Origin of the sequence: Rhodococcus sp. 05-2256-B1, assembly GCF_002258465.1 — a bacterium.
GTDB lineage: Bacteria > Actinomycetota > Actinomycetes > Mycobacteriales > Mycobacteriaceae > Rhodococcoides > Rhodococcoides fascians.
In genome coordinates this window covers 455,755-568,022 of record NZ_NOZA01000030.1, presented here as the reverse complement: position 1 = coordinate 568,022, position 112,268 = coordinate 455,755, and the positions used below count along the sequence as shown (strand labels likewise).

121 protein-coding genes and 1 pseudogene (2 of these 122 only partly in view) are annotated in these 112,268 nt (G+C 64.5%); 45 read left to right on the top strand and 77 right to left on the bottom strand.

Going from position 1 to position 112,268, the window contains the following annotated elements; genetic code table 11:
* The 3 genes from CH285_RS19925 to CH285_RS19915 form a co-directional block, all read left to right on the top strand.
* On the top strand, window positions 1–44 hold the end of the coding sequence (locus tag CH285_RS19925; protein ID WP_032375491.1) for an Mrp/NBP35 family ATP-binding protein. 1,093 nt of this gene lie to the left of the window's left edge; only the last 44 of its 1,137 coding nucleotides appear in the window; its start codon lies beyond the left edge, outside the window; the stop codon is at window positions 42–44.
* 92 nt (window positions 45–136) lie between these two features.
* Window positions 137–1,594 (top strand): amino acid ABC transporter substrate-binding protein/permease, encoded by a 1,458-nt coding sequence (locus CH285_RS19920; protein ID WP_027498046.1) that lies wholly within the window; start codon window positions 137–139, stop codon window positions 1,592–1,594.
* The gene (locus CH285_RS19915) at window positions 1,591–2,364 is read left to right on the top strand and encodes an amino acid ABC transporter ATP-binding protein (protein WP_051365249.1); all 774 of its coding nucleotides are present in this window, start codon (window positions 1,591–1,593) and stop codon (window positions 2,362–2,364) included. Before CH285_RS19920 ends, CH285_RS19915 begins: the two co-directional genes overlap by 4 nt.
* Before the next feature lie 160 nt (window positions 2,365–2,524).
* Here the strand turns inward: CH285_RS19915 and tatB are convergent, their stop codons facing one another.
* The 4 genes from tatB to sigE form a co-directional block, all read right to left on the bottom strand.
* Complete coding sequence (gene tatB, locus CH285_RS19910) at window positions 2,525–2,989, bottom strand: Sec-independent protein translocase protein TatB (RefSeq protein WP_094644033.1); 465 nt, start codon at window positions 2,987–2,989, stop codon at window positions 2,525–2,527.
* Between the two features lie 18 nt (window positions 2,990–3,007).
* Window positions 3,008–4,513: a S1C family serine protease gene (locus CH285_RS19905; protein ID WP_094644032.1), complete on the bottom strand. Its 1,506-nt coding sequence runs from the start codon at window positions 4,511–4,513 to the stop codon at window positions 3,008–3,010.
* Window positions 4,514–4,597: 84 nt separating this feature from the next.
* Complete coding sequence (locus CH285_RS19900; protein WP_032365497.1) at window positions 4,598–4,924, bottom strand: hypothetical protein; 327 nt, start codon at window positions 4,922–4,924, stop codon at window positions 4,598–4,600.
* Between the two features lie 16 nt (window positions 4,925–4,940).
* A complete protein-coding gene (sigE, locus tag CH285_RS19895; protein ID WP_045840779.1) occupies window positions 4,941–5,567 on the bottom strand; it encodes an RNA polymerase sigma factor SigE in 627 nt (208 codons plus the stop codon).
* Between the two features lie 239 nt (window positions 5,568–5,806).
* Here sigE and CH285_RS19890 point away from each other — a divergent pair, with 239 nt between their 5' ends.
* Complete coding sequence (locus CH285_RS19890) at window positions 5,807–6,418, top strand: O-methyltransferase (RefSeq protein WP_032365496.1); 612 nt, start codon at window positions 5,807–5,809, stop codon at window positions 6,416–6,418.
* A 61-nt stretch (window positions 6,419–6,479) separates the two neighbouring features.
* On the opposite strand, the gene glgC is transcribed toward CH285_RS19890, so the two are convergent.
* Window positions 6,480–7,694, bottom strand: a complete 1,215-nt coding sequence (gene glgC, locus CH285_RS19885) for a glucose-1-phosphate adenylyltransferase (RefSeq protein ID WP_027498053.1) — start codon at window positions 7,692–7,694, stop codon at window positions 6,480–6,482.
* Between the two features lie 76 nt (window positions 7,695–7,770).
* Between glgC and glgA the strand changes: the two genes are divergently transcribed.
* Window positions 7,771–8,934: a glycogen synthase gene (gene glgA / locus CH285_RS19880; protein WP_027498054.1), complete on the top strand. Its 1,164-nt coding sequence runs from the start codon at window positions 7,771–7,773 to the stop codon at window positions 8,932–8,934.
* Here glgA and CH285_RS19875 read toward each other — a convergent pair.
* The 7 genes from CH285_RS19875 to CH285_RS19845 form a co-directional block, all read right to left on the bottom strand.
* Window positions 8,904–9,782, bottom strand: coding sequence for a methyltransferase domain-containing protein (locus tag CH285_RS19875; protein ID WP_094644031.1), 879 nt, complete (start codon window positions 9,780–9,782; stop codon window positions 8,904–8,906). The genes glgA and CH285_RS19875 overlap by 31 nt on opposite strands.
* A gap of 142 nt (window positions 9,783–9,924) precedes the next feature.
* Window positions 9,925–10,092, bottom strand: coding sequence for a DUF3117 domain-containing protein (locus CH285_RS19870; protein ID WP_008714277.1), 168 nt, complete (start codon window positions 10,090–10,092; stop codon window positions 9,925–9,927).
* 96 nt (window positions 10,093–10,188) lie between these two features.
* A complete protein-coding gene (locus tag CH285_RS19865) occupies window positions 10,189–10,797 on the bottom strand; it encodes a DNA-3-methyladenine glycosylase I (protein WP_032383847.1) in 609 nt (202 codons plus the stop codon).
* The gene (locus CH285_RS19860) at window positions 10,794–11,207 is read right to left on the bottom strand and encodes a DivIVA domain-containing protein (protein ID WP_052055088.1); all 414 of its coding nucleotides are present in this window, start codon (window positions 11,205–11,207) and stop codon (window positions 10,794–10,796) included. The genes CH285_RS19865 and CH285_RS19860 overlap by 4 nt, the downstream gene beginning before the upstream one ends.
* 55 nt (window positions 11,208–11,262) lie before the next feature.
* Window positions 11,263–12,192, bottom strand: coding sequence for a glucosyl-3-phosphoglycerate synthase (locus CH285_RS19855; protein ID WP_027498057.1), 930 nt, complete (start codon window positions 12,190–12,192; stop codon window positions 11,263–11,265).
* A complete protein-coding gene (gene folP, locus CH285_RS19850; RefSeq protein ID WP_027498058.1) occupies window positions 12,189–13,049 on the bottom strand; it encodes a dihydropteroate synthase in 861 nt (286 codons plus the stop codon). The genes CH285_RS19855 and folP overlap by 4 nt, the downstream gene beginning before the upstream one ends.
* Window positions 13,046–13,483, bottom strand: coding sequence for an ester cyclase (locus CH285_RS19845; protein WP_051365250.1), 438 nt, complete (start codon window positions 13,481–13,483; stop codon window positions 13,046–13,048). The genes folP and CH285_RS19845 overlap by 4 nt, the downstream gene beginning before the upstream one ends.
* Before the next feature lie 54 nt (window positions 13,484–13,537).
* On the opposite strand from CH285_RS19845, the gene CH285_RS19840 reads away from it, so the two are divergent.
* Window positions 13,538–14,182, top strand: coding sequence for a TetR/AcrR family transcriptional regulator (locus CH285_RS19840; RefSeq protein WP_051365251.1), 645 nt, complete (start codon window positions 13,538–13,540; stop codon window positions 14,180–14,182).
* Here CH285_RS19840 and CH285_RS19835 read toward each other — a convergent pair.
* The 6 genes from CH285_RS19835 to CH285_RS28030 all read right to left on the bottom strand — a co-directional run bounded on the left by CH285_RS19835 (window position 14,172) and on the right by CH285_RS28030 (window position 19,609).
* A complete protein-coding gene (locus CH285_RS19835; protein WP_032369636.1) occupies window positions 14,172–15,947 on the bottom strand; it encodes a long-chain-acyl-CoA synthetase in 1,776 nt (591 codons plus the stop codon). The genes CH285_RS19840 and CH285_RS19835 overlap by 11 nt on opposite strands.
* Before the next feature lie 91 nt (window positions 15,948–16,038).
* Window positions 16,039–16,602, bottom strand: coding sequence for a TIGR00730 family Rossman fold protein (locus CH285_RS19830; RefSeq protein ID WP_230074810.1), 564 nt, complete (start codon window positions 16,600–16,602; stop codon window positions 16,039–16,041).
* Window positions 16,599–17,369 (bottom strand): TIGR00730 family Rossman fold protein, encoded by a 771-nt coding sequence (locus CH285_RS19825; RefSeq protein WP_045840749.1) that lies wholly within the window; start codon window positions 17,367–17,369, stop codon window positions 16,599–16,601. The genes CH285_RS19830 and CH285_RS19825 overlap by 4 nt, the downstream gene beginning before the upstream one ends.
* A gap of 10 nt (window positions 17,370–17,379) precedes the next feature.
* Window positions 17,380–18,465, bottom strand: coding sequence for a succinyl-diaminopimelate desuccinylase (dapE, locus tag CH285_RS19820; protein ID WP_032369637.1), 1,086 nt, complete (start codon window positions 18,463–18,465; stop codon window positions 17,380–17,382).
* Window positions 18,466–18,475: 10 nt separating this feature from the next.
* Window positions 18,476–19,396: an SMP-30/gluconolactonase/LRE family protein gene (locus CH285_RS19815; RefSeq protein ID WP_230592918.1), complete on the bottom strand. Its 921-nt coding sequence runs from the start codon at window positions 19,394–19,396 to the stop codon at window positions 18,476–18,478.
* A 69-nt stretch (window positions 19,397–19,465) separates the two neighbouring features.
* On the bottom strand, window positions 19,466–19,609 hold the full coding sequence (locus CH285_RS28030) for a hypothetical protein (protein ID WP_155288421.1): 144 nt from the start codon (window positions 19,607–19,609) through the stop codon (window positions 19,466–19,468).
* Window positions 19,610–19,813: 204 nt separating this feature from the next.
* Here CH285_RS28030 and dapD point away from each other — a divergent pair, with 204 nt between their 5' ends.
* Window positions 19,814–20,767 (top strand): 2,3,4,5-tetrahydropyridine-2,6-dicarboxylate N-succinyltransferase, encoded by a 954-nt coding sequence (gene dapD, locus CH285_RS19805; protein ID WP_032369638.1) that lies wholly within the window; start codon window positions 19,814–19,816, stop codon window positions 20,765–20,767.
* Window positions 20,768–20,877: 110 nt separating this feature from the next.
* Here dapD and CH285_RS19800 read toward each other — a convergent pair whose 3' ends face one another.
* From CH285_RS19800 to CH285_RS19775, 6 genes are all read right to left on the bottom strand, one after another.
* Window positions 20,878–21,777, bottom strand: coding sequence for an HNH endonuclease signature motif containing protein (locus tag CH285_RS19800; protein WP_052068751.1), 900 nt, complete (start codon window positions 21,775–21,777; stop codon window positions 20,878–20,880).
* Window positions 21,723–22,304, bottom strand: a complete 582-nt coding sequence (locus CH285_RS19795; protein WP_176458858.1) for a DUF222 domain-containing protein — start codon at window positions 22,302–22,304, stop codon at window positions 21,723–21,725. Before CH285_RS19795 ends, CH285_RS19800 begins: the two co-directional genes overlap by 55 nt.
* A 116-nt stretch (window positions 22,305–22,420) precedes the next feature.
* On the bottom strand, window positions 22,421–22,693 hold the full coding sequence (locus CH285_RS19790) for a nuclear transport factor 2 family protein (protein WP_230592939.1): 273 nt from the start codon (window positions 22,691–22,693) through the stop codon (window positions 22,421–22,423).
* A gap of 123 nt (window positions 22,694–22,816) precedes the next feature.
* Window positions 22,817–23,272, bottom strand: a complete 456-nt coding sequence (locus CH285_RS19785) for a 6,7-dimethyl-8-ribityllumazine synthase (RefSeq protein ID WP_032369639.1) — start codon at window positions 23,270–23,272, stop codon at window positions 22,817–22,819.
* 10 nt (window positions 23,273–23,282) lie between these two features.
* Window positions 23,283–23,714 (bottom strand): DUF1810 domain-containing protein, encoded by a 432-nt coding sequence (locus CH285_RS19780; protein WP_032369640.1) that lies wholly within the window; start codon window positions 23,712–23,714, stop codon window positions 23,283–23,285.
* Between the two features lie 46 nt (window positions 23,715–23,760).
* Entirely contained in the window at window positions 23,761–24,345 is a 585-nt protein-coding gene (locus tag CH285_RS19775) for a TetR/AcrR family transcriptional regulator (RefSeq protein WP_032369641.1), read from the bottom strand.
* Between the two features lie 61 nt (window positions 24,346–24,406).
* Here CH285_RS19775 and CH285_RS19770 point away from each other — a divergent pair, with 61 nt between their 5' ends.
* The gene (locus tag CH285_RS19770) at window positions 24,407–25,168 is read left to right on the top strand and encodes an SDR family NAD(P)-dependent oxidoreductase (RefSeq protein ID WP_032369642.1); all 762 of its coding nucleotides are present in this window, start codon (window positions 24,407–24,409) and stop codon (window positions 25,166–25,168) included.
* A gap of 3 nt (window positions 25,169–25,171) precedes the next feature.
* On the opposite strand, the gene CH285_RS19765 is transcribed toward CH285_RS19770, so the two are convergent.
* From CH285_RS19765 to CH285_RS19740, 5 genes are all read right to left on the bottom strand, one after another.
* The gene (locus CH285_RS19765; protein ID WP_032369643.1) at window positions 25,172–25,657 is read right to left on the bottom strand and encodes a CoA-binding protein; all 486 of its coding nucleotides are present in this window, start codon (window positions 25,655–25,657) and stop codon (window positions 25,172–25,174) included.
* Entirely contained in the window at window positions 25,654–26,952 is a 1,299-nt protein-coding gene (locus CH285_RS19760) for an O-acetylhomoserine aminocarboxypropyltransferase/cysteine synthase family protein (protein WP_032369644.1), read from the bottom strand. The genes CH285_RS19765 and CH285_RS19760 overlap by 4 nt, the downstream gene beginning before the upstream one ends.
* A gap of 4 nt (window positions 26,953–26,956) precedes the next feature.
* A complete protein-coding gene (locus tag CH285_RS19755; RefSeq protein ID WP_032369645.1) occupies window positions 26,957–27,469 on the bottom strand; it encodes an OsmC family protein in 513 nt (170 codons plus the stop codon).
* Between the two features lie 190 nt (window positions 27,470–27,659).
* The gene (locus CH285_RS19745) at window positions 27,660–28,319 is read right to left on the bottom strand and encodes an SDR family NAD(P)-dependent oxidoreductase (protein WP_032369647.1); all 660 of its coding nucleotides are present in this window, start codon (window positions 28,317–28,319) and stop codon (window positions 27,660–27,662) included.
* Window positions 28,320–28,366: 47 nt separating this feature from the next.
* Entirely contained in the window at window positions 28,367–29,767 is a 1,401-nt protein-coding gene (locus CH285_RS19740; protein ID WP_027498076.1) for an acyl-CoA synthetase, read from the bottom strand.
* 17 nt (window positions 29,768–29,784) lie between these two features.
* On the opposite strand from CH285_RS19740, the gene CH285_RS19735 reads away from it, so the two are divergent.
* Window positions 29,785–30,207 (top strand): hypothetical protein, encoded by a 423-nt coding sequence (locus CH285_RS19735; RefSeq protein ID WP_032369649.1) that lies wholly within the window; start codon window positions 29,785–29,787, stop codon window positions 30,205–30,207.
* 13 nt (window positions 30,208–30,220) lie between these two features.
* On the opposite strand, the gene CH285_RS19730 is transcribed toward CH285_RS19735, so the two are convergent.
* From CH285_RS19730 to CH285_RS19710, 5 genes are all read right to left on the bottom strand, one after another.
* Entirely contained in the window at window positions 30,221–30,838 is a 618-nt protein-coding gene (locus CH285_RS19730; protein WP_032369650.1) for a LysE family translocator, read from the bottom strand.
* A 261-nt stretch (window positions 30,839–31,099) separates the two neighbouring features.
* Entirely contained in the window at window positions 31,100–32,203 is a 1,104-nt protein-coding gene (gene dapC / locus CH285_RS19725) for a succinyldiaminopimelate transaminase (RefSeq protein ID WP_032369651.1), read from the bottom strand.
* A gap of 4 nt (window positions 32,204–32,207) precedes the next feature.
* Window positions 32,208–32,531 carry a ferredoxin gene (gene fdxA / locus CH285_RS19720; RefSeq protein WP_027498080.1) on the bottom strand — a complete coding sequence of 108 codons (324 nt, stop codon included), beginning with the start codon at window positions 32,529–32,531 and terminating at the stop codon, window positions 32,208–32,210.
* A gap of 114 nt (window positions 32,532–32,645) precedes the next feature.
* Entirely contained in the window at window positions 32,646–33,401 is a 756-nt protein-coding gene (locus tag CH285_RS19715; protein WP_032369652.1) for a hypothetical protein, read from the bottom strand.
* A 36-nt stretch (window positions 33,402–33,437) separates the two neighbouring features.
* A complete protein-coding gene (locus tag CH285_RS19710) occupies window positions 33,438–35,978 on the bottom strand; it encodes a bifunctional FO biosynthesis protein CofGH (RefSeq protein ID WP_255032487.1) in 2,541 nt (846 codons plus the stop codon).
* A gap of 134 nt (window positions 35,979–36,112) precedes the next feature.
* On the opposite strand from CH285_RS19710, the gene CH285_RS19705 reads away from it, so the two are divergent.
* From CH285_RS19705 to CH285_RS19695, 3 genes are read left to right on the top strand one after another with little or no spacing between them, the layout of a single operon-like run.
* Window positions 36,113–36,592, top strand: a complete 480-nt coding sequence (locus CH285_RS19705) for a PH domain-containing protein (RefSeq protein ID WP_032390336.1) — start codon at window positions 36,113–36,115, stop codon at window positions 36,590–36,592.
* Window positions 36,589–38,106 carry a PH domain-containing protein gene (locus CH285_RS19700; protein ID WP_027498084.1) on the top strand — a complete coding sequence of 506 codons (1,518 nt, stop codon included), beginning with the start codon at window positions 36,589–36,591 and terminating at the stop codon, window positions 38,104–38,106. Before CH285_RS19705 ends, CH285_RS19700 begins: the two co-directional genes overlap by 4 nt.
* Before the next feature lie 41 nt (window positions 38,107–38,147).
* Entirely contained in the window at window positions 38,148–38,849 is a 702-nt protein-coding gene (locus CH285_RS19695; RefSeq protein WP_027498085.1) for a uracil-DNA glycosylase, read from the top strand.
* On the opposite strand, the gene CH285_RS19690 is transcribed toward CH285_RS19695, so the two are convergent.
* From CH285_RS19690 to CH285_RS19660, 7 genes are all read right to left on the bottom strand, one after another.
* Window positions 38,776–39,228: a hypothetical protein gene (locus CH285_RS19690; RefSeq protein WP_027498086.1), complete on the bottom strand. Its 453-nt coding sequence runs from the start codon at window positions 39,226–39,228 to the stop codon at window positions 38,776–38,778. The genes CH285_RS19695 and CH285_RS19690 overlap by 74 nt on opposite strands.
* Window positions 39,229–39,314: 86 nt before the next feature.
* Window positions 39,315–39,473: a hypothetical protein gene (locus CH285_RS28025; protein WP_008714214.1), complete on the bottom strand. Its 159-nt coding sequence runs from the start codon at window positions 39,471–39,473 to the stop codon at window positions 39,315–39,317.
* A gap of 27 nt (window positions 39,474–39,500) precedes the next feature.
* Window positions 39,501–40,394, bottom strand: a complete 894-nt coding sequence (gene mshB / locus CH285_RS19685; RefSeq protein WP_032369864.1) for an N-acetyl-1-D-myo-inositol-2-amino-2-deoxy-alpha-D-glucopyranoside deacetylase — start codon at window positions 40,392–40,394, stop codon at window positions 39,501–39,503.
* A gap of 106 nt (window positions 40,395–40,500) precedes the next feature.
* Entirely contained in the window at window positions 40,501–41,184 is a 684-nt protein-coding gene (locus CH285_RS19680) for a haloacid dehalogenase type II (RefSeq protein WP_032369865.1), read from the bottom strand.
* The gene (locus CH285_RS19675; RefSeq protein WP_027498089.1) at window positions 41,181–42,962 is read right to left on the bottom strand and encodes an ABC transporter family substrate-binding protein; all 1,782 of its coding nucleotides are present in this window, start codon (window positions 42,960–42,962) and stop codon (window positions 41,181–41,183) included. The genes CH285_RS19680 and CH285_RS19675 overlap by 4 nt, the downstream gene beginning before the upstream one ends.
* Window positions 42,963–43,065: 103 nt before the next feature.
* The gene (typA, locus tag CH285_RS19670) at window positions 43,066–45,003 is read right to left on the bottom strand and encodes a translational GTPase TypA (protein WP_032365354.1); all 1,938 of its coding nucleotides are present in this window, start codon (window positions 45,001–45,003) and stop codon (window positions 43,066–43,068) included.
* Between the two features lie 317 nt (window positions 45,004–45,320).
* Window positions 45,321–45,746: a (deoxy)nucleoside triphosphate pyrophosphohydrolase gene (locus CH285_RS19660; RefSeq protein ID WP_032381364.1), complete on the bottom strand. Its 426-nt coding sequence runs from the start codon at window positions 45,744–45,746 to the stop codon at window positions 45,321–45,323.
* Between the two features lie 14 nt (window positions 45,747–45,760).
* Between CH285_RS19660 and CH285_RS19655 the strand changes: the two genes are divergently transcribed.
* Window positions 45,761–46,042, top strand: coding sequence for a 4a-hydroxytetrahydrobiopterin dehydratase (locus CH285_RS19655; RefSeq protein WP_094644029.1), 282 nt, complete (start codon window positions 45,761–45,763; stop codon window positions 46,040–46,042).
* Here CH285_RS19655 and CH285_RS19650 read toward each other — a convergent pair.
* A complete protein-coding gene (locus tag CH285_RS19650) occupies window positions 45,987–47,204 on the bottom strand; it encodes a mannosyltransferase (protein WP_094644028.1) in 1,218 nt (405 codons plus the stop codon). The genes CH285_RS19655 and CH285_RS19650 overlap by 56 nt on opposite strands.
* A 301-nt stretch (window positions 47,205–47,505) precedes the next feature.
* On the opposite strand from CH285_RS19650, the gene CH285_RS19645 reads away from it, so the two are divergent.
* Window positions 47,506–48,366, top strand: coding sequence for an Rv1157c family protein (locus tag CH285_RS19645; protein WP_048317156.1), 861 nt, complete (start codon window positions 47,506–47,508; stop codon window positions 48,364–48,366).
* Between the two features lie 105 nt (window positions 48,367–48,471).
* Here the strand turns inward: CH285_RS19645 and CH285_RS19640 are convergent, their stop codons facing one another.
* Window positions 48,472–49,221: a DUF1906 domain-containing protein gene (locus tag CH285_RS19640; RefSeq protein WP_032369659.1), complete on the bottom strand. Its 750-nt coding sequence runs from the start codon at window positions 49,219–49,221 to the stop codon at window positions 48,472–48,474.
* 226 nt (window positions 49,222–49,447) lie between these two features.
* On the opposite strand from CH285_RS19640, the gene CH285_RS19635 reads away from it, so the two are divergent.
* Window positions 49,448–50,026, top strand: a complete 579-nt coding sequence (locus CH285_RS19635) for a TerD family protein (RefSeq protein ID WP_032390340.1) — start codon at window positions 49,448–49,450, stop codon at window positions 50,024–50,026.
* A 123-nt stretch (window positions 50,027–50,149) separates the two neighbouring features.
* Window positions 50,150–50,971, top strand: a complete 822-nt coding sequence (locus tag CH285_RS19630; protein ID WP_094644027.1) for a hypothetical protein — start codon at window positions 50,150–50,152, stop codon at window positions 50,969–50,971.
* 62 nt (window positions 50,972–51,033) lie between these two features.
* Here the strand turns inward: CH285_RS19630 and CH285_RS19625 are convergent, their stop codons facing one another.
* Window positions 51,034–52,407 (bottom strand): sialidase family protein, encoded by a 1,374-nt coding sequence (locus CH285_RS19625; protein WP_094644026.1) that lies wholly within the window; start codon window positions 52,405–52,407, stop codon window positions 51,034–51,036.
* Between the two features lie 193 nt (window positions 52,408–52,600).
* Here CH285_RS19625 and CH285_RS19620 point away from each other — a divergent pair, with 193 nt between their 5' ends.
* Window positions 52,601–53,968, top strand: a complete 1,368-nt coding sequence (locus CH285_RS19620) for a wax ester/triacylglycerol synthase domain-containing protein (protein WP_094644025.1) — start codon at window positions 52,601–52,603, stop codon at window positions 53,966–53,968.
* A 73-nt stretch (window positions 53,969–54,041) separates the two neighbouring features.
* Complete coding sequence (locus tag CH285_RS19615) at window positions 54,042–54,914, top strand: PE-PPE domain-containing protein (protein ID WP_094644024.1); 873 nt, start codon at window positions 54,042–54,044, stop codon at window positions 54,912–54,914.
* A 6-nt stretch (window positions 54,915–54,920) separates the two neighbouring features.
* On the opposite strand, the gene CH285_RS19610 is transcribed toward CH285_RS19615, so the two are convergent.
* From CH285_RS19610 to CH285_RS19600, 3 genes are all read right to left on the bottom strand, one after another.
* Window positions 54,921–55,280, bottom strand: coding sequence for a VOC family protein (locus CH285_RS19610; RefSeq protein ID WP_027498102.1), 360 nt, complete (start codon window positions 55,278–55,280; stop codon window positions 54,921–54,923).
* Between the two features lie 54 nt (window positions 55,281–55,334).
* Complete coding sequence (locus tag CH285_RS19605; protein WP_176458503.1) at window positions 55,335–56,288, bottom strand: alpha/beta hydrolase; 954 nt, start codon at window positions 56,286–56,288, stop codon at window positions 55,335–55,337.
* Between the two features lie 75 nt (window positions 56,289–56,363).
* Entirely contained in the window at window positions 56,364–58,277 is a 1,914-nt protein-coding gene (locus CH285_RS19600) for an alpha-amylase family protein (RefSeq protein WP_094644023.1), read from the bottom strand.
* A 71-nt stretch (window positions 58,278–58,348) separates the two neighbouring features.
* On the opposite strand from CH285_RS19600, the gene CH285_RS19595 reads away from it, so the two are divergent.
* The gene (locus CH285_RS19595; protein ID WP_032390345.1) at window positions 58,349–59,308 is read left to right on the top strand and encodes an SDR family NAD(P)-dependent oxidoreductase; all 960 of its coding nucleotides are present in this window, start codon (window positions 58,349–58,351) and stop codon (window positions 59,306–59,308) included.
* Between the two features lie 68 nt (window positions 59,309–59,376).
* On the opposite strand, the gene CH285_RS19590 is transcribed toward CH285_RS19595, so the two are convergent.
* Window positions 59,377–61,116, bottom strand: coding sequence for a helix-turn-helix domain-containing protein (locus tag CH285_RS19590; protein WP_094644073.1), 1,740 nt, complete (start codon window positions 61,114–61,116; stop codon window positions 59,377–59,379).
* A gap of 71 nt (window positions 61,117–61,187) precedes the next feature.
* Here CH285_RS19590 and CH285_RS19585 point away from each other — a divergent pair, with 71 nt between their 5' ends.
* A complete protein-coding gene (locus tag CH285_RS19585; protein WP_063216026.1) occupies window positions 61,188–62,561 on the top strand; it encodes an FAD-binding oxidoreductase in 1,374 nt (457 codons plus the stop codon).
* Window positions 62,562–62,596: 35 nt separating this feature from the next.
* Window positions 62,597–63,157, top strand: coding sequence for a DUF2716 domain-containing protein (locus tag CH285_RS19580; RefSeq protein WP_094622668.1), 561 nt, complete (start codon window positions 62,597–62,599; stop codon window positions 63,155–63,157).
* Between the two features lie 50 nt (window positions 63,158–63,207).
* Here CH285_RS19580 and CH285_RS19575 read toward each other — a convergent pair whose 3' ends face one another.
* Window positions 63,208–64,554, bottom strand: a complete 1,347-nt coding sequence (locus CH285_RS19575) for an MFS transporter (RefSeq protein ID WP_094644022.1) — start codon at window positions 64,552–64,554, stop codon at window positions 63,208–63,210.
* A 170-nt stretch (window positions 64,555–64,724) separates the two neighbouring features.
* Between CH285_RS19575 and CH285_RS19570 the strand changes: the two genes are divergently transcribed.
* The 4 genes from CH285_RS19570 (at window position 64,725) to CH285_RS19555 (ending at window position 68,710) form a co-directional block, all read left to right on the top strand.
* Window positions 64,725–65,492, top strand: coding sequence for a metallophosphoesterase family protein (locus tag CH285_RS19570; protein WP_094644021.1), 768 nt, complete (start codon window positions 64,725–64,727; stop codon window positions 65,490–65,492).
* A gap of 4 nt (window positions 65,493–65,496) precedes the next feature.
* Window positions 65,497–66,666 carry a winged helix DNA-binding domain-containing protein gene (locus tag CH285_RS19565; protein WP_094644020.1) on the top strand — a complete coding sequence of 390 codons (1,170 nt, stop codon included), beginning with the start codon at window positions 65,497–65,499 and terminating at the stop codon, window positions 66,664–66,666.
* A 137-nt stretch (window positions 66,667–66,803) separates the two neighbouring features.
* Window positions 66,804–67,706 carry a glycosyltransferase family 2 protein gene (locus CH285_RS19560; protein WP_094644019.1) on the top strand — a complete coding sequence of 301 codons (903 nt, stop codon included), beginning with the start codon at window positions 66,804–66,806 and terminating at the stop codon, window positions 67,704–67,706.
* Window positions 67,703–68,710, top strand: coding sequence for a polysaccharide pyruvyl transferase family protein (locus CH285_RS19555; RefSeq protein ID WP_094644018.1), 1,008 nt, complete (start codon window positions 67,703–67,705; stop codon window positions 68,708–68,710). Before CH285_RS19560 ends, CH285_RS19555 begins: the two co-directional genes overlap by 4 nt.
* A 25-nt stretch (window positions 68,711–68,735) precedes the next feature.
* Here CH285_RS19555 and CH285_RS19550 read toward each other — a convergent pair whose 3' ends face one another.
* Window positions 68,736–69,353: an O-methyltransferase gene (locus CH285_RS19550; protein ID WP_027498114.1), complete on the bottom strand. Its 618-nt coding sequence runs from the start codon at window positions 69,351–69,353 to the stop codon at window positions 68,736–68,738.
* A 313-nt stretch (window positions 69,354–69,666) separates the two neighbouring features.
* Between CH285_RS19550 and CH285_RS19545 the strand changes: the two genes are divergently transcribed.
* Window positions 69,667–69,957 carry a hypothetical protein gene (locus CH285_RS19545; protein WP_052054591.1) on the top strand — a complete coding sequence of 97 codons (291 nt, stop codon included), beginning with the start codon at window positions 69,667–69,669 and terminating at the stop codon, window positions 69,955–69,957.
* A 177-nt stretch (window positions 69,958–70,134) separates the two neighbouring features.
* Here the strand turns inward: CH285_RS19545 and CH285_RS19540 are convergent, their stop codons facing one another.
* Window positions 70,135–70,314 carry a helix-turn-helix domain-containing protein gene (locus CH285_RS19540; protein ID WP_094644017.1) on the bottom strand — a complete coding sequence of 60 codons (180 nt, stop codon included), beginning with the start codon at window positions 70,312–70,314 and terminating at the stop codon, window positions 70,135–70,137.
* Window positions 70,311–70,550, bottom strand: a complete 240-nt coding sequence (locus tag CH285_RS19535; RefSeq protein ID WP_094644016.1) for a helix-turn-helix domain-containing protein — start codon at window positions 70,548–70,550, stop codon at window positions 70,311–70,313. The genes CH285_RS19540 and CH285_RS19535 overlap by 4 nt, the downstream gene beginning before the upstream one ends.
* Window positions 70,551–70,861: 311 nt before the next feature.
* Between CH285_RS19535 and CH285_RS19530 the strand changes: the two genes are divergently transcribed.
* Window positions 70,862–71,317: a hypothetical protein gene (locus tag CH285_RS19530; protein WP_094644015.1), complete on the top strand. Its 456-nt coding sequence runs from the start codon at window positions 70,862–70,864 to the stop codon at window positions 71,315–71,317.
* A gap of 2 nt (window positions 71,318–71,319) precedes the next feature.
* Entirely contained in the window at window positions 71,320–72,117 is a 798-nt protein-coding gene (locus tag CH285_RS19525) for a DUF6414 family protein (RefSeq protein WP_094644014.1), read from the top strand.
* A gap of 149 nt (window positions 72,118–72,266) precedes the next feature.
* Here CH285_RS19525 and CH285_RS28140 read toward each other — a convergent pair whose 3' ends face one another.
* The 16 genes from CH285_RS28140 to CH285_RS19455 all read right to left on the bottom strand — a co-directional run bounded on the left by CH285_RS28140 (window position 72,267) and on the right by CH285_RS19455 (window position 84,441).
* Window positions 72,267–72,413 carry a hypothetical protein gene (locus CH285_RS28140; protein WP_217901782.1) on the bottom strand — a complete coding sequence of 49 codons (147 nt, stop codon included), beginning with the start codon at window positions 72,411–72,413 and terminating at the stop codon, window positions 72,267–72,269.
* Window positions 72,414–72,704: 291 nt separating this feature from the next.
* A complete protein-coding gene (locus CH285_RS19515; RefSeq protein ID WP_094644013.1) occupies window positions 72,705–72,959 on the bottom strand; it encodes a hypothetical protein in 255 nt (84 codons plus the stop codon).
* Between the two features lie 13 nt (window positions 72,960–72,972).
* Complete coding sequence (locus CH285_RS19510) at window positions 72,973–73,713, bottom strand: hypothetical protein (protein WP_094644012.1); 741 nt, start codon at window positions 73,711–73,713, stop codon at window positions 72,973–72,975.
* Window positions 73,714–73,726: 13 nt separating this feature from the next.
* Window positions 73,727–74,128 (bottom strand): helix-turn-helix domain-containing protein, encoded by a 402-nt coding sequence (locus CH285_RS19505; RefSeq protein WP_094644011.1) that lies wholly within the window; start codon window positions 74,126–74,128, stop codon window positions 73,727–73,729.
* The gene (locus tag CH285_RS19500; RefSeq protein ID WP_094644010.1) at window positions 74,128–79,263 is read right to left on the bottom strand and encodes a phage tail tape measure protein; all 5,136 of its coding nucleotides are present in this window, start codon (window positions 79,261–79,263) and stop codon (window positions 74,128–74,130) included. The genes CH285_RS19505 and CH285_RS19500 overlap by 1 nt, the downstream gene beginning before the upstream one ends.
* 184 nt (window positions 79,264–79,447) lie before the next feature.
* Window positions 79,448–79,792: a hypothetical protein gene (locus CH285_RS19495; protein ID WP_094644009.1), complete on the bottom strand. Its 345-nt coding sequence runs from the start codon at window positions 79,790–79,792 to the stop codon at window positions 79,448–79,450.
* A complete protein-coding gene (locus tag CH285_RS19490) occupies window positions 79,789–79,992 on the bottom strand; it encodes a hypothetical protein (RefSeq protein WP_094644008.1) in 204 nt (67 codons plus the stop codon). Before CH285_RS19490 ends, CH285_RS19495 begins: the two co-directional genes overlap by 4 nt.
* Window positions 79,989–80,291, bottom strand: a complete 303-nt coding sequence (locus CH285_RS19485; RefSeq protein WP_094644007.1) for a WhiB family transcriptional regulator — start codon at window positions 80,289–80,291, stop codon at window positions 79,989–79,991. The genes CH285_RS19490 and CH285_RS19485 overlap by 4 nt, the downstream gene beginning before the upstream one ends.
* A gap of 1 nt (window position 80,292) precedes the next feature.
* Entirely contained in the window at window positions 80,293–82,005 is a 1,713-nt protein-coding gene (locus tag CH285_RS19480; RefSeq protein ID WP_176458504.1) for an AAA family ATPase, read from the bottom strand.
* Entirely contained in the window at window positions 82,002–82,400 is a 399-nt protein-coding gene (locus tag CH285_RS28020) for a hypothetical protein (protein ID WP_176458505.1), read from the bottom strand. Before CH285_RS28020 ends, CH285_RS19480 begins: the two co-directional genes overlap by 4 nt.
* Window positions 82,397–82,738, bottom strand: coding sequence for a hypothetical protein (locus CH285_RS19475; RefSeq protein ID WP_094644005.1), 342 nt, complete (start codon window positions 82,736–82,738; stop codon window positions 82,397–82,399). The genes CH285_RS28020 and CH285_RS19475 overlap by 4 nt, the downstream gene beginning before the upstream one ends.
* A 226-nt stretch (window positions 82,739–82,964) precedes the next feature.
* A complete protein-coding gene (locus tag CH285_RS19470; protein WP_094644004.1) occupies window positions 82,965–83,207 on the bottom strand; it encodes a hypothetical protein in 243 nt (80 codons plus the stop codon).
* The gene (locus CH285_RS19465; RefSeq protein WP_094644003.1) at window positions 83,207–83,545 is read right to left on the bottom strand and encodes a DUF6907 domain-containing protein; all 339 of its coding nucleotides are present in this window, start codon (window positions 83,543–83,545) and stop codon (window positions 83,207–83,209) included. The genes CH285_RS19470 and CH285_RS19465 overlap by 1 nt, the downstream gene beginning before the upstream one ends.
* A complete protein-coding gene (locus tag CH285_RS19460; protein WP_094644002.1) occupies window positions 83,542–84,081 on the bottom strand; it encodes a hypothetical protein in 540 nt (179 codons plus the stop codon). The genes CH285_RS19465 and CH285_RS19460 overlap by 4 nt, the downstream gene beginning before the upstream one ends.
* A gap of 1 nt (window position 84,082) precedes the next feature.
* A complete protein-coding gene (locus tag CH285_RS28015) occupies window positions 84,083–84,220 on the bottom strand; it encodes a hypothetical protein (protein ID WP_176458506.1) in 138 nt (45 codons plus the stop codon).
* Complete coding sequence (locus tag CH285_RS19455; protein ID WP_255032486.1) at window positions 84,220–84,441, bottom strand: DNA-binding protein; 222 nt, start codon at window positions 84,439–84,441, stop codon at window positions 84,220–84,222. Before CH285_RS19455 ends, CH285_RS28015 begins: the two co-directional genes overlap by 1 nt.
* A 100-nt stretch (window positions 84,442–84,541) precedes the next feature.
* Here CH285_RS19455 and CH285_RS19450 point away from each other — a divergent pair, with 100 nt between their 5' ends.
* Together CH285_RS19450 and CH285_RS19445 are read left to right on the top strand one after the other, a co-directional pair.
* Entirely contained in the window at window positions 84,542–85,072 is a 531-nt protein-coding gene (locus CH285_RS19450; RefSeq protein WP_176458507.1) for a helix-turn-helix transcriptional regulator, read from the top strand.
* Window positions 85,069–86,259, top strand: a complete 1,191-nt coding sequence (locus CH285_RS19445) for a tyrosine-type recombinase/integrase (protein WP_094644000.1) — start codon at window positions 85,069–85,071, stop codon at window positions 86,257–86,259. The genes CH285_RS19450 and CH285_RS19445 overlap by 4 nt, the downstream gene beginning before the upstream one ends.
* Here CH285_RS19445 and ychF read toward each other — a convergent pair.
* Both ychF and CH285_RS19435 read right to left on the bottom strand, forming a co-directional pair.
* Window positions 86,256–87,335: a redox-regulated ATPase YchF gene (ychF, locus tag CH285_RS19440; RefSeq protein ID WP_032369673.1), complete on the bottom strand. Its 1,080-nt coding sequence runs from the start codon at window positions 87,333–87,335 to the stop codon at window positions 86,256–86,258. The two genes, CH285_RS19445 and ychF, sit on opposite strands and share 4 nt — an antisense overlap.
* Window positions 87,336–87,420: 85 nt before the next feature.
* Window positions 87,421–88,257 (bottom strand): helix-turn-helix transcriptional regulator, encoded by an 837-nt coding sequence (locus CH285_RS19435; RefSeq protein WP_032369871.1) that lies wholly within the window; start codon window positions 88,255–88,257, stop codon window positions 87,421–87,423.
* 102 nt (window positions 88,258–88,359) lie between these two features.
* Between CH285_RS19435 and CH285_RS19430 the strand changes: the two genes are divergently transcribed.
* A complete protein-coding gene (locus CH285_RS19430; RefSeq protein WP_032365335.1) occupies window positions 88,360–89,130 on the top strand; it encodes an SDR family NAD(P)-dependent oxidoreductase in 771 nt (256 codons plus the stop codon).
* 22 nt (window positions 89,131–89,152) lie between these two features.
* Here CH285_RS19430 and CH285_RS19425 read toward each other — a convergent pair whose 3' ends face one another.
* Window positions 89,153–89,455 (bottom strand): CD225/dispanin family protein, encoded by a 303-nt coding sequence (locus CH285_RS19425; RefSeq protein ID WP_176458508.1) that lies wholly within the window; start codon window positions 89,453–89,455, stop codon window positions 89,153–89,155.
* Between the two features lie 194 nt (window positions 89,456–89,649).
* Between CH285_RS19425 and CH285_RS19420 the strand changes: the two genes are divergently transcribed.
* The 5 genes from CH285_RS19420 (at window position 89,650) to CH285_RS19400 (ending at window position 95,415) form a co-directional block, all read left to right on the top strand.
* Entirely contained in the window at window positions 89,650–91,923 is a 2,274-nt protein-coding gene (locus tag CH285_RS19420) for a carbon starvation CstA family protein (RefSeq protein ID WP_094644070.1), read from the top strand.
* On the top strand, window positions 91,924–92,094 hold the full coding sequence (locus CH285_RS19415) for a YbdD/YjiX family protein (protein ID WP_072692145.1): 171 nt from the start codon (window positions 91,924–91,926) through the stop codon (window positions 92,092–92,094).
* Window positions 92,095–92,151: 57 nt separating this feature from the next.
* Window positions 92,152–93,618 (top strand): AlkA N-terminal domain-containing protein, encoded by a 1,467-nt coding sequence (locus tag CH285_RS19410; protein WP_094643998.1) that lies wholly within the window; start codon window positions 92,152–92,154, stop codon window positions 93,616–93,618.
* A complete protein-coding gene (locus CH285_RS19405) occupies window positions 93,618–94,112 on the top strand; it encodes a methylated-DNA--[protein]-cysteine S-methyltransferase (protein ID WP_176458523.1) in 495 nt (164 codons plus the stop codon). The genes CH285_RS19410 and CH285_RS19405 overlap by 1 nt, the downstream gene beginning before the upstream one ends.
* 70 nt (window positions 94,113–94,182) lie before the next feature.
* Window positions 94,183–95,415: an AI-2E family transporter gene (locus tag CH285_RS19400; RefSeq protein WP_032369674.1), complete on the top strand. Its 1,233-nt coding sequence runs from the start codon at window positions 94,183–94,185 to the stop codon at window positions 95,413–95,415.
* A gap of 6 nt (window positions 95,416–95,421) precedes the next feature.
* On the opposite strand, the gene CH285_RS19395 is transcribed toward CH285_RS19400, so the two are convergent.
* Together CH285_RS19395 and CH285_RS19390 are read right to left on the bottom strand one after the other, a co-directional pair.
* Window positions 95,422–98,442, bottom strand: a complete 3,021-nt coding sequence (locus tag CH285_RS19395) for an AAA family ATPase (protein ID WP_094643997.1) — start codon at window positions 98,440–98,442, stop codon at window positions 95,422–95,424.
* Window positions 98,439–99,629 carry an exonuclease SbcCD subunit D gene (locus CH285_RS19390; RefSeq protein WP_032375527.1) on the bottom strand — a complete coding sequence of 397 codons (1,191 nt, stop codon included), beginning with the start codon at window positions 99,627–99,629 and terminating at the stop codon, window positions 98,439–98,441. Before CH285_RS19390 ends, CH285_RS19395 begins: the two co-directional genes overlap by 4 nt.
* Window positions 99,630–99,752: 123 nt before the next feature.
* On the opposite strand from CH285_RS19390, the gene CH285_RS19385 reads away from it, so the two are divergent.
* Both CH285_RS19385 and CH285_RS19380 read left to right on the top strand, forming a co-directional pair.
* Window positions 99,753–100,919: a DNA recombination protein RmuC gene (locus CH285_RS19385; RefSeq protein ID WP_032375526.1), complete on the top strand. Its 1,167-nt coding sequence runs from the start codon at window positions 99,753–99,755 to the stop codon at window positions 100,917–100,919.
* A gap of 20 nt (window positions 100,920–100,939) precedes the next feature.
* Window positions 100,940–102,046 carry a DUF6542 domain-containing protein gene (locus CH285_RS19380; RefSeq protein ID WP_176458509.1) on the top strand — a complete coding sequence of 369 codons (1,107 nt, stop codon included), beginning with the start codon at window positions 100,940–100,942 and terminating at the stop codon, window positions 102,044–102,046.
* A gap of 30 nt (window positions 102,047–102,076) precedes the next feature.
* Here CH285_RS19380 and CH285_RS19375 read toward each other — a convergent pair whose 3' ends face one another.
* The gene (locus CH285_RS19375; protein WP_027498130.1) at window positions 102,077–103,084 is read right to left on the bottom strand and encodes a 4-hydroxy-3-methylbut-2-enyl diphosphate reductase; all 1,008 of its coding nucleotides are present in this window, start codon (window positions 103,082–103,084) and stop codon (window positions 102,077–102,079) included.
* Window positions 103,085–103,180: 96 nt separating this feature from the next.
* Here CH285_RS19375 and CH285_RS19370 point away from each other — a divergent pair, with 96 nt between their 5' ends.
* Genes CH285_RS19370 through CH285_RS19360 form a run of 3 tightly spaced genes read left to right on the top strand, consistent with a single transcriptional unit; the run spans window position 103,181 to window position 105,293 of the window.
* Entirely contained in the window at window positions 103,181–103,795 is a 615-nt protein-coding gene (locus CH285_RS19370; RefSeq protein ID WP_094643996.1) for a lipid droplet-associated protein, read from the top strand.
* Window positions 103,792–105,054, top strand: a complete 1,263-nt coding sequence (gene xseA, locus CH285_RS19365; RefSeq protein ID WP_094643995.1) for an exodeoxyribonuclease VII large subunit — start codon at window positions 103,792–103,794, stop codon at window positions 105,052–105,054. The genes CH285_RS19370 and xseA overlap by 4 nt, the downstream gene beginning before the upstream one ends.
* 14 nt (window positions 105,055–105,068) lie before the next feature.
* Complete coding sequence (locus CH285_RS19360) at window positions 105,069–105,293, top strand: exodeoxyribonuclease VII small subunit (RefSeq protein WP_027498133.1); 225 nt, start codon at window positions 105,069–105,071, stop codon at window positions 105,291–105,293.
* Here CH285_RS19360 and CH285_RS19355 read toward each other — a convergent pair.
* A complete protein-coding gene (locus tag CH285_RS19355; protein WP_094643994.1) occupies window positions 105,290–105,859 on the bottom strand; it encodes a DUF4245 domain-containing protein in 570 nt (189 codons plus the stop codon). The two genes, CH285_RS19360 and CH285_RS19355, sit on opposite strands and share 4 nt — an antisense overlap.
* Before the next feature lie 135 nt (window positions 105,860–105,994).
* Between CH285_RS19355 and glpX the strand changes: the two genes are divergently transcribed.
* Window positions 105,995–107,035, top strand: coding sequence for a class II fructose-bisphosphatase (gene glpX / locus CH285_RS19350; RefSeq protein WP_027498135.1), 1,041 nt, complete (start codon window positions 105,995–105,997; stop codon window positions 107,033–107,035).
* Window positions 107,036–107,067: 32 nt separating this feature from the next.
* Window positions 107,068–108,471, top strand: coding sequence for a class II fumarate hydratase (locus CH285_RS19345; protein WP_027498136.1), 1,404 nt, complete (start codon window positions 107,068–107,070; stop codon window positions 108,469–108,471).
* 151 nt (window positions 108,472–108,622) lie between these two features.
* On the opposite strand, the gene CH285_RS19340 is transcribed toward CH285_RS19345, so the two are convergent.
* Window positions 108,623–109,480, bottom strand: coding sequence for an acyl-ACP desaturase (locus tag CH285_RS19340; protein ID WP_032365327.1), 858 nt, complete (start codon window positions 109,478–109,480; stop codon window positions 108,623–108,625).
* A 129-nt stretch (window positions 109,481–109,609) separates the two neighbouring features.
* Here CH285_RS19340 and CH285_RS19335 point away from each other — a divergent pair.
* A pseudogene (locus tag CH285_RS19335) lies at window positions 109,610–111,201 on the top strand (serine hydrolase).
* Window positions 111,198–111,605: a limonene-1,2-epoxide hydrolase family protein gene (locus CH285_RS19330; RefSeq protein ID WP_255032485.1), complete on the top strand. Its 408-nt coding sequence runs from the start codon at window positions 111,198–111,200 to the stop codon at window positions 111,603–111,605. Before CH285_RS19335 ends, CH285_RS19330 begins: the two are co-directional and overlap by 4 nt.
* 53 nt (window positions 111,606–111,658) lie before the next feature.
* Here CH285_RS19330 and CH285_RS19325 read toward each other — a convergent pair whose 3' ends face one another.
* Window positions 111,659–112,268, bottom strand: the final stretch of a protein-coding gene (locus CH285_RS19325) for a PhoH family protein (RefSeq protein WP_176458510.1). The gene runs 716 nt beyond the window's last position; 610 of the gene's 1,326 nt are visible here — the last part of the coding sequence; the start codon falls outside the window, past its right edge — the gene reads right to left on this strand; it ends in the stop codon at window positions 111,659–111,661.

Genomic DNA, 112,268 nt, shown 5'->3' with positions numbered 1-112,268 from the left:
TGGTGGGAATGTCGCTGGGAATCGACACCACTCGGAAACTGTAAGGCAGGTGCTTATACCCGACAAACGACGCGGGGAACAGGGTTGGAGCCTTATGATTTGCCTTCAATCCTACTGTCGATAGAGAGTGGCCTTCATGAAGAAGCCGCATCGGGTCAGGCCGGTCGTCGTTCCGGTACTGATCGCACTGCTGATGACCCTGCTGGGATCCGTACTCGGTCCCGCGCTGGCGTCGGCCCAACCTGCCCCGCCTGCCCAGAATTATTCGATCGCGACAGACACCACGTTCGCGCCCTTCGAATTCCAGGACGAGACAGGCAAACTCGTCGGAATCGACATGGACCTGCTCGCGGCCATCGCCGTCGACCAAGGCTTCGACTACACCGTCGAGCAGGTCGGATTCGACACCGCACTCCAGGGCGTCACCAGCGGCCAGTTCAACGGAATGATCGCCGGCATGTCGATCACCGACGAGCGCAAGGCCACCTTCGACTTCTCCGATCCGTACTTCGATTCCGGTGTCCAGATGGCGATTCTGGATTCGAACGACGAGATCAAGGGCTACGAAGACCTGCGCGGTAAGTCGGTCGCGGTCAAGAACGGCACCGAGGGTGCGACGTTCGCGACGTCGATCGCCGATCAGTACGGCTTCACCATCCGCAGCTTCGACGACTCCGCGACCATGTTCGAGGAAGTGCGTACCGGAAACTCCGCAGCGGCCTTCGAGGACTACCCGGTGCTCGCCTACGGCATCACCCAGGGCAACGGCTTCAAAACGGTCACCGAGAAAGAAGCCGGTGCCAGTTACGGATTCGCCGTCGCCAAGGGCACCAACGCCCAGTTGCTCGACCAGTTCAACACCGGCCTCGAAAACCTGCGCGCCAACGGCCAGTACGACGAAATTCTCGACACCTACCTCAACGCCGACGCGTCCACCGCCGACACCTCGATCCCCGGCCTGATCGCCAGCAGCTGGCAGTTGCTGCTCAAGGGTCTGTGGCTCACGATCGTGCTGACCGTCATCTCCATCGCCATCGCGTTGGTACTCGGCGGAATCTTCGGCCTGTTCCGCGTCTCGACCAACATCGTGCTCCGCGGCATCGGAACCACCTACGTCGACATCTTCCGTGGCACACCGCTTCTGGTGCAGGCATTCTTCATCTACTTCGGCGTACCCGCGGCACTGAACTTCCAGATGTCCGCGTTCACCGCAGGCATCATCACGCTCTCGCTCAACGCCGGTGCGTACATGGCCGAGATCGTCCGCGGCGGCATCCTCGCCGTCGACAAGGGCCAGATGGAGGCGTCGCGCAGCCTCGGCATCAGCTACCTCAAGTCGATGCGAAAAGTGGTGATGCCCCAGGCAATTCGCACGATGATCCCGTCGTACATCAATCAGTTCGTCATCACGCTCAAGGACACCTCGCTGCTCTCGGTCATCGGCCTCGCCGAGCTGACGCAGACCGGTCGTCTGATCATCGCTCGCAACTTCGAGTCGTTCAACATGTGGCTGATCGTCGGCGTCCTGTACTTCATCATCATCATGGCTCTCACCAAGCTGTCGAACCGGCTCGAGAAGAGGATCAACAAATGAGCACCGAACTGACCAAGGACCTGCCGGTCGACAAAGGTCCGGGAACGAAGATCTCCATCAAGGCCCTGCAGAAGGCGTTCGGCGACAACACGGTTCTCAAGGGCATCGACGCCGAGATCGCCAACGGTGAAGTGGTCTGCGTGATCGGACCGTCCGGCTCCGGCAAGAGCACGTTCCTGCGCTGCCTGAACAAGCTGGAAGACATCACCGCCGGGTCGGTCGTCGTCGACGGCACCGACCTGACGGCGAAGAACGTGGACCTGGACAAGGTGCGCCAGAACATCGGCATGGTGTTCCAGCACTTCAACCTCTTCCCGCACATGACAGCCCTCGAGAACGTCATGCTCGCACCCGTCGAAACCAAGAAGATGACGAAGTCGCAGGCCAAGGACGCGGCCCTGCAGCTGCTCGAACAGGTAGGCCTGTCGGAGCGGGCCGACTACAAGCCCGCCAACCTATCCGGTGGGCAGAAGCAGCGTGTCGCCATCGCGCGGGCACTGGCCATGAACCCGTCGATCATGCTGTTCGACGAAGCCACCAGCGCCCTGGACCCCGAAATGGTCGGCGAAGTTCTGCAGGTACTGCGCGACCTCGCCAAGGGCGGCATGACGATGGTGGTCGTCACCCACGAAATGGGCTTCGCACGTGAAGTCGCGGATCGAGTGATCTTCATGGCCGAGGGCGTCATCGTCGAAGAGGGAACACCCGACGAGCTGTTCGGGAATCCACAGAACCCACGCACCCAGGACTTCCTGAACAAGGTGCTCTAGCCCCTGGCGCGCCCACTCCTGCCGCCCGCCCCGCCGCGGATCAATGCGCCTTTGTTGCACTCAGAGCGACTGAGTCCCACATTCATCCGACGGGGGGCGCAGCGGTCGGGCGGGCGCAGCCTGCAGACTGGGTGGTTCGTCGGGCCGGTTGGGGCTATGCCTACGTGGCGTCCGCGTCGATGGGCGGGGTATCGCCCGCCGCGAGTTTCGGTTCGTTCTTGCTCATCGACACGGCTCCCCCGGATGTACTTCCCGAGGACACGCCGTTCTGCGGGGTGGGCCCGCCGACGTTCTTCGGCTTCGTCTCGAAGGGCTTGCCCTTGAAGGTGTCGTCCAGCGGATTTTTGAAGATCGAGTCGTCGCCGTCGAGCAGGTGCTTGGTGATCACGGCTCGGGGTGTCATGCCGCGGAGTTGGTTGAGGTCGGCGAGGGGCTTGCGCAGGTCCTCGAAGTCGGTGCCCAGCTCGTCCTTGAGTTGTTGGCTCGCGCCGTTGGCGTAGTCCTTGACCTGGCGGAGGGATTTGGACACCCAGCTGATGGCACCGGGGAGACGATCCGGGCCGAGGATGACCAGAGCTGCTACGAGGAGAATGACGAGCTCTCCCCAACCGATGTTGCCGAACACGGGTGCCAGCCTACGTCGTCAGTCGGAAACCGGCGTGACGGACAGGTCCACCAGCCGTCCGGAGCGGACGAGTTGCACCGGCACCGCCTGACCGATCGTGGTTTCCTGCATCGCGACGACGAGCTCGTCCGCGTCCCCCACCGAGCGGTCGCCGACCTTGGTGATGACGTCCCCTTCGACGATTCCGGCTTGCTGAGCCGGCCCACCGGCCCGGACGTTGGCGACTTCTGCGCCGGCCGAGGTTTCGTTGATCACCGAACGCGCGTTGATCCCGAAATCCGGGTGCCGCATGACGCCGTCCCGAATCAGGGCCTGCGCCACCTCGGTGACCTCGTCGACGGGTATCGCGAAGCCCAGGCCCACCGATCCGCCGCTCTCGCTTCGGATGGCGGAGTTGATGCCGATGACGCGACCTTCGAAGTCGATCAGGGGGCCACCGGAGTTGCCCGGGTTGATGGCTGCGTCGGTCTGTACCGCGTCGATGACGGCGTTGGTGTCGGTGCCCTCCCCCGACAGCGCGACGGGGCGGTCGAGCGCACTGACGATGCCCGAGGTGACCGTCTTGTTCAGGCCGAGCGGTGACCCGACGGCGATGACGTCCTGGCCGACGCGGACGTCGTCGGACCGTCCGAGCTGAGCCTCGGTGAGGTTGCCGACGTCGGTCTTGAGTACGGCGAGGTCGGTCTTGGTGTCGCGGCCGACGATGCGTCCGGGCACTTTGGTGCCGTCGGAGAAGGTGACTTCGAGGGTCGACTTGTCCTCGTCGGATGCGGCGAGCGAGATCACGTGGTTGTTCGTGACGATGTAGCCCTCGTCGGCGTCGATCACGACGCCCGAGCCGGTGCCTCCGGTCTCGCCGAGGGTCACCTGAATGGAGACGACCGACGGCAGGACCGCGTCGGCCACCTTGCTGATCTGGCCGCGTGGGACGTCGTCGCCACTGGACTGGGTCAGTGTCACTTTCTGGCTGGTCAGTGCGCCGGTCACTTCGGCGGTCAGGCGGCCGAACAGTCCACCGACCAAGCCGATGACGAGGGCAAGGACACCGAGTACGACGAGCGCCCGCACGGATACCGATCGCCCGAACAAGACGTCGCGCACGCCGAGCTTGGTTCCAGGAGGGAGTACAGGAGGTGGTGGGGTATCGAGGGCCGCGCCGCCCAGCGACACTCGGGACGCGGGATCACGCCACGGATCGGCCGGGACCTGGGGGCCGGCGTCGGACTCGTCGACGGCGTCGGGGTCGCGCTGCAGTGACTCGGTGGCGTCGTCGGGACGTCCGAAGGCCTCGGCCAGGACGGGGTCCGGCGGCCGGACCGACAGCCGGGAAGGCAGTTGTTCGTCGGGGCGACGTGGGGAGAACGAACCGCCGACGTCATCGGGACGTCCGAACACCGAGGCCGACACCGGATCGACGGTGGGTCGATGGACCGGACGCGGCGGCAACCGTGGACCCTCGTCTGCTGTGCCTGTGGTCTCGGTGCTGGTCGAATTCGATGTCACGCGTCCGGTTACCCCTCGCATACGTCGGTGTGAGAGTTCAGTATCACTCGAGCGGTCGGGGCAGCTCGATGCAGGTGAGGACTCGTCGGGCAGAAAACGCGGCGGTCAGCGTCGACGACGGCGCACGGCCTCGACGGACGCCATGAACGACCGCTTGGATCGAGCGGGCCCGTCTTCGCCTGCACAGGACGGAATCTGGCTCAGCAAACCGAGGAGCGAATGTGGCATCGACATCTCGCCTGCTCCGCGGAGCGCACGACGAGCCTGCTGCTGCGCCTCGACCTCGGCCGAGCATTCCGGGCATTCGGAGAGGTGGTGAGCGGCGCGGAGGTGAGCGGGCATTCGTAGTTCACCATCGACGTAGGCTGCGACGGCTTCACTGGCCAGATGTTCGGTGGAGCTGAATTGCCGAGGCTTGCGTGCCTGCGTCATCCAACCCTCCTCGTAGCTAGTGGACACTTGCGTGACCCGAGTCGACCTTCCCGTGCACTCGAAGGTACTCCCGTAGCGCGTGACGGCCACGGTGAATGCGACTACGAACCGTTCCGAGCTTGACGCCCAGTGTCGCACCGATCTCTTCGTACGACAGTCCTTCGATGTCGCACAACACGATTGCGGCGCGAAACTCGGGTGCCAGCGAATCGAGCGCAGACTGCAGATCCGGGTCGAGGCGAGCGTCGTGGTAGATCTGCTCGGGGTTGGGCCGGTCCGACGGAACGCGGTCGTAGTCCTCGGGCAGTGCTTCCATGCGGATACGGCTGCGGCGACGAACCATGTCGAGGAACAGGTTGGTCGTGATGCGGTGCAGCCAGCCCTCGAACGTTCCCGGCTGGTAGTTCGACAGGGAGCGGAACACGCGGATGAAGGTGTCCTGAGTCAGGTCCTCGGCGTCCTGGGCATTGCCGGAGAGGCGGTACGCGAGTCGGTAGACGCGGTCGCCGTGTTCGCGAACGAGCTCGTCCCAGGACGGCATGGTGGAGTTCTCGCCGGTCGCATCGAACACTGCGGTGCCGCTGAGGTCGTCGGGGGTGGGCACGGACTCGGGTAGACGAGCGATGTCGCGATCGCCGTTGATCTTGTAAATAGTTGGATCCTCCTGCTCAGGACTGCGTACGTCCTTCTGATGCAACCGACGACTACCCTCGGATGTTCCAGCTCACACTTCGCAATCGAGACGGACCTGCGATTCCTCCATAGCCTGACCGACCCGCGTGTGGGTCCGGTATGAATCACCTGAGGCCCACCTGAGAATGTGTGCGTGAGATCGAGCCCCGGGCACGATAACCTCGGGACGTGCCGACCAACGCCGAGAAGATGCTCGCTTATGCCGAAGACTCCGCTCAGGAGGACGAGGTTCTGATCGCAGCCAGAGAGCGAGCCGTCGACCTCGGTGCGGCTCCGGTGCCGCCGTCCGTCGGTGCCATCCTGAGCATCTTCACTCAGATGCTCGGCGCGAAGACGGTCGTCGAAATCGGAACGGGCGCGGGAATCAGCGGGCTGTGGTTGCTCGACGGGATGCGAGCGGACGGTGTGCTGACCACCATCGACACCGAGCCCGAACACCAGCGGGCAGCGCGAGAAGCATTCCGGGCAGGGGGAATCGCGCCGTCCCGCACTCGGCTGATCAACGGCTGGGCGTTGGACGTGCTCCCCCGATTGGCCGATGACACCTACGATCTGGTGTTCATCGACGCCAGCCCCGCGGACCATCCGCACTTCGTCGCCGAGAGTGTGCGGTTGCTACGCCCCGGCGGAGTTCTGGTGCTGCACAACGCATTGCTGGGCGGCCGGGTTGCCGACCCGACTCAGCGCGACGCGACTGCGGTGGCCGTTCGATCGGCCGCGCGTGCCATCGCCGAGGACGAGCGCCTGACGACGGTGCTGCTCCCTCTGGGCGACGGGTTGATCTGCGCGTCGCGGGCGTGACCATGTGAGTGGAAATCCGTAGCACGCTACGAACTTCCACTCACATGCCGCAGGCTCTGCTCTAGATCCAGACGCCCTTACCGACGGAGACGACTCCCCCGGCACTGACGTTGAAGCGTTCCCGATCGCGTTCGAGATCGACTCCGACGATTTCGCCGTCACCGACGACGACGTTCTTGTCCAGGATCGCGTGCCGAACGACGGCACCCTTGCCGATCCGGACTCCGGGCATCAGGACGCTGCCTTCGACGGTCGCGCCGCTGTCGATCATGACGTTCGAGCTCAGTACCGAGTTGCGGACGGTGGCGGCGCTGAGAATGCAGCCGGCACCGACGACGGATTCCTGAGCGAGGCCGCCTTGCACGAACTTGGCGGGCGGCAGATTCTCGGCCGATCCGCGGATGGGCCAGCGGCGGTTGTAGAGATTGAAGATGGGATGCACCGACACGAGGTCCATGTGGGCGTCGTAGAAGGCGTCGATGGTGCCGACGTCTCGCCAGTAGCCGCGATCGCGTTCGGTGGCACCGGGAACGACGTTGTCGTTGAAGTCGTAGACCGAGGCCACGCCTGCTTCGACGAGCGCCGGGATGATGTCGCCGCCCATGTCGTGGTCGGAGTCGGAGTTCTCGGAGTCCGCCTTGATGGCATCGACGAGCACCTTGGTGGTGAACACGTAGTTGCCCATCGACGCATACGTGACGTCCGGGTCGTCGGGGGTCCCGGGCGGCTGCGCCGGCTTCTCCAGGAACTGGGTGATCTTGCCGTTCTCGTCCGAGTCGATGCAGCCGAACGCGAATGCCTCGCTACGCGGAACCCGGATACCTGCGACGGTGACGCCCGCGCCGGAGTCGATGTGCTGCTGCACCATCTGCTCCGGATCCATTCGGTACACGTGGTCGGCACCGAAGACCACGATGTACTCGGGGTCCTCGTCGTACACCAGGTTCAGCGACTGGAAGATGGCGTCGGCGCTGCCGGTGTACCACCGGGGGCCGAGACGCTGCTGTGCCGGGACCGGAGTGATGTACTCCCCGGCGAAACCCGACAGTCGCCACGTCTGCGAGATGTGGCGGTCCAGGGAATGGGACTTGTACTGAGTCAGCACGCAGAGCCGGAGGTAACCGGCATTCACGAGATTGCTCAGCACGAAGTCGATGAGTCGGTAGGCGCCCCCGAAGGGAACGGCTGGCTTGGCTCGGTCCGCGGTCATCGGGTAAAGGCGCTTACCCTCTCCGCCTGCAAGCACAATCCCTAGTACGTGCGGTTGTGTCCTCACCCACCCAACCTATCCGCACCGAGAGAACCTTGCTACCAGTACACGCACAACTGCCGGGGAATGTAGGTTCGTTCACGTGCGAGTAGCGATGATGACCAAGGAATACCCGCCGGAGATCTACGGTGGCGCAGGAGTTCATGTCACGGAGTTGACCGCGCAGCTGAAGTCGCTGTGCGAGGTGGACATCCACTGCATGGGAGCTCCGCGCGACACCGCACAGGTGCACGATCCCGATCCGGCACTCGCCGGAGCCAACGCAGCACTGACGACGTTGTCGGCGGAACTGCGGATGGCCAACGCGGCAGCGGGAGCGGACGTGGTGCATTCGCACACCTGGTACACCGGGCTCGCCGGCCACCTCGCGGCCGAGCTGTACGGAGTTCCGCATATTCTCACCGCGCACTCGCTCGAGCCGCGTCGGCCGTGGAAGGCCGAGCAGCTGGGCGGCGGTTACCGCATCTCGTCGTGGTCGGAAAAGAACGCGGTGGAATACGCCGACGCCGTCATCGCCGTCAGCGAGGGCATGGCCAAGGACGTGCTCGACGCTTATCCGCGCCTCGACCCGAGTCGAGTCCACGTGGTGCGCAACGGGATCGACACCGAGCGGTGGTACGCAGATCATGGCACGTCGACTCTCGACGAGATCGGGGTGGATCCCAGCAAGCCGATCGTCGCGTTCGTCGGCCGCATCACCCGGCAGAAGGGCGTGGGTCACCTCATCGCTGCGGCGCACCACTTCGATCCGTCGATTCAGCTCGTCCTGTGCGCAGGCGCGCCCGACACTCCGGAGATCGCCGCAGAAACCGAACGCGCAGTGGCGTTATTGGCCGAGCAACGCAGCGGGGTTTTCTGGGTCAAGGACATGCTCCCCACCGACAAGATTCGCCAGATCCTCTCTGCCGCAGCGGTATTCGTCTGCCCATCGGTGTACGAGCCACTCGGCATCGTCAACCTGGAGGCAATGGCCTGCGAAACCGCGGTCGTGGCGTCGGACGTCGGCGGCATCCCCGAGGTCGTCGACGACGGCCGCACCGGACGGCTGGTGCACTACAACTCGTACGAGCCCGACGTCTTCGAGCGAACCCTCGCCGACACCGTCAACGAGGTCGCTCTCGACCCCGCACTGGCGACGGCGATGGGGAAGGCCGGCCGCGAGCGGGCCGTTGCCGAATTCTCGTGGGCGTCGATCGCGAAACAGACCCTCGCCGTCTACAACGACGCGCTGGCGCGTCGGGGCTGAGAGATCTTTCGGTAGGTCGACACCGTCACCGACGCGGTGACCGGGACGGTGTCGGGCAAATCCTTCAACGCCGCGGACCGCGCGTGGGGGTCACCGTGCCGAATCGACGGCCCCATACCGATGAGTTCCTCGATGTCGTTGTGCGAGAGCATCATCGAGTACTCGAGCGGGGTCTCGGCCACCGACTCGAAGAGACCCGACAACGACTCACCGAGCCGACGGGTCTTGTCCTCTTCGACGCCGATCAGCCCCAGCGGCCCGCGCAGTTCTCGCTGATGTTGCGACGTCGGCGTGACGACCACCAACGTGCCGTCGTCGCCGAGAACTCGATGCAGTTCACCGGCGTTGCGCGGCGAGAACACACACGTCACCGCAGACACGGCACCCGCCCGAATCGGTAGCCCGCTCCAGATGTCCGCGACGACGCACCCGAGCCGCGGATGCGACCGCGCGGCTCGGCGCGCCGCGAACTTGGACACGTCCACCCCGACCCCCAGCGCGGCCGGACGCGCGTCCAGGACACCTGCGAGGTAATACCCGGTGCCGACCCCGACATCGAGGACCACGTCCGACTCGGGCGGAACAGCCGCCGACACCGCCGCCGCGATGGGCTCGAAATGACCGCCACCGAGGAACTTCTCACGGGCTGTGACCATCTCGGCCGAATCACCGGCGAACTTGCCGCCGTCGCCTGTCAACAGGCTGACGTACCCCTGCCGAGCCACGTCGAACAAATGACCACGATCGCACCACAGACTTCGATCGGTCTCACCGAGACCCAGGCCCGACTCGACCTCACGGACGCGGCACTGTGGGCAGACCAGCAGATCGACGACGTCGGTCAGCATCGAGCACCTCTTTCACATCGAGACAGATTCTCCGGCACTCCCCCGGAAACGACCTGCCGATCACAACACCGCTGATGACAACACAAAGCCCCGCTGGCCGGTGCGGCGAGCGGGGCTGAGCGATGATCGATCGACGTGGCGATCAGCCGGTGACGCCCTTCAGTTCGTCACCGAGTGCCGCGGCCTCGTCGGGGGTCAATTCGACGACCAAACGGCCGCCCCCCTCGAGCGGGACACGCATGACGATTCCTCGTCCCTCTTTGGTTGCTTCGAGGGGACCGTCCCCGGTCCGGGGCTTCATCGCCGCCATCCTCTGCTCCCTCCAGATCTGCGCCCACCTGCTCGGCGCCTCGGCCTAAAAGATAAATTCGTCGCGGGGCGACGGAGTGTCCTGTGCCATTCTTCCCTATCGCCGTCGATGGGGGGAACCTGAGTCGGTATTCGTGACCTGCACCCAACACCTCGACAGGTGATCGTCGACCATTCCGGTGGCCTGCATCAATGCGTAGGCGGTAGTCGGACCGACGAACCGTAGCCCGCGGCGTTTGAGCTCTTTGGCCAACGCCGTCGATTCGGGTGTCGACGCGGGCACGTCGGTGAACTCCGTGAGCCGCTGTGACCTGGGCTCCGGCGCGAAAGACCACAGCAGAGTGTCGAGATCGGTGTCGTCGAGGTCGACGATCGCGCGAGCGTTGCTCACCGCCGCCTCGATCTTGAGCCGATTCCGCACGATCGACGCGTCGCTCATCAATCGCTCCACATCGGCGTCGTCGAAGCGGGCCACTGCGTCGGGATCGAATCCGGCGAAAGCAGTGCGGAAGCTTTCCCGCTTGCGCAGGATCGTGATCCACGCCAGGCCCGACTGAAACGCTTCCAGACACAGGCGCTCGTAGAGCTCATTGCGGCCGTGCAGCGGCTGCCCCCACTCCGTGTCGTGATAGGTGCGATACAGCTCGTCGTCGGTGGCACCCCACGGGCAGCGCAGCTTGCCGTCCGGCCCCGCGACTGCGCTCACCGTTCGTCCGACTCGACCGTGCCTGTGACGCCCGAACTATCCGTGAGGCCGGCACTGTCGGTGAGGCCAGAACTATCCGTGAAGCCCGCACTGCCGGGCTGCCCCGACAGCGGGGATCGAGAACCTGACTCCTGCGCCGCGGACAGCCGTGACCGCAGCATGTCTATCTCGCCGCCCAGGCGCTCGAGAGCCCAGTCGACTTCGCTGGGCTTGTAACCCCGCAACGTCTGCTGGAACTTCAACGCGCGCACATCGGCACCAGTGACTCCTTCGGCCGGCAGCACTGTTGCGGTGGTTCCCTCGGGCAACGGCCCCAGCTCTTCACCGCGACCGAACACCGCTGCGGCGATGAAGAACAACGCCGCAGCGACGACTGCAATGACGATGATGTAGATCAACAGCGTCAACATGCCACGATCTTGTCACGGCTGTCCGACACGTCGGCCGGACGCACCTGGTGGTCGGTCAGATCAGCGAGTTCATCGCCGGTCGATCGGCCAACGACACTTCGGTCGAGAACGGCTCGAACGAATCCCCTGCCACGCGGAACTGCATCAGTCCGGCACCGGAATCGACCATGCCGCACCGGTTCAGCATCGTTCCGACGATCTGCCGACTCATTGCCCCGAGTTCGACCAGCGGCCGATTGCGATGCTTTCGCACTCCCAGGTTCACCTGTCCGATGGCCTGCAGACCGAGCCGGTCGTACGTGTCGAGAAGCAGGCCGATCTCGACGCCGTAACCGGGCGCGAACGGCACCGCCGACAACAACTCGCGAGTGCCCGCGTACTCCCCGCCCAGCGGCTGGATCACGCCGGTCAACTCCGGGCGCAGCGCCGCGAGCAAGGGTCGAGCCACCAACTCGGTGACGCGTCCACCGCCGTTGGCGTCCTCGGTGCCACTGACGCGAAGTGGACGTCGGTAGTAGCCCTTGACGAGATGAATGCCGTCGCCCATCAGCAGTGGTCCGAGCAGTTTCGGCACGAACGCGGGGTCGGGATTGATCAGATCGGAATCGACGAAGGCGATGAGGTCACCCGTCGACGCCGCGACCGATCGCCACAGCACCTCGCCCTTGCCCGGTACCGGATCGAGCCCCGGTACTGCCTCCTCGCGACTGATGACACGGGCACCGGCCGCTCTCGCGCGTACTGCCGTCTCGTCGGTCGAGCCCGAGTCGAGCACGATCAGTTCGTCGACGAGGCCACCGAGCAACGGGTGGATGGTGTCGATGACGGCGGCCACCGTCTGTTCCTCGTTCAGCGCCGGAAGCACCACCGACACCGTGCGGCCCGCCTTGGCGGCCTCGAGCTCGGCGATGGTCCATTCGGGGGTGTCCCAGCTGTTGGTCTCGGACCACATTCGGGTCACGTCCGTTCGATCGGCCAGTGTCATGCCAGCCCCCTGACCGTCCGCGCCGGGGTTCGTCGTCCCTGGATCGCTGCCACCATGTCGACGACTCTTCTGGTCGACGCAACTTCGTGCACCCGGAACATCCGGGCTCCGCCTGCTGCGGCCAATGCTGTCGCTGCCAATGTTCCCTCCAACCGGTCGGCGAGCTCTACCCCTAGAGTCTCGCCTACGAAGTCCTTGTTGCTCAGCGCCATGAGCACAGGCCACCCGGTGTTTACAAGAACGTCCACGCGACGCAACAACTCGAGCCCGTGATAGGTGTTTTTCCCGAAATCGTGGGTCGGATCGATCAGAATCGAATCTTTCTTCACCCCCTCCGCGACGGCATTGTCGGCAGCTGCGGTGACTTCCGCGACCACATCGGCCACGACGTCGGTGTACCGAACCCGGTGCGGACGGGTCCGCGGAACGGCACCGCCGGTGTGCGAGCAGACGATCCCGACTCCCTCGGCAGCGGCGACGCGCACCAACTCGGGATCGGCTCCGGCCCAGGTGTCGTTGATCAGATCGGCTCCCACACCGCAGGCCAGGCGAGCAACCTCGCTACGCCAGGTGTCGACACTGATCAGCAGATCCGGATACGCATCCCGGATGGCCTCGACGAACGGCACGACGCGGCGGATCTCCTCCGCCGCGTCTACGAGATCACCGGGGCCTGCTTTGACGCCGCCGATATCGACCATGTCGGCACCCTCGGCGACAGCCCTGTGCACGGACGCCATCGCTGCATCGTCGGAGAAATTCGCGCCCCCGTCGTAGAACGAGTCCGGGGTGCGATTGACGATCGCCATGACCAGAGCTCGATCGTCGGCGACCGGCTTACCGCACAGAGTGCTCATTCATCCATAGTGGCATTTCGGCGGAGGTGCCCGAGCGCGATGGTGTCGGCACCCACATTCGCCCAGTGCCGGGCACCACGTCCGTCGGCGTCGAGCTCGATGACGTGGAACTGTTCGAGCGCAACGGACAGTCCCGAGGATGGCACGCCGAACAGAGGCGAGCCCGTATGGGTTCCCTCCATCTCGACCCGCGCGGCGATGCGGTCTCCTTCCCCGAAGAGATCACCGATCGTCACGCGCAGGTCGGGCATCGCAGAACGGAACATCGCGATCGCGCCTTTGAGGTGTGCCGCCATATCCGGCTCGTCCTGTCCGAAAGCGTGCCGGTCGACAGCGCTCGGCGCGAGTGCTGCATCCACCGTCGAGAGATCACCCCGCCCGAATCCGTCCTCGAAGACCCGTCCCACTCGATCTTTCGCCTGTTGGATATCCATGACGCCCCGATTCGTTCAAGTGGCACTCGGATCAATATGCATATACTCGACCCGATGACCGAAAACGTCAAGAGGACCTACAACTCCGCCGTGCGGCAACAGCAGGCCGAAGGCACCCGACTCCGTATCATCGAGGCCGCGCGCGGACTCTTCCTCGCCCACGGATACGGCACAACCTCGGTCCCGTCGATCGCCGCCGCGGCAGGTGTCTCGGCGGACACCGTCTTCCACGTCTTCAAGAACAAGCGCACGCTGCTCAGAGAAATGGTGGATCTGGACATCGGCGGAGACACCGACCCGACGCCGATCATGCAGCGCTCATCAGCATCGGCCGTGCGCGACGAACTCGATCAACGCACGCAGCTCCGCATGTTCGCGTCAGGAATCGCCGAACAGGTCGCGCGAATCAGAGCGGTCGACGACATCTTGCTCAGCGCGGCTGCCGTCGACGAGGACATCGCAGCACTACGACGCGATATCCAGGACCGACAACGCAGATCGGCGATGATGCAGATCGCCGAGTGGATCGGGGCACGTGGAGATCTGGCCGTTGACCTCGAAACGGCAGGAACCACCATCTGGGCCCTGACCAGCCCCGAAATGCACCGAATGTTGTGCGAGCGGTCGGGCTGGACGACCGACCGCTACGCACGATGGCTCGAGGCCACCCTCGCCTCGAGCTTGCTGGTTACCCCTTAGGGGCCTTGCCGGCGGCAACCTCGTCGACGTAGCCGTCGTAGAACTTCTCGTAGCCACCGGACTTGCCGCGCAGCACGTGGAGTTCGCTGTCACCGTCTTCCTGGAACCCCAGCTTGCGTAGAGCGACCTTCTGGCTCTTGAACGTCGAGGTCTGCTCGAGGCTGTCGACGACGCGAACGAACAGCGGCACCGCATACGTCGGCAGCTTGTCGTAGAGGTGCTCGGCGAACGACTTGCCGTCAAAGGACTCACCGTCGCGCAAGGTCACCGCAGCCATACCGGCCTTGCCGTCGGCACCCTCGATATCGACGCCGTAGACGACGGCACCGTCCACTGCCGGGTGGCTACCGAGTGCACCCTCGACCTGGGTCGTGGCGACGTTCTCGCCCTTCCAGCGGAAAGTGTCTCCCAGCCGGTCGACGAATGCGACGTGCATCCAGCCCTGCTTGCGAACGAGGTCGCCGGTGTCGAACCACGCGTCACCGTCCTTGAATCCGTCGCGCACCATCTTCTTCTCGGTGGCCTTGTCGTCGGAATACCCGTCGAACGGAGCCCGGTCGGTGATCTTGGACAGCAGCAGGCCCACTTCACCGTTGCCGACCTTGCGGAGCTTGCCGTCGTGGCCGCGCTTGGCCTTGCCCGACTCTTCGTCGTACTGCACCACGGCATACGGCAACGGGCAGATTCCGGCAGTCTTCTTCATGTTTAGCGCGTTGATGAAGGCGATGTTGCATTCGCTGGCACCATAGAACTCCGCGACGCGGGAGATACCGAATCGCTCGGTGAACTCCTCCCAGATCTCCGGTCGCAGTCCGTTGCCGACGATCAGCTTGACCGAGTTGTCCCGGTCGGAATCCTTCTTCGGCTGCGTGAGCAGGTACCGGCAGAGCTCGCCGATGTAGGTGAACGCCGTGGCCTTGTTGACGCGAATGTCTTCCCAGAAGTTGCTCACCGAGAACTGCTTACCGATGGCCATCGTCGCGCCGCCGGCGAGCACCGAGGACAGCGTCACCGTCAGCGCGTTGTTGTGATAGAGCGGAAGGCAGCAGTAGATGACGTCGTCGCCGCGCAGTCGCACGCCCATGTTGCCCAGGCCCGACATCGACTTGAGCCAACGGAAGTGGCTCATCAGGCTGGCCTTGGGCATACCCGTCGTTCCCGAGGTGAAGATGTAGAACGCCTTCTCCTTGGCCTGGATCTCCGCGGTGACCGACGGGTTGGCCGTCGACGCCTTCGCGGCCAGCTCGCCGAGCTCCTTCAGCGGCAACACCGACCCGACCTTGGGCTCGTTGTCCAGAGAATCCAGCGCTTCCTGCGCGTTCTCGTCGAGGACCAGCACCTTCGCTTCGAGGATTCCGAGGCTGTGCTCGAGCACGTCGCCGCGCTGGTTGTAGTTGAGCATGCCTGCGGTGGCACCGAGCTTCACGGCAGCCAGCGCCGCGAACAGCGCCTCGGGGCGGTTCTTGCTCAGCACACCGACGACGTCGCCGCGTACGACCCCCCGGTCGGTGAACACTGCGGCGTACTGATTGACCAGCGCGTTCGCGTCCTTGTAGGAGATCGACTCACCCTCGAAACGGACGAACGGTCGACTGCTGTTCTTGGCTGCCGCGTCCTGGAAAATCAGTCCGATGGAGACCTTGTGGTCCGGCTTGCGGGTAAAGCCCGCCAGCCCCTTGAGCAGGCTCGGCACCTCCGTCACCATTTTCGGCAACGCGACCGCGAGGTCGGTCACTCCGATTTTCTGACGGGCATCGACAGCCATGAGCTCCCCTTTGAGACGATGTGAGATAACTAACCCTACTAGAGAGTAACAACTTCCAGCACTTCGTCAGGCGGGCTCGGTTGGTGAACTTTCACAACGCGCCGCACACGTCCAGGGCCTCGTCGACAGAAGTGGTGCGCACGAGCGCGTCGAGCGCTCGTTGCTGCACGAACCCGGTGGAGCTCAGACCGTCGATCCACTGCATCAGGCCGTCGAAGTGCCCGAACGGATCGAGCATCACCATCGGCTTGCTGTGCATGCCCAGATAGCCGGCCGTCCACGTCTCGAAGAGTTCTTCGAGCGTTCCGATGCCGCCGGGCAACGTGATGAACGCGTCGGCTCGGTCCTCCATGATCTTCTTCCGCTCACGCATCGTGTCGGTGACGATCAACTCGTCGGCATCGACGTCGGCGACCTCGCGGTGCACGAGCGCTTTCGGGATGACACCGACGGTGTTGCCTCCGGCTGCGCGTGTCGCCGCGGCCACCGCGCCCATCATCGAGACGTTGCCGCCGCCCGACACCAGCTGCCAACCACGTCGACCGATCTCGGTACCGACCTCACGCGCCAGATCGATGAACGACGCGTCGACCGGTCCCGATGCGCAGTAGACACACACGCTGATCCCCGAAACGCCGACCGGCTGCACGCTCACTGCTGGGCCTCCCGGACGATGCGGACGGCCTCGTCGACGCTGTCGGTGCAATGGATGAGGTCGAGGTCCTTCTCGGACACCTTGCCTTCTTTCACGAGAGTGGTCTTGATCCAGTCGAGCAATCCCGACCAGAAGTCCTTGCCCAGCAACACGATCGGGAATCGTGTGACCTTCGCGGTCTGCACGAGTGTGAGCGCCTCGAAGAGTTCGTCGAGAGTACCGAAGCCTCCGGGCAGGCACACGAACGCTTGGGAGTACTTGACGAACATGGTCTTGCGTACGAAGAAGTATCGAAAGTTGACACCGAGATCGACCCAGTCGTTGAGGCCCTGCTCGAACGGCAGCTCGATGCCCAGTCCGATGGAGTACCCGTCGGCCTCGCTCGCGCCGCGGTTCGCGCCCTCCATCACACCGGGACCGCCGCCGGTGATCACGGCGAAGCCTTCACGCGCCAGGGCAGCTCCGAGTTCACGCGCCCGCTCGTATTCGGGATGGTCGACGGGTGTGCGCGCCGAACCGAACACCGTCACCGCTCGCGGCACCTCGGCCAGAGCACCGAAACCTTCGACGAATTCGCTCTGAATGCGCAGCACGCGCCAGGTGTCCGAGTGGATCCAATTGCCGGATCCGCGTTCGTCGAGCAATCGTTGGTCCGACGTGGACGTCTCGGTGTTTCGACCGCGGCGAAGTACGACGGATCCCTTGTGTTTGGCGGGCTTTTCGCTGCCGATCTGTTCGTAACTACCTGGGTCGTCGACGCTGTTCATGGCGTTCAGGCTATCCGGCGGAGAGGTAGCTCCGTAGAACCTGTGTGACGTGGGTGATCTGTTCGACCGGGACGCGCTCGTCGCGCTTGTGGGCGAGGTTGGGATCGCCCGGTCCGTAGTTGACTGCGGGTATGCCGAGGGCGGAGAACCGGGAGACGTCGGTCCAGCCGTACTTGGCCCGGAACTGTCCACCCGCTGCCTCGATGAGGGCAGCGGCAGCAGGCTGGTTCAGCCCGGGCAGCGCACCCGGTGACGAGTCGGTCACCTCGAATCCGAGATCGAGTCCGTCGACCACCTCACGGACATGCTCGACGGCCTCGTCGACACTGCGGTCCGGTGCGAAGCGGAAATTGACGTCGAGCTCGGCGGCATCGGGGACGACGTTGCCCGCCACCCCTCCGGCGATCCGAACTGCTTGCAGCCCTTCGCGATATACGCATCCGTCGATATCGACGCTACGAGCGTGGTAGGCCGCCAGCCGATTGAGCACCGCACCGAACTTGTGAATGGCGTTGTCGCCCAACCAGGATCGGGCACTGTGCGCTCGGGTTCCCGACGCCGTCAGCCGAACACGCAGTGTGCCTTGACAACCGGCTTCGATGAACCCTCCGGACGGTTCGCCCAGAATCGCCACATCGGCGTTCAGCCATTCGGGTAGCTCACGTTCGATGCGACCGAGACCGTTGCGTGAGGCAGCAATCTCTTCGCAGTCGTAGAACACCAGAGTCAGGTCGTGTGCCGGGTTGTCGATCGTCGCGGCGAGGTGAAGAAACACCGCATCGCCCGACTTCATGTCGACGGTCCCGCAGCCGTGCAGGATGTCCCCCTCGGCGCTCTCGTGCTCGCGCCGCGACGGGACGTTGTCGGCAATCGGCACGGTGTCGAGATGACCGGCGAGCATCACCCGTGAACCCAGCCCGCGGTTGGTTCTGGCCAGGACGGCGTTGCCGCTCCGAATTATCTCGAAGCCCGTGGTCTGCTCACGGAGTGCCTGCTCCACCTCGTCGGCGATACGCGACTCGTCCTCACTGACGCTGGGGATGTCCACCAGCGCTGCGGTGAGGTCTATCGGGTCGGCATGCAAATCGAGCGTCACGGCGACAACCCTAGGCTTTGGGCCCCGGAATCTCGCGGACCACGCCGTCGAAGCCTGCGCCGAACAATCTTCCGCTCGAAAACCCCTGCTCGGAGCGACCGTAGGAGACGACACTGGTCAACCGAGTGCCGGTACCGATCAAGCAGGTGACCCCCGGAGCATCGATGCGGACGACGGAACCGCCTGCATTGAGCGGTACCACCGGACGGCCGGCGGCGTCGAGAGTGAGACCGTCCGGGGCAGCCAACGAGTCGAGCCCCTTCAGATCGAGCAGGTCTTCCGGTGCCGACGGATTTGCAATCGGAATTCGACTGACGCCCGCGTTCACGAAAGTCCGAGAGACGTAGAGATATTTCCCAGCGGAATCGAGCACCGCGCCGTTGGCGCTCGGCAAGCGCGCCCAGCTCGGGTCGACAGAACCGTCGGGGCTGATGCGGCCGATGAGCGAACCGAAGTCGTTGGTAGCGTAGACGGTTCCGTCCGCAGCAACGGCGAGTCCGTTGGCTGCACTGAGTCCCTTCGCAAAGGGAGTGACGGCAAGGGTGTCGATGTCGAGTCGAACGATGCCGGCGGCCTTGACGACGTCTCCGACGAATACACGGGGATCGGCACCGTAGCCGACCAGGAGCGTCCCGTCGGGCATCCACGCCAGAGCTCCGCCGCCGCCGCTGGGAACCTTCGCAATGGGATACGCGGGCTGTCCAGGTGCGTCGATGCGGTACACCCGGCCCGAGACGATATCGGTGACATACGCGCGGCCCGACCCATCGACGGCAAGGCCCTCCAGCGCAGCCCCCGGAATTTTCGCGACCTCTGCCGACTTCCCACCGACTCCGGCGCAGTTGGGTGCGGCGGCTGCGGTACCGGAACCGGCTACCACACCGGTCACCGCCAGGAGTGTTGCAGCGACCACCGAGAATATCGAACGCATAGCTATTGACCTGCTCGAACTCATGGAATCCCCCGCCTACGGCGACCCCCTGTCAGCCGATGGGCATTTCTACCACGCCTCGGCGACAACCAAGCCGAAAGCGACTCCGAGAATGATGGTCGAAGCGAAGGTTGCCACCAACCCGGTGAACGACATCCCGTCGGCCATCATCGACACTGCTCCTCTTCCGAGCGAAATCCTGCGGGTGGTCATTGTCGTCACTCTGTCAGCCCACCGGCCCCGGGCAGGTCTCCGCGAATCCCGATGTGGTCACGCTCGTCAGTCGAACGGATAACGAACCGCCGTCGTGACCGAACCGGCGACTACCGCCGGTCGGTGTGCCCGGAAATCACCTGGGAACCTGCGGCGCCCAGTCACCGAACCACGCACGACGCACCACCGCGTATTCTTCGAGCCGTGAGTGCACAGGGAGCAACAGCAGTAGGTATTGCCAACATCACGACATCGGGCGTAGTTCTCGACACCTGGTTTCCGAGCCCGGAGCTCGGGTCCGATCTCGAGGCCGGCACGACTCGGCTCGAAGGATCCGACATCCCCGCGGAGCTGGCCGCGCTGGTCGGTGCGGACGAGGCGCGCGGCCTCGAGGTCGTCGCAGTGCGCACCAACATCGCATCTCTGGACGATGCTCCGATCGACGCCCACGACGCGTACCTACGACTGCATCTGCTGTCGCATCGCCTGGTCGAGCCGCACGGTCAGAATCTCGACGGACTGTTCGGACTGCTCGCCAACGTCGTCTGGACCAACTTCGGACCCGCAGCGGTCGAGGGCTTCGAGACTGTGCGTGCGAAGCTACGTGCCCGCGGCCAGGTAACCGTCTACGGCGTGGACAAGTTCCCGCGTCTGGTCGATTACGTCGTTCCCACCGGCGTCCGCATCGCCGACGCCGACCGTGTGCGCCTCGGTGCTCATCTGGCCAGTGGAACGACGGTCATGCACGAGGGCTTCGTCAACTTCAATGCAGGCACGCTCGGTAACTCGATGGTCGAGGGACGCATCTCCGCGGGCGTCGTGGTGGGTGACGGTTCCGACGTGGGCGGCGGTGCGTCGATCATGGGCACGCTGTCCGGTGGCGGCAAGAACGTCATCTCCGTCGGCAAGAGCTGCCTGCTCGGTGCCAACTCCGGACTCGGCATTTCACTCGGTGACGACTGCGTCGTCGAGGCGGGGCTGTACATCACCGCCGGAACGAAGGTCAGTGGACCGGATGGAACTGTGGTGAAGGCGGCGACGCTGAGCGGCAAGTCCAACCTCCTGTTCCGTCGTAACTCGCTCTCGGGTGCGGTCGAGGTTGTGCCGTGGAAGGGCACCGGCGTCGAGCTGAACGCAGCGTTGCACGCCAACGACTGAGAGCCTGATCGACTCCAATCGATTAGTCGGACAATCTCTTCCAGCCCCGCACCGTGTTTTCGGTGCGGGGCTGGTGTATTTGTGTGGGGCTGGTGCGTGTTTGCGCGGACCTATGCGATGTGGGGGCCGGCTCGGACGTGGGATTGTCTCGGTTGTCGGTAGGGGTCGACGGTGGCGGGTGGGACGAACCACGGGTGGTTGTCGGTGCCGATGAACACTTCCCAGTCACTGTGGTGGATGAGTCGGTGGTGGAATCCACACAGGAGGACGAGGTTGTCCATGTCGGTGGGGCCGCCGTCGGTCCAGTGCCAGATGTGGTGACCTTCGGTCCAGGCGGCGGGTTTTCCGCAGCCCGGGAACGCGCAGCCGTGATCGCGGGCCGTCAACGCACGTTTCTGTTTCGCGGTGACGGTACGGGCGGTGCGGGCGAGGTTCAACGGGTTGCCGTTCTCGTCCATGACGATGGCGGTGAGAACACAGTCGCAGGCGAGTTGGCGAGAGGTGTTGCGGGAGAGGGGTCCCATCCAGGGCAGCCACCCGACCGACGTGCCGTCACCGAACAAGTCCCGATACGCGCCGCGATCCGGGCTCGGTCCGGCAGCGCTGCCGGTCTCGAGTTCATCCGCCGCGTCCGACTCGGTCGGGTCGGAGTGTATTGGGTCGGAGTGGATCGGGTTGCCGGCGTCGATGTCCACCGGGTCGGCTGGATCGGCGTTGTCGGATTCTGCTGCAGCGCGGGTGGTTTCGTCGTCGGTGATGTCGTCGCTGTTCTGACCGCTCAGGCTGTGGAGGTCCTGCAACCGGATGTGCAGGTTGATGTGGGGTCTCTCTCCGCCTTCGGTGGGGCGATCCTTCGAGGCGAGGTAGTGGTCGAGGATCTGCCCGAATGCGTCGGCGCGTCGCCTCGCAGGACTGCGTTCGTCGGGGGTGCCGTCGGCTGCGGGCCGAGGTTCGGTCAACGGGGAAAGTGCGGTGAGCAGCTTTTCTCCGGTGATCGCATCGAAATCCATCTTCGCCACGAGACGTCCGTTGAGGGTTTCGAGGCGAAGAGTTCGTTGCGGTCGGTGTCCTCGGCGGGTGGCTTCTTGCCGCCGAAGGTGTCCTGCAACTTGGTGATGGCTGCGCGGATGCGGTCGGTGCGGGCTTCGGGCCCGGTTGCGGCGGCGATCAGAGCTTTACGTGCGGCATCGCGACCCTCTTGAGGGAGGTTCTTCGGGGGTGTTTCGGCGAAGGTGAGGATCAGGGCGGCGTGGTCGACGGACATGACGCCGGTGTTCACGGCGTCGGCGATGTCGGGGAAGTTCTTCAACCCGCGGGCGAGGGCAACGATCTTGTTCGCCTTGCTCGGGGTGAGGAGGGTGGTGGAGGTCAGCCACCCTGCGGGTCCGGGGAACCCGAGCTTCTCCCGGCTCACGCGAATGTCGATGTCAGCGACGAGGGCGATCCGCCGGGCTTCGAGCAGTTGGATTCGGTGGGAGACATCAGCAGCGTCGGCGAGAAGTTCGCTTTCGCTCAGTTGCCAGATCTCCGTCATCATGGACCAAGTGTATCGAACGCGTGTTCGATACACAATGATGGTGCAATCGAAAACTATTGCTGTGCATAAGGATTCGTGAATCGCAACCTGTCGGTGGCCCATGGTAAGAGAAATGCCTAGAGCACAACGGTCCCCTGGTGATACAGGATTGTCCACTCCCCCGCGCGTCGCTGCCAGAGCGTCGCTCGCCGCGTAAGTCTGTCGACCTGCAGCAAGGTGTACGTCAGCAAGTACGTGTCCGGGGCAACCTCACGGACCTCGAAATCGCTGGTTTCCCAGTCGACGTCGTGGTCTCCTGACGGGTCCTGTCGATAGCGCTTCTCGAGAACGGCCCACACCTCGTCACGGTCGTATCGGGTACCGGACGCACCGACCTCCCAGAAATCGATATCGGTCAGACGATCGAAATCTTCACGCGTGATGCCGTACTCACGGCGGTGGAAATGGGTTCACGCCGTTCGAGCTCCGCGAGCACGGATCGCACGTCGACCACCGGTCTGCCTGCGGCAGCGTCAGCCGATGGTTCCGAGCGAAGCCAGTGTCTTGACCACGGCGCGCGCGGCCTCGGCACCCTTGGTTTCGAGGTGCGCGGTGAAGAAGGCGTTGTGATCGGCGTGTTCGTGGAAGTGATGTGGAGTCAGGACCACCGAGAACACGGGGACGTCGGTGTCGAGCTGCACCCGCATCAGCCCGTCGATCACCGCCGTTTCGACGAAGTCGTGTCGGTAGATTCCGCCGTCCACGACGAGCGCTGCGGCGACGATCGCCGCATACTTTCCGGTTCTGGCGAGCCGCTGCGCGTGCAGCGGGATCTCGAATGCTCCGGGCACCTCGAAGACGTCGACTGCGGTGTCGACATGGCCCAACTGCTCGAGTTCGGCGGAGAAACCCACCCGCGCACGATCGACGATGTCCAAATGCCAGGTGGCATGGACGAAGGCAATGGATCCGGCGAGTGGAGTGGTCATGGATGCGATGCTAGCGGTATCGCTCGTCGAGCAAGTCGAGTGTTGCGCCATCGAATTCGCCGGAGAAATACTTCTGCAACACTTCGACGAAAACGGACTGTCCCTTGGTAGCTTCGGCGAAAAGCGTCATGGACGAGTGCAGCTTCAGATTGTCCGGGTAACCGAAGATCTCGTCGACCGTGCTGCCCTCGACCGCAAGAGTGAGCTGCGCGGCTTTCTTCAGGCGTGGCCCGAGAACTTCGTGGGACAGGTACAGCTCGGCCTCGGTCAGGTCTGCGATGCCGAAGTGCTGAGCGGTGGCACTGCGGCCCAGGCCGGCCAACTGCGGAAACACGAACCACATCCAGTGAGTCTGTTTCCGGCCTGCCTTCAACTCCTTGACCACGACGTTCCAGACGGGATCCTGGGCGTCGACGAAGCGTTGCAGGTCGTATTCGGTCATACCGACAACTTAGCGACACAGGAGTGGAGCCTGCGGAACGACCCGGTCAGGTGAATCCGCGGAGCAGGGTGTCGACCGTGGCGTCGAGTAGGTCATCGGCAGGCATGCCGTCGAGGAGGTCGCCGGCGGCGAGCACGGCGAGTCCGTGGACGCTCGCGAACGCGACGCGGGCGAGGACGGCAGGCGATGCTTCGGTGATGACTCCCGCGTCCATCGCAGCGTGCAGCAAGGATTCCGTCGCCGCCATGCTTTCGTGCGCAACGTCTTTGAGTTGTTCGCTGGCCTCGGGGTGATGCTTGGTGCTGTACATGACGTCCAAGAGCTGCGGGTGTTCGACGGCAAAACCCAGGTAGGCGCGGGCGACACCACGAAACTTGGCCAGCAGCTCTCCCGGACCGGTGGCCGCGTCGACCATTCGCCGATTCATTTCCTGAAAGCCGTGCAGCGCCAACGCATCCAGCAATGCTTGCTTGTCGCGGAAGTGGCGCGCGGGGGCTGCGTGACTGACACCCACGTCTCGGGCCAACTGCCGCAGCGACAGCGCATCCACGCCGTCGCGGGCGATGCTCTGCTCGGCCTCCTCCAGGAGCACCGCGCGCAGATCACCGTGGTGGTAGCGCTCCGTTGCCATGGACTCACCCTAGGCGATGTTGGCGTTGACAACAATGCTGACAGTGCCTACATTTGCTCGCATGACATCCACAGCACTCATCACCGGGGCGAGCTCCGGCCTCGGCGAGGAATTCGCACATCGCTTTGCCGCACGCGGCGAGAACGTCGTCCTCGTGGCACGCCGGGCGGACCGACTCGAGACGCTTGCCCGCCGCATCGAAGCAGACCACGGCGTCACTGCGACCGCCGTCGCCATGGACCTGGGCGTACCGGGCATCGGCGAGTCACTACGAAAGACGTTGGCCAACAAAGGGATAACACCCACGACGCTGGTCAACAATGCAGGATTCGGGACCCACGGGCGCTTTCGCGACGAGGATCCGGCGCGGGTGGCGTCGGAAATCGCATTGAACGTCAGTGCGCTGGTGGATCTGACACATGCGTTTCTGCCGAATCTGACCGGTGCGTTGATCAACATCGCGAGTACCGCTGCGTACCAGCCCACTCCGAACATGGCGGTCTACGGGGCGACGAAGGCCTTCGTACTGAACTTCACCGAGGCGCTCGCCTACGAGTACCGCACGTCACCGCTGAAGATCCTCGCTCTCTCCCCCGGCCCGACGCGCACCGAGTTCTTCGACGTCGTCGGATCCGAGGATGCCGCAGTGGGCAACTTCCAGACCTCCAAGCAGGTGGTCTCGACGGCTATGCGCGCCTTGGATTCTCGCCGTACCCCTGCCAGCGTCGTGTCCGGCCTTTCCAACAAGATCAGCGCCGGCAGTGTGCGTCTCGCGCCACGATCGTTGGCCGCGATAATCAGCGGTCGCCTACTGAAGGCCTGACCCCTAACCCCGCATTCGACGCGAATCGATCACTCCCGTGTCGAATCCGGCCAAGTGCAGCCCGCCGTGGAAGCGGGCGTGTTCGATCTTGAGGCACCGGTCCATGACGACGTTCAATCCGGCTGCCTCGGCGTCGTGGGCCACCTGCTCGTGCCACAACCCGAGCTGCAACCAGATCGTCTTCGCCTGCGCAGCAATGGTTTCGCCCAACACCTCCGGGAGATCGTCGTACTTGCGAAAGACGTCGACCAGGTCCGGACTCTTCGGTAGATCCGCGAGAGTCGGATAGACGGTCGTTCCTTCGATGTCCGAGACCGTCGGATTGACGAGAAATATTTCGTAGTTGCTTGTCGAGGACAGATACCGATTGACGAAATAGCTTGCTCGCGACGGGTTCTTGGACGCACCGACGATCGCGACGGTTTTCGTCTCACGCAAGATCCGCTGACGGTCCTGAGCGGAGGGTCCCTGCCAGGTTCGTTCGCTCATGACCGCGCCTTCCCGGTTGCCAGCGTCAAGGCCTGATCGAGATCCCACAGCAGGTCCTCGCCGTCTTCGAGGCCGACACTGATCCGAATGAGTTCGGGCCCCACCCCCGCGCCGGCCAGTTGATCATCGCTGAGCTGTCGGTGGGTGGTGCTGGCCGGATGGATGACCAGGGTACGTACGTCGCCGATGTTCGCGACGTGACTGGCCACCTGGACGCTCTCGACGAACGTTCGGCCGGCATCCCGACCACCTTCGATGCCGAATGCGAACACCGCACCCGGACCCGAGGGCAGATATTTCGCGGCGCGATCGTGGTGCGAATGACTCTGCAATCCAGCCCATCTCACGTACTCGATGCGTGGGTCAGCCTCGAGCCACTCGGCGACGACGCGCGCATTGGCCACGTGCGCGTCCATGCGCTGCGGCAACGTCTCGACGCCCTGGATCAGCGTGAAGGCAGAGTGCGGAGCCAGTGCTGCACCGATGTCGCGCAGTTGCTCACTGCGCAGTTTGGTGAGAAATCCGTACTCCCCGAAGTTGCCCCACCACGACAGGCCCCCGTACGAGGCCACCGGCTCGGTCATCTGCGGGAACTTGCCTCGGCCCCAATCGAATCGACCGGACTCCACCACGACGCCGCCGAGCGTGGAGCCGTGACCGCCGAGAAACTTCGTTGCCGAGTGGACGACGATGTCGGCTCCGAACTCGATCGGCCGGCTCAACCACGGTGTCGCCATAGTCGCGTCGACCACCAGCGGGATCCCATGATCGTGCGCGACCGCGGCGAGACCCTCGAGATCGGCGATTTCACCGGAGGGGTTTCCGATGACCTCCGCGTAGATCAACTTGGTCGAATCTGTTACCGCCGCCGCATAATGGGCCGGGTCCGTGCCGGGAACGAAGGTGGTCTCGACGCCGAAGCGCCGCAGTGTCACGTCGAGTTGCGTCACGGTTCCGCCGTAGAGTCCGGCTGCCGCGACGATGTGATCACCGGTGCCGGCCAGCGCGGCGAACACCGCGAACTCGGCCGCGAGCCCGCTGGCGAACGCGACCGCCCCGATGCCGCCTTCGAGGCTCGCGATGCGCTCCTCGAAGGCGGCGACCGTCGGGTTACCGATGCGGCTGTAGACGTTGCCGTACTTCTGCAGAGCGAACAGATCCCCTGCGTCAGCAGAATCCTCGAACACGTAGCTCGCCGTTTGATAGATCGGCACCGCACGCGAACCGGTTGCCGAGTCGGGCCGCGCGCCGGCGTGAATTGCTCTGGTACGCAGGCCGAATGTTCGCTCACTCATGACGTCAGGCCGTTTCGAGGACGGTGTGGATCGGCGTGGGGTTAAGCGTGAGATCCAGTACCGGGCAGTGATCGTCCACGGCCTGCTGCAATTCCTCGTACCGCTCACGGGTCTCGGGCCCGGTGACCGTCACGACGACGCGCACCTCACCGAATCCCGGCCGCACGTCGTCGTCGAACCCGAAGAAGCCACGTACGTCGAGGTCGCCCTCGGCCTTCGCCTTGATGTCGTCGACGACGATACCGAGCTTCTCGGCCCAGACGCGGTAGGTGACCACCTGGCAGGACAGCAGCGACGCGAGGTAGTACTCCACGGGATTGGCGGCCGTGTTCTCACCGCCGAGGGCCGGCGGCTCGTCGACCTCGACGCTGAACTTGCCGAGTGTGACGGTGCTGGCGACGGCATCGTGCGCGGTGACGGAGGCACGGAATACAGCGTGAGCGTTCTTCGCGTCCGCGCGTACTGCGTCGTCGGTGGCAGCGATGACGCCACCGAGATGGGAGACAGATGTGGTCATGAGTGATCCTGTTCGTCGAAAAAGGTTGCCGGAACGACCCGAGGAGCGTGTGGAGCTCGTCGGGGCTGGGTTCGATCGACAGTTACGAACAGGAAGAAGTGCAGACCAGGCACAGATCGATGGTGCGACGACGCACGAGCCTTCTGCCCGCGTCGGTCACATGTGTCTCGGTCACGGTGCCGACAATAGCCTAAGAGAACTGGTCTGCGCCGACGTCGGTTTCGTCGTCGGTGATCGCGGCGACGATCCGTGCTGCTACCGCCTCCGGCGTCAGGCCCTGCGGTAGTTTCGGTGCCTGCCCGGCGATCGGCCGCGTCGCCAGCCCCGTCTCGGTGTGCGGAGGCCGTACGTCGACGATACGGATCTTCGACTTCCGTGCCTCTGTGCGAACACTTTTCAGCAGCGCACTCGCCGCGGCCTTGCTCGCCGAGTAGGCACCCATGTTGGGCATCGGCTTGTCTGCGACCACCGCACTGATGTTGAGCACGAATCCACCCTGATCCAGAGTGGTCAGCGCTTCACGCATGATGCGCAGCGGTGCCAGGTAGTTGAGCAGCAGCAGCTCGTCGACGGTGTCGTCGTCGACCTCGGTGACCGGACCGAACGCCACGACACCGGCGGCGATCACGATCCCGTCGAGACCGCCGTGGTGTTCGACGGCCTCCGCGACTACCGAGCGAGCCGAATCCGGCAGCGTCAGATCGGCATTGACCGCGTGCTGCTCCGAGGACTCGAGGCTGCGTCCGCTGATGGTCAGCCGCGCGCCGGCCTGGGCGAGTTGCTCGACGATCGGACCGCCGAGCCCGCCACTGGCACCGAATACGAGAATGCGTGCGCCGTCCAGGTTCATGACTCGAAGCTAGCGCGTTTCACCCGACTCGCGCTCACAACGCGGAGTCAGCCGAGGAGCTTCTTCTGCACCTTGCCCATGGCATTGCGCGGCAGCGAGTCGACGACGCGAATCTCCCGGGGCCGCTTGTGGATCGACAGTTCGGTGGCCACCAGGTCGATGAGCACTCGGTCCTCGACCTCGGTACCGACGACGAACGCCACGATGCGTTGACCCAGATCGTCGTCCGGCAGGCCGACGACGGCCACCTCGTCCACGCTCGGGTGCCCCAGCAGCACGGTCTCGATCTCCCCCGCGCCGACGCGATAGCCGCCGGACTTGATCAGGTCGGTCGAGGCTCGCCCGACGATGCGGTGGAACCCGTCGGGCTCGATGAGCGCGACGTCCCCGGTGTCGAACCACCCGTCCTCGGTGTAGGTCTTCGCCGTCGCCTCGGGGTTGTTCAGGTAGCCGTCGAACAGCATGGGGCAGCGGATCTGCAATGCGCCGATGGATTCGCCGTCGTGCGGCAGGATGTCGCCCTTCTCGCCCAGCAGTCGGGTTTCGACGCCTGCGACGGGCAGCCCCACCGATCCTGGCCGACGTTCACCGTCGGCGCGGGTGCTGATGGTGATGAGGGTTTCGCTCATGCCGTACCGCTCGATCGGAGCCTGACCGGTGAACTCACGCAGCTTCTCGAACACCGGAACCGGGAGCGGCGCACTGCCGGACACCAATAGTCGGGCGTGGGCCAGGGCGCGGGCCGACGTCTCGTCCGCGGCGACGCGCGACCATACGGTCGGCACCCCGAAATACAGAGAACCCCGCGCTGCCGCATAGAGCTCGGGAGTCGGTTTGCCGGTGTGGATCAGCGGGCTGCCGACTCGCAGTGGGCCGAGCAACCCGAGAATCAGTCCGTGCACGTGAAACAGCGGAAGACCGTGCACCAGAGTGTCTTTCCACGTCCAGCTCCAGGCCTGCGCCAACGCGTCGAGCCCGGCCGCGATGGCGCTGCGAGAAATCAACACACCTTTCGGTGGGCCGGTGGTGCCGGAGGTGTAGAGCACGAACGCGATCGACGACGGCTGCGGCTCGGGGTAGCTGTGCCACGACCGTGCGTGCTGACGCACCGGCAGAACCGTCAGACCCGCGGTGTCCGGCGGCGCTTCGCCGAGCCACGCCTGCGCACCCGAATCGCGGAGGATGTGCTCACGTTCGGCCGAGCCTGCATCCGGTGGGACGGGAACAACGGTGACGCCGGCAATCAACGCACCGACGACGGCGAGCACCGTTTTCACCGATGGCGTCGCGTGGATGGCGAGCCGATCTGCCCGGCCGATGCGCTCGGCAACAGAGGTAGCCGCGCCCAGGATGTCGGCACGAGAGAGCGAGATGCCGTCGATGGTGACGGCGTCGGGAATATCGTCTCCCCGCGCAACGGCGAGTGGGTTCAGTGAACGAAGCAGCACATGGCTACCGTACAGACATGGACGTGGACGGAATCGACACCGGCGACTACGCCGAGTACATGACGGTCGCCGCCGGTGACCTGCAGGCGGGTGTCTATCTGATCGGAACCGACGCCGAACAGGACGTCGATTCCGAAGACGTCCTCGACCTGGACCTCGAGGACGAGGACTCCGACGACGAGGACATCGACCTCGCGCACGTCAGTGACGGGGCACCGCGACTGGTCTACTCGGTGCAGTCCGACGATTTCTGGACGCGAGTGGAGTTGGCCGACCTCCGAGCGACTCAGCTCTACGAGGAGGCGCACGCGCGCAACCCCGAGGTCAACGCCGAACCGAAGCGGTTCACCACCGTCGAAGCCTTCGGCAGCAACGAATTGGTCTACATCCTGCGCATCAGGCGCGGCGGATGGGACGTCGGGGAGCCGGGTCTCGACTGACGGTCCACCGCAACTAGGCCGAGGACGCCACCGTTCCGATTCCGAGGGCGACGAGGAATCCAGCGCTGATGCGGTCCAGCCAGTCGGTCACGGCCGGTTTACGCAGCAGCGTCACAGCGCGTGAGGCGAGAACGGAGAACACTCCCATCACCACGGCAGCGACAATCACCTCGACCAGACCGAGCGTCATGGCACCGGTGAACGTGACCACATTGAGGAACTGCGGTACCACCGCGAGATAGAACAGTCCTACTTTGGGATTTAGAGCGCACGAAAGAACGCCTGCTCCGAACGCCGACCATGCGGATGCCGCCACCGGGACCAACGGCCCGCCTGCCACCTTGTTCTTCCGGCGGGCTCGAAAAGCCCTCACTCCTAGGTACAGCAGGTACAACCCACCGAGAACTTTGACGACGCGGTACGCCGTCGCGGATTGCTCGACGATCGCCGCCAACCCGACAGCGACCAGCACGGCCCAGAACAGTCCGCCGATCGCGACACCCATCGCCGCAGCGACGCCTGGCTTGAGGCCGCCGATGCTGTAGCGGAGCACCAGAAACGAATCCGGCCCGGGCAGAATCGCCAGCAGAAAGCACACACCGGCGAAGCTGAGCAGCAGGCTGAGGGTCATGGGTACATGAGAACACCCGATCCGAGCAGGGGCCAACTGAGCTCAGTGTCCACAATTCACATCGAGAAGCGGGATCCCGTCGATCGGGCCGAATAGTGGACACTCAGCGCACCTCAAGACCGCACCCTTCAGCGGCGTCAGCGGGGCCGAAGCCAACTGAGGTGAGTGTCCACAATTCACATCGAGAAGCGGGATCCCGTCGATCGGGCCGAATAGTGGACAGTCAGCGCACTACAACACTCAGCGCACCAGGAAGCTCGGCTAACCGCGCAGGCGGGCCGCCGCAGCCTCGATGCGCTCGTCCGTCGCGGTCAGTGCGATGCGGACGTGTTTGCCACCGTTCGGTCCGTAGAACTCTCCCGGTGCGGCGAGGATGCCGCGTTCGGCGAGCCAGTCGACGGTGTCGCGGCACGGCTCGTCGCGGGTGGCCCACAGGTACAACCCGGCCTCCGAGTGGTCGACGCGGAATCCGGCTGCCTCGACGGCAGACTTCAAAGTCGTTCGCCGGGCGCGGTATCGCTCTCGCTGGATGTTCTCGTGCTCGTCGTCGGCCAGAGCTGCGGTCATGGCGGCCTGAATGGGGAGCGGCACCATCATGCCTGCGTGCTTGCGGACCTCGAGCAACTCGGCGATCAGGGCCGCGTCGCCGGTGACGAAACCGGCGCGGTAGCTGGCCAGATTCGAGGTCTTCGAGAGTGAGTGCACTGCAAGGAGATTGGTGTGATCGCCGTCGCAGACGCGAGGATCGAGCACCGAGACTGCGTCGGCTTCCCAGGTCAGACCCAGGTAGCACTCGTCGGAGACGACGATGGCGTCGCGCTCACGGGCCCACTCGACGACCTTGCGCAGGTGCTCGACTCCGAGCACCTTCCCCGTCGGGTTCGACGGCGAGTTGACGAAGATCAGCGAGGCGCGTTCGGGGCCGAGACGATTCAGTCCGTCTGCACGAAGAATTCGTGCACCGGCGAGCAGCGCACCCACTTCGTATGTGGGATACGCCAATTCGGGGATGACGACAAGATCATCGGCACCCAGACCCAGCAGACTCGGCAACCAGGCGATCATTTCCTTGGTGCCGATGGCCGGAAGCACCGCGTCGGTCGAGATACCGGTGATCGAGTAGCGACGTTCGAGCGACGCCACCGCGGCCTCCCGCAGCGCGGCGGTACCGACGGTCGTCGGGTACCCGGGCTCGTCGGCCACCGAGTTCAACGCAACCCGAATCACCTCGGCGACCGGGTCGACGGGCGTGCCGACCGACAGATTCACGATGCCGTCCGGGTGCGCCGACGCCTTCTCCTTGGCAGCGGTCAGCGAGTCCCACGGAAAGTCGGGCAGCGTCGCTGCCACCGCTCTGCGTGCCAAGGCGTCAGTTCTCGCCCATGGGAGGCAGAGCCTTGATGAACGGTGGGTCGTAGTCGGTCTTGCCGAGTTTCGCTGCGCCACCCGGAGATCCGAGATCGTCGAAGAAATCGACGTTGGCGCTGACGTATGCACTCCACTGCTCGGGCACGTCGTCTTCGTAGAAGATGGCCTCGACGGGGCACACGGGTTCGCAGGCTCCGCAGTCGACGCATTCGTCGGGGTGGATGTACAGCATTCGGTTACCCTCGTAGATGCAATCCACCGGGCACTCTTCGATGCACGCTTTGTCCAGTACATCTACGCACGGTTCTGCAATCGAGTAGGTCACTGCTGCTCTCCCCTCCTTGTATAGATCGTGGGCACTCTCGCGCCCTCAGCATCCTAGTATCGCGGTCCGAACCTGGGACAATCCGACCAGGGTGACCTCACCTGCTCCGGCCTGCTATCGCCGAAGCTGCTTCGCGGGCGGGGTCACCGATGCCGACGCCGTCTTGTGGGCGGCGAGCCACTTGCGTCCCTGCTTGGCAGCGCGCGACAGCGCGCCCCGCTCACCGAGATATCCGGCGACGCCACCGACGAGCGGGATGGCTCCGAGTACCCGGTAGAACCCGCGTGGATGCGGGCGCTTCTCCAACTCGCCTGCCACGTCGCGCAGCACGTTGGCGATCTGCCACATTCCGCGCAGCAGTGCGAACGGTCCGGATTTCGGCGATTCTTCCTTCTTCGCAGGAGCACTGTCGGCCAAGGACGTCAGATCACGCTTGCACAGCACCGACCCGAGCAGCGCCACATGCGTCTCGCGGTCGGTCACTCCGGATTCGCGAGCCACGGCGACGAGCACCATCGCCTGGTTGGCGAACCCGAGCAGATCCTGGATCGGCAGACGGTTGACCAGGATGCCGAAGACGCCGGGGAAGGCCACCGCGACAGTGTTGAGAGCTCCGATGCGATTGACCCACCACTGCGAACGAGCATCGCTGTCGAGCTTCTCCCAGCCGGCGGTGCCCGGGAAGTCGGTGGTGTCGAACGCCTTGGCCAGGAAGTCGATGACGTTGTCGAGGGTCGAATCGTCCGCGGAGGACTCGCGGAACGTCCGTCCCTTCAGTCCGATCGGGTCACGCGTAGCCAGGATGTCGAGCACGGGATGAATGATGGCGACGGCACTGCTCAGTACCGCGGCGACTCGACGGTCGTCCATGTCGGGCAAACTCCGTTTCGGGTAAAGACCTGCAGGTCAGATCAGGCCGGCGACCGACACCGCCGGTGCCGGGCCGTACGTGGTGGTGCGCTGACGAACCGGTCGTCCGATGCCGTCGGCGATCTCGCGCAGTTCCGCGACGGTCTTCTCCGAACCGTTCTGCGAACCCGCCATGCGCGAGATCGTCTCTTCCATCAGGGTCCCGCCCAGATCGTTCGCGCCTCCGTTCAGCATCGCCTGTGTACCCGTGATTCCCAATTTCACCCATGACGTCTGAATGTTGTCGATACGGCCGTGCAGCATGATCCTGGCCAGAGCATGCACCGCACGGTTGTCCCGATTGGTCGGGCCGGGACGCGAGGCACCCGCCAGATACAGCGGCGACGACTGGTGCACGAACGGCAGCGGCACGAACTCGGTGAATCCACCGGTCTTGTCCTGGATCTTCTTGAGTACGTTCAGATGCCCGACCCAGTGCGACGGATTGTCGACGTGGCCGTACATCATCGTCGAGCTCGATCGCAGGCCCACCTCGTGCGCGGTGGTGATCACCTCGATCCACTCTGCTGCCGGCAGCTTGCCCTTGGTCAGCACCCAGCGGACCTCGTCGTCGAGGATCTCCGCAGCGGTACCCGGAATCGAATCCAGGCCGGCAGCGCGCAGCTCCGTGAGCCACTCGCGGATCGACTGACCACCGCGCGAGGCCCCGTTGACGATCTCCATCGGCGAGAACGCATGAACGTGCATCGACGGCACCTTCGCCTTGACCGCACGGACCAGATCGGCGTAGCCCGTCACCGGCAGCTCCGGGTCGATGCCGCCCTGCATGCACACCTCGGTGGCACCGACCACGTGCGCTTCCCACGCACGGTCGGCCACTTCGGCAGTGGACAGCGTGAACGCGTCCGCGTCACCCTTGCGCTGGGCGAACGCGCAGAAACGGCATCCGGTGTAGCAGATGTTGGTGAAGTTGATGTTCCGGTTCACCACGTAGGTGACGGTGTCCCCGTTGACCTGCTTGCGCAGATCGTCGGCCAGCGCAGCGACGGCGTCCATGCCGGGGCCCTCGGCCGTCGCCAGTGCGAGGTACTGCTCGTCCGACAGACCGGCCGGGTCCTTCTCCGCTGCTGTCAATGCCGACACCAGGTCGCGGTCGACTCGTTCGAGACCGGCCAGATCGCGCACCTGCTCACGAATGGAATCCCAGTCGCCGAACGCGTTCGCCAGATCCGAGCGCGTCTCGGTGTTGCGGCCCTCGGTGTCGATCTCGGTGTTCAGATCCACCCGTCCCGAGGACTCCCATTCCTCGTCGGGCTCCTGCCACGGCAGACCGGTCGGGTTGACGCCCTCGCGTGCCATCCCGGTCTCCGGGTCGGCCACTGCCCGCACGTGTGCCGAGATTCGCGGGTCGATCCACGGTGCACCGGCCAACACGTACTGCGGCTGCGCGGCAGTACGTTCCACGAGCGTGTAACCGGCGGCCGCCGACAACTCGGCGAGAGTGTCGAGGTTCGGCCAGGGCCGCTCGGGATTGACGTGGTCGGGAGTCAGCGGCGAGACACCGCCCCAATCGTCGACGCCTGCGCCGAGCAACGCGGCGGTCTCCTCCGCTGCGACGAGGTTCGGCGGGGCCTGAATTCGCATCGACGGACCGACCACCATGCGCGTCACCGCGATGGTCGCCAGGAATTCTTCGAGACCGGCGTCGGGCACCGACCGCATCGCGGTATCGGACTTGGCCAGGAAGTTCTGCACGATGATCTCTTGCACATGACCGAAAGACTTGTGCACCTTACGAATTGCCATGATGGACTCGGCCCTGTCCCGCAACGTCTCACCGATACCGACGAGGATGCCCGTCGTGAAGGGAATGTTGAGCCGGCCCGCGTCGGTCAGCGTGCGCAGCCGAACCTCGGGATCCTTGTCGGGACTGCCGTAATGCGCCTGCCCCTTCTCCTCGAACAGCCGACGCGAGGTGGTCTCGAGCATCATGCCCATCGAGGGGGCCACCGGCTTGAGGCGCGAGAGTTCCTGCCATGACATCACTCCGGGATTGAGATGCGGCAGCAGGCCGGTCTCCTCGAGCACCCGGATCGACATCGCGCGCACGTAGTCCAGAGTCGAGTCGTAGCCGCGTGAGTCCAGCCACGCCTTGGCCTCGGGCCACCGCTCCTCCGGCCTGTCGCCGAGCGTGAACAGCGCCTCCTTGCAGCCCAACTCGGCCCCCTTGCGGGCGACGTCGATGATCTCGTCGGGATCCATGAACATCCCGTGCCCGGCCGCATTGAGCTTGCCCGGCACCGTGACAAACGTGCAGTAGTGGCACTTATCGCGGCACAACCGCGTGATGGGCACGAACACCTTGCGTGAATACGACACGGTCTTGGGACGGCCTGCCGACTCCAACCCGGCATCGCGAACCCGGGATGCCGACGCCATCAGATCCACGAGGTCGTCACCGCGAGCGTGCAGCAAGACGGTTGCCTCGTCGACGTTCAGCGACACCCCGTCGCGGGCGCGACGCAGGACGCGGCGCATGGCGGAGGCGGCTGGAGCGGTATCAGGCTGCGAAGTCACCAGTCGATCATGCGCCTTCTTGGTACGCACGTGCCACCCGCGGGTGGGCCTGCGGCCCTTGTGCGCGTTTTGCGTACCCGGAAGGGCGCACAACGCGCACGACGGGGCAGCGCTAGGTTTGTACCGTGACAACGATGACAGACCCACAGTGGCAGCCTTCTCCCCGTGCGCGTCTGCTCTGGACACTGAGCGCCGGACTGCTGTGGCTACCGGTGTTCATCGCTCAGATCGTCTGGTTTTTCGTCGACTCGAACCGGACGTCCTGGCTTCATGTCACCGTCCTCGTCGTATCGGTCGTGCTGACCGCACTGCACCTCGCGATCGTGCCGCAGTGGCGCTACCGCGTGCACCGCTGGGAGATCAGCGACACCGCCGTGTACACCCGCACCGGTTGGCTCAGCCAAGAACGACGCATCGCCCCCATCTCGCGGGTGCAGACCGTGGACACCGAGCGCGGACCACTCGATCGTCTGCTCGGGTTGGCGACGGTCACCGTGACGACGGCATCGTCGGCGGGCGCGGTGAAGATCACCGCACTCGATCAGGCCGTTGCGGACGAGACCGTCGCGCGACTGACCGATATCGCCGGCCGCACCGTCGGAGATGCCACATGACCGATCAGGCGGAGTTGCTGGCAGTCGAAGAGGAGCAGCCGTGGTTGCGCCTGGACAAGCGAATGTTGTTGGTGCATCCGGTGAACGAGGGCATCAAGATCCTGCCGGTATTGCTGATCTCGTTCTTCGTCGGCAGTCAGAGCGGTAATCACTACTGGAGTCTGGGCATCCTCGCGGTCGTCGTCGTGTTCGCGATTGCGCGCTGGTTCACCACCAGCTACCGGATCGGGCCGGTGCACGTACAACTGCGCACCGGCGTACTGCAGAAGAAAGTACTGTCCATTCCGCGCAACAGGATTCGGTCGGTCGACGTGGAAGCGAATGTACTGCACCGGGTGCTCGGCCTGTCCATTCTCCGCATCGGGACCGGACAGCAGGCGGGCAAAGGCGAGGCTTTCGAGCTCAACGCCCTCGACACGTCACTGGTGCCGGAGCTTCGCGGCGAACTGCTGCAGCGAGTGTCGGGCCGAACAACGCCGAGCGACGGAATGCCCGTTGCCGCAGCCGATCCCGGGGTCGAGATTGCACACTGGCAATTCTCGTGGGTGCGGTTCGCGCCGTTCTCCATCACCGGCATCGTCACCATCGCCGCGGCAGTGGGCGTGCTGTTCCAGTACGGCATCGGACAAACGTTGGCGGAGACGTCGGTGGTCTCGAACAGCGTCGAATCGGCGCAACGGTTCGGCATCGCCCTGTTCGTCGTCCTCGCACTGATTGTGCTCCTCGTGGTGTCCAGCATCTTCGCCTGCGTTCGATACCTGATCACCTACGGCAACCTGACCGTCACCGACCAGGGCCGCACGTTGCACGTCAGCCACGGGCTGCTCCGCACCCGTCAGTCGACCCTCGACCGCAAGAGACTGCGCGGCACTTCTCTGTCGCTGCCTCTACTACTGAGGTCGGTCGGCGGGGCCCGACTCGACGCCATCATGACCGGAGTGAGCGCCGAGAAGAAGGAATCGTCGCTACTGCTTCCCCAGGCTCCGCGGGCCGAGGCGCTGCGCATGATGACCACGGTGCTCGGCGATGCAGGCATGCACGGCAATGCCGACCGCCCGCTTCTGCAGCACGGACCTGCCGCGCGGCGACGCCGCTACACCCGGGCGGTTCTACCGCTGCTCGTCGTCGCGGCCGGACTGGGAATTGCGCAGTCTCTCGGCGCACCGATCCCGATCCTCGCCTGGATCGCCGTGGCCGTGCTGTTCGTGGCCGCCGTCGGACTCGCTCACGACCGCTACCGCGGCCTCGGGCACGCCGTCCTGCCCGGCTGGCTGATCACCCAGCACGGATCGCTCGACCGCACCCGGCACAGCCTCGAAGCCGGCGGCATCATCGGTTGGACGGTGCGGCAGACGTTCTTCCAACGTCGCGCCGGCGTGGGCACCGTCGTGGCAGCGACACCGGCGGGCGTCGGACGCTACGAGGTGGTCGACATACCCATCGAGAACGCGTGGGCCATGATCGACGCCGTCACACCGGGTGCCGGGGACGTCTGGCTTCGACGCAGCACGTAAAGACGCAGCACGTGAAGACGCAGCCGGTAAAGAAGGAGCCGATGAAGAAGGAGCGCCCGCAGACCATTGCGCAGCTCGACCTGGCGGTGTCCCAGTGTCGCGCCTGTCCACGGCTGGTGCAGTGGCGCGAACAGGTCGCTGCCGAGAAGCGCGCCGCGTTTGCCAACGAAACGTATTGGGGGCGAGCCGTTCCCAGTTTCGGCCCGGCCGATGCGTCGATGTTGATCGTCGGACTCGCCCCGGCCGCCCACGGCGGCAATCGCACCGGTCGGATGTTCACCGGGGACCGCAGCGGAGACGTGCTCTACCGAGCCATGCATGCCGTCGGGCTCGCCAGCCAACCGACCGCGACGCACATCGGCGACGGGCTGACGCTCAACGGAGTTCGTATTGCAGCCCCCGTGCACTGCGCTCCGCCGCAGAACAAGCCGACTCCCGCCGAGCGCGATCGGTGTCGCCCCTGGCTCGACGACGAATTGCGCTTGCTGCGTCCGCGACTGAAGTCGATTCTCGTGCTCGGGGCGTTCGGTTGGCAGTCGCTGCTACCGATTCTCGCCGCGAACGGGTGGGAAATACCCAGGCCTGCACCGAAATTCGGTCACGGCGTGCAGCTCGATCTGGGCTCGATCACCGTGTTCGCCAGCTACCACGTCAGTCAGCGAAACACATTCACCGGACTGCTGACTCCGACGATGATCGAGGACGTGCTCCGGAATGCGGGTCGGCACGCACGCTTGCTGTGATGGCTTTCATTCTGAACATGAACAGCAGCACACCCGCCGGCCCGGCACCGGCCACGATGAGCAGCATCGTGCGCCAGTCGGCCAGCAGCAGAACATCGTTGCCGGGGCCGCCGAACATGCACAGCACTACTGCGACGAACCATCCGAGCAGCGGCGACGCCACCCAGATCGGCCGTTCGGCGACCTTACGCGCGGCCAGAACCAGAGCGACGTTCGCGATGCCCCCGAGCAACGCGCTGATGGGAAACTGCACCGACCCCACGTAGGTCGGGAGAAAGAAGACCGACAGGATTCCGGACAGGAAGCCGTCGAACACCAGTACTGCGACCGTCGCCCACGACACCAGGGCGACAGTATTGGATGCGGCCTTCGAGATCATGCGCCCAATACTGCCTTGGCCCGGGTCGTTTCAGTGCACCGCATTCGAAAACCGGGCATCGCATTCGAAAAACCGGGCACCGGCACTCAGGAAACCGGCGGATAGCCCAGCGAGGTGAGCAAGTTGCTCGCACCCATGGCGATCTGGCCCAGAACGTACTGGTACAGATCTGCCTGTGCGCCGAACTGCGGCTTGAGAGAATCGACGAACGCGACGATTGCGTCCTGCACTACCCAGTTGTACATGTGTGTTCCGCCCCTGTTGTCATGAGATCAGTGATTCGGAACACAGCCTAGTACGCCCGCGAACAAGTCGTTCTCCCTGCCCGCCCCGTCGGCGCCGAGCACGCCCCGCACGAGTACGTACTGCTCGTCGAGCAGGATCGGCTGAACGATGTCGTTGGAGAGTGCGTACTCGGCACCCGAGGGCGCAACCGTCACCTGAGTTGCGTGCGCACGCAACGCGTCGGTCTTCGCGTCGAGCACACCGCGGACATCGATGCTGGTGGTGATCATGTCCTCGGCCACACTCGGCAACTCACCGTCGAGGGGCATGCGCCACCCCTCGGGGATATCGGCGATCGCCCGTAGTCCCGCGTCCAGCTGATCGCGGCCGGTGACGGTCCAGTAGAACTTCGCTACCTCCCACGGACCTCCGGCCGCGGGATGGGCGTCCGTTCCACAGACCTCGACCGCCTCGGTCACCAGGGAGTGGACCTGCTGATGATCGGGGTGTCCGTAGCCACCCTCGGGGTCGTAACCGACGACGACCTGAGGCCTGAGTTCGCGGATCACCGACACGAGCGCCCCGAGCGCCTCCTGCCGGTCTGCGTTGACGAAGGCGCGCGGTTTGAGAGCAGCCGGGGTTCCGGCCATTCCAGAATCTCGCCAGCGGCCGGCACCACCGAGAAAGCGGGGCGGGTTACAGCCCAACGCCGCGAGCGCGCGATGCAGTTCCAGAATCCGGTAACCACCGAGTTGGTCGGCTCGGTCGACCACGAGATCGGCCCACGTATCGCCGATCACTTCACCCTCTTCACCGAGCGAGCACGTGAGCACGGTGACGTCCACGCCCGCGCGCACGTAATGGGCGATGGTCCCGCCGGTGGTGATGCTCTCGTCGTCCGGGTGCGCATGGACCAGCAGCAACCTCTGCGGCTGCGTCATCGCTTGTTCTGTCACAACCTGCTCTGTCACAACCTGTTCCGTCATGCCTCGTCGCTCGCTACTCGCTGTGTCATCGTTTGTCTCGGTCTCTGGGTCGGGCAGTCGTTCATCGCTCGCCGAGCATTCGCGCCACATCCGGTAACGACTGCGCTGTCACATCGGCAGGCACGAAATGGTCGGGATAAGGACGGTTCTCGCGATCGAGCCACGCCGTCGACAGGCCTGCCCGGTGCGCACCGTCGATATCCCAGGGGTGCACGGCCACCAGCATCGCGTCGCCGGGTTCGACACCGCACTGCTCCAACGCGTAGCGGTAGGCATCGGCGTGCGGCTTCCACCGTCCGGCGTCCTCGACCGACAGCAGCAACTCGAAAGCACTCCGCACGCCGGCTCGTTCGAGCAGAGACTGCGCGAGCGACGCGGACCCGTTACTGAGGGTGATCATCCGAATGCCAAGCGCTGCAAGCGCATTCACTCCGGCTACCACATCGGGATGCACCTCGAGCTCGGCGAAACCGGCCATGATGTGGTCCACAGCATCGTCCAACCGGCGATCGATCGCAGCATCGGACAGCAACGCCTCGAGCACACCGGAACCGACCTCGGCGAACGGCCGAGCGGTACCTACGACCGCGAGCGCGAACCCGTCCCGCAGCACTCCCGCGAACCACGTCGGGAACAGGTGCTCGGGCGCTCCGACGTCGGCGAATCGCGCCGCCATGGGAGCCATGTCGGACAGGGTCTCGTTCACGTCGAAGATGATCACCCGAGGCAAGCGCACGGTGCTCACCGGACCGTCCGGATCCACTTCGCGGCATCGGCGAAGATGCCGACCTCGACCGGCCCGGTCAACGAGACGCCGGTGATACCCGGCACCGCAGCCACCACGGACTGGTCCTGCATGATCGGCAGCGTCGACGCCAGAGACCACAGCTTGGGCTCGATCTCCTCGGCAACGATCGTCGCATCGACGCCGGTTACCAGGGCGCGGTCGATCGTCGGCTGTAATTCCGGAACACACAGGCCGGACAGATTGCGCGGGGCGTCCACGCTGCCGCTGCTCCCCGGAGCCGGCTCGACAACACAGCCGAAGCGCGAGGCCAGGGCCGTTGCCGGGTCCACGCCCGCACTGGTCCACCCGACCACGGCGTCGACGCCGCCGTCGGTCAGCGCCGTCGAGTACAACTCGTCCGCGGGCAGCGGAGTGACGGTCGCGTCGATACCCGCACTGACGAGCTCGTCCGCGGCGGTGCCGGCCACGGCCAGTGCGATGTCGTCGTTCTCGACGGCACCGATGACGAATCGCAGCGCTGTACCGCCGGCGTCTGCAAGTCGGGGTACTCCGGGAGCCGGCGCACTCGTGGTCGGCGCGCTGGTGGTCGGCGGCGCAGCAGAGGTCGTGGATGCGCCCGCGCTCGGCGTCGAGGTCATGATCGCGTCGGGTGTCGGAACGAAGCCGGCGCGGCGAAGCAGGTCGAGGGCCGCGGTTCTGCCGATCGGGGCGGGTGCGGTCGCGGTGTAGCCGGGGTCCGACGGCGACGACAACTGGGCCGCGGCTCGGCGATCCGTCGCCCCTCCGCCGGCCCCGACCGTGGCCAGCAGGTTCGGGTCCAGCAGACCCATGATCCCCTGCCGCACAAGCAGATCCGACATATTCGGTGCCCGGCCGTTCACGGTCATCGACAACACTCGCGATTGGTGGATCGTGTCGGTGCGGACCCCGGGGATTGCCGAGAGTTGCGCGCGCGTCGCAGACCCACCCCGAACCTGTGCGATCTGAGCGTCACTCGACCGCAACGAATCGGCCAACTGTGCGGGGGTGCCTCCGCGCCGAATCAGGATCTGGTCGGGCGAGGCGGGTTGGTCCCAGAAGCGATCGTTTCGTTCCAGCAGAATCTCGTCCCGGCCCTGGTCGACGGTCTTGATGTTGAACCGCGAACCGGAGACCGGCACGTTGTCGGTGAGACCACCCTCGAAGCCGCCGGGCGAATCCTTGAGCAGGTGCGAGGGCACGAGGTCGGCGAACAATCGCTGCCACGCCGGATACGGCGACTCGAGGGTGACGTCGACGGTCTTGCCGCCGCCCGAAGAGGCAACATCGCTGATCAGTGCGTAGCCGGCCGGATCGACGACGCCCGGCTGCGTGATCATCTGCTGCCAGAGGTACCGGAAGTCCTCGGCCGCAATCGGTGCGCTGTCGGACCACTGGGCCTCGTTGCGTAGCTGGTACCGGATGGTGAACGGAGACTGAGACGTCACTTCGGCGGAGATCAACAGCGACAGGTCCGGCTCCCACGTGGTCACGCCGGTGTCGGGGTTCAGGGTGGGACGAAACGGGCTGGGCAGCACGAGCGAACTGACCGCGGCGGTAGCGGGCGACTGGTCGGCCAGCAGGTGTGGGTTGAACCCGATGCCCACGTCGTCGATCGCCACGACAACGGGGTCGCCGGTCTTCGACGGCACGGTCGTCGTGGTGACCGGAGTTTCGACGCTCTCGATCGGAGGCGGTGGATCCGCGGTGCATGCGGTGAGTACCAGGGCAGTGGCGGAGGCCAGAACCACCGGCATCAGTACGTTACGCAACGAGGATCTCCTTCGTGATCGGCTACAGGTACGGCAGAAGCGACGTCCCACGATGGTGACACGTCGCTTCTGCCGTACAGGATCTGTCTTACAGAGCAGCCTTGTCGCGCGTCTTGCTGCGCGAACGCTCACGGGCGCGCTCGTTGGAATCGAGGTGCACCTTGCGGACGCGGACGACCTCGGGGGTCACCTCGACGCACTCGTCGCCTGCACAGAACTCCATGGCCATTTCCAGGTCCAGCTTCTTCGGCTTGGCCAGGGTCTCCATGACGTCGGCGGAGGACTGACGCATGTTGGTCAGCTTCTTCTCGCGGGTGACGTTGATGTCGAGGTCTTCCTGACGGGGGTTGATGCCCACGACCATGCCCTCGTACGTGTCTGCGCCCGGCTCGACGAAGAACGTGCCGCGGTCGGCCAGCTGGATCATCGCGAACGGGGTCACGGTGCCGTGACGGTCCGAGACGAGCGAGCCGGTGTGGCGGGCGCGGATCTCGCCGGCCCACGGCGCGTAACCATGGAAGACGGCGTTGGCGATGCCGGTGCCGCGAGTGTCCGTGAGGAACTCGGTGCGGAAACCGATCAGGCCACGCGAGGGAACGATGAATTCCATGCGAACCCAGCCTGCGCCGTGGTTCGTCATCTGGACCATCTTGCCCTTGCGTGCGGCGAGCAACTGCGTCACTGCACCGAGGTATTCCTCCGGTGTGTCGACCATCAGCTCTTCGAAGGGCTCGTGCAGCTTGCCGTCGACCTGCTGGGTGACCACCTGGGGCTTGCCGACGGTGAGCTCGAAGCCTTCACGACGCATCTGCTCGACGAGAATGGCGAGCGCGAGCTCTCCACGACCCTGGACCTCCCAGGCATCGGGGCGACCGATGTCGAGGACCTTGAGCGAGACGTTACCGATGAGCTCCTGGTCGAGGCGGCTCTTGACCATGCGCGAGGTGAGCTTGTGGCCGCTGACGCGTCCGACGAGCGGGCTCGTGTTGGTGCCGATGGTGACCGAGATGGCCGGCTGGTCGACGGTGATGCGAGGCAGAGCGACCGGGTTCTCCAGATCGGCGAGGGTGTCGCCGATCATGATGTCCGGGAAGCCCGCGACGGCGACGATGTCTCCTGCGACACCCTTCTCGCCGGGAACGCGCTCGACGCCGATGGTGTTGAGCAGCTCGGTGATCTTGGCCTTCTGGACGACGGGCTCGCCGTCTACCTCACGCATCCAGCTGACGGTCTGGCCCTTGGAGAGCTGGCCGTTGTGGATACGAACCAGGGCGAGGCGGCCGAGGAAGGCCGACGCGTCGAGGTTGGTGACGTGTGCCTGCAGCGGCGCGTCGACGTTGCCCTTGGGCGCGGGGACGTAGCTGAGCAGAACCTCGAACAGCTCGTCGAGGTTCTCGGCGTCGGGAGCGTGTCCGTTCTGGGGCTGGACCTTCGAGGCCTTGCCCTCACGGCCGGAGGCGTAGAGAACGGGGAGGTCGAGGGCGAGCTCGGCTGCCTCGGACGCTTCGTCGTCGAGATCGGACGCGAGGTCGAGCAGCAGATCGTGGCTCTCCGAGACGACCTCTTCGATACGCGCGTCTGGACGGTCGGTCTTGTTGACGACCAGGATCACCGGCAACGACGCGGCGAGCGCCTTGCGCAGCACGAAACGGGTCTGCGGCAACGGGCCCTCGGAAGCGTCGACGAGGAGCACGACGCCGTCGACCATGGACAGGCCGCGCTCGACCTCTCCGCCGAAGTCGGCGTGGCCGGGGGTGTCGATCACGTTGATGACGGTGATGGTGCCGTCGGCATTGCGCTTGTGAACGGCCGTGTTCTTGGCCAGGATCGTGATGCCTTTTTCTTTTTCGAGGTCACCCGAGTCCATGACGCGGTCGATCGCTTCGGCACGTTCCTCGAACGCGCCGGACTGCCGAAGCATGGCGTCGACCAGGGTGGTCTTGCCATGGTCGACGTGTGCAACGATGGCGACGTTGCGAAAAGTAGTGGTGCTGTCGATGTTGTCTGCACTGCTTGGGGCGCTCACGCGAAAAATTCTCCTGGAGTCGAATGCGGGCTCTTGTTCGCTAGCGGGCTTATGTCGCTAGAGAAGCGCGCTGCACCGCGAGGTTCTCGCGACTGATCGAGTTTACCCGTAGTCCGGCAGTGCCCCGCGCCACCCTCAGGTCTGTGACCTGCGCCACCCATTAGTCTTGGTGCCCATGGGCAAGATAAAGGCCGCAGATGTCTCGGGGATGAAGCCCAAGAAAAAATGCTGCCGCAAGAAAGTTCGTTGCATCAAATGCCCCGTCGTGATCATGCGAATGAAGAAGTTGGAATCCGCGGGCGCGACCAAGAAAGACCTCAAGAAAGGTCTGAAGACCGCTCGGGCGAAGTGAGCAGAATTTCCTGTAGGTCCGGCAGCCAGAGTCGGTCCGCATCAACCAGATCCACCGTCGGCAGCGTCGCGGCATCGACCCACCGTAGAGCCGAATGCTCCAGCGGCGCAGGGGTTCCCGAGACGATCGAGGCTCGGTAGGCCCGCAACACCATGCCACCGGAAAGCTCGACGTCTCCACTGAGCGCGGCACCGATCGAACACTCGACCCCCAGTTCCTCGCGCAGTTCGCGCGCCAGTGCGGCGTCCTCGGACTCCCCCGGCTCGACCTTGCCGCCGGGCAGCTCCCACCGACCGGCTAACTCCGGCGGACGAGTTCGTTGCGCGAGCAGCAGACGACCGTCGTCGATCAACGCAGCCGCGACAACTACAGCGGTAGGGGTACCGGACATGCCACCATCTTTCTATGACCGAATTGCTGACCGACCGCGATATCGAGGGCGCACAGCTCACCCACTGGACTGTGACGGAGAAATCTCTGACCCGCACCGTCGAGCTGACGTCGTTTCCCGCCGCGATCGAGGTGGTGAACCGCGTGGCCGACGCCGCGGAGGAGGCGGACCATCACCCCGACATCGACATCAGGTGGCGGACGCTCACGTTCACCCTGTCCACGCACAGCGCCGGCGGTCTCACGCAGAAGGACGTGGATCTGGCGCGTCGGATCGATGCACTGATCGCGAATTGACGCGTCCCGCATAGGCGACCCAGCCGAGGAACAGAGCCGATCCGATCACGTCGACGGCACCGGCCCAGGCCTCGAGGCCGGGACGGGGAATGGTCCAGATCGATTCCTGGAAGAAGCTCAGCAACCAGGGCACCCCCACCGTGACCGTCACCAGCCAGTAGCCGGCAACGATCTTGGCTCCGGCGATACCGCGCAACGGCCCGTGCAGCAGCCAGATCACCATCGGAATCACCCAGATCCAGTGATGCGACCACGAGATAGGCGACACCAACAGGCCCAGGAGTTGGACGATGACCAGGGTTCCCAGGTAGTCGCGGCGATCGAGCGCTCGCCATGCCAGCACTGCGAGGACCACGGCGATCACTGCGGCGGCGATCCACAGCGGTCCCTGGCCGACGTCCTCGCCCACGATCCGGCTCAGAGCTCCGCGCAGAGACTGATTCCAGACCGAGCCGACGGGTCCGATGCGGTCGGCATCGCCGAGCAACGTGGTGAAGTACGTGGCCGCCTGACGCCCCAGCACCGCGTAGCTGACCGCGACACTGAGCGCGAATGCCACCGCCGAGAATGCTGCAGCTTTCCACCGCCGAGTGGCGAGGAAGTACAGGCCCGTGATGGCCGGGGTCAGCTTGATGCCCGCGGCGAACCCCACGAGTCCGCCCGCCACCCACCAGCGCGAGCTGCGTACCGCGAGTAGCGCCAGCAGTACCAGGAACACATTGACCTGGCCGTAGTCGAGGGTGGTGCGCACGGGCTCGGACCACAGCCCCAGCGCGGTCCACAACATGGCGATTCTCACCCAGCGGTTCTCGGCGGCCCGGTCGTCGCCGAGAACCATCGACAGGGCCAGCCGGACCACTGCGAACAGCGCGATCATCGTCGCGGCCTGCCAGACGATGCCGACCACCGTGAACGGCAGATAGTGCAGCGGGAAGAACACGAGGGCGGCGAACGGTGGGTACGTGAACGGCAGTGGGAAGTCCGGGGTCTGCACCGAGTACGTGTAGTCGTACAGGTTGTCGCCGAGCAGTGCAGCGGAGCCTTCGACGTAGACGTGCAGGTCGACGAGGTTCATACCGTTGGGGGTGACGAACGCCCAGACGAATCGGCTGATCACCGAAACTGCCAGCAGAACGGGGGCCAGCCGAACAAGTCGGTTCACGGTGCGTGTGGTTCCGTTCGGTATCGATGCCGTTTATCGACAGCCGAGCTTATAGGGCGATCGATACCCACCCTAACCGTGCCGATCCCCTCGTAACATTTACATCACCTTTCACACTGGTCACTCGTGCAACAGGCTATTGTTCGATTCTGCGGAGAATTCGCAGCGCGTGGCCCATAGAATCCTCGATAGAGTTCAGCCGGGGAGGACTGGACCTACTACGGCTGTACATCCGGGATCGCTCTACATAGAGTGACCCCTCGGGCACCGGCTGTCGCCGTGGACCTGCGTCATGATCAGAATGGGGAATATCACCGTGCTTCGTACTCGCGGAACGCGTCGCGTCGTCACAGCTCTGGCTGTGGCCGCAGCCGCCGCACTCGTTGTGCCGACCAGCGCATCCGCTCAGCCTCTGGTGCCCATGGCTCCGGCAGATCTGCCGGCTGCTCCGGCCGATCCCGCAGCGCTGATCGCCCAGTTCCTGCCCGCTCCCGGTGAACCCCTGCCCAACCTCTCCGACATCGAGGCACTCGCGTCCTTCGCGCCTGCCATCGTCGGTGCAGCTGCAGGGCCGGCCGATGTGGGTGCCGCTCCCGCAGCAGATCTCCTCGGCCAGGCTCGCGCCCTTCTCGAAACCGCGCAGCTTCCGGACCAGGTCAAGTCGCTGCTGGAATCGGTCATCACCTTCCTGGACGGATCCGGCGGCGGTGGGCCCGAGCTGCCCGCCGACGGCCCCGTCATCGCACAGTTCCTGTACCCGACCCTGGGCAAGGGCTGCATCTCCGACACCGCAGATTCCGTCGGAACCGCCTTGGCCGTTCCCGGACCGGCCACGTTGCCGCCCCCCGGACCGGCTGCAGGCCAGGCCGGTTTCGTCTTCACCGCCCTCGGCACCGCGCCTCTCGCCGCGCAGCAGTCCGCTCCGCTCACCGTGACGTGGCTCAACATCGACAACCGCCGATCGGGAACCCAGGACCTGACCGGCGCAGCCAAGATCAACGCCGACGGCCCCGCGACGTTGTCGGCCATCGCCGACACCGGCCCCGGTCGCGTGCTGTCCGTGGTGTCCGGATCGATCACCACTCAGTCCAAGGAAGACGCCGCCGCGCCGCCGCGCAGCTGCAACTTCCTGCCGACGATCGGCACGGTCTACGTTCCGTAGCTCACGAGACCACAGCAATTCGCCCCCGGCTTCCTCGAAGCCGGGGGCGAATTGTTTTCGTGCTTATCGGCCGGAGAAAAGACCACCGAATTACACGGATGGTATTCAGACGATGTCGGCACCGGATTTCGACCACTGGCCGTAATCGGACTTCAAGACATTGTTGATATCCACTTTCACTCCACCCACCGTGTCCTTGTCGATACGAATCTGGTGAATGTGCGCTTCGGGATGTACGAACCCCTTCGGGGTCCCCCAATTGTGCTGCCAATACCACTGGCCCAGTCCCGCGACGGACGCCAATTCGATGGTCGGAGAATTTGCGTAGATACCGGTGTTCTCCGCTCCGATCACCGACTGCCAGCCCAGGATGTACGGCGCGATGAGGGTGGCGAACTCGACGGCTGTCGGGTTGTCGTCGATCGATGCGTAGATCGGCCGATCGGACGGGCCACCGGCCGCCAGATGGAGCTCGAGTCCACGTTTCGCATGCTTGACGCCCGCAACGTACCCGCCTCGCCAATCCGCGGTGGCACCCTTACCGAACTGGTAGTTGGAGACCACCTCCAAGCCGGCCTCGGTGAGGGACTGCGCCTCCGACGCGGTCATCGGCTTGCCGACCATCCAGGTCGCGTCGGGACGCCGATCCGAGACGTAGCGGACAGCTCCGAGATGGCCTGCGCTCTTGATGGCCGACGCCGACGGCACCCCTCCCGCGTAGTCGACGAGCGTTCCCAGCCCCGCGTCTGCATGAGCGGTGGCCGAACCCCACGCGGCCAGACCGACGGCGGCTGCGGAGCCGGCCGCGGCGTACTTGAACAGTTCACGTCGCGAAACCTGCACAAAATCTCCCATGCCGTTCGATTGCCACGGCGCGCCTACGTAACGAAACGCGCCGTCACTGCTACTTTTCGATGTTTTGTCGTATCCCATCACAAACACATGTGCACCGCCAGCCCCACTGCTCACACCCCACCCGCGTGGCTCGTCGTTCACACATGCAACTCGAGCACCGCGCCCGCAGTCATGAATAGGGTGGGGAGGACGAAGCACGAACGACAGCGTGAAGGAGTGGTTGGACATGGGCGTAACTCTCGCCAAGGGCGGAAATGTCTCACTGACGAAGGAAGCACCCAACTTGACCGCGGTCACCGTCGGTCTGGGCTGGGACGTTCGCTCCACCACCGGCGGAGACTTCGACCTCGACGCGAGCGCGATCGGCCTCGGTACCGACAAGAAGGCGCTCAGTGACAACTACTTCGTCTTCTACAACAACCTGCGCTCCCCCGACGGCGCGATCGAGCACACCGGAGACAACCGCACCGGCGAGGGCGAAGGCGATGACGAGAGCATCGATGTGGACCTTGCAGCGCTGACACCCGAGGTGGATTCCATTGCATTCCCGGTGTCGATTCACAACGCGGACGCGCTGGGGCAGAACTTCGGTCAGGTCGTCAACGCCTTCATTCGTGTGGTCGACAAGTCCGACGGCCGCGAACTCGCGCGCTTCGATCTGAGCGAGGACGCGTCGACCGAGACTGCGATGGTCTTCGGCGAGTTGTACCGCCGCGGTGCCGAATGGAAGTTTCGCGCAATCGGTCAGGGCTACGCGTCCGGCCTGGAGGGCATCGTGCGCGATTTCGGCATCGACGTCGGCTGACGCAGGGTGCGCGAGTCCGTCTCGATTGCACAACGGTCTACAGCTGAGCTTGTGACGCCAAGATGATGTGTGGTGATATCAGCGCACACGCAACATCAGCCACATAAGTCACAGGAGTCACACATGTCTCGTCGCCTCAGCCGTCTGGCGGGCGCGCTCGCGCTCTCCTGCGCGGCATTGCTCGCCGTTCCCGCCACTGCGGCAGCGGATCCGGCTCCCGCCGATCCGCTCGCCCGGGCGATCGCCGCATTGCAGGGGCAAGACGGTGCTTCGCTCGCCGCAGCGAATGCCATCGCCGACTCGCGCACCCCGGTCGCCGAGAACACCTCCGCAGACCCCTTCGCGGCCCTCGACGCGGCCAACAAGGCTCTCACCGACTTCGGCATCACGCCGTTCTTCTACCCGACCGCTGCGATCAACTGCGCCGCCACACCGGGCGCGCCGCTCGGAATCGTGCCGGGCGTCGCCGGTGGTGCCGGCGGACCGTGGCCGCAACTGAAGGCACCCGCCATCCCCACAATCCCAGGTGTGCCGTCCTTGCAGATTCCCGATCTCAATGCCGTCGACAAGGGCGAGACGATATTCGCGTTCGTTCCGGCCGGCATCGTCAACGACTCGGCCAACAAGTCCGGCATGCAGGTGGCGTGGTTCAACGTCAATACCCTGCAGGGCGGCTTCGCCGACTTCGGCGGCCTGGTCACCACCATGGCCCAGTCGATCCTCGACAACTCCGGAATTCCGGCGGAGTTCAAGGACTTGGCCCGGCCACTCGTGGTCAACGCACTCAATGCGTTGCCCGCTGCCGGTGCGCGCGCTGTCCCCGTGCAGACCGGATCGGGAACCGTTCTGGCCGCGGTGTTCGGCACCGTGAACCACAAGGCAATCGACGGCTCGGACAAGAGTTGCTTCTTCTTCCCGACGGTCGGCCTGGTGAACGTCGCCTGATTCAGGTCCAATCGAACGATCGAAAAGCCGTGTAGCTCTGCGCTGCACGGCTTTTCGCTGCATCAGGAGCGATCGATGCGGCCGAGCCGACCCAGAACCGCCTGCATTTCGGTGCGCCGTGCGCGTGCGGCCCAGGGACGCAAGCGGTTCCGCCCGCGCATCTGCAGGACCGCTCCGGTCACGAGATCTCCGTTGGGCGCGAACCGGACCCGCACCATCTCGTCGAGAGATCGCCCGAAAACGGAGCCGGGGAAACCTCGACGGAACCCGTACGGAAACAGCGGAGCATCGGGTTCGTTGTACTTTCCACCGACGAAAACCGGTCCTGCAGTGCGGAAGTCGCGACTCTGCGCAATGAAGCCGTGGAATGCGCGGCCGGCCTCACGCCCGTAGTACGAAATTCCGACGCGCCCCGATCCGGTGGCGGTGATCGCACCGAACCGCGCACCTCGCACTCCCGGAGCGGACACCACGACGGGTCTCGACCAGCTGTTCGCGCCGTCGGAAGACCACGAAGCGTGCAGCAATCCGTCCCGGTCCGGCCACAGGGCGTACAGGGTGCCGTCGCAGTCGACGGCGACCGACTCCGGTAGTAGGTATCGGGAAGCGAGCAGCAGAAGGTGCAACGGGTTGTGATATTTGGCGAGCGCCGATCCGGGAACTATGCGGACATCCCAGGTCAAACCCTCGTCGCGGCTGACCGCCACCGCGAAACGACGGCCGTATCGGCCGCCGATGTAGACCGTGCCGTCCGGGCCGACGACACCGGTGCCGAATGCGACGTAGTCCGTACCGGGAAGTCCCGGAATGTTTTTCGGGTCGATGTCGAACCCGCCGGCTACCTCCCATTTGGTCCCGCCGTCGTACGAACGCCAGATCACCTGGCGAGTGGCGTTGATCAGAGGTCGCACGCGGAGGGCGAACGGCGTGGGAGCGGACAGGTACGTCACGCGAGCAGATGACGGAGACGACGCGTCCGGTGCGGACACCCGAGGTCCGGCGAATACCTTGGCACCTGTCCTGGCCTTGGATGCCACCCTCCGGAAGCGCCACGTTCGGCCTCGGTCGTCGCTGATTCCGAGGTCGAAGCCCGATCGAAACATGCGCGTCGGAGTCGAGTCGACGCGACCGGCGGTGAGAAACAGCCGGTCGTCGGCATCGTCGAAGTACATGTGCGCTCGACGGCCGGTGTTCACCGTGCCGTCCGGCACCGATGCTCGCCAGGATTGTCCGAAATCGGAGGACTGCAGAACTCCGACGCCGTCGACGGTATATGCCGGGGCGAGAAATACGGTGTTGTCCGCGGCTGTTCCGAGGGTGCACGCAGACGACCCGTATTCGGTGTAGGAGATGTCGGTGGCGTAGTCGGCCGATGCTGCCGCGTTGGTCGAAAAGCGAAGCCCTGCTCGATATCCCGACGCGACCCGCGGTGTCACGACACCCGCCCGCGGCGGCGCGGGCGTCGTGATATCGGGGCGCGGTGGTGCATTGGATCAGGCTAGCGTCGATTCACGCCGAAAACGCCGAGGCCGATGCAGAAGTCCTGGGCCGAACGTCGTGACAGCTCACAGAACGAAACCGGTCTGTTTCGAGACCGTCGACCGGCGATGCACGCCTTAAGCTTCTGGTGTGCCCTGTGCGTTCGCCGAACCTCTGTTGTCGGGCTCTGCGCGCCTTCATCCGGTCGATACGCAGGCGTACTGGATGGCGTCGAAGGTCCCCAGTGACCAGTTTCTGCTGTATTGCTTCGAGGGAGCGCGCGAACCACTGGAGTCCACGGTGCGACGGCTGCGCATTCGCAGCGCGGGTATCGAGGTGCTCGGTCTTCGAATTACAGAGGTTCCGTTCGGTCTCGAGCGTCCGCACTGGACTGCCATGGACCCCGGCACGGACACGATCAGCGTTCACCCCGAACCCCGCACGTGGCAGGAATGTCTCGACGCCGTCGCGTCGTCGTTCGAGCGTCAGGTCGACCCGCGACACACGGTCTGGCATCTGCACCTGTATCCGAACGTATCGGGTGCTCCTGCGTGTGACGGACCGAGTCTTGTTGCTGTTCTGCAACTGTCGCACGCAGCCGCGGACGGAACACTGGCCGCCCGCACTGCTCGCGAGCTGTTCGGTACACAACCCGTGCCCTCTCGGCCCGTTACACCGACTGCGCCACCCGCACCCCTGACCGCCGCCGTCGCCGCCCTGACTCTGCCTGTGCGAGTAGTGCGCATGGCTCGCGCCGGCATTCGGGCGCGACGCGACGCACTGCGATTGGAGGAAGATACCGCGTCGGGTTCGGTCCCTCCTCCTGCACGTTCTCGCGCGTTGACGACTCTCGACGTTGCGCCTACAGACCGGACGGATCTGCGAACGATCGTGCTACCCAAGTCGGCTCTCCAGTTCGCCGACACCTCGATCACCGTCACTGCCCTGACGGCCATTTCCGTTGCACTCCAACACTTTCTCGAGAATCCGGCCGATCTCGCCGCCGAGGTCACCGTCGCACGGACGGCTGCAGTGGGCGCGCGCAACAACTTCGGCAACGTCGGCGTCGGCTTGTTTTCGGCTGAACCGGACCTGCGGACTCGCAGCCGACTCGTGGCCGCAGACCTGGCCGAGCGCAGAGCGCGAGCAGGTCACCCGGTGTCGTTGACAGCCCGCGCATCTCAGAACGAGACAGAACGCCATGTCCCGGCATTCCTGGCGGCGTGGGGAGTCACACAGTTCGATCCGACTGCGGTGCCGCCGACCGTCACGGGCAACACTGTTGTCTCCAGTGTTTCGCGCGGTGCAGCGGACCTCACGCTCGGCGGCGGGCACGTTCGATTCACGGCAGGGTTCCCTGCCCTCTCCCCTGCCATGAGCCTCACGCACGGCGTGCACGGTATCGGCGACACCGTCGCCATCAGCGTGACGTCCAACCGAGCGGCCGTACCGGATCCGGATCGCTACGAGACACTTCTGCGCGATGGCCTCGACGACGTACGTTCCGCACTGAGCTGAACGCGTCAATGCCAGACAGTTCTCAGCATTTGTCGGGCGTTCGGCTCAGGTTCGTCGGCCACACTCGGTAACCATGAACCAGGAGCAGGTAACCGTACTCGCGGTCGGCGGCACCGGCGAATCGCGTCCGGCCGACCATCGGACCCGCGTCACCGGTCTCCTGTCGTGTGTCGTCGGCGCACTCGACGATCGCTTCGTCGGCCGCTGGGTGGGCTACCCGGCGTCGTACGGGCCCGTTGCGTTCGGGGGACTGAGCTACCGGCACAGCACCGAACTCGGAGTTCGTCGCCTGCGTCGCGCGATCGAGAACACCACTGGCCCTCTCGCTCTGATCGGATATTCGCAGGGAGCCACGGTCGTTCGCGAAGTACTGGGCCTCGTTCACGACGGAATCGTCGACGGCAACCGCATCGTCGCGGCCGGTCTGGTCTCGGATCCACAGCAGCCGGCCGGTGCGGTGCCCGGCTGCACCGGCCGCGGGGTTGCCGGAACCGGGCCGGCTCTGCCGGAGTCGATTCCCACCCACTGGATAGCTCTCGCGTCGGACATGATCTGCAACGCCAGCGACGACAGCCTCATTCGCGACATCGCCGACCTGACGCGCTGGATGTCGTTCCGCACGCCCAAGACCTGGTTGCGCGAGCTCTGGCTACTCGTGCGCAGCAACAGCTTTCAGAACGCGACTCGCACTCGCCTACGACCGGCCCAGTGGGCGAAGGATGTTCGACGCCTCCGCACCGCGGCCACCGAGGTGTCCGGGTACCTGCCCACGTCGCTCGGCTGGAGACGATGGGTGTGGACCAACTCGGGTGGCGGTCGGCACATCGCCTACGCGTCGGAGCCGTACGCAGACGGCCTCACCGGATGCCAGGTTCTCGCCCGCTGGCTCGGCGAGCAAGAGGATCATCGGCTCGGCCGAACATTGCCGGCCGCGCAGGTCGCGTAACGCAGATCAGTCTCGCTTGCAGAGACAGAAGATGTGGCCGACCGGGTCTCGGTACACCCAGAACGACTCGTGCGCATCGTCGATCAACGTCGCTCCGGCATCGACGACGAAGTCGCGGGCCTGTTCCATCTCGTCGACGACAAAATCGAGGTGAATCTTGATGCCGTCGTTCGGCCAGTCCACCGGGGTGAAGTCGGGGGCCTTCTGGAAGGCCAACCGCAGTTCGCCCGGACCGTGGACGACCACCCAATCTCCGTCGTCGCGCACCGGTTCCCAGCCGAGGATCGTGCTGTAGAACCGGGCGAGCGCTGCCGGATCGGGACAGTCGAGAACCGTGTAGTCCACGGCGATGACGGGTGCATTCATGTCGGAATCGTAGCGAGAATCACCCGGGTCGGACTATCGATTACTCGCTGTCGATCAACCGCCGACTGCCGGGGCAATGGTCTCGAACCACGCCTCGTGCAGATGCTGCTGCCAGTGGTTCCACCAGTGCACGCCGGTGCCGGTGATCTTGACGTTGGGTCGACCGCCTGCAGCCTGCAACAACGGAACGAATGCCCGACTGCTCATGCCTGCGGCGGTTTCGAGCGGCACCATCTGCGCGAACTTGACGGGATCGAAGCGGCTGCTGGCCGGGTTGAACACCGGGTCCGTGGCCGGTGAGCCGCTACCCGAGGAAACGAAGACTGCCGTGTTGCGCAACGCGCCGACATTGAGCGACGGATCGTTGCGGATCCAGTCTGCCGACGGCCAGGTGCCCCACATGTTGCGCGCGTTGCCGCCCATCTCGCCGACGGCGACCGAGATGCCCTGAGCGAATCCGGGGCTGCTGGCCGTCGGGTAGCCACTGAACGACGCCACCGCCTTGTAGAAGTCCGGCCGGTGAGCCGCCAGGTTCAGTGCCGAGGTGCCGCTCATCGACAGGCCGGCCACGGCGTTGTTGACGTTGTCGCTACCGAAACGATCGGCCATGAAAGGCGGCAATTCCTGGGTGAGGAACGTTTCCCATTTCACCCGTCCGAGCTTGGGGTCGTCGCGCTGCCAGTCCGAGTAGAAGGTTCCGCCGCCGCCGAACGGAATGACCACGTTGACGTGCTTGTCGGCGAAGAAGCTCTCGACGTCGGTTTCGATGAGCCAACCGCTGTTGTCCTCGGGCGCACGCAGTCCGTCGAGCAGATACAGCGTGGGTGCAGGACCGCCACCGGCAGCTCGGAGCACCTTGATCGGGATGTTCTTGTCCATCGACGGCGAGTAGACGTAGACCAGCTCGGAGTCGGCTTTCGCCACACCGGTCCCCATCAGCACCGTTGCCATCGTGGCGACCATGACCGCTACCAGAGCGAGCACCGTACTTCGTAACCGATCGCGCATCGAGATTGTCCCCTTGTTCGTATCCAGCCCCACCGTCCCGGGGAGGGTAACAGCTCGGTCACGGTAATGCGTCCTCTAGCGCGACGGGCTGTCGACGATCCACCAGGCCGCGTACGGCGGCAGCCACACCGATCCGTTGTCGTCGACCGCCAGGTCGTGCTGCGAGAGCACCTCGGTGGGGGCCGGGATGCCGAGCTCGATCAACTGCGCATGGGGGAACGGGCGGTGCTGAGATGTGACGTTGTAGAGCCCCACCAGGGTGCCGCTGGGATGACGTCTGCGCACCACGAGCAGACCGTCGTCGGATTCGGTCTGGACGTCGACCGGTGCCTCGGCGTGCAACATCGGTAGACCGGAGCGCACCTTCGCGATGCGAGCGATGCCGTCGAACACTCGTTGGGCGTCGCTCCCCTGCTGGAATCGGCCGGCGCGGTCGGCGTCGGTGACGCGGGGTCGATGCACCCACCTGTTGTCCTCGGCATGAGCCGGTTCGTCTGCCCAGTTCGGGTCTCCCGGCGAGCCGAGCTCGTCACCGCTCCACACGACGGGAATGCCGCCCCATCCGGCAATGATGGCGTGCGACAGAAAGATTCGCCCGAACGCGCCGTCGGGATCCAGGCGGGCCGGGCCCAGACCGGTGAGCGCGGCTGCGGTTCCACTGATCCGGCGATCCCCGGTGTCCGGATTGTACTGGAACACAAGCCCTTCGGCCCAGGAACCATCGAACTCGCCGGAGTACCAGTCGGCCAGAAAATGCCGATGGCCTGCACCCGACAGTCCGAGCGACGCCGCGTCACCGTCGTCGATGGCCCAGCCGATGTCGTCGTGGCATCGCACGTAGGTCACCCAGGTGCCACTCGGTGGTGTGGGCGGTAACGACGCCAGGGCATGACGCGCCAAAGCCGTACTGCCCGTGGCCAACATCGACCAGACCTGCACCATCAGCGAGTTGTGGTACGCGATGTCCGATACTCGCCCGGTGTGTCTGCCCTGCCCCAGATACGGCAACAGATCGCGCGGGCCGACGATTGCTTCGGCCTTGAAGAGCGTTGCCGGAGCGGCAAGGCGAGCGGTCGCTCGGAGAGCCTGGGTGATCGCATGCACTTCGGGCTGGTTCTGGCAGTTGGTGCCGAGCCGCTTCCACAGAAATGCGATCGCATCGAGGCGGAGCACTTCCACCCCGAGATTGGCCAGGTGCAGCACGATGCTCGCGAACTCTTGCAGCACAGCCGGATTGGCCCAGTTCAGATCCCACTGCCACTCGTTGAACGTGGTCCACACCCACTCGCCGAGTTCGTCGTCGAACGTGAAGCTGCCCGGCGCGAAGTCCGGAAATACCTCGGGGAGGGTGCGCTCGTAGGAATCCGGGGTCGTCCGATCGGGGTAGATCAAGAAATAGTCGCGGTACACGGGATCGCCGGCTCGCGCCTTGACAGCCCATTCATGTTCGCGAGCAACGTGATTGAGGACCAGGTCGACCACCATGCTGATACCACGTCCGCGCAAAGTCTCGGCGAGAGTACGCAGATCCTCGTTGGTGCCCAGATCTTCTCGCACCGCGCGATAGTCCATCACTGCGTAGCCGCCGTCGTTGTCGCCCGGCCGCGGTCGAAGCAACGGCATCAGATGCAGGTAGGTGACACCCAGATCGGTCAGATGATCCAGTCGTTCACCGACTCCGCGCAGCGTCTCGCCGTAACGGTCCACATAGCAGGCGTAGCCGAACATGTCCGGCTGCTGAAACCAATCGGGTTCGAGCAGTCGACGCTGATCGAGTCTGTGCAGATCCTCGGACCGTTCCGCGTACGCACGGGCGGCGATCTCCACGAGCGTGGCAGCCACTGCATCAGGCTCGGGGTAGACAGCCGTGACGGCGTCGTGCAGATCGGGAAACCACTGTTCGAGGCGGAGCTCGAACGTCTCGCGTCGATGGGCGGGCAGTTCGGCGAGGATGTCGCGGGTGACGTCTGAGACCGTGGTGTGCGCCATGGACTCATCATGGCATCGAGCAGTCGCTGCCGACGCGCATACATCCCGAATCCCCGGGGTACTGGCGCAGCATGTCATTGCTGAGCCGCACGGTGGACACGATTCTCGACAGAGCCGTCGTTCCCGGCTACTCCCGAATCGGTGCCACGGTGCGTCGGCGATTCTGGGCCGCCGATCCGTTACCGTTCGCCTCCCCCATCGACATGGTGGTCACCGGCGCATCCTCGGGGTTGGGAGCAGCTACCGCGAAGCAGCTCGCCCGCCTCGGAGCGCGGGTGCACCTGGTCGGACGATCGGCCGAGCGACTCGACGCCGCCGCTGCTGCCATCCGAACCGAAGTGACCGACGCCTCGCTCGTGGTGCGTGAGTGCGATATCAGCGATCTCGATTCGGTGGCGGCCCTGATCGCGGCATTGGCGTCCGAACTGACAGCGGTGCACGCGCTCGTACATTGCGCCGGGGTGATGCCGGACGAGCGGCGGTTGTCGGCACAGGGACACGAATCCGCTTTCGCCACCCATGTTCTCGGACCGGTCGCACTGACGGTGGGACTGAGAGAATTGTTCGACGCCGGATCGCGGGTGGTGTTCGTATCGAGCGGAGGCATGTATGCGGTGCCGCTGCAGAACCCGGACTTCGAGTACGAGAACGGCAAGTACTCCGGCATGACGGCGTACGCCCGAACGAAACGAATGCAGGTGGTGGTGGCCGAGCAACTGGCCGAACGCTTTTCGCTCGAGGACGATCCGGTGGTACACAGCATGCATCCGGGCTGGGCGTCCACGCCGGGCGTCACCGGGTCTATGCCACTGTTCGATTCGGTGATGAAACCCATTCTGCGCAGCGCCGACGACGGTGCCGACACCATCGTCTGGCTCGTGGCCGCCGATCCCGCGTTGACCAGCACCGGCACATTCTGGCACGACCGAGCGCCGCGGCCGACGCACTATCCCTCCTGGCGCGGAGATTCCGCGCGGGTGCGAGATGCATTGTGGGCGAATGTGGTCGAGGCAACGGGAATCGAGATCTGATCGCTTCCCAGCCCGGGCTCTAGCCGCTTGCGCCCAGCCTGGCCCCGATCCGAAGAGCCCGATCGACGTCACAGACCCAGCAGGTCGGCCGATCTGCGCAGCCGCATCAGGACCTGAAGATCGAGAGCATTGTCCGGGTCGCGCCAGTGCGTTCCAATCAGGCGGTCGATCGCGTCGAGTCGTTGATAGAGCGTGTTGACATGCACCCCGAGAGCCGACGCGGTTGCCGAATGATGGCGTCCACGCGCCAGATAGGTCGAGAGTGTCTCCACCAGCGGAACCCCGCGCTTGTTCTGCTCGGCCAACAGCGGACCCAACTTTTCCTGCGTCAGTTCGTCGAGATGTTCACGCGCCAAGTGGCTGAGCAGAATTCGATAGATTCCCAACCCCCGCGCCGAACATGCTTCCCCCTCGCGGCCGAGGGTGACCAACACGTCGACGGTCTGCCGAGCTTCCCGATAGCCCTTTGCCAGCGCCTCGGGTCCGGTGCTCGGCTCGGAGATTCCGACGGTGGCACCGTCGAAGAACATTGGTGTGACCGTCGCCGAATCGTGCGCGGGCACCACCACGATCAGGCTCGAACCTTGCTCCGTGACAACAGATCCTGCCGGAAATCGGCCGAGCTTCGTTCTCGACGCACCCTGCGCGATGGCTACACAGTAAGACGTGTCGGGGGCAAGTCCGGCCAAATGGAGTTGTCGCCGTTCGGCATCCGGAGTGGACGCCGGGTGCGAGAGCAGGTCCACCAGGAACGCATCCTGGGCGCGCCGCGCGGAATCGGCGGCGGCCCGCTCCTCGGCGAGTGACAGGGCCACTGCAGGCGCGGCTCGATCGAGCAGCAGACGCGTCCGGGCATCGTCCGTTCCGATCGAGATCAGCGCGCCGAGGAATTGACCGGCTGCGGCCACCCGATGAGCCGTCATCGACGTCGTCGACACGGTGTCCTTGCCGTCGCCACACACGCGTAGCAGTTCGTCGACCTCCGCCGAGTGGACCGCCAGTGCCGCGGGAACCGCAGCGGCATCCGGAACGAAGTACGCCGGACGCTCGGTCAATACAGCAATCTCGCGCACCAGTGTTCGTGCGCCGCCGCCGCGCAGGACCACCTGGGTCAACGTTCGGTCCCACTGCAGTGTCTGTTCGAGTTCGGCTGTGCGTTCCGATAATTCGGCATTCAGCGTCTCGAGCCGGTCGATGGTCCGTACATTCTCGATGGCGATGGCCGCGTGCGCCGCCAGCGCCGAGAGCAGGGCGATCTCACTGTCTGCGAAGTCGCGTTCCTGGCGCTTGCATGCAAACAATGCGCCGATCACTCGATCGCCCACCCGCAACGGCACGCCGAGCAGACCGCGCATGTTCTCCGAGCGGGCCGCGCTGTCCGCACCGGTGATGTGCTGGAACGCCGGCTCGCTCTGGTAGTCGGGGGTCCACGACGGCGACGCACTGCGCACGATGAGTCCGACGAGCCCTGCGTCCTGTTCGAGCCGAAGGCCGACGAGCCGGGGAGTGAGGGCTCCGCTGGTGACGTCGATGACGAACTCGTCTCCCTGTACGGACCCCATGTAGGCGAGGTCGACACCGAGAAGCCTGCGTGCCTGATCGACGACCTCTTGGAGAAGAGCACGGTTGTCGCGCACCGTCGTCAGTCGCACGGCGATGTCATTGAGTGCCGCCAACTCCGTGCTGCGTTGACGTCGCTGATCCAGCAGGGCGCGAAGCCGCAGAGCTGCGTGCGCCTCGGCACCCGGAAATGCCTTCCGGTGCTCGTCGAGACGATCGATCGACGCGTCGTCGAGCAGAAGTTCCATCCATGACTTCTCCGCAGACATAGAGAGAACCTACATTGGCCGAGACCCAGCTCACAGCTAGAGTCGAGAACATGACGCTCGTCGAACAACTGTCCGCGGCCTTGCCCACCGATCGCATCGTGGTCGACGCGGACGTCATTGCCTCCTACCAGCACGACGAGGCGGAGTGGGCCCCGTATTCTCTGCCCGTTGCCGTGGTGCGTCCCCGGACCGCCGAGGAGGTTCAGACCGTCGTTCGAGCCTGTCTCGCCCACGGAGCGCCCATCGTCACTCGCGGGGCGGGTACCGGTTTGTCCGGCGGAGCCAACGCCACCGAAGGCTGCGTCGTGCTCGCGCTCGACGGGATGGACACCATCAAGGAGATCGACGCACTCGAGCGTTATGCCGTCGTCGAACCCGGAGTCGTCAACGATCACCTCAGAGCAGCCGTCGCAGAGCAGGGCCTGTGGTATCCGCCGGATCCGGCCAGTGCGCCGTGGTCGACGATCGGCGGCAACGTGGCCACCAACGCCGGTGGGCTGTGCTGCGTCAAGTACGGCGTCACCCGCGACTACGTCATGGGGATGCAGATCGTCACCGGTACCGGAGAATTGGTACGACTCGGGCGTAAGACCGCGAAAGGCGTTGCTGGATACGATCTTGCGGGTCTGATGGTCGGATCCGAAGGAACACTCGGAATCATCACCGAGGTGACCCTGAAACTGCGTCCGCTCCAGGATCCGCAACGGACCGTTGCCGGGTACTTCGATTCGATCGTCGACGCCGGACGTGCCGTGGCCGCAGTGGCCGCCGCCGGATTGACGCCGTCCGCGCTCGAGCTGATCGACAAGCAATGCCTCATCGCCGTCGACGCCTGGAAGAACATGGGGTTGTCCGTCGAGGCAAATGTGGTGTTGCTCGGGCGGATCGACGATCCGGGGCTCATCGGAGACCAGCAGGCCGAGAAGATGCTGACGTGCTTCGACGAGGCCGGAGCCACCTGGTCTGCGGTATCGACCGATCAGGAGGAGGCCGACGCCCTGTTCTCTGCTCGGCGGTTGGCGTATCCCGCGATGGAGCGACTCGGACCGGTATTGACCGAGGACGTCTGTGTGCCGAAGAAGCATGTGCCCGAGATGCTGTCGCGTATCGAACAGATCGGCCTGCGATACGAGACGACGATCGCCAACATCGCCCATGCGGGCGACGGAAACCTGCATCCGCTGCTCATCACGCCGCACGACGACATCCCGGCCCGCGAGCGCGCTCAGGCCGCCTTCGCCGAGATCATCGACGCTGCACTGGAACTCGGAGGCACTGTCACCGGCGAACACGGCGTGGGGTTGCTCAAGATGGACGGATTGGCACAGGAGCTGGACCCAGTTGTGCTGGACATGCACCGCGCGGTGAAAAAGGCACTGGATCCGCACGGAATCCTGAACCCGGGCAAGGTATTCGCGTCCTGAAAGCGCAGCCTCTCAAGCCCTGGGACGATGGACCTATGACTAGCAAGCTGACCATGGACTTCGGTTCTGCGTTGCCCATCGGGTGGACCGAACTCGACCGAAGCGTGACATCGGAGCATTGGTCGCGGTTCGACAACAAGTTCGGGTTTCGGCCCGGGACCACACCTGACTCATGGCCGGCCATTGCCGAGCCTGCCCCGTCGATGACATTCGACCTCGACGCAGACACCGTACGCACGATGGCCTCATGGTCCGCGAGAGTCGACGCAGTCAATGCGGAAGCCCTGCGCTGCTTCGTCACCGAATTTGCGGATGCCCCCACGTTTGTGGTCCTGGACTGGCAACACCCCGGCTACAGCTTCGATGCCCAAGCGCACGCCGATGCGGCCGAGAACGCCGAGTGGCGGGTACCCGTCTATCCGGACGGCGACTACTACATCTTCACCCGCGACGGATTCACCGAAGGGACCTTCGGTCACCCGTGGGAACGCACCTTGTGTGTCTTCGGACCGCGCATGGTCGCCACCCTCGGGCGCACCTTGGCGACGTGGCTCCCCACGATCCGGGTCGACGGGCGACGGGTCGCGGATCGATAGCCGATCCGCTCGGCGTCGAGACGACTTGCCGCTCCGGATCCACGCGGTCGTCAGTGCGAGACCGGCGCCCCCATATCACTGCTCGTGCTGTTTCCCACCGTGCGACGGTGCAGCGCCAGTACCAACCCGACGGCCACCATCATGACGCCGCCTACGACCCACAGTCCGGCGCGCGCGTTCCCTGTCGCGTCGAGTAGCCAGCCCGTCACGTACGGCGCGCCGAAGCCGGACAGGTTGCCCACCGAATTGATGATCGCGATGCCCGCGGCCGCGCCTGCCCCGGTGAGGAATGCACTCGGCAGGTACCAGAACACCGGCAGCGCGCAGAACACTCCGACTGCGTTGACCGTCACGGCGATCATCGTGGTGAACGGCGAATCCATGTACAGCGCAAACGGTATGGAGACCGCGCCGATCAACGTGGGGATCGCGACATGCCAGGTGCGCTCACCCGTCCGGTCCGAATGCCTGCTCCACAACACCATGGCAAGGGCACCCACCGCGAACGGAACCGCAACGATCAGCCCGGTTGTCACGAGGGAGAAGTCGGTATCGAACGTCTTCTTGAAACCGGCGACGATGCTGGGCAGGAAAAAGCTCAGCGAATACAGGCCGTAGGTGATCCCGAAGTACACCAGCCCGAGCATCCATACCCGTACGTCGGTGAGAGCCCGCTTGACCGAGCCGGTGACGTGCGCGCTCTTCGACGACCCCTCGGACTCCAATTCCGCTGTCAGCCAATTCTTCTCGTCGTCGTCCAGCCATGTGGCCTGTGACGGCCGATCGGTCAGGTAGAACCAGGTGATCACACCGAGAACGATTGCGGGCAGGCCCTCGAACAAGAACATCACGCGCCAACCGGAGAGTCCGAACAGTCCGTCCCAGTACTGGATGATCGCGCTCGACAGAGGCGCACCCAGCGCCGAGGAGATCGGCAGAGCCAACATGAACAGGCCCATCAGCCGAACTCGATAGGCCCGCGGGAACCACATCGTCATGTACAGCAGGACACCGGGGAAGAAGCCCGCTTCGGCGATGCCGAGAACGATGCGGAGCCCGTACAGCCAGCCCGCAGTGGGTACGAATGCCATGGCGGCGGCCACGATTCCCCACGAGACCATGATGCGTGCAATCCAGCGGCGTGCGCCGAACTTGTGCAGCGCCAGGTTGCTCGGCACCTCGAACAGCAGGTAGCCGATGAAGAACAGCCCGGACGCCAATCCGAACATCGTCTCGGTGAGCCCCAGCTCGTCGCTCATCGTGAGCTTGGCCAGCCCGATGTTGGTGCGATCGAGATAGTTGACGAAGTAGGCCACCCCGAGGAACGGAATGATGCGTCGAGCGACCTTCTTGACCACCCTGGTTTCGATCTCGGGCTTCGTCGTGATTGCAGGCATGGGCTCGGCTTTCCATCGAACGGAAGTGACTTGGCCCACACTATGGACCTGTAAGCCGAGGGTCTATGGAGAAATTACCCATCGAAGACGGAGATCCGAGGGCGAAGTCTCCAACGCTCGACGAGGGTTGCCGTGTTGCAGCCGAATGCCCACGCTGCGATCCTGTGCTTGTGCGAGTAGCTCTCATTGCCGATATTCACGGCAACATCGCGGCGCTCGACGCCGTCCTCGAAGACATCGAACGGCAATGCGTCGACTCCGTGGTGAACCTCGGCGATCTTCTCTCCGGCGGACTGCATCCGCGCCGAACTGCGGATCGATTGATGGCACTGGGTTTCCCCACCATCGCCGGCAATCACGATCGCTACCTCCTCGAGCAGGAGCCCGATTCCATGGGCAGTTGGGATCGGCATGCCCACGATCGACTCGACGACGAGCATCGACGGTGGCTGGGTTCGCTCCCGTTCTCGCTGGAGCTGGGTAACGGAATCCTCGCAGTACACGGAACACCCACCGATGATCAGCAGTACTTCCTGCACTCGGTGGACCCTCATGGCTCTCGCGAGGCAACCGAGGTCGAAATCACCGAACGGGCAGCAGGTTTCACGGACCGATCTGTCATCGCCTGCGGCCACACCCATCTGCAGCGCCAGTGGACTCTTCCCAGCGGCACGCTCGTCGTGAATCCGGGCAGCGTCGGCGCGCCCGCGTACGACGACGATAAGCCCTACCCCCACGTCATGGAATCGGGGTCTCCACACGCCCGATACGCAGTGCTGGACGATCACAGCACGGGCAGCTGGACGGTGTCGTTCGAGCGCGTCGAGTACGACCACATCGGTGCCGCCGACGATGCCCGCGCGCACGGAATGACCGAAATCGCCGACGCGCTTCTCACCGGTTTCGTCGGTCCCGCGCCACGCGAGCAGTCACACTGAGCCCGTGAAGATCACCGACGTCCAGCGGCGACAGCGGCTCGTCGCGCAGCACTTGTCCGACGCCCCGAGTGCGGAATCCGTGGTGTCGTCGTTGCTCGCACTGCATGCCACCGATCCCGCGACCGTGTATCTCTCCGTGCTTGCGCGCGCTCGATCGCTGGGACTGTCGGACGTTCGTGACGCGATGTACGAACGCCGTAGCTTGGTTCGCTTGATGGCGATGCGTCGCACGATGTTCGTCGTCGCGCACGACGACGTTCCGATGATCCACGCTGCCGCCAGCCTCGGAGTTGCCCGCACGATGCGAACCCGGTTGATCAAGCAGGTGTCGACGCTGCCGACCGAACCAGTGATCGACGACGTCGAATCCTGGCTCGCAGCAACCGAAGCCGAGACCGATGCCGTCTTGCGCTCGATGGGTACGGCGACCGGGGCGGAGCTGTCCGCAGCAGTACCCGGACTCAAGACCGCTCTGCTGCCGACCACGGACAAGGTGTACGACGTCAAACGCTATGTCACCTCCGAAGTCTTGGTGATGATGGCCGCGGAGGGAAAGCTGGTGCGGGTCGAGCCGCGCGGCGCGTGGACGTCGCGCCGACATGCCTGGGCACCGATCGATCAGTGGTGGCCCAACGGGATTCCCGAGTTGGACGAGCCCTCCGCCCGAGCCGATGTGGCCCGGCGCTGGCTCGACGTGTTCGGACCGGCGACCTTGGACGACCTGCAATGGTGGACGGGATGGAACAAGACGCAGACCCGTGGAGCGGTCGCCGAACTCGACACCGTGGCCGTCGAACTGGCCGAGGGTGACGGAATCATGTTGACCGACACGGTGTTCCACGACTCCCCGCCTCGGGCGATGCTGCTTCCCGCCTTGGATCCCACTCCAATGGGGTGGAAGCACCGACACTGGTATCTCGGCGAACACAAGGCCCCACTGTTCGATACCTTCGGAAACATCGGTCCGACCATCTGGTGGGAGGGACGCATCGTCGGCGGATGGGCCGTGGATTCCACCGGTTCGGTGGTCACGAAATTACTCGAGGACGTCGGGTCTGCGGTATCGAAAGAGGTTGCAGCAGAGGCCGGTCGGATCACCGCCCTGCTCGACGATACCGCGGTGGTCCCGTCGTTTCCGACGCCGTTGGAGAAGAGACTACGCGGAAAGTCGTAGCCACATCAGCCTGAAGTGACAGTCGAACTGTGTGTGTAAATCGCGGTGCCACACAACCCTTCGAGTTGTGTGATCCCCACTCCTACGGTTGGGATGCCTAACCAAACAGCACCCGGATTTCGTTGTAGGGTCACAACGTGCGTATCAGTCTGGTTTCCATCGTCCTCCCCGTGTACAACGGTTTGCCCGAACTGAACGAGCAGCTCCACGCGCTTGCTGCGCAGGACTACACAGGCGATGTCGAGCTCATCGTCAGCGACAACGGCTCGACCGACGGCCTCCGCTCACATCTCGAAGAACTGTCTCTACCTCTGACGATGCGTATCGTCGACGCCTCCGCCAAGCGTGGCGTCTCCTACGCCCGCAACGTCGGCGTGGAAGCCGCGCGGGGCGAGATCATCGCCTTCGTCGACCACGACGACGTCGCTTCTCCGACGTGGCTCAGTGCCATGGTGCGCGCACTCGACAGCTACGACGCCGTGGGCGGCGCAATCGAACACGATTCCCTCAATCCGCCGGAGGTGACGGCCTGGCGAGACAACCCGCCGAACGGCACTCTGTTTCCCACCGCCTACCTGCCGTATGCCCCAGGAAGCAATTTCGCGCTGTGGAGGCGCGTCTTCGACAAGGTCGGAGGCTTCGACGAAGACCTCGTGGGCGGTGCCGAAGACGTCGACTACTCGTGGAGGCTTCAGCAAGCAGGATTCACTCTCGGACATGCCGCGGATGCGTCGGTCGCATACCGCATCAGAACCACGGTTCGTCGATCGTTCTTGCAAGGCCGCGCGTACGGACGCACGTCGTACCAACTGTCGACCAAGCACCGCGCAGCGGGCTGCCCTCATCCGTCGTCCCTCGCCCGGATTCCCGCGCACACGGCGGCGATCTTGTATCTCGCGACAATTCGCAATCCGTGGTTGCCGAAGGTACTACGACCGATGCCCAGCGGTCTGTGGGCCCACTACATCGGAATCCACTACGGCGCACTGCGGATTCGAGTGGCCGCGCTCGGCCGCGGCCTGCGACGGAGTCCCCGATGACATACGAGATAGTCGACGCGATACGCGAAGAGACGATGGCCGTCCTGCGGCAACATGCGTCACCCGGAGATCGCGTGGCTCACTTGGACTTTCCGAATCACTTCAATGCCGGTGACTCGCTCATCTACGCCGGTGAAGTCGAGTACCTGAAGCAGTTGGACGTGCACGTCGACTACGTGTCCGATCCGTTCACCCACAACAACGATCTGCTCGAACAACGAGTCGGTGATGGGACCCTGTTTCTGCAGGGCGGAGGGAACTTCGGCGACCGCTGGCCGATGGACCAGAAATTTCGTGAAGCAATCGTTGCGCGATTTCCTCGCAACAAGATCGTGTGCCTCCCCCAAAGCATCGACTACTCCGACGCCGACGCCATGCACAGGACCGCGGCCCTCTACGCACAGCACCCGGACCTCACCCTCATGCTGCGTGAACAGCGTTCGTACGAGCTGGCGCTCACCCATTTCCCAAACAACCGCGTCGAATACTGTCCGGACATGGCTTTCGGTGCCGAGATCGCACACAGCGCCGAAGGCTCTGCAGTGGACGTCGTGAAACTCGTGCGCGACGATTCCGAAAGCCTCGGTCATGCTTCGGTGAACGTCGACGCGTCATCCGTCCAATACGACTGGGGTCTACACGGAAGGGATCTGGCGATCTCGACGGTGGTGACGCTGCCGACCCGAATCGCATACAACTTCCCCAAAGCGAATCGCCTGCTGTACCCCGCTCTCGTTCGCTCGTACGAGCAGACGGCGAAGCTCAACCTCCGTGTGGCGCAGCGCATTCTGAATCTCGCACCCGTCGTGCTCACCGATCGGCTGCATGCGGCCGTATTGGCCGCGATGATGGGCAAGCGCGTCGTGGCGATGGACAACGCGAACAGGAAAGTATCCGGCATCTACGACGCCTACCTGCACCGGTTCGACAACGTTCATTTCGCAGCGACACCCGATGCGGCCGCCGACATGGTTCGGCAGGCCGTGTCCGACAGTCGACGATGAACGCTGGTCGACACCCCGTCCGTTTTCAGAAGGGATAACGGCCCTCGGCCCAGGCACGCGCGGCGGGAGGAGTCACCGCGTCGACGGGTTCGCCGTCGCGAAAGTAGTTGGTGTGCAGGATTCGACCCGCGTCGACGGCCTCTTGCCAGGCCTGCGTCGGGCCTTCGCCGAACCAGAGCCACGGCGTGATGTCGTCCATGATGACGACCGATTCCGGGGTGGCGAGCGCGCGAAGATCGTCGAGGTCTGCGCGGGCACCTTCCACAGAATGGTCACCGTCGATGAAGATTACATCGAAGCGCGCGTCCGGGTGTTGCTCGGCATAAGCCTTGATGGTGGTGTGGGAATCTCCCTGGATCAAAGTGTGTCGGCCCGGGAAGTGTTCGTCGACATGGGCTTTCGCGGCGTCGCTGTACGCGTATGCGGCCAGATCGAAGGATACGACGGTCACGTCGGGAGAGGCTTCGAGGAACGCCCAGCTCGAGAAGCCGGCATTGAACCCGACCTCGCAGATCGACTTCGTGCCGGGCCTCGCGGCCAGTGCGGACAGGTATCCGAGTTCCGACTCGTCGGCTCCACGCTCGAAAGGCTCCCCCGCTGTGGCAGTTCGATGCACCAACGACTCGAGGTATTCCAGGCCCATCCATGTCCTCCTGTTCGACTGCTTCGGAGCGTAGCCGACGGTCGATCGTGCGCGCAGACGACAACTGCCACCTGGCCGACACCGATGCCTGTAGCGTTCGCACCGAATGACCTGCCGGTCGTGGAATTGCCATCGCTGGCTTGGCAATCGGGGTGATCGAACTGCTCGTGGTCGCAACTGTCGTCTACGGCTTCGGATCTCTCACGCCGAGCAGGTCGGCATCCGGCGAACCCTTGTTCCCTACTCCCTGCCGGCGACCGCACTCTTCACGGTTCCCCCCACTACGAAGCCACCGACTCCGGTCGAGACCACTGTGGACGCGACCGAGGCCCCCTCGGCCGCACTGCCCGAGGTGGACGGACCATGCGATCCGGGCGTCGACAATCACGGAACCTCCGCCGATGGCACGTTTCTGAAGTGCACCTATGCAGGGTCGACTCGCGCGCATTGGGTGCAGTCGGCACCGATCATCGACGGCAATGCGGAGCCAGGGTCGGAATGCGACCCCGCAGCGAGAGGGATTGCGGTGTCGCCGGACGGATTCGACATGTTCTGCGTCTCCGACGGCGCGAACGGTGGCGGCTATTGGTCACCCGGACCGTAGGCGATCTGCGGATCGACGGCCGTCAGACGTTGAAGCGGAACTCAGCGCTGGGCGTTTGCTGCGACCGGCAGATGACGGTCGGCGGTCCTGGCCAGGCGTTCGGCCGGATTGCAGCGTTGGCCATCAATGGGCTTTGTCGATGCTGCTGCGTACTCTCTGCGTACCCACCACCCCTGTTCACCACCGCGGCGCACCTCTGCTGATCCAGTCGGCGACATGCGCTTCGGTGAACATGTGCCGGCGACCACCACGCGGAAGAGACTCAAGCGCACCACTGTTGGCGGCATTCCGAACCCAGTCGGCGGTGTGCGGAACGAGCTCCGCCACGTCCTGGACGGTGAGGGGTTTCTCGATCACCGGTACCGCAACCGACGCGGCTCGGGGGTGACGCGCTTGAGCTTCGTCGCCGACTGCTCGGGGTTGCTCCCCCGCAGCCACGCGTCGACATCGTCGCGATGAATCCGCCACGTCCCCTGCGGCCGCTTCCGCTGCGTGCCAACGAGCTCGCCGGTATGAAGTGCGCGGTACATCTGCTGACGTCCGCACCGCGCATAGGCGCGGGCCTCGTCGACGGTCATCCATGGCGTGTCCATGGAGTAATTCGAGCAGACTTGGTTGATGCGCGACGACAAAACTCGCCTTCCGCCCGAGAAGACCGCCACCGAGATGCTCAGCCGGGAAAGCTCGGACCCAAAACCCGAGCGTCGGGGTGGCAAAGCATCTGGGATGCACCTGCGTCATTCACACAAATGAATGAACCACCTGCGGTCCGACACCTCTGGTATCCATAGCTGACAAGCTAACCGCACCCAGGAGTATCCAATGACGGACCCCAGACCTTCACGTCACGGACGCATTTCCACACGAGCGTCCTCGTTCTGTTCACCTCGAACTGAGGTCTGCAATGCGTGAGCAGGACGAATCGTTGCTACAAAAGTTCTCAACGCTGAGCCTTGGTTCGAGGCTCTTGTTGTTGCAAGACCCTTATGCCCATCTTGATCAACGCGCCCGGATTGACGTAGCTTTTCACAATCTTCTCAGCCACGAATCTGGCTTCGTGGAGGGAGGGTCCGCGAGCGAACACACCCTCGCAGGAGAGCTTCCTGGTTTGCTCGCAAACCTGAAGGCGCAGTTGGACTCATGGTGGGAGTCGATTCCGCCCGACATCCGGAGCGAACTTCTCGTTGAACACGATCGGCATCTGCCGGCGAAGTACTACCACTACCTCAAAAAACTCAGCTTCGTTGAGGTGTACCGGCTCGAAAAACAAGACGGAAGCAACTGGGATGACCACGACTTTAGAGTGAGCCCACCACTAGTGCACGACTATTTAACAATGCGCAAGCGGCAGGAGGGATAGCGATGCTAAGGGACTTCCTGTACCTGAACGAGGCAGCGGTGGGGCGCTACGTAAGCGCTTTCGAAGGCGGCAGTCGACAGAGCTTGGAGCGGACTCAAGGTAAGCAGCGGTCAGGTTCGGGCGGCATAGGCGTTGGACCCGTCAACGTAAGCGGAGGCCGCGGGTCGGACTTCGGTGAAACGGAAAGCCTGGTAGACACGCCAGAAGCTCAGTTCGACCGCCTCTACAAATTCGGCCGCCAGAACCCAGAAGATGCCATGTGGGAAGAAATACTGGACGTAGAGACATCTATGGACACAGTGGGTGTCGGTGCCATCGTTGAGGTTGAGAGCGATCTCTTCTTTCCTGACCTCGTCCGCGGGATGATGAAGAAGGGCGGCCTCGTAGACGGACTCAACGCCTTGGAGTCGATGCTCCCGTTCATCGACACACTTGGAATTGCCGAACTACCACCCGATCTCCCGGGCGCGGACCAGCGAAATGCTTTGAAGGCAATAGTTGAGAGTCTGAGCGGTGACATGACCGTAGTTGGCGAATTCGACGATTCAGATTGGAAGCTCACAGGCAAGCTGCAACCTGACTACCTCAGGCAAGACATCGATGGGCCTGCAAGGATCGTGGGCAAGGTCGCCGGCAGATTGCAGCCAGGCAAGTGGCTTCCCGTCATGACGATCCCAGGTGCGATGGCGAATCGAAAAAGCCGCCGCCAACAGCGGTCAGAAGTACCAACCCCCGGTCAGGAAGACAACTATGTGAAAGGTCCGGCCCTGCGCCTGGACGTAATCGCGATCTTCCGTTAGATACCCAGACCCGTACAGGGCAAAATCCGCCTTACCCGGGGTCTGCGTGCCGGCGGTGGCGTTGGGTGTCCCTCCCTGGGGTCGCCGCTGTCGGCCAGACCTTTTCGTTGGCATCGACAAAAAGCCCCTGACCGGCCACGTTGTCATCGTCAACGTCCTGCAGTAGCTCGGTTGCAGGCGAGGTGCTCGGGCCCGGTGTACTTGGTTCGGTCGCTGTCGTCGTGGCCCAGATCCCACTCCGACTGCGGATGAATCAACTGCTTGCAGCGGCCGCACATCACAGCTCCGCCTTCCACCTTCGGCTTCCATTCCCTGCGGAGCTTCTGGTGCGAGTAGTCGTAACCGCGGGCCGAGCTCGTTCCTCGGGCACGGTCCTGAGCTCGCTTGTGAGCGTCACACTTACCGGGTCCTTGGATCAAGGTCGGACAGTTGGGTTGGCCGCACACGGACATTCTCAGCTTCGGCATTGTGCTCCTATCGGCTTGGTGGTACCGCGCGCGCGAGATCTTTTCAGGTCTCTGGACTGCGAGTCCTCTTACCCGCGGTCTGGGCTGGGGCTGAGCGGTTTGGGGTGCGCCCCTGGGTGGCTAGTTGGTGACGGTCCAGGTGTGTCCGAAGGCGGTGATGGTGTTGCCGTCTCGGGTGGCATCGATGGGCTTGTTCAGGTGTTTGTAGATGGTGCCGAGCCAGAGCTTGTCGACGTCGGTGTCGTCCATCGTGTGTTCGAGTCGGGCGGTGGTTGGTGTGCCGTCGATGTCGAGAGTGATGTCGAGGGTGGTGGGGTCGTACTTGTTGTTCTTGATGTGTGGTCCGAAGACGCCGTTGGTGAGTGTTGTGGTCATGGTGTTCTCGCTTTCAGGAGGTGAAGGGGCCGGTGCCGCCGGGGATTCCGAAGCCGGCGGATGGACGTGAGGGGTTGGTGGTGAGGTCTGCCATGCCTTCGGTGAGGGCGTCGGCGAAGTCGCGGCCCAACTGCTGTTGCTTCATGGCGTTCGCTGCGTAGTTGACGGGTTCGGGTTCGGGCGGAAGGTTGAGTTCCTTGGGCTGGTCGAGGATGAAGTTGAACTCCTCGAGGTCGATGCCGCGGCCTTCGTCGGTTGCGGCATCCCACAGTTCGACGACGGTGTCGGTGTCGGGGCTTGCCTGGGCGTAGGCGTCGGCGACGTCGGCCCAGCGCATATCGAATGCGACGGTGACGATGGCACGGGCGAGATGGTCGTCGCCGGATTGCAGTGCTCGGTTCAGCAAGCCGAGCGCTTCGCCTTGCAGGACATCGTTGTCAACGGGCTCGGAGTAGCTGGCGGGCAGGAGCTTCGCGGCACGGTCCTGGGCGTCTCGCCAGGAGATGGCGTCGGCACCGGTCAGCGTCGTGGTCGGTGGTCCGAACACCTTGCGCTCGAGCTTCTGCCGCTGGGCTTGCTTGGTCCACTCATGCTTCTCTTTGGAGTGGTCGACGATCTCTCGGGCGGCGTCGTAGGCGCTGGCGATCTTGGCGCGCCGGCCGTTGTTGGAGAGGGTGGTGTCGGCGCGGATGGTGTCGAGCTGTTCACGGTAGTTCTCGATGGCGTCCTGCGACCGTGCGATGTAGTCAGGCATGGGGGTGTTCCTTTCAGGCGGCCCGTCGGGCGGCCTTGTAGTGCTCCAGGTCCTCGCGGCTGATGCGGTAACTTTTGCCGACTCGTGTTGCGTTGAGCCGGTTTTCGGTGATGGCAAGGCGTACTGCTCGGGTGGTGATGTAGAGAATGTCTGCGGCCTCTGTTGTGCTGAGCCACTCTGATCGTGGGGTTACTTCCGGTTCTGCCGGTGTTGCTCTTCCGGTTGCGGAATTACGCCAGTGGTGTGCGGCGAGGGTGATCGCCATCAAAGCTTCGTCGACTTCGGGGTCGATGCCTCGAAGCGCAACTCTGAGTTCGGTCAGCTTGCAGCGTGATTCGAGAATGGCGGCGACTCGGCCGGGGACGGTGACTTCGACCCCGGCGAGTCCGTGGAGGTAGCTCTCGTGTGTGCGCATCAGCGGCGCTTCTTGAACGACATCGAGCGAACGTTCATCTCCGAGCGCCAGGCTCGGATACCTTGGTCGACCGAATCTGTCTGGAATGTGACTGCCGGTTGCCGTGCTGCGCCGACGAGTTCGCTGATCTTGGAGTCGAATCCGGTGAGGTCGATCGCTCCTGCTGTTGCTGCAGCTGCGTTGCCGGCTCGTATAGCCGCGACCTCCCGCATGTTCCGGTCGTAGACGACAGCCTGATCGGAGCTGAGGATTTTCTCGGTGCTGCCGGACAGGTTGAGTGCCATCGCACCGTGCTCGAGGTCGCCTCCGTTGTCCCGAAGTTTCGCGTTCTTCCGCTTGCTGTTGATGAAGTCCGCGAACTGAGACTGGTAGTCCTTACGCGTATCGACATCCCACGTCTGCATCGCCGTTCCGACACTGGTGATGCCGTTGGTCAGAGTGGACACCCAGTCAGGTGCCGGCTGGCTTCCGTCGATCTGCCCGGGTGTCATTGCGGCTGTGCTCTGCCCGAACGACGGCACCTCCAACGACCACCACCGGGAATCGCCGAGCCCGAACGGCATCTGCTCGAACAACGCATCGACTGCGATACCGACCAGCTGCTCACCGAACTCCGTCAACCGGCCCTTCAGCGAGAACCCTTCACCGGTCTTCCCCGACTTAGACAGGGTCGATCCAGGGTTGGCGACGACCTCGCCGAGCTTCTTCCGTGCCTGATCCAACGCAATATCGGCCTTGCCGCGATCAGATTCCGTTGCCTCCGAGTCGGCATACACCTCGTTGCGGCGTTCGTTCGCGTCATCGACCGCGAACTGAGCCTCCATCCGCTCGATCTCGACATCGGTGTACGTCTTCGCCAAATCAGGAGCCTGCGGGGCAGGACCATCCTTGACGCCGGCCGCTGCACCGTCCTTCTTCGCCTGCAGGTCAACAACTTTCTGCTTCGCTGCCTTCACCTTCAGATCGGCCTGATCGCGGTCGGCCTGCGACTTCTTCTCGTTCGCGTAGATCTTGTCGCGTGCCTCTTCCGCCTGTGTCACAGCTACGGCAGCACGGTCCAATGCAATCTGGTCCTTCTCCGCCCACTTGCTCGACGTCCCAGACGCATCGGTTCCGGAAGTTCCGAGGCCGGCGATGATCGAATCCGCTTCCTCCGCCTTCTCCCGATAGTTCGACCCATCGGAGAATGCGGACTGCTGAACCTTCTGCGCAGCATCAGCCGGGTCCATCGACTCGTAATCGAAGGTTGCCAACTGGTCGTAGAACATGCCCGCAGCCCGTGTCGGATCCATACGATCTTCGGCCGTACCCCATGCACCGTTGTCTCGCTGCTGGAAAACGCCCGTCGAGTCCCGGTCACCGTAAGGAATGTTCTGCAGGTCAGACTCGGCAAGACCAGCCATGACAGCGGCTTTGATGCCGTTGTCGGAGATACCGCGGCGCTTACCTTCGTCGATGATCGCCTGAGCTATCTGGTCCCGCTCGGACAGTGGCGCAACGTCGACAGCGGCAGCATCCGTCAGTGGATGGTCGGTGGCGATATGCACGTGGTTCGTGTGGTCACCGGCACCGTCGTAGAACGAATCGTCAACGAAGGAGCCGTCTTTCACCTCTCGACCGAAACGTGGATCGTCGTAGATCAACTCCTTCAGCTCGGATCCGAACTTGCTGGCCATCAACGTCGCGAGACCCAACTGGGCGTCCGTGTTCCCGGATCCGTTGGAGAAGTCCGCAGCCATCCCCTGCCCGTGGTAACCGGAGTCTCCTGGCCGGAGTCCGGACGTCATCGTCAGTGCCGGGAACTTCTGCCCGACGTACTCTGCGAGGTTGTCGACGATCGCGCCGCCGCCGGCGTATCCGCGGACTTCGCCGCGTGCCAGCGCATCCCGGAACCGGTACACGCCGGCCTGCCCACCGAGACGATCTACATCTTCTGTGGTGAGCATGTGCTCGCCTGGCATCGCCAAGATCGGCACAGAGTCCTTGCCCGGTACGCCACCGGTAATGGGTCCCCCAGTCGCCTTACCCGCCGGTGCCTGGGCCACTAGATTTGCGTATGCCTCGTCCGACATCCCGAACTGCATACGACTACGGCGTTCTTCGACCGTAATTGTGACGGTCTTGTCGCGAATCCCTTGCGTCGCGAGATCAACGTCGCGAATCCTTCTGAGTGCATCCTCGTTGGGGGCAGTGATTCGCACGATGCCGGGCTTGCCGTTGATGTCCCGTTCGACTGTGCCGCCGAGTTCGATGATCTTGCGCTTGGCCTCATCGGTAAGGGCACCGACCGGAATATCGACCGGCTGCCCGACGCCAGTGAGTAGCCCCGCGAGAATGGTGAGCTGCTGTTCGGCGGTGTCTGCTCCACGCAGGCTTGCGAGCATCTCGATGTTCTTCGGCACCAGACCTTCGGCTTCGATCATTCGGCGCAATGCGTCGACACTGACGCCTGTCGAGATCGACAGCTGCTGCAGCTGTGCGTCGTTCGACGCCCAGATCGGCCCCAGATCGGCACCGGCATCGGCGGCGGTGATCGTCGCATCCTTGATCTGGAGCAACGAATCTCGCAGCTTCGACCCGTTCGACGAAGAGGTTTCTACCGATCCGTCTGCTTTGATCAGGGCATCGCCCCAACCTTCGGCGGCGTCCCACACTTCATTGGTCACTTCTGCGGTTGCCCGCACCTGATCGTTGTAGGTCTGTAGCGCGTCGGACAGCGGAATCGGTTTGCCGGACAGCACGTCCAGTGCAGTCTTCATTGCGTTGATACGGTCCGTCGCCGACGACGACTCGTCGGACAGCACCTTCACCGCATCGCGGAGATCGAAGAATCCTGGCGTGGTGTTCTGAGCCGTCTCCCGCGCCTTGACGAACTCGTCACGCAGAGGCTGCAACACGCCCAGCGCCTCCGACCCACCGTCTTCGATACCGCGCAGGCTGTTGGCGATCGCGTTGTACTCGGCGTCCGAGCCCGACAGTGCCGCAGCAACTTCCTCGTTCGTCTTACCGAGATTGCGGAACCCGGACTCGGTTTTCGCTCCTTGCTCGGCAAGATCTTCCTGGGTATGGAGAGCGTCGGTGCCGGCTTCTGCGACACCGGAAAACCAGCCCTTGATGTCGCTGCCAGCGGCAGCGAAGATGCCGAACGCACCCGGCCCATTGTCGGCCAGGTTCTTGGCCTTATCCCGGACTGAGTCGATCTGCATCCCGACAGCGCCGAGGACGTTGTCCGACATCGCGCCTCGTGATTCTTGGAATGCTTTTGCTACATCGCGTTGTGCGGCAGCGACATCGGAGGTCGACTTGTCGATTGCTTCCTGCTGCGCATCGAGTGCGGCGTATTCCGTCGAGATCTTTCCGATGATGGCGGTGGCCGCCATGATGCCGACCATCCACGGTCCACCGAGCACGCCGATAGCGCCCTTGGCCGCCGATGTCATACCGCGCAGGCCGGCGACAGCCGTGCCGCCCACTGCGCCACCGAATGTGGCAGCGCGTGCCGCTCCGTTCCGCAGAGCCGACGTCAGCGCACCTGACTGACTCGCAGCGGCGCGCTGCTGATTTGCAAACTCCCGCGTCCGTGCGGTGACCCCGCGATACCCCTCGGCCATGTTGCGGACAGCGGGAGAACGACGTTCCAGTGTCGCGAGGCCTGCAGCCAACTCAGAGAGGGGCTCAGCGTTCTCCTCGAGTGCACCCGCCAATTCGTCTGCGTCACCGGTCAACGCACCGAGAGGGTTCTCTCCCTCGCCGATGCCGGATAGGGCGGCCTGCATATCGATCTCGCCCTGCATTTCCTCACGGAAATCCCTGAAATTTTCAGTGATGTCCTTGAAGAACCCGCCGATCTTGTCAGCCCCGCCCGTGACCTGCAGTGCCGCCAAGGCGGCCGCAACAGCCTGCACAGGGGCAGGTAGGTCCAGGAACGCGCCCACAGCGTCGCCGACGAACCCAGCGACTGGGGCGAGCATCTGGCCGAAATCGACGACCGCACCGCCGGCATCCTGGAGCCCGGAGATGATCCCGGGAGTGACGGAGCTGATCTTGTCGGCGGCGGATGTCGCGAACGTTTCGAGGGGCCCCTGGATGAGGCCGTAAAGTCCCAAAGTCAGTGTCTCGGTTGCATTTTGGACCGAGGCCATCGCGCCCGGAAGGCCCTGCGTCTTTGCAGCAGCGACCTCCGCTGCGGCACCCTGACGCTCGATAGCCGTGTGCATTGCATCGTAGCCAGCCTGGCCCTGCTCAGCGGCCACACCTGCCAAACGCATCGCATCCGAACCGAACAGGGTTGCCGTGGCAGCCTGATAGAGCTCAGGCGTCATATTTGCGGCTGCCGTGTCCAACTGGCCGAACAGACTCGACATGCCGACGAACTGACCCTGCGCGTCGTACACCGTCAGGCCGAGTTCTTCGATCGCCGCCTGTGCTGGCTTGCCCTGATCCGTGATGGACAGGAGCGCAGACTTCAACAATGTGCCTGCGTCGGAACCTGCAATACCAGCGTTCGACAGCACGCCCAACGTCGCGGCCGTGTCTTCGATCGTCAGACCGAACTGATTCGCGACAGCACCGGACTGCCCGAGTCCTGCTGCGATATCCGTGATTTCAGCCGACGATGCGTTCGCGGCATTCGCCAGGACGTCTGCAGCGGTCGCGGCGTAGCTCGCATCCAAACCGAAGGACTGCAGCGCCTGCGACTGAATCGTCGCCGCCGTCCCAGCATCTATCTGAGCTGCGGCCGCCAACTGCAGAGTCCCTCGAGCGGCTTCCATCGACTGCTCGACGGTGAAGCCACCCTTGGCGAGTTCCGTCATCGCCGCGGCGGCGTCAGAGGCCGACGTCGCGGACAGCTGATTGTCGTTACCGAGCGCCTTCGCGCGCTCCGACACAGCAGCCATCTGGTCAGCGGTCGCCGACGACACCGCCTGCATCGTGTTCAACTCGTTGGTGAAGTCGTTACCGGTCTTGATGACCTCGCCGAATGCGGAGACCACGCCACCCGCGAGGATGCCGGCACCCATGATCTTGCCGAAGTTCCCAGCGACACCGACAGCACCGCCGAGTCCACGCTGCAACTGCCCAGCTACACCCGAGGTATCAGCATTGACCTCGATATCGATCCGGCCACCGGCCATAAGAAAACTCCCGAACACTCGAAACGCAATGGGTTGGTTGTTGATTCGCTTTTCCGCCTTGCGCGGAGAAGGGCTCAACCCTTGCGGTCGGTGCCCGGGAGTCGGACCGCCTTGCGCGGTGCCGAACTACTTCCGATTCTAACGGAAGTAGTCACTACCGAACAGCGAGACTGCAGCGTGTCGCTCAGTCAATATCGTTGGGCGGCAACAACATAAACTCGATCTGGTTGTCGATCTCATGTCGGGGAACACCCAATTGCTCGAGCATGGAAGACAGCGCCGCCAATGCCCCTGACAGACAGATTGCGAAGTAGGGGTTGACGACAGCTACCGCTTCCCTCTGCTCCTCCACCATCTTCTGCTGTGCGAGAAACACAGCTTCGGGATTGTCACGCTTGAGAGCAACCTCGAGCGCCAACTGTCGAGCAACATCGAGAGCCTCCGAGTTGGTCACCATCCCCGTGAGGTTGCCATCGTGGTCTTGAATGGGGCTCCGGCCGTCCCAGGGGTTTTCGTCGTCGTTATTCATTGCGTCTTCTTCGCCTTCTTTCGGTTCTTTGTTCGTCTGGTGGTTTCGACAGTGTCGACGAGGTCGTCGGCGAGCTGGAGAGCATCCGCGAAATCGAGCAACAAGATCTGCGAACCGAACTGGATACGAACTCGGGCCGACGTCACGCTGCCGTGCACACTCAGCTCGACCTCTGTGTCGGTCAGGTGTTTCGCGGTCACGCCGCTCTCCTCCGGTGTTTCGGAACGACCGTTTTTGTCGGTGCCTTGAAGGTGGTTCCCGCGACGACGCCACTGACCTCCCCGGGGACCAGTCCTGCGACCCACGCGGAACAGGCGTCGAACACCGGGCATCTGTCGCAGATCTCCTTGGCCGCCCGATGCCGATACCGGGTGTCCTCCGGGGTCTCGTGCGCGTCCGGATCCGGTGGATCAAACAAATCCCATCGGCCGGCGCAGGCGGCACCGGTGAGGTCCGGAGCTGCCAGCAGGGCGTCCGCCAGCCCTTCCCATGACGCCATCTCAGGCCCCCTGACCGGATGTAGCTGATTCGTCGTCGACTGACCATTCTGTGTGGATCGACAGGCCTCGCTTGTGGATCTGAGGGGCGAGGCTTGCGGACTTGATGGCGTCCCTGCTGTATCCAACCGCGAATCCTGCGGTGTAGGCCTCGGATGCTCGGACCCACGGTTCGGTGTTCTCAAGCAACCAGCCAGTCAGCCACAGCTCACACGAGACGACGGTGTTGACGCTGCCCTTACCGAGTGACCACACGGTGCCGGACCCCTTGCGGGCCGCTACGCCGATGAGATCGCACTTTTTGACGGCCTGACGCAAATTGTCGATCTTGAATCCGGCAGCACCTCCAGCGCTGTACACGGTGCTCGACTCAACGGTGGTCGTACCGGCGGCGATGAGCTCCGTGACGTGAGCGGTGACCCATTGCAGGGCAGTCACCCTCTTGTCGCTGTCCGCCACGACGTGGAGACGGGGTGGTGTCTCGACGACTTCGCCGGACACCCTCCACCGGGTCGGTTCGGGTGCAGTGGTGACACTGTTCTGACCTATGTCCTCACTGGGTTTTTCCTCAGTGGAGACACCAGTGGGGACATTCTGTTTTGCCTGGTCATCGCCAGTAGGGACAAGTGAGGACACTGTTTGAGTAACAGGGGGGTCACTCATGTCCTCGCTGTCCCCACTGATGAACTCGCCATCAATGATCGTGGCGAGCGACCAGAACGTCTTGCGTGGGAACCCGCGCGGGGTCATCTTCACTTTGATTGCTGATGCCGCCCTGCTTATAGTTTTCGTGCTGACCCCGAGTGCTTTCGCACCGTCGCGCTTGGCAACGGTGCTGTCCACCTGCCCGTTCTCGGTGAGGTAGTCCTCCAACCACACCTCGGATTCCTTGCGGTCGTCGCTGTCGTCATCCGGTGCTGCCGATCGCCGCGCCTCGTCGACATTGATGTCCACATCACCTGTGAAGGTGATCCGGCCGACCTCCTCGATGCCGTGCTCGGGGAGCGAGATGTTCTCGAATGCGTAGCCGATCGACCGCGGCGACGGTGACAGGTTGCCCTTCACATCGGAGATGACACCCTCTGTCTCGCCGTCCTCGCGATGGAAGGCGAGCACCTGTCGCGGAACGTCTGTCCATTCTGATGCCCCCTTGACTGCGTCGCGGGCCTTACGTTCGCCGTCCTTGCCGAGATGCGCGATACCGAGCACGACCGCGTTGAGTCGGCCGGCCATGCGCTGAATCGGCTCGAGGAACGCACGGACGTCATCACCGGAGTTCGCCGACATCTTGGAGGACTTGAACGATGTCAACGCATCGAAGACCACGAACCGGCAACCGAGGGCAGCAAGATCTTCTTCGAGACGAGCGATGTCTCGGGGCAGCTGAAGTGTGGCTTCCGAGATGGTGCCGTCCTCCATCTGGACGCCGACATCGAGGAATTTGATCAGGTCGAGGTCGGCTCCGGCGGCAAGCATTTTCGGGGTGATGTGCATTGCCCGGTCTTCTTCCGAGTGAAGCCACGCGACGACCTCATTGTTGCGGGTGGCTTCAGCGGCCCATGCTGCGCAGGCGGTCGACTTTCCTGCGTTGCCGCGGCCAGCGGGCACGGTGAGGCATCCGCGTGGGATCAGGTGGTGTTCCCACCAATCGACGCGGACCGGTTTCACGTCGGACCCGCTGAGCCAGGTGAATACCCTGGGGTCGTAGTCGCTCACGCTGCTGTGCTCCTTCGCGTCTCGGCGTTGCGCCGTGTTCTGCGCTCGATCGCAGCCTGGTCGCGGCGGCCTTTTTCGTATCCGACCTGGTACCCGTATGAACCCCAATGCATCTCTGCCGCAACACGGTCGACGCCCTCGGAATACGCGACCCGCTCGTTGGGGCCTCGCTCGACTGCCCAGCAGGCCTCCAGCGCGAGCACGGCGATGGCTGCCCATTTCACTCGGTCTCCGGCTGCCATCCATTCAGGGGATCCGGCAACCGGCAGTGGGTCGAGCCGCCCCTCGCCACGGTCACGTGTTTCGAGGATCATCGGTGCGACGAATTCCAGTACTGCCGTCAGCGGTGGGGCCTCGGTGAGGTCGACACTCCACAGTTCGTTCGCTGTTCTCACGCGGCGTCACCGCCAACTGCGGGCGTCAGCACCGTGGTTGCCCGCTGTGCCTTGACGTCGGTACGTCTCCACAGCCGAGACGGCGCATCCCACGCCCCCGGTCTGCGGGCAGGGCCGTATCCGGCGAACTCGATCAGCTCTCGATGTTGCAATGCCCGAATGAGAGCACCGTGACGGGAAGAATGGTCGTCGGCGTGAGGTGCGATGTATTCGAAAACGTCAGCGGCTGTGAATGTGTAGTCAGTAGGCAGGTTCTCCACGTACAGGAAGCCTTGTGTGAATAGTTCACTCCGAGCGTTGTCCGTGGCCTGCTGAATTCCGGGGATCTTGGATACCATGGTGGTGTCCCTTTCGGGTGGTGGTGGGGAGGCCGGATCCTGGTGGGTGTCCGGCCTCCCCCGTGGTCAATGCGGTGCCTGGCATATGACCGAGAGGTCGTTCTCAGTAGGAATCTCGTGCGGCGGTCGCCGCCGAGGGACTATCCGGTAAAGCGTCTGAAATCCGTTGCGAGCCAGCACATCGACTGCGCCGCCAACGCGATCGCGAGGAACACCTCAAGCGGAGTCATTGAAGTGCCTCCCGGATAGCGGCTTGGGATCGGACAGCGCTCTCGTCGCGGCGCAATCGAGACTGGGACTGGTTGTCGGCTTCGGCGAGGGTTTCAGCGACTGCGGTCACCAGATCCACGGCCTCGCCGATGTCGAGAGTGATTACGACGTTGGAGCTGTACGCAATTCGGACGCGGCCGGATCCGGTGAGTCCGACGCAGACTGGCTCGTCGGTCATCTCGTCGAGTTGGACGAACATCAGGCCACCTCGATCGTGTCGGCCACTGTTAGCAGCGCGGCCGCGAGAGCACGGGCCTCAGCGGCGGTGAGGTGGACAGCGCGGTCCAGGTTGCCCAGCTCGCGATGAATCAGGTCGAGATGCATGTACGCCGTGGGTAACTGGTTGGATCCGCGAGACGGTGTCACCCCGAGCCTTGACGAATACGTTCCGAAGGAATCCTGGTCAAACTCCTCGAGCGACAGATCGACGTAGTTGTCTGTCCCGAAGCAGTGCTGGTCAACACGACTGCTCTCGTTGGGGTGCCCATCACCATCCACGCACCATGGCGTGCACTGAATCTTGATGCCGCCGCTCATCGGGCTTCTCCCGCGATCTCGTCCGAAGTGCCGGTGGCGACGTCGACCAACAGCAACAGCATGTGCGCGAGCTCTGTAGCTTCACTGATCGTCAACCGGGCACTGTGCCATTCTTTCCACTTCTGATCGTTCTCAAGGAAGGTCCTTCGGGTGAGGTTCACGCACGGCTCGGACTCCGAAACTTCCTGCATCAAGACGGCTTTTAGATGCGCGAACATGAACACGTCATCGTCCCGCTGCCCCCGTTCCTCCCGTAGGTTCAGGCGAATCGGGACCGAACGCCAGAGGGATCGTGCGGGTGTGGGGCTCTCGTATGTCTCGCCGTCATCCATCCATCCCGGTGCCTGTGCCTGCCGTTCGGCGTACAACGCATTCAGCACGTTGCCGCGGGACTCCACCGTCGTGTAGTCGAAGTCGCGGGCGTAGAGGCCGTACAGGGGTGAACCCGGCTGTGCCTTCTTGTGGTTCTCGGCCATGAAGGTCGCGAGGTCGGTGTCCTCGACGTCGTCACGGTCGGTCGACTGCTCTACACTCATCTCAGATTCCTTCTTCCTGCTGGTTGTCGGATTCGATGCCCTCGGCCACATCTGCGGTTGCACCCGCGTGGTCGGGGGTGTTCTCGTTTGCGAGTTGCTTCGGGCAACTCACCTCGTAGGGGTCGGGCGTGAGAGGCATCAGGCCGCGCCACCGCTTGCTGTCGCCGATTCCTGCTCAGCAACCCAGGCGAGGACGACGCTCCTGCGCCACACCCGCCGGCGTCCGAGCTTGAAGCTCTTCGGCCCCTGACCGATGTGCGCCCAGTACCGCCACGTGCCCTCTGGGACACCCGTGTTCTCGGCACACTGCCTTGCTTGCCAGAACTCTTCTGCCTGCTTCGCAATGTCTGTGTGTGTCATGGACTTCCATTTCTTCGTTGGGAAACCTCGTCTTCCGTTACGAGGAAATCACACACTTGTGACGTTTGCAACCTTGGCGAGGGTGATAGCGTTTCCTCCTATGGGAAACGAGGAGCAGACGGAGAGCCTGGAGGATCGCTTCGGGCGTCGAGTCAGGATGGAACGAGAACGCCAGGGGTGGACCCAAGCAGATCTAGCCAAGGCCCTTGAACAGCAGGGGCTTAACCTTCATCCCTCCGCAATTGCAAAGATCGAGTTGCGTGACGTCGAACGGCCGCGCGCCATTCGGCTCGATGAAGCCCATGCCATCGCTCAGGTTTTCGGACTCTCCATAGATGACATGCACGAAAGCCAAGACGACCGCGTGCGTTGGACTGGGAACAGGTTGCGAACCTGGCTTGCCAGCCTGTTGAGCGTGCTGCAGGACGGACAACTTATGGCCGATGAAATCGACGCGCTGATCGAGATGACCGACGAATCGGAACGAGAGAGCGTCAAGGAACTGCTGATGACTGATCGCGTCACAGCCCTCGTCGACAACTCGAGCCAAACTGCAAGCACATTGATGACGGCCCTCCGCCACCCATCACGAGCAGTCGGCATCGACTGGGCCTCGAAGCCGAAGCCATGACGCATCCGCAGCGAAACCGGCGAGCAGGGGTGGAGGATCTCTGGGTAAAGGCAGACAAGAACAGGTCTGCCCTATATGGCCGCGGAAAACGCTGGCGCGCAAGGTATGTCGATGACGAAAGCCGCGAGCACACCAAGCGCTTCGACCGCAAGACCGATGCGCAGTCCTGGCTCGACACCATCGTCGCGAGCCAGATCACCGGCAACTACGTTGATCCGAAACTGGGCAAGATCACGTTTGCGTCGTTCTACCGCGAATGGTCGACGCGACAGGTCTGGGTGCCGGGAACGCTCCAGGCAATGAACCTGGCGGCCAACGGGGTGACGTTCGCGAACGTGCCGCTGGGCGACCTACGCCCGTCGCATATCGAGACGTGGGTGAAGTCCATGCAGGACAAACCGCTCGCTGCGTCGACGATCAAGACTCGATTCATGAACGTGCGATCAGTCCTGCGAGCTGCCAAGCGCGACAAGGTGCTCGGGTCAGACCCGACCGAGAACGTGACACTCCCCCGGCGACGGCGTGCCGAGGCGGCCATGAGGATTCCCGAACCACAGCACGTGGGCCAACTCGTGGCGGAGGCCGAGAACGTGTTCACCGCTTTCGTAGCCCTGGCGGCATTCGCCGGCCTCAGACTGGGCGAGGCCGCAGCACTCAGGATCGGTGACGTCGATTTCCTCCGAAGAGAGATCCACGTGCAGCGTCAGGTGCAACGTGCGAACGGCGGACAGGTCGAGATCCGGCCACCGAAGTACGGGAGCGAGCGAACGATCCCGGCACCTGATGGTCTTCTCGAGATTCTGGCCGAGCATGTCCGTGAGGGGTATGCATTGAGTACCGACCCCGGGGCGTGGCTTTTCCCAGGCGAGAACGGCCATCCGTGGCATCAGAACTCGGTCGGGTATCGATGGCGGCGGACCAAGTTGTCGGCCGGCCAGCCCGACTGGCATCTGCACGATCTCAGGCACTTTTACGCATCGGGCTTGATCTACGCCGGGTGCGATGTGGTGACCGTACAGAAGGCCCTCGGGCACAGCTCACCGAACGTGACCTTGTCGACGTACGCGCATTTGTGGCCGAACGCCGACGACCGAACGCGCAAAGCAGCCTCGGCTATGTTCACCGAGGCTACTGCGTACTCTCTGCGTACCGGGGGCCCGAAAACAGGCGTTGACCAGCAGGTCTAAACGTTGAAGCGGAACTCCACCACATCGCCGTCGGACATCACGTAGTCCTTGCCCTCGATGCGCACCTTGCCAGCAGCCTTGGCCGAGGCCATCGAACCTGCGGCGACGAGGTCGTCGAAGGACACGATTTCGGCCTTGATGAAGCCGCGCTCGAAGTCGGTGTGAATGACGCCTGCGGCCTGGGGCGCGGTGTCGCCCTGGTGAATTGTCCACGCGCGAGCCTCTTTCGGGCCTGCGGTGAGGTAGGTCTGCAAGCCCAGAGTGTGGAAGCCGGCGCGGGCCAACGCGTCGAGACCGGGCTCGGTCTGACCGACGGATTCGAGCAGCTCGGCTGCCGACTCCTTGTCGAGTTCGAGCAATTCCGACTCGATCTTCGCATCCAGGAACACCGCATCGGCGGGGGCGACCAGTCGAGCGAGTTCGCCGATCTTCGCGTCGTCGGTCAGCACCGACTCGTCAGCGTTGAAGACGTACAGGAACGGCTTGGTGGTGAGCAGCTGGAATTCACTGAGCAGCTCGAAGTCGAGCTTCGCCTTCGCCGAGAACAGCGTCTTGCCGTCGTTCAGAACAGCCTGCGCAGCCAGAGCCGCGTCGAGCGCCGGCTTGCGGTCCTTCTTGATCCGCACCTCTTTCTCGAGGCGCGGGATCGCCTTCTCGAGGGTCTGCAGATCAGCGATCGCGAGTTCGGTCTCGATGACCTCGATATCCGCGGTCGGGTCGACGCGACCATCGACGTGGACCACGTCGTCGTCGGCGAAGACGCGAACGACCTGGCAGATGGCGTCGGCCTCACGGATGTTGGCGAGGAACTTGTTGCCCAGGCCTGCGCCCTCGGACGCACCCTTGACGATGCCGGCGATGTCGACGAACGACACCAGCGCGGGCACGAGCTTCTCCGAACCGAACACCTCGGCCAGCTTCTCGAGCCGGGGATCCGGCAGCGCGACCACGCCGACGTTGGGCTCGATGGTCGCGAACGGATAGTTCGCGGCCAGCACATCGTTGTTGGTCAGTGCATTGAAGAGGGTGGACTTGCCGACGTTGGGCAGTCCGACGATTCCGAGGGTGAGGCTCACGGTCTATGGAGTCTACTTTGACGACACGGCCAGCTCGGACAGTGCCCGGCCAGCGTCTGCTCGACGGCGTGATCGGCCGTGCCGGTCATGTGGTGATCGCCGAATTCGGGTCCCAGCTGGCCAGGATCGGCAGGACGTGTGCCGTACTGGAATTCTCCTCGACCGTGTAGACGATCAGACTTTGATCCTGCGCGCTCGGCGAGGTCAGAAACTCGATTCCGAATTGCAGGGTGCCCGCCGCCGGGTGCTGGATGATCTTGGTTGCACCTGCGAATTCGGCGACCTCGTGATCTCTCCACCATTGCTCGAAACAAGGCTCGGTCGAACGCAATTCGTCGATCAGCGCGGTCAACTCCGAATCCCCTGGCCTTCGAGCAAGATCGCGGCGCAGCGCGGCAACCGAGGCCGCCGCGAACTGCGACCAATTGACGATTCGCTCGCGCGCGATGGGATTGCGAAACAAATAGTCAAACAGCGAATCCCCGGCGGACGACTGCAGACTCAACACCGCACGAACCAGCGCATTGCTGGCCAAGATGGTTCCCGAGCGCCCGAGCAGTAGCACCGGCACGTGATCGAGCGCCCGCATCACCTGCAGCAATCCCGGATCCGGTCGCTCCGGGGCGCTGCCGACCGGCACAGCCGGAGATGCGAGATCGAGCAGATGCGCGGACTCCACCCGGTCGAGTTTCAACGCCCGAGCAATTGCCCGCAGCACCTCGGGTGAGACGTTGGCCTGGCGACCCTGTTCGAGCTTGCTGTAGTAATCCGGGCTCACTCCGGCCAGCGCTGCGAGCTCTTCGCGCCGCAGGCCCGGGACCCGTCGCGCACCGGGATAGATCGATACTCCCGCCTCGGCTGGAGTGATGCGGTCGCGTCGATCACGCAGAAATGCGCTCAGCGCCGACCTGTCGTTGTTCACGAAATCCACAGTAGCCACGCGAGCGATGGCCAACCTGGTCATGACAGACCTAGGTCGAACGACGCCTGGTCCGCTCGATTCCGCGACCGTAGACATGGCGTCATGACATCTTCCAGTTCCACACAACTCCATGGACGCACCGCCGTCGTCACCGGATCGACCAGTGGGATCGGTGCGGCCATCGCGCTCACCCTCGCCGACCACGGGGCAAAGGTGGTCGTCAGCGGCCGCGACGCCGAGCGCGGCAAAGCCCTGGCGGCCCGCATCTCGGAAGCCGGCGGCACAGCGGCATTCGTCGACGTCGATCTCGCCGGCAGCTACGAAGAACTTCGCGAGTTCGCCGCCCGCACTACCGACACCCTCGGCGGCCGCGTCGACATTCTCGTCAACAACGCCGGTATCTATCCGGCCACCGCGACAGCCGATCTTCCCGACGACCAGCTCGATGCCATGCTCGCCGTCAACGTCCGAGCGCCGCACGTGCTCGTCGGTGAGCTCGCACCGGCCATGGCCGAGCGCGGCAGCGGAGTCATCGTGAACATCGGGTCGTGGATGGCCACGATGGGCAGTCCGTTCGCTGCGATGTATTCCGCCACCAAAGCCGCCGACGAGCAGCTCACTCGCAGCTGGGCCGCCGAGTTCGGCCCACGCGGTGTGCGAGTGAACGCCCTCGCGCCCGGAGCGACTCTGACTCCGGGCAACAAGGATGCACGCCAGGTACTCGACGCCATGACGGCCGGAACCCCGGCAGGCACAGTGCTGTCGCCGCAGAACATCGCCGACGGTGTGCTGTTCCTGGTCTCGGACGATGCCGCGATGGTGCACGGAACCACGCTCTACGTCGACGGCGGTATCTCGGTCACCCGCGGGTGAGCAGCACACCGCCGTCGACGCATCACATGTTGGAGACGACCAAGCCGATGAACGCCAGGTAGAGAACGATGAAGACGCCGAAGATGATGAGGGACAGCTTGCCGAAGAACGCCGCGCGCTGCGACGAGTACTGCGCGCCCTGGACATCACCCATCGACCACAGAGGATGGACCTTGAGCGCGTGATTGAACGCGGGGATGGCCAGTGGCCAGAAGAAGATGACTGCCACCACTGCCCACCCTGCGTTCGATGCGGGCAGCGCGGGCGCGAAGGGCTGCGCCGCGGGAAAGTTCTGCTGATGAGTTTGCTCGTACGGTCCCGACATGTGGTGTTCCCCCCGAATGAATGAAGTGATGACACCCGGTACGACGCAGCCCAGGACCATCCGGTTCCAGGCCGCCGCCACTCGGCGCACACGAATGACCGCCGGGCGCATCGCGAAGTGTCGATTCGAGGACGTGCAAGTGCGTCACGCATAGGGTGATCGCAGTCACACCTGCGACCATGGAGACCCCACACATGTCACTGAAAGCGGCCGACGATCCACACGTCGAATTGCTGAAGACAGACCCCGACCTACCACCTGTCGGAGTCGTCGATTCCCATCCCATGACGCCGATCAAGCGTCTGATGCTCGTCGTTATCGGCCTGCTCGGCGGCGTCGCCTGGACGATCATCGCCATCGTCCGCGGCGAGAATCCCAACGCAGTCTGGTTCGTCATCGCCGCGGTGTGTACCTACATCTTCGCGTTTCGCTTCTACGCCAGGCTGATCGAACGCAAGATCGTCTTTCCTCGCGACGACCGAGCCACGCCCGCCGAGATCTTGGAGAACGGCAAGGACTACATGCCGACGGACCGTCGGGTGCTGTTCGGCCATCACTTCGCCGCAATCGCCGGAGCGGGCCCCCTCGTCGGACCGGTTCTGGCGGCCCAGATGGGCTACCTGCCCGGCACCATGTGGATCATCATCGGCGTCGTGTTCGCCGGGGCCGTCCAGGATTTCCTGGTGCTGTGGATCTCGACGCGTCGCAACGGCCGCAGCCTCGGCCAGATGGCCCGTGACGAACTCGGAGTAGTCGGCGGAACCGCCGCGCTGATCGCGGTGTTCGTCATCATGATCATCCTGATCGCGGTTCTTGCTCTCGTCGTCGTCAACGCGCTCGCCGAAAGCCCATGGGGCGTCTTCTCGATCGCGCTCACCATCCCCATCGCCTTGTTCATGGGCGTCTACCTGCGATTCCTGCGACCGGGCAACGTCACCGAGGTCTCGCTCATCGGTGTCGTACTGCTGCTGTTCGCGATCATCGCCGGCGGCTGGGTTGCCGAAACCGAGTGGGGCACCGATTGGTTCACCCTCTCCAAGGTGACCGTCGCCTGGCTCCTGATCGGCTACGGCTTGCTCGCGTGCATCCTGCCGGTGTGGCTGTTGCTCGCACCGCGCGACTACCTGTCGACGTTCATGAAGGTCGGCACCATCGCGCTGCTGGCCGTCGGCATTCTCATCGCGCGCCCTGAAATCCAGATGCCCGCCATGACGAGCTTCGCGACCGAGGGCAACGGCCCGGCATTCGCCGGATCACTGTTCCCGTTCTTGTTCATCACCATCGCCTGCGGCGCGCTGTCGGGTTTCCACGCTCTGATCTCCTCCGGCACCACGCCGAAGTTGCTCGAGAAGGAAAAGCAGATGCGCATGATCGGCTACGGCGGCATGCTCACCGAGTCGTTCGTCGCCATCATGGCGCTCATCACCGCCTGCGTTCTCGATCAGCACATCTACTTCGCGCTGAACGCACCGGCGACGCTGACCGGCGGTACTCCCGAGACCGCGGCGGAGTACGTCAACGGTTTGGGATTGAGCGGCGGAGACATCTCGGCCGGCGAATTGAGCCAGGCCGCAGCCGATGTGGGCGAGGAGTCGATCATCTCCCGTACCGGCGGCGCTCCGACGCTGGCGTTCGGTATGTCCGAGGTTCTGCACCAGGTGTTCGGCGGAGAATCGCTCAAGTCGTTCTGGTACCACTTCGCGATCATGTTCGAGGCACTGTTCATCCTCACCACGGTCGATGCCGGCACCCGCGTCGCACGCTTCATGCTCTCCGACAGCATCGGCAACCTGCCCGGAGCCTCGGCCAAGAAGTTCAAGGACCCGTCGTGGCGTCCCGGAGCATGGATCTGCTCGCTGATCGTCGTCGCAGCCTGGGGCGCAATCCTTCTCATGGGAGTCACCGACCCGCTCGGCGGCATCAACACCCTGTTCCCGCTGTTCGGTATTGCCAATCAGTTGCTCGCCGCCATCGCCCTGACGGTGGTCATGGTGATCGTCGTCAAACGAGGTCTCTACAAATGGGCCTGGATCCCCGGCATTCCGCTCGCCTGGGACCTCATCGTCACGATGACGGCCTCGTACCAGAAGATCTTCTCCTCCACCCCGGCCATCGGTTACTGGACGCAGCATTCGCAGTTCCGTGACGCAAAGGAGCAGGGCCTGAGCAGCTTCGGCAGCGCAAAGACCCCCGAGGCCATCGACGCGGTCATTCGCAACACGTTCATCCAGGGCACCCTCTCGATCATCTTCGCGGTACTCGTCCTGGTCGTCGTCATCGCCGGAGTCATCGTGTGCGTCAGAGCCGTTCGCGGAGCTGATCTGCCGGACAACGAGGAGCCGGAGGTGCCGTCGAAGATCTTCGGTCCCGCCGGATTCGTCCTCACCCCCGCCGAGAAGCAGATTCAGGCCGAGTGGGACGAACTGATCGATGCGGGCACCGTTCGACGCCCCGGGTCGGCGCACTAGATGCGCGGGCTGTGGTGGTGGATCACCTCGGTGATGGGTGATCACGATTACGACCGCTACGTCGCGCATCTGGCCCGGCACCACCCGGGCCAGGAGCCACCGACCGTGCGGCAGTACTGGAAAGACCGGCACGCGGAGGCGGACCGAAACCCAGGGGCTCGCTGCTGCTGACACGGTGCTGTCCGATTTCCGCTAGCACTGGCGGGATCGCGCTGACACAGTAGAAGCATGAGCAGCGAACGGCAGGTGCAAGAACTGGACTTCGATCGGTGTTATCGCGCGGTCTCCTCGCGTGACGCACGGTTCGACGGCCAGTTCTTCACCGCCGTCTCCACCACTGGCATCTACTGTCGACCTTCCTGCCCGGCGCGCACCCCCAAGCCCGGCAACGTCTCGTTTTTGGCCACGGCAGCAGCGGCCCAACAATCCGGCTACCGCGCCTGCCGCCGTTGCCAGCCCGACGCCACCCCCGGTTCCCCACGATGGAACATCCACTCGGATCTCAGTTCTCGTGCGATGCGGCTGATCTCCGACGGAGCCGTCGAGCGCGGGGGCGTCGACGGCCTCGCCAGCACCCTCGGCTACTCGAGCCGCCAACTGACTCGCGTTCTGACGGCAGAAGTGGGTGCCGGGCCGCTCGCGTTGGCTCGCGCCCATCGCGCGCATACCGCCCGCACGTTGATCCAGACCACCGACATGTCGATGGCCGACATCGCCTTCGCCGCCGGCTTCTCGAGCGTCCGCCAGTTCAACGACACCGTCAAAGAGGTCTTCGCCGTCGATCCGACGACCCTGCGGCGAGAAGCGCACCGGTCGGCCTTACCTACTGCGGGTGGCACCGTCACGTTGCGCCTGCCGTACCGCGCGCCGCTGGACCGCGGCTGGGTCGAGTGGTTTCTTCGAGGCCATGTGGTCGAGGGCATCGAATCGTTTTCCGACGACGGCGAATACGTGCGTTCACTGCAGTTACCGCACGCTGCCGGACTGGTGGCACTGCGCATCCTGGACGGATTTGTCAGCGCCGCACTGACTCTGCAGGACATGCGCGACCTCGCTCCGGCCGTGGCCAGGATTCGACACCTGCTCGATCTCGACGCCGATCCGCTTGCCGTCGGCGAAGCCCTGCGCGCCGACCCCCAACTCGCGCCGAGCGTCGAGGCCCATCCGGGCATCAGGGCCCTCGGGGTCGTCGACGGGGCGGAGATGTTGCTGCGCACCGTCATCGGGCAACAGATCTCGCTGAAGGCTGCGGCGACCCACACCGCCAGGCTCGTCGACGCGCTCGGGGCACCACTGGATTTCGGCGACGGACGCGTCGGACGGCTGTTCCCCGACGCTGCCGTCATCGCCGAACGCGGCCACGAGGTCCTCACCGGCCCGGCGGCTCGGGTCCAGACCGTCATCCGCGTCGCCGACGCCATCGCGTCGGGAACGGTGACATTGCACCCCGCTCGGGAGGGCCCGGATCTGGAACGAGAACTGCTCAAGCTCAAGGGAATCGGGCCGTGGACGGCCCGCTATGTCGTCATGCGACTGTTGGGCGACCCCGACGTTCTGCTCGACACCGACCTCGTCGTCCGGCAAGGCGCACAGGCGCTGGACATTTCGCTGAAGAACTCCCAACGCTGGGCACCGTGGCGTTCGTACGTCTCGATGCACCTGTGGATCACCGCACTGGAAAGAAGGCAGGCATGATGGCCACCTCCGCAACGCAGGACACCCCTATCGGTCCGTTCACCACCATCGTCGACGCCGATCAGCGCGTGCTGGCGTCGGGCTGGACCGCCGATGTCGAGCAACTCCGAGTGTTGATCCATCCGACGTTGCGACCCACCGACGTCCGCTCGGCGACCGACCTCGGTGCTGTCACCGCAGCTGTCGACTCCTATCACCGCGGCGACGTCGACCGCATCGACGACATCGACGTCGCACAACGATCGGGCGAATTCCTGATGCACGCCTGGGACGTGCTGCGCACTGTCGAACCCGGAGCGCCGGTGACTTACTCCGCGTTCGCGGAATTGTCCGGACGGCCGACGGCGATTCGCGGTGCCGCGTCGGCGTGCGCGCGCAATGCCGCCGCCCTGTTCGTACCGTGCCACCGAGTGGTTCGGATCGGCGGTGCGCTCGGTGGATTCCGTTGGGGACTGCCGACGAAGAAATGGCTGTTGGCCCACGAGGCGCTCTGACCGACACCGCGTCGGAGTGGGACGTTAAGGTTCTTCACGAACCGCCACCCGCCGAATGTGAGGACCCACCGTGACCGAATCGGCAGTTCCCGGCAGTACTGCGAAGCCCGCGAAGTCCGGACGAGATCGCGGGGACCTCATCGGAACCGGTGGCCTCTGGCTGGCGAAATGGTCGCTCATCCTGATCTCCATCGCGGCCGGCGCGTGGGTGTTCGGTTGGCTGATCGGTCATCTCTGGGTGATTCTGCTACCGGTTCTACTCGCGGTGATCGTGGCCACGGTTCTGTGGCCACCGGCGAAATTGATGATGCGCCTTGGCTTTCCGCCTGCGCTGGCATCGTCCGTGTCGCTCGTGGTGTTCTTCGTCGTGATCGGCGGGGTCATCACTCTGATCATTCCGTCGGTGGCCGAGCAGGCTCCCGAGTTGGTCGATCAGGCGTCGGGCGGCATCGGTCAGGTGCAGGACTGGCTCAAGGGACCGCCGCTCAACATCGGCGACGACCAGATCGACAATGCGGTATCGGCCATCGTCTCGCGGCTGCAAGACAGCGGCGACGTCATCGCGACCGGCGTGTTCAGCGGTGTCTCGGCAGCCGGTTCCATCCTCGTGACCCTTGCCCTGGTGCTCGTGCTGTCGTTCTTCTTCGTCAAGGACGGCCCGAAGTTCCTGCCGTGGCTGCACGGATTCTCCGGCGGCCGCGCGGGACGCCATCTCGGCGAAGTCCTCTCCCGCATGTGGGTGACGCTGGGCGGTTTCATCCGGACCCAGGCCATCGTCAGCTTCATCGACGCGTTCTTCATCGGGCTCGGATTGGTGATCCTCGGTGTCCCGCTGGCATTGGTGCTCGCCACCCTGACGTTCCTCGGTGGCTTCATCCCCATCGTCGGTGCGTTCGTCGCGGGCGCTCTCGCTGTGCTCGTCGCATTGGTAGCCAACGGTCTGACGACCGCGTTGATCGTGCTCGCGATCATCCTCGCGGTGCAGCAGCTCGAAGGCAACGTGCTGCAGCCGATCCTGCAGAGCCGCAGCATGAATCTGCATCCAGCGATCGTGCTGCTGGCCGTCACCGGAGGCAGCTCGCTGTTCGGGATCATCGGCGCGTTCCTCGCAGTGCCCGCTGCCGCGGTGGCTGCTGTGCTGATTCGCTACGTCTCCGAACAGATCGACGAGCGATCGAACGAGCCCGATCAGGACGAGCTCGAGGATCAAATCCCCGCACCCGAGGGACTGACCGACGAACAGGCCGGCCTCGAAGACGAGGACGAGGACGAGGACGAGAAGGCTACGACGGAGAAGAAGTAGCTCCGATCAGGACGCGACGACCTGCAGTGTCGAGCCCGCGCGTCCACGCTTGACGTAGAGGCGGCTCGGAATGCGCTGACGCATTTCGTCGACGTGACTGACGACTCCGACGACGCGGCCGCCCGCACGTAATTCGTCGAGCACGGCCATCACCGATTCCAGCGTGTCCGCATCCAGCGTGCCGAACCCCTCGTCGATGAACATGGTGTCGAGCACGACCCCGCCGGATTCGGCGGCCACGACATCGGCGAGACCCAGCGCGAGCGAGAGCGACGCCAGAAACGCCTCGCCGCCCGAGAGCGTCTTGGCCGACCGCACCACACCGGTGTAGTCGTCGCGGATGTCGAGACCGAGTCCACCCCGCTTTCCGCGAACGCCGGCCTCGTCGGAGTGCACGAATTCGTATCGACCCGAGGACATCCGACGCAAGCGTGCCGATGCCGACTCGGCGACGTCCTCGAGACGGGACGCAAGCACGTAGGACCGCAGCGACATCTTGCGTGCATTCTGCCCACGCCCGGCGACCACATCCGCCAGGTTGGCGAGCTCGTCGAACTCGGCGCGTTGCGGCGCGATGGCCGCAGCCGCGACGAACAGTTCGGCGACCAACCGCTCGAGATCGTCCGCGCGTCGGCGACACTCGGCCACCTCCCCCGCGGCGACCTTCGCCTCGCCGTCCAATTCGGCGAACCGGGCACGCAGCGGATCCAGGTCGATCGGCGGTTGCCCGCTCTGGGCGACGATGCCGGGTTCGAGCAGCACGTGTTCGGCGTGTGCCCGACGCTCCTCTGCCAGACGAAGCTCGGTCTCGATCTGCTCGACGCGGTCCTTGGTGAGAACGGCATCTGCTGCTGCATCGGCGGAATCGAAGTTCGATGCCGATACCCGTCGATCCAGTTCGCCGCGCAGCGCGGCATGCTGCTCGCTGGCGTCGAGCCAGGCGATTCGCGCTTCCTGCAGTCGGCGGGCACCGTCGATCAGCTTCTCGCACTCGGCAATTCGCTCGGTCAACGATGTGCCTTCGGCAATTTCCTCGGCTACCGACGCTCGCATCTGCGCCACCGATCGCTCGGTGGCTGCGATGCGTTCGTCGAGCGCGCTGCGCCTGGCGACGAGATCCTGCAGCGTGACCGCCAGCGCATCCGACTCGGCGCGCAGCCGGCGCAGCTCGGTCGTCGCCGGGTCGAGGTCGGCGGCCCTCGCTCGGGCGTCTCGGACGGCAGTCGTCGCCGCATCGAGGGTGTGAGCAAGCTCCGCGGCGGAGGCTCCGCCCGTCCGGTCGTGCAGCAGATCGACCGCACGACTGGCGTCGGCGACGGCCGCGATCGACCGTTCCAGCTCGGCAGCGCATTTCCGCTCCGCGACAGCGGCCTTGTCCTCCTGCGCTTTCGTGACCGTCGACGTCGCGGCAGCCGCCGGATTCGGGTGTTCGGCCGACCCGCAGACGACACACGGCGCACCGGGCTCGAGGCGGGCAGCCAGCTCTGCGGCCATGCCGTCGATGCGGCGTTCGCGCAGCTCCAGCAAATGCTCCCAGGCGCTGTTGCGCGCGGTTGCAGCACGGTCCCTGACGCGTTCTGCCTCGACGAGAACGGCTCGGGTCCGCACCAATTCGAGGGCCGACTCGGCGGCCGCCTGAGCGCGGGCGCACCGCTCGTCCAGTCCCGGAAGCTCGGCAGCGGCCGCAGCTGCGCGCGCCACCCGCGCTTCCACGGCGGCGAGGGTTTCGGGAAGTGTCGCCTGTTTCGTCGTCGTGCGTTCGATGGCAGCAACGGTCTCGGCGCGCTGTGCGCGCTGTTCTGCGAGCTCGGCGTCCAGCCGGTCGGCCTCACGGGCTGTTCCGAGCAGCGACTGCAGCCGTGCGACATCGGTGGTCCATGCTCGCACGAACTCGGCAACCACTGCCCGCTCGTCGGCCGGATCGTTTTGTACCGGCGGCCACTGCAGTGCGCCGTGGAAGCGCCTGCCCTCTGCGGACGTCGGCAGTGCCTGTTCCGCGGCGGTCAGCGACGTGGTGGCCGCATCTGCGGTGGTGGCGGCAAGGCGTAGATCGGCGACGGCGTCGGCGATGGGCCCCGCAGCGGCAGAGTCGGCCAGTTCCGCGCGTCGCGTTGCTCGGGCGGCTTCGCCGTCCCGGTACTGCGCGAGTTGCTCTTCGGCGATGGCGCGTCGGCGCTGCAGGTCCAGGGCGCTGGTGGCCTCGGCCAGCGCGGCGGACGCACGCCCGGCTGCCGCGTCGACCAGCACCGCACGACCCTGGGCGAGAGTTCTGTTCTGCCGTGCACCGTCCAGAACCCGTGCCGCCCATTCGAGGGGATCCTGGGCCTGCTCACCGGGCGCGGCGTCGTCGGTGGACGGCTCGGGTACGCCCGCGGCCTGGGACACTCTGCCCAGCATGATGTCGATGGCCTGGTCGGCGTCGGCAAGACCGGCGGCCAATTCTCGACGGCGCTCGGCAAACCACTCCTCCACGTCGCCGAATCTGCCTGTGTCGAAAAGCCTTTCGAGTAGGTTTCCGCGCTCGTCGCTGTCTGCTCGCAGAAACTTCGCGAACTCGCCCTGCGGCAACAACACCACTTGAAAGAACTGGTCGGCACTCATTCCGAGCAACCCGTTGACCGCGTCGCCGATCTCGTTGAGCCGCGTCAGGTTCTGCCCACGCCCGTCGAGCCACGTGAGACTCGCCTTGGCATGCTGCTTGGTGGTGCCGGCAGTCCTGAGCTTGGGGCGCAGGAACTCCGGACTGCGCACGATCCTGATTCGTCGCCCACCGAGCGTTGCTTCGAGGGTCACCTGCGGGACGGCACCTGTCGCGGCGTGGTCGGACAGCAGCCTCTTGCCCTCCCGCCGCGCTCCGGGAACGGTGCCGTAGAGCGCAAAGGCAACGGCGTCGAGCACTGTCGTCTTCCCGGCTCCGGTCTGGCCGTGCAACAGAAACAACCCGTCGGCCCCCAGCGCGTCGAAATCGACCGTCTCCGTTCCCGCGAAGGGGCCGAAGGCGGTGATCTCGAGTGAGTGCAGCCTCATGCAGCGCCGCGGTCGACGGTGCTCGCCGGTGTGCGCGTGGATTCGGCCTCGCGCTGCACGGAAGCAAGTGCGCGCTCGAAGAGCGCGGACTCGGCTGCGGTGGGCGCGCTACGCATGTCCGTCAGGAACGACGTCGCGATCTCGAGGTCGCTGCGGCCGCGGACACGATCGCGATACCGAAGCCCCCCGTCGTCTTCGGGTCGACGCCACTCGAGATGGATCGCGTGCCGAAAACGCTGTTGCAGCAACCGCATTGCATCAACGGGACGTACCTCGTCGGTCAGTACTGCCGAGACGTAGTGGTCCTCGTATTCGGAAAAGGCTGCGTGAGTGGTCAATTCCTCGACCGTGCCTTCGATGCGGGCGAGACCGCGAACCACCGGCAAGTCCACTCGATCGACGCTGCCGAGCCCGTCGGCGTCGAGTTCGAGAATCCACACGGCCTTACGGTGCGAGCGTTCGCCGAACGAGTACGGCAACGGGGAGCCGGAGTACCGGACCCGCTCGGTGAGTGTCTGCGGAGAATGCAGATGACCCAGGGCCACGTAGTCGACGCCGTCGAATGCCGATGCCGGTGCGGTTTCGATTCCCCCGGACGAAATCGATCGCTCCGAACCTGTCGCTTCGCCGCCGACGATGAACGCATGCGCGAGGACGACGGACCGAACATGTTGCCCTGCTTCGCCTCTCGCTGCGAGGTCGGCGCGCACCAGGTCCATGGCAGCATCGAGCACCTCGGCGTGCGTCCGTGCCGCCGGAACGTCGAGTTCGACTCGGGTGGTCTCGGGCTCGAGGTACGGAATGCCGTAGAACGCAACCGATCCGTGCTCGTCGTCGACGACCACCGGGGTCGCGACGCTGCCGACCTTGGTCATCAGATGCAGTCCACCGGCCGACGCGAACGCAGCTCCGGCACCCAACCGAGCGGGCGAATCGTGGTTACCCGACGTCGCGACGATGACGGCTCCGGCGGCTCTGATTGCTTCGAGTCCGCGATTGCAGACCACTACGGCATCCGCGCTCGGCACGGCGCGGTCGTAGATGTCACCCGGGACGACTACCACGTCGATCGACTGTGCGGCAACCAGTTCCGCGATGGACTCGAGCACTGCGCCCTGATCGGCCAACAGGTCGACACCGTGGAAGGTGCGACCTATGTGCCAGTCCGAGGTGTGCAGGATTCTCATGTCGACGACGCTATCGGCAACCACCGACAAACTATTCGAGGCTCGTCGGCCTGTCGGGCGTGAGCATCGACCCACAGCTCGCCTCGCCCGAACTTGTCGGTGGCGTGCTGCATCATCGGCACCATGAACATTCTCACCGCGCTCGGCCTGCTCGTCGCCCTCGCCATCGGCGGCGTGGTGGGGTGGCTGTTGCATGCTTCTCGGGTGGGTGATCGGGCCGTACGAGCGGAGGCACAGCTGGCGGCTCTACGGCAGAACGAGGCGCTGCTGCGCCAGTCGCTGAGCGCGGTGAACGAGGATTCCGCGCGGCGCAATTCGACGGTCATCGGCCAACAGGTGTCCCATCTGGTAGAGCCACTGCACGACGCCGTCGATGCTCTGGCCGAGCACGTGCGAGAAGTCGAGCACCACCGCATCAGGGCGTACGCGGGGCTGTCGGAACAGGTCACCGGAATGCATCGCGCGTCGATGCAGCTCTCCATGCAGACCGGACAACTGGTCACCGCGCTGCGCGCACCGCAGATCCGAGGTCGGTGGGGCGAGATCCAGCTCGAACGGGTCGTCGAACTCGCCGGAATGGTCAAGCACTGCGACTTCGACACTCAGGTGAGCAAGGACGGCTTTCGACCCGACATGATCGTTCGCCTCGCCGGCGATCGGCAGATCGTCGTCGACGCCAAGGTGCCGTTCGCGGCCTACCTCGACGCCGCGCAGGACGAAGAACCCGGTGCTCGCGACAAGCATCTGCGCCGCCACGCCAAGCAGTTGCGCACCCACATCGATCAACTGGCAGACAAGGCCTACTGGGAGGCATTCGAGCCGACGCCGGAGTTCGTCGTCCTGTTCGTTCCCGGCGACCCGTTTCTCGACGCCGCGCTGACGTCGGATACGAGCCTGCTGGAGTACGCCTTCGGCCGGAACGTGATTCTTGCCACCCCGACCACACTGGTCGCTCTGCTGCGCACCGTCGCGTACACCTGGAAGCAGGAGTCGATCGCCGAGGACGCTGCCCGGATCCACCAGCTGGGCCGCGAACTGTACGGCCGCATCGGAATCGTCTCGACACATCTCGACAAGCTCGGAGCCCACCTCGGCAAGGCCGTGGAGTCCTTCAACTCCACCGTCGGGTCGGTCGACAGCAGGGTGGGTGTCACCGCACGCAAGCTGCACGAGCTCGAGCTGTTCGACGCCGAACCGGTGGAGATCGCACGCGTGGACGAGCGTCCCAAGCTGTCCGATTCGTCCCGCTACCGGCACGACTTCGGTCATGTCAGCGATGCAGTGGGCTGAACTACGGCTAACCTCGAGGGGTGTCTACCTCCCAACGTGCCCGATCCGGGGTACCGCTGGATCACCGATCCATCCTCGCGACCCTGCCCGGCGTACCAGCGTGGGGTGCCGTTGCGATCGCCGCAGGGCTGACCTTTCTCGGATATCTCATCGACGCCGCGCGTGGAACCGAGCTGACCGGTGCGTTCGCGTTCCTCTACATCCTCGGCTGCATCGCGGCGGTATTGCTGGTCCGCTACCGCGGACTGTTCACCGCGATGGTCCAAGCCCCGTTGATTCTGTTCGTGGCCGTACCGCTGTCGTACCAGTACTTCACCGACAACGCGGGCACCAGCCTCAAGGACATCATCCTGAACGTGGCGATTCCGCTGGTCAACCGATTTCCATTGATGCTGCTCGGCACCCTCGTGGCCGTCGGCCTCGGTGCCGTACGCATCGTGCTGAAGCGGCAGAACACGCACGCGCCCGCAGTTCGACGCAGCACGAAGACCGCCGACACTGCTCGGCGTCGCACGAAATCGGAAGACGCCCCTCGTCGAAGCACCAAGGCCGGCGACTCCGCTCGCCGGAGCCCGACCTCCGAGGACGACACACTCACCCGGGCACAGCGGCGAGCGCAGGAAGACCGTCCGTCGCGCGCACGTAGCCGTCGAGCTGCGGCGGACCGTGACGACGTGTCCGCGGTCGAGGCCACCGACATCGTGCCCGAGCCGTACGTGGGCCGCCGAGGAACCTCTCGCGCCGCAACCGACTCCGGTGCCGCGCCACGACGGTCGGCAACAACCCCTGGGGCGACGCCCGGATACGCACGTCAGGCGAGTCCGCAGCCCGAGTACCAGCGGCCCTCCCGCTCCCACGCCCAGTACCCGCAGGATCGCACGCCCCCACCCGGCGTAGCGCGCCCATCGCGGCCCCAGCCGTCCGAGGCACCGTATTCGACGGAACCTCGCCGGGAGCGTTCACCTCGGGTTCAGCCGCCGCGGGACGCCGTCGATCCGTACTCCAGCAGCGCTCGGCACACAGTCGAACCGGTTGTGAACGACGTGCCGCCGAACGTGCGCCGCGACGACATTCCTCCGCATCCGGTGCCGCAGGTTCGGTACCGCGACCGCCACGCCGACGACTGACCCCACCGATACCGGCCGGTCATGGACCGGTCAGCGTGCGGGGCGCAGCTCGCGGGGCAAGGAGAAGACCAGGGTCTCGTTCGCGGTGGTGACGGGCTGCACGTCCGCGTATCCGTGCTCGGCGAACAGGTCGATGACGCCCTGGACCAGGATCTCCGGCACGGACGCTCCCGACGTGATGCCGATGGTCTCGACGCCGTCGAGCCACGCCAGATCGATCTCTTTCGCGTAGTCCACCAGGTAGCTGGCCCGTGCGCCGGCACCGAGGGCGACCTCGACCAGGCGCACCGAGTTCGACGAGTTCTTCGAGCCGACGACGATCACCAGATCGCACTCCGGTGCCATCGCCTTCACCGCGACCTGACGGTTCTGCGTGGCGTAGCAGATGTCGTCGCTCGGAGGATCCTGCAAGGTCGGAAAGCGCTCCCGCAGCTTCGCGACCGTCATCATGGTCTCGTCGACGCTCAGCGTGGTCTGCGAAAGCCAGATGACTTTGTTCTCGTCGCGCACCGTGACGCTGTCCACCGACTCCGGGCCGTCCACGAGCTGGATGTGCTCGGGTGCCTCACCTGCGGTGCCCTCGACCTCCTCGTGGCCCTCGTGGCCGATGAGCAGAATGTCGTAGTCGTCTCGGGCGAACCGCTTGGCTTCCTGGTGCACCTTGGTCACCAGCGGGCAGGTCGCGTCGATCGTCCGCAGGTTCCGCTCGGCGGCAGAAGTGTGCACCGCAGGCGAGACACCGTGCGCCGAGAACACCAGCAGCGAACCCTCGGGCACCTCGTCGGTCTCCTCGACGAACACCGCACCGCGATCGGACAGCGTCTCGACCACGTGCTTGTTGTGCACGATCTCCTTGCGCACGTACACCGGCGCACCGTGCTGTTCGAGAGCCTTCTCGACGGTCTCGACGGCGCGATCCACGCCCGCGCAGTAGCCGCGCGGCTCGGCGAGAAGCACTCGCTTACCCCCGGCATGCGCGGTCGTGTGCGAGCCGGCGGAGTGTGCGATACCAAGATTCAAAGGAACGGCCGAAGACATACCTCCCAGGATACGTGTATCGCAGCAACCGGGTCATTCCGCAGGCCCTGGCCTGTCGGCTACCCAAAGACGACGACTTCGGGCAGTCTGGTGTGCATGACTCGACTCCCCTTTGCGGCGCGGGTGGCTGCAGGCGTCGCCGTGACCGTCGTGGAAGAGGCCCGCAAGCTTCCCGGTTCCGCGTTGATGTTGCCGATGACCGTCGTCAGCGAGGCGTTGGCGCGCGGCATGCGGCTGCAGCAGCAGGTGACAGCCCTCGCCATCAAGGGCGATCTGGTCATTTCGGCTCTGCCGGTGATCGGAACTCCGCGCGAGGAGCAGCCGTCGTGGGCGAGTTTCGACGAGGACGAGGACGACGAGTTCCCGGCCACGTCGAGGTTCGACTCCGCAGCAGTCACCGATGACGTCGATGTTCCCGACGCACCGGTGGCCGAGCCCATCGCCGCGAACGGACGATTTGCTCTGTACTCGACGCCTCCGCTGGACGAACCGGTGCAGGACACGTCGGCGAAGCCCGCAGCAGCTGCGAAGCCCGAGATCGTCGAGATGATCGACTTCGACACTCTTGCCCTGGCTCAGTTGCGCGCACGGCTACGCACGCTGTCCATCGAGGATCTGGAAACCCTGCTCGAGTACGAGAACGCGACGTCGGCTCGCGCACCGTTCCAGACCATGCTCGCCAACCGAATCACCACCGCCAAGGCGAAGTGAGCACTCCCCCCACTCAGTCCGCCCCCGCCCCATCCGGTGCGAGCACCGCCGAACAACCATGGCCGGTGCGCACCGTCGCGATGAAGGTCGCCGGGTGGATCGACAAACTCGGCAGCATCTGGGTCGAGGGTCAGCTGACGCAGATCAACGCCCGCCCCGGCACGCGCACGGCATTTCTGACTCTGCGTGATCCGTCGGCGGACATGTCGTTGTCGGTGACCTGCTCGCCGCAGCTGCTGGATCGTTCGCCCGTTCCTTTGACCGAGGGCGCGCGCGTCATCCTCTACGGCAAACTGTCGTTCTTCACCGGCCGCGGCACCATTTCGCTGCGCGCCACCGATATTCGCGCTGTGGGTGTCGGCGAACTACTGGCCCGCATCGAACGGCTCCGGGCTCTGCTGGCGGCCGAAGGACTGTTCGACCCGCGACTCAAGCGTCCGCTGCCGTTCCTGCCCGGCACCATCGGGCTCATCACCGCTCGCGCCAGCGCAGCCGAGAAGGACGTCCTCACCGTCGCGCAGAGGCGTTGGCCTGCAGTGCGATTCGAGGTACGGAACACTCCGGTCCAGGGTCCACAAGCGGTGCCGGCAATCCTGGACGCGTTGAAGGATCTGAACGACGACCCGCGCGTCGACGTCATCGTCCTCGCCCGCGGCGGCGGTAGCGTCGAGGATCTGTTGCCGTTCTCCGACGAGGCACTGTGCCGAGCCATCTCACGGGCGACGACGCCGATCGTCAGCGCCATCGGACACGAACCCGACAGTCCCCTCAGCGATCACGTCGCCGACCTGCGCGCCGCCACCCCCACCGATGCCGCCAAGCTCGTGGTGCCCGACGCCGTCGCCGAACAAGCGTTGGTCGCGGAGCTGAAGGCCAGAAGCGCTGCAGCGCTCCGCAATTGGGTGGAACGGGAGGCGCGCGGGCTGGAGATGCTGCGGCATAGACCCGTGTTGGCCGATCCGTTGGCGGCCCTCGAACAGCGTCGCGAGGAAGTTCGGCGACTCGCCGAGGCAGCTCGCCGCGACGTGCAGCGCGAGCTGACCACCCAGGACACGCTCGTCGAACATCTGCGGGCGAGACTGTCGACGCTGGGGCCTGCTGCCACACTTGCCCGGGGCTATGCCGTCGTACAGCGGGTGGTGCCGGGTGCCGATCCCGAGGTACTACGTTCGGTCGAGGACGCGCCGCCGGGTACACAGATCAGGGTGCGGGTGGCCGACGGTGCCGTCACCGCAGCAGTAATGGGCCGAGTGAAATGACAGAGGGAGATTCGATGAGCGAGAACGAAGACAAGCCGGTGTCCGAACTGGGCTACGAGGAAGCCCGCGACGAGCTGGTCGGCGTCGTGAAGATCCTCGAGCAGGGCGGGCTCGACCTCGACGCTTCCCTGGCCCTGTGGGAGCGCGGCGAACAACTGGCGACGCGCTGCGAGGAACAACTGGCGGGCGCACGCAAGCGCATCGAGACCGCGCTGGCGAGCACCGAGAACGACAGCTAGGGCGCGAGCGGTTCAGTGGCCTCGACGGCAGCCGCGAGAGTGGTGAATTCCTCGGTGTTCGCCGTGCCGCCCAACAGGATTCGCACGTCACCGAAGTCCGAGACCCAGTAGGTGCGCGCGCCTTCCTCGCCGTACACGACCCAGTCTCGACCCGAGACGTTCTGCGCGCCCGACGCGTACACCGTCTCCCCGGCCACGAACGGCACCACCAGTTCCTCGGACGCGGCCGTCTGAGTCAGTTGCAGGTACGCACCCGATCCGGTGATGTATCCGACAGTCGACGCCGCTCCACCGCTGTCACCGGAAATGGTCGCGCGGCTCCCCGAATTGGGCGTCCATTCCTCGGGAACGACCGGATTGCGCACCGGGAACCCGATTTCGGCCGCGTCGTACTGCAGTGCCGAGTTCACGTCGAAGTTGGGAATGGGTCCCTGCTTGGGTCCACCCGGGCTCAACGAGCACTGACTGGCCACGCCTGCGATCAACAAACACGCAATGACCAGCGGAATCAGCGACCAGACCATGTCGCGGTTGTTGTTGAGAATCCGAGGTTTGCTGTTTGCCACATCTCCAGTATCCCCTCTGTGCGGCAGTGCTCGGTCGGCGCGTACCTCACAGTCGACCCGACCCCACCGCGGGCATCACAGAAGTGAGATAATCCTGCCTGGGTAACACCCCACCAACCAGGAGGCTACAAACCGATGACGGCCAGCACCGAGTCCACTCGCGCCATGGCGCCAGATCGCAACCTCGCACTCGAACTCGTCCGCGTCACCGAGGCCGGTGCGCTCGCCTCGGGTCGCTGGGTCGGTCGGGGCGACAAGGAAGGTGGCGACGGAGCAGCCGTCGACGCGATGCGTCAGTTGGTCAGCTCGGTCTCCATGCGCGGCGTCGTCGTCATCGGCGAAGGCGAGAAGGACGAAGCGCCGATGCTCTACAACGGCGAGCAGGTCGGCAACGGAAACGGACCCGAGGTGGACTTCGCCGTCGACCCCGTCGACGGAACCACCCTGATGGCCAAGGGCATGCCCAACGCCATCTCGGTACTCGCCGTCGCCGAACGCGGCGCGATGTTCGACCCCTCGGCCGTGTTCTACATGGAGAAGATCGCCGTCGGACCCGATTACGCCGACGTCATCGACATCACCGTCCCCGTCGCCGAGAACATCGCCCGCATCGCCAAGATCAAGAAGGGTTCCGCCTCCGACGTGACGGTGTGCATCCTCGACCGCCCTAGGCATGCCGAACTGATCCAGCAGGTACGCGACGCCGGGTCACGCATCCGGTTGATCTCCGACGGCGACGTCGCCGGCGCCATCGCCGCCGCTCGTCCCGACTCCGGCACCGACATGCTCATCGGCACCGGCGGAACGCCCGAGGGCATCATCGCGGCCGCCGCGATGCGCTGCATGGACGGCGCGATCCTGGGCCGTCTGGCACCCACGGACGACACCGAGAAGCAGAAGGCCATCGACGCCGGCCACGACCTCGATCGCGTCCTCGACACCAAGGACCTCGTCTCGGGCGAGAACGTCTTCTTCACCGCCACCGGCGTCACCGACGGCGACCTGCTGCGCGGCGTCCGCTACGCGGGCGGCGGAGCCCACACCCAGTCCATCGTCATGCGCTCCAAGTCCGGCACCGTGCGCATGATCGACGCCTACCACCGCCTCGAGAAGCTGCGCGAGTACTCCTCGGTGGACTTCGACGCCGACGAATCCGGCCAGGCACCGTCCTTCTGATCCCCGAAACCACGACTGGCAAAGTAAGGCTCATGACGCAGACAGACGAACAGCAGTTCCGGATCGAACACGACACCATGGGAGAGGTTCGCGTCCCCATCGACGCGCTCTGGCGCGCCCAGACGCAGCGTGCGGTGGAGAACTTCCCCATCTCGGGCCGCCCGCTCGAGCGCACCCAGATCCGCGCGATGGGCCTGCTCAAGGCAGCCTGCGCGCAGGTCAACAAGGATCTCGGTCTGCTCGACGGCGCATTGGCCGACGCGATCATCGCGGCAGCCAACGAAATCGCCGAGGGCAAGCACGACGATCAGTTCCCGATCGACGTCTTCCAGACCGGCTCGGGCACCAGCTCCAACATGAACGCCAACGAGGTCATCGCGTCGATCGCCAAGGCCAACGGCGTCGAGGTGCACCCCAACGACCACGTGAACATGTCGCAGTCGTCCAACGACACGTTCCCGACGGCCACGCACGTCGCCGCCACCGAAGCAGCCGTCACCTCCCTGGTGCCCGCGCTGCGGCACCTGCACGAGGCTCTGGTGACCAAGGCCACCGAGTGGAAGCACGTCGTGAAGTCCGGACGCACCCACCTGATGGATGCCGTCCCCGTCACTCTCGGTCAGGAATTCGGCGGCTACGCCCGGCAGATCGAGGCCGGCATCGAGCGCGTCGAAGCCACCCTGCCGCGTCTGGGTGAACTGCCCATCGGGGGCACCGCCGTCGGCACCGGCCTCAACGCACCCGACGGCTTCGGCCCGAAAGTTGTTGCTGCTCTGGTGAAGTCGACGGGCATCGACGCCCTCACCGCCGCCAAGGATTCGTTCGAGGCGCAGGCCGCTCGTGACGGACTGGTCGAGGCATCCGGCGCACTGCGCACCATCGCAGTGTCACTGACCAAGATCGCCAACGACATTCGCTGGATGGGATCGGGACCGCTCACCGGACTCGGCGAGATCGCACTCCCCGACCTGCAGCCCGGCAGCTCGATCATGCCCGGCAAGGTCAATCCCGTTCTGCCCGAGGCTGTTACCCAGGTGGCAGCGCAGGTCATCGGTAACGACGCGGCAGTGGCCTTCGGCGGCGCATCGGGTGCCTTCGAGCTCAACGTCTACATCCCGATGATGGCCCGCAACGTTCTCGAATCCTTCAAGTTGCTCGCCAACGTCTCGGTGCTGTTCGCCGACAAGTGCGTCGTCGGTCTCGAAGCCAACGTCGAGCACCTCAAGACCCTTGCCGAGTCCTCGCCGTCCATCGTGACGCCGCTGAACTCCGCAATCGGCTACGAGGAAGCGGCCGCAGTCGCCAAGCAGGCGCTGAAGGAAAAGAAGACAATCCGTCAGACCGTCATCGACCGCGGACTGATCGGCGACAAGCTCAGCGAAGCCGAACTGGACAAGCGCCTCGACGTCCTCGCCATGGCGAAGGTCAAGGACTAGTTTCGCTGCTCTACCCGCCGGACCCGCAGGACCCGCTGCACCCTTGAACGCGCCCGCCCCCGGTTGGATCAATGTGGGTTTCAGTCACTCAGACTGCAACAAAGTCGCATTGATCCGACCGGGGGCGGGTCGCTTTCGAAAGGGGCGAACCTCAGGCCAGGTGCGCGAGTTCTTCGCGTGCCTTCAGGCCGTCCTCACCCAGATCGGTGCGGTCGAAGATCTTCCAGCCTGCGAGCAACGGCTTGAACACCTTGTCGCGTTCCTGGTCGGCGTCGTAGATGCCGGCTTCGGCGAGGGCGGCGATGCTGCTGCCGCGGTCCGGAAGCTCGATCTCGGGGATCTTGAAGCCGTTGATACGGTCGGCCACTGCGCGCGCAGCCTGATCGGGTACGACAGCGAATGCCTCGTCGAGGATGCTGGCGAAGAATGCCGACTGCAGCTCGTCGTCGTCGGCAATTTTGCCGAGGATGGTGGCCAGTACCGGATCCTTGCCGAGGGCGATGGTGTTGCGGTTACGCAAGGCGGCGGCAGCTTCTTCGATGGCGAAGTGCGCCAGGATGTCGAGCAGCCGCTGGCTGGGCGCGTCGAATCCGAGGGTCATGTGTTCCATCCGCACTCGCTCGAGGGCGACCGGATCGACAGCGCGGGTGAGCACCAGGAAGTTGCGCAGCACGATCGACTGTCGGTTCTCTTCCGACGTCCAGCGGCCCGTCCACTTCCACCAGGCACCGAGGCCGGTGAGGGCGTGGGCCAGTTCCCGGTGGTAGGCGGGGAGGTTGTCGGCCACCAACACGCCCACCGTGGCGGACAGAATTTCGACGTCGCTCAGGTGCGACTGCTCGGGCGACCAATCCTCGCCGCCGAGGAACGCGAAGTTCTTGCCGTCGTCGAACGGCGCGAGCTCATGGGGGTGCCAATCACTCGCCGCCTCGATATGGCGTCGTAGATTCTCTTCGACCGCGGGCTCCAAACGGACCAGCAGATCACCGTCGGACAGGTTCGTAGACATGCGGTAACCGTAGCGCCTGCCGCCGAGCGTCCGACGTCGCGCCCCTGACCTCTGTGAATTCTCCTAACGCCAGGTCGTTGCGGGTCTATCCTCAGGTGCATCCAGTCATCGATGTGAGGACTCCTCATGATGCGGTCGGGTCGAACTTTTCTGTGTCTTGCTGTCGTGTGCTCTCTGGTTCTGTTGGCCGGGTGCTCCGAAGACGCACCCACCGCAGACAGTCCACCGGCGTCCGAGCCGGTGCCGACCGAGGATCTGTCGCCCGGCCAGGTTGCCGGCGTCGACGTTCCGGCCGGTCGCGTCGACGATGCGGTCGGCAAGCTCGACGGTATCGCCGACGAGCTGATGGCGTCGTCGAACATTCCGGGTATGGCCATTGCCGTCGTGCACGGTTCCGACGTCGTCTACTCGAAAGGCTTCGGCGTTCGCGAAATGGGCAAGGACGACCCGATCGACGGCGACACCGTGTTCCAGCTGGCCTCGCTGTCCAAGTCGGTGGGTGCGACGGTGGTCGCGTCACAGGTGGGAGCGGGTGTCATCGACTGGTCGACGCCGGTGGTCTCCGAGCTGCCGTGGTTTGCGCTGGACGATCCGTGGGTGACTCAGAACATCACGGTCGGCGACTTCTACGCGCATTGAAGCGGACTCCCAGAGCACGAAGGCGATCTGCTCGAAGACCTCGGCTACGACCGCAGACAGATCCTCGAGCGCCTTCGGGAGATGCCCCTCGATCCGTTCCGATCCACGTATCACTACACCAACTTCGGGATCACAGCCGCGGCCGAGGCCGTCGCTGCCGCCTCGGGCAAGGACTGGGACACCCTCAGCCAGGACACGATCTACGGTCCGCTCGGCATGACCTCGACCAGCTCGTCGTTCTCCGACTACATCGGCCGCGCCGACCGAGCGGTACCTCACGTCCTCGTGACGGCGAGTATCAGGCCCGATATTAACGCGAACCCGATCCGCAGACGCCGGCCGGTGGCGTCAGCTCCTCGGTGAACGATCTCGCCAGGTGGCTGACGATGCTCATCGCCGACGGCACCCACGACGGGAAGCAGATCGTCGATCCCGACGCCCTCCTTCCTGCCATCAGCGCGCAGATCGTCTCGAGCCCGTCGACGACGGCGGATTCGCGCGCGGGCTACTACGGATACGGATTCAACGTCTCCACCAGTGCAGCCGGCCGCACGACCGTCAGCCATTCCGGAGCGTTCGTGCTCGGGGCGGGCACGAACTTTCTCTGGATCCCGTCGCTCGACGTCGCCATCGTCGTACTGACCAACGCCGCGCCACTCGGCATCGCAGAAACGTTCACGGCCGAATTCGCCGACCTCGTGCAGTTCGGCGAGGTACGCGAGGACTGGCGAACGCTGTACAAGAATGCTTTCGCCGGTATGAGCGAGCCGGAGGGCGAGCTCGCGGGGAAGACCGCTCCGCCGAATGCCGCTGCACCGCAACCGCTCACGTCGTACACCGGGGTGTACCAGAACGCCTACTGGGGGCCGGCGACCGTCGCGGAGGTCGACGGGAGGCTGGTGTTGACCCTCGGACCGAACTCGACTTCCTACGAGTTGTCGCACTGGGACGGTGATACCTTCGCGTTCGAGCCGACCGGTGAGAACGCACCGGACGGAACGATTTCTCAGGCGACATTCGAGGGGAACACGGTCACACTCGAGTTCTTCGACGGCGATGGATTAGGACGGTTCACCAAGTGACTGATACCCGACAAGCAACCGATATCGTGCAAAACCTGTTCGACGCGTTGAGGCTTCGCGAGACCGATCGCGCGCTGGCCCTTCTCGACGAGAAAATCGTGTGGCACAACGTCGGGCTTCCCAAGGTGCGCGGAATCTCGAACGTAGGCAGATTTCTGACGCTGCTGGCCAAGCCGGGTTACGGCTTCGACGTCGTCGTGCACAACATCGCGGCCGACGGAGATGTCGTGCTCACCGAGCGCACCGACGTCCTGATCTGGCGTCGGCTCCGCGTCGAGTTCTGGGTGTGCGGAACATTCGAGCTGCGCGACGGCAAAATAGCTGTGTGGCGCGACTATTTCGACAACGTCGATTTCCTCAAAGGCGTTGTGCGAGGAGCACTACGGGCTGCGGTGGGCCGGTGACCCATGTGAGTGGAACTTCGTAGCAGGCTACGAAGTTCCACTCACGAGGGGCGTCAGGCCCCTGACGGACCGAACTCCTCGAGCATTTCGGTCACCAGTGCAGCGATCGGTGAACGCTCACTGCGAGTGAGAGTGATGTGCGCGAAAAGCGGGTGCCCCTTGAGCTTTTCGATGACGGCAGCGACGCCGTCGTGTCGTCCGACCCGCAGGTTGTCTCGTTGCGCGACGTCGTGGGTGAGCACGACGCGTGAGCCCGACCCCAGCCGGGACAGGACCGTCAGCAGCACATTGCGCTCGAGTGACTGCGCCTCGTCGACGATCACGAACGAATCGTGGAGCGATCGGCCACGAATGTGCGTCAGCGGCAACACTTCCAGCATTCCGCGGGCGATGACTTCTTCCATGACCTCCGGGCTCGCGAGTCCTTCGAGGGTGTCGAAGACAGCCTGGCCCCACGGGCCCATCTTCTCGCTCTCACTGCCGGGGAGATAGCCGAGTTCCTGCCCACCGACGGCGTAAAGAGGCCGGAAGACAACAACTTTCCGATGTGAGCGACGTTCGAGGACGGCCTCGAGTCCGGCAGTAAGAGCCAGTGCGGACTTACCAGTGCCGGCCTTGCCGCCGAGCGAGACGATGCCGATGCTCTCGTCGAGCAGAAGATCG

Excerpts from the sequence above, each read along its gene's own strand:
- CH285_RS19920 (WP_027498046.1), top strand. The coding sequence starts at position 137 with ATGAAGAAGCCGCATCGGGTCAGGCCGGTCGTCGTTCCGGTACTGATC.
- CH285_RS19915 (WP_051365249.1), top strand. The coding sequence starts at position 1,591 with ATGAGCACCGAACTGACCAAGGACCTGCCGGTCGACAAAGGTCCGGGA.
- CH285_RS19905 (WP_094644032.1), bottom strand. The coding sequence starts at position 4,513 with ATGCGAGGGGTAACCGGACGCGTGACATCGAATTCGACCAGCACCGAG.
- CH285_RS19900 (WP_032365497.1), bottom strand. The coding sequence starts at position 4,924 with ATGACGCAGGCACGCAAGCCTCGGCAATTCAGCTCCACCGAACATCTG.
- CH285_RS19890 (WP_032365496.1), top strand. The coding sequence starts at position 5,807 with ATGCTCGCTTATGCCGAAGACTCCGCTCAGGAGGACGAGGTTCTGATC.
- CH285_RS19875 (WP_094644031.1), bottom strand. The coding sequence starts at position 9,782 with ATGCTGACCGACGTCGTCGATCTGCTGGTCTGCCCACAGTGCCGCGTC.
- CH285_RS19870 (WP_008714277.1), bottom strand. The coding sequence starts at position 10,092 with ATGGCGGCGATGAAGCCCCGGACCGGGGACGGTCCCCTCGAAGCAACC.
- CH285_RS19860 (WP_052055088.1), bottom strand. The coding sequence starts at position 11,207 with ATGTTGACGCTGTTGATCTACATCATCGTCATTGCAGTCGTCGCTGCG.
- CH285_RS19855 (WP_027498057.1), bottom strand. The coding sequence starts at position 12,192 with ATGACACTGGCCGATCGAACGGACGTGACCCGAATGTGGTCCGAGACC.
- folP (WP_027498058.1), bottom strand. The coding sequence starts at position 13,049 with ATGAGCACTCTGTGCGGTAAGCCGGTCGCCGACGATCGAGCTCTGGTC.
- CH285_RS19845 (WP_051365250.1), bottom strand. The coding sequence starts at position 13,483 with ATGGATATCCAACAGGCGAAAGATCGAGTGGGACGGGTCTTCGAGGAC.
- CH285_RS19840 (WP_051365251.1), top strand. The coding sequence starts at position 13,538 with ATGACCGAAAACGTCAAGAGGACCTACAACTCCGCCGTGCGGCAACAG.
- CH285_RS19835 (WP_032369636.1), bottom strand. The coding sequence starts at position 15,947 with ATGGCTGTCGATGCCCGTCAGAAAATCGGAGTGACCGACCTCGCGGTC.
- CH285_RS19825 (WP_045840749.1), bottom strand. The coding sequence starts at position 17,369 with ATGAACAGCGTCGACGACCCAGGTAGTTACGAACAGATCGGCAGCGAA.
- CH285_RS19815 (WP_230592918.1), bottom strand. The coding sequence starts at position 19,396 with ATGCGTTCGATATTCTCGGTGGTCGCTGCAACACTCCTGGCGGTGACC.
- CH285_RS28030 (WP_155288421.1), bottom strand. The coding sequence starts at position 19,609 with ATGACCACCCGCAGGATTTCGCTCGGAAGAGGAGCAGTGTCGATGATG.
- CH285_RS19800 (WP_052068751.1), bottom strand. The coding sequence starts at position 21,777 with ATGGATTTCGATGCGATCACCGGAGAAAAGCTGCTCACCGCACTTTCC.
- CH285_RS19795 (WP_176458858.1), bottom strand. The coding sequence starts at position 22,304 with ATGATGACGGAGATCTGGCAACTGAGCGAAAGCGAACTTCTCGCCGAC.
- CH285_RS19785 (WP_032369639.1), bottom strand. The coding sequence starts at position 23,272 with ATGACCACTCCACTCGCCGGATCCATTGCCTTCGTCCATGCCACCTGG.
- CH285_RS19780 (WP_032369640.1), bottom strand. The coding sequence starts at position 23,714 with ATGACCGAATACGACCTGCAACGCTTCGTCGACGCCCAGGATCCCGTC.
- CH285_RS19775 (WP_032369641.1), bottom strand. The coding sequence starts at position 24,345 with ATGGCAACGGAGCGCTACCACCACGGTGATCTGCGCGCGGTGCTCCTG.
- CH285_RS19770 (WP_032369642.1), top strand. The coding sequence starts at position 24,407 with ATGACATCCACAGCACTCATCACCGGGGCGAGCTCCGGCCTCGGCGAG.
- CH285_RS19765 (WP_032369643.1), bottom strand. The coding sequence starts at position 25,657 with ATGAGCGAACGAACCTGGCAGGGACCCTCCGCTCAGGACCGTCAGCGG.
- CH285_RS19760 (WP_032369644.1), bottom strand. The coding sequence starts at position 26,952 with ATGAGTGAGCGAACATTCGGCCTGCGTACCAGAGCAATTCACGCCGGC.
- CH285_RS19755 (WP_032369645.1), bottom strand. The coding sequence starts at position 27,469 with ATGACCACATCTGTCTCCCATCTCGGTGGCGTCATCGCTGCCACCGAC.
- CH285_RS19745 (WP_032369647.1), bottom strand. The coding sequence starts at position 28,319 with ATGAACCTGGACGGCGCACGCATTCTCGTATTCGGTGCCAGTGGCGGG.
- CH285_RS19735 (WP_032369649.1), top strand. The coding sequence starts at position 29,785 with ATGGACGTGGACGGAATCGACACCGGCGACTACGCCGAGTACATGACG.
- CH285_RS19730 (WP_032369650.1), bottom strand. The coding sequence starts at position 30,838 with ATGACCCTCAGCCTGCTGCTCAGCTTCGCCGGTGTGTGCTTTCTGCTG.
- CH285_RS19715 (WP_032369652.1), bottom strand. The coding sequence starts at position 33,401 with ATGGACGACCGTCGAGTCGCCGCGGTACTGAGCAGTGCCGTCGCCATC.
- CH285_RS19705 (WP_032390336.1), top strand. The coding sequence starts at position 36,113 with ATGACAGACCCACAGTGGCAGCCTTCTCCCCGTGCGCGTCTGCTCTGG.
- CH285_RS19700 (WP_027498084.1), top strand. The coding sequence starts at position 36,589 with ATGACCGATCAGGCGGAGTTGCTGGCAGTCGAAGAGGAGCAGCCGTGG.
- CH285_RS19695 (WP_027498085.1), top strand. The coding sequence starts at position 38,148 with ATGAAGAAGGAGCGCCCGCAGACCATTGCGCAGCTCGACCTGGCGGTG.
- CH285_RS19690 (WP_027498086.1), bottom strand. The coding sequence starts at position 39,228 with ATGATCTCGAAGGCCGCATCCAATACTGTCGCCCTGGTGTCGTGGGCG.
- CH285_RS28025 (WP_008714214.1), bottom strand. The coding sequence starts at position 39,473 with ATGTACAACTGGGTAGTGCAGGACGCAATCGTCGCGTTCGTCGATTCT.
- mshB (WP_032369864.1), bottom strand. The coding sequence starts at position 40,394 with ATGACGCAGCCGCAGAGGTTGCTGCTGGTCCATGCGCACCCGGACGAC.
- CH285_RS19675 (WP_027498089.1), bottom strand. The coding sequence starts at position 42,962 with ATGCCGGTGGTTCTGGCCTCCGCCACTGCCCTGGTACTCACCGCATGC.
- CH285_RS19660 (WP_032381364.1), bottom strand. The coding sequence starts at position 45,746 with ATGTCCGGTACCCCTACCGCTGTAGTTGTCGCGGCTGCGTTGATCGAC.
- CH285_RS19655 (WP_094644029.1), top strand. The coding sequence starts at position 45,761 with ATGACCGAATTGCTGACCGACCGCGATATCGAGGGCGCACAGCTCACC.
- CH285_RS19645 (WP_048317156.1), top strand. The coding sequence starts at position 47,506 with ATGGGGAATATCACCGTGCTTCGTACTCGCGGAACGCGTCGCGTCGTC.
- CH285_RS19640 (WP_032369659.1), bottom strand. The coding sequence starts at position 49,221 with ATGGGAGATTTTGTGCAGGTTTCGCGACGTGAACTGTTCAAGTACGCC.
- CH285_RS19635 (WP_032390340.1), top strand. The coding sequence starts at position 49,448 with ATGGGCGTAACTCTCGCCAAGGGCGGAAATGTCTCACTGACGAAGGAA.
- CH285_RS19630 (WP_094644027.1), top strand. The coding sequence starts at position 50,150 with ATGTCTCGTCGCCTCAGCCGTCTGGCGGGCGCGCTCGCGCTCTCCTGC.
- CH285_RS19615 (WP_094644024.1), top strand. The coding sequence starts at position 54,042 with ATGAACCAGGAGCAGGTAACCGTACTCGCGGTCGGCGGCACCGGCGAA.
- CH285_RS19610 (WP_027498102.1), bottom strand. The coding sequence starts at position 55,280 with ATGAATGCACCCGTCATCGCCGTGGACTACACGGTTCTCGACTGTCCC.
- CH285_RS19605 (WP_176458503.1), bottom strand. The coding sequence starts at position 56,288 with ATGCGCGATCGGTTACGAAGTACGGTGCTCGCTCTGGTAGCGGTCATG.
- CH285_RS19600 (WP_094644023.1), bottom strand. The coding sequence starts at position 58,277 with ATGGCGCACACCACGGTCTCAGACGTCACCCGCGACATCCTCGCCGAA.
- CH285_RS19595 (WP_032390345.1), top strand. The coding sequence starts at position 58,349 with ATGTCATTGCTGAGCCGCACGGTGGACACGATTCTCGACAGAGCCGTC.
- CH285_RS19590 (WP_094644073.1), bottom strand. The coding sequence starts at position 61,116 with ATGGAACTTCTGCTCGACGACGCGTCGATCGATCGTCTCGACGAGCAC.
- CH285_RS19585 (WP_063216026.1), top strand. The coding sequence starts at position 61,188 with ATGACGCTCGTCGAACAACTGTCCGCGGCCTTGCCCACCGATCGCATC.
- CH285_RS19580 (WP_094622668.1), top strand. The coding sequence starts at position 62,597 with ATGACTAGCAAGCTGACCATGGACTTCGGTTCTGCGTTGCCCATCGGG.
- CH285_RS19575 (WP_094644022.1), bottom strand. The coding sequence starts at position 64,554 with ATGCCTGCAATCACGACGAAGCCCGAGATCGAAACCAGGGTGGTCAAG.
- CH285_RS19555 (WP_094644018.1), top strand. The coding sequence starts at position 67,703 with ATGACATACGAGATAGTCGACGCGATACGCGAAGAGACGATGGCCGTC.
- CH285_RS19550 (WP_027498114.1), bottom strand. The coding sequence starts at position 69,353 with ATGGGCCTGGAATACCTCGAGTCGTTGGTGCATCGAACTGCCACAGCG.
- CH285_RS19535 (WP_094644016.1), bottom strand. The coding sequence starts at position 70,550 with ATGGACACGCCATGGATGACCGTCGACGAGGCCCGCGCCTATGCGCGG.
- CH285_RS19530 (WP_094644015.1), top strand. The coding sequence starts at position 70,862 with ATGCGTGAGCAGGACGAATCGTTGCTACAAAAGTTCTCAACGCTGAGC.
- CH285_RS19525 (WP_094644014.1), top strand. The coding sequence starts at position 71,320 with ATGCTAAGGGACTTCCTGTACCTGAACGAGGCAGCGGTGGGGCGCTAC.
- CH285_RS19515 (WP_094644013.1), bottom strand. The coding sequence starts at position 72,959 with ATGACCACAACACTCACCAACGGCGTCTTCGGACCACACATCAAGAAC.
- CH285_RS19510 (WP_094644012.1), bottom strand. The coding sequence starts at position 73,713 with ATGCCTGACTACATCGCACGGTCGCAGGACGCCATCGAGAACTACCGT.
- CH285_RS19505 (WP_094644011.1), bottom strand. The coding sequence starts at position 74,128 with ATGCGCACACACGAGAGCTACCTCCACGGACTCGCCGGGGTCGAAGTC.
- CH285_RS19500 (WP_094644010.1), bottom strand. The coding sequence starts at position 79,263 with ATGGCCGGTGGCCGGATCGATATCGAGGTCAATGCTGATACCTCGGGT.
- CH285_RS19495 (WP_094644009.1), bottom strand. The coding sequence starts at position 79,792 with ATGAATAACGACGACGAAAACCCCTGGGACGGCCGGAGCCCCATTCAA.
- CH285_RS19485 (WP_094644007.1), bottom strand. The coding sequence starts at position 80,291 with ATGGCGTCATGGGAAGGGCTGGCGGACGCCCTGCTGGCAGCTCCGGAC.
- CH285_RS19475 (WP_094644005.1), bottom strand. The coding sequence starts at position 82,738 with ATGGTATCCAAGATCCCCGGAATTCAGCAGGCCACGGACAACGCTCGG.
- CH285_RS19470 (WP_094644004.1), bottom strand. The coding sequence starts at position 83,207 with ATGTTCGTCCAACTCGACGAGATGACCGACGAGCCAGTCTGCGTCGGA.
- CH285_RS19465 (WP_094644003.1), bottom strand. The coding sequence starts at position 83,545 with ATGAGCGGCGGCATCAAGATTCAGTGCACGCCATGGTGCGTGGATGGT.
- CH285_RS19460 (WP_094644002.1), bottom strand. The coding sequence starts at position 84,081 with ATGAGTGTAGAGCAGTCGACCGACCGTGACGACGTCGAGGACACCGAC.
- CH285_RS28015 (WP_176458506.1), bottom strand. The coding sequence starts at position 84,220 with ATGCCTCTCACGCCCGACCCCTACGAGGTGAGTTGCCCGAAGCAACTC.
- CH285_RS19455 (WP_255032486.1), bottom strand. The coding sequence starts at position 84,441 with ATGACACACACAGACATTGCGAAGCAGGCAGAAGAGTTCTGGCAAGCA.
- CH285_RS19450 (WP_176458507.1), top strand. The coding sequence starts at position 84,542 with ATGGGAAACGAGGAGCAGACGGAGAGCCTGGAGGATCGCTTCGGGCGT.
- CH285_RS19445 (WP_094644000.1), top strand. The coding sequence starts at position 85,069 with ATGACGCATCCGCAGCGAAACCGGCGAGCAGGGGTGGAGGATCTCTGG.
- CH285_RS19430 (WP_032365335.1), top strand. The coding sequence starts at position 88,360 with ATGACATCTTCCAGTTCCACACAACTCCATGGACGCACCGCCGTCGTC.
- CH285_RS19425 (WP_176458508.1), bottom strand. The coding sequence starts at position 89,455 with ATGTCGGGACCGTACGAGCAAACTCATCAGCAGAACTTTCCCGCGGCG.
- CH285_RS19420 (WP_094644070.1), top strand. The coding sequence starts at position 89,650 with ATGTCACTGAAAGCGGCCGACGATCCACACGTCGAATTGCTGAAGACA.
- CH285_RS19415 (WP_072692145.1), top strand. The coding sequence starts at position 91,924 with ATGCGCGGGCTGTGGTGGTGGATCACCTCGGTGATGGGTGATCACGAT.
- CH285_RS19410 (WP_094643998.1), top strand. The coding sequence starts at position 92,152 with ATGAGCAGCGAACGGCAGGTGCAAGAACTGGACTTCGATCGGTGTTAT.
- CH285_RS19405 (WP_176458523.1), top strand. The coding sequence starts at position 93,618 with ATGGCCACCTCCGCAACGCAGGACACCCCTATCGGTCCGTTCACCACC.
- CH285_RS19395 (WP_094643997.1), bottom strand. The coding sequence starts at position 98,442 with ATGAGGCTGCACTCACTCGAGATCACCGCCTTCGGCCCCTTCGCGGGA.
- CH285_RS19390 (WP_032375527.1), bottom strand. The coding sequence starts at position 99,629 with ATGAGAATCCTGCACACCTCGGACTGGCACATAGGTCGCACCTTCCAC.
- CH285_RS19385 (WP_032375526.1), top strand. The coding sequence starts at position 99,753 with ATGAACATTCTCACCGCGCTCGGCCTGCTCGTCGCCCTCGCCATCGGC.
- CH285_RS19375 (WP_027498130.1), bottom strand. The coding sequence starts at position 103,084 with ATGTCTTCGGCCGTTCCTTTGAATCTTGGTATCGCACACTCCGCCGGC.
- CH285_RS19370 (WP_094643996.1), top strand. The coding sequence starts at position 103,181 with ATGACTCGACTCCCCTTTGCGGCGCGGGTGGCTGCAGGCGTCGCCGTG.
- CH285_RS19360 (WP_027498133.1), top strand. The coding sequence starts at position 105,069 with ATGAGCGAGAACGAAGACAAGCCGGTGTCCGAACTGGGCTACGAGGAA.
- glpX (WP_027498135.1), top strand. The coding sequence starts at position 105,995 with ATGACGGCCAGCACCGAGTCCACTCGCGCCATGGCGCCAGATCGCAAC.
- CH285_RS19345 (WP_027498136.1), top strand. The coding sequence starts at position 107,068 with ATGACGCAGACAGACGAACAGCAGTTCCGGATCGAACACGACACCATG.
- CH285_RS19340 (WP_032365327.1), bottom strand. The coding sequence starts at position 109,480 with ATGTCTACGAACCTGTCCGACGGTGATCTGCTGGTCCGTTTGGAGCCC.